This window comes from Burkholderia multivorans ATCC BAA-247, from assembly GCF_000959525.1.
Taxonomy (GTDB): domain Bacteria; phylum Pseudomonadota; class Gammaproteobacteria; order Burkholderiales; family Burkholderiaceae; genus Burkholderia; species Burkholderia multivorans.
In genome coordinates, this window is sequence record NZ_CP009831.1 from 57,672 (window position 1) to 173,014 (window position 115,343).

General features: G+C 67.9%; 97 protein-coding genes and 1 pseudogene (2 of these 98 cut by a window edge). 30 read left to right on the forward strand and 68 right to left on the reverse strand.

Features of this window, described 5'->3' with window-relative positions; all coding sequences use genetic code 11:
• Both NP80_RS02630 and NP80_RS02635 read right to left on the reverse strand, forming a co-directional pair.
• A protein-coding gene (locus NP80_RS02630) for a hypothetical protein (protein ID WP_006411466.1) crosses the window boundary here: on the reverse strand, positions 1-879 show its 5' portion. Its footprint begins 576 nt before the window's first position; 879 of the gene's 1,455 nt are visible here — the first part of the coding sequence; it begins with the start codon at positions 877-879; its stop codon lies beyond the left edge, outside the window.
• Between the two features lie 84 nt (positions 880-963).
• Positions 964-1,659, reverse strand: a complete 696-nt coding sequence (locus tag NP80_RS02635; RefSeq protein ID WP_006407913.1) for an MgtC/SapB family protein — start codon at positions 1,657-1,659, stop codon at positions 964-966.
• Between the two features lie 112 nt (positions 1,660-1,771).
• Here NP80_RS02635 and NP80_RS02640 point away from each other — a divergent pair, with 112 nt between their 5' ends.
• Positions 1,772-2,881, forward strand: coding sequence for an AGE family epimerase/isomerase (locus NP80_RS02640; protein ID WP_035947916.1), 1,110 nt, complete (start codon positions 1,772-1,774; stop codon positions 2,879-2,881).
• Here NP80_RS02640 and NP80_RS02645 read toward each other — a convergent pair.
• A complete protein-coding gene (locus NP80_RS02645; RefSeq protein ID WP_006407911.1) occupies positions 2,854-4,473 on the reverse strand; it encodes a methyl-accepting chemotaxis protein in 1,620 nt (539 codons plus the stop codon). The two genes, NP80_RS02640 and NP80_RS02645, sit on opposite strands and share 28 nt — an antisense overlap.
• Positions 4,474-4,720: 247 nt before the next feature.
• Here NP80_RS02645 and NP80_RS02650 point away from each other — a divergent pair, with 247 nt between their 5' ends.
• The gene (locus NP80_RS02650) at positions 4,721-5,164 is read left to right on the forward strand and encodes a PaaI family thioesterase (protein ID WP_006397391.1); all 444 of its coding nucleotides are present in this window, start codon (positions 4,721-4,723) and stop codon (positions 5,162-5,164) included.
• 110 nt (positions 5,165-5,274) lie between these two features.
• Here NP80_RS02650 and NP80_RS02655 read toward each other — a convergent pair whose 3' ends face one another.
• The 5 genes from NP80_RS02655 to prpB form a co-directional block, all read right to left on the reverse strand.
• The gene (locus tag NP80_RS02655) at positions 5,275-6,324 is read right to left on the reverse strand and encodes a CaiB/BaiF CoA transferase family protein (RefSeq protein ID WP_045593018.1); all 1,050 of its coding nucleotides are present in this window, start codon (positions 6,322-6,324) and stop codon (positions 5,275-5,277) included.
• Positions 6,325-6,486: 162 nt separating this feature from the next.
• Entirely contained in the window at positions 6,487-7,677 is a 1,191-nt protein-coding gene (gene prpF, locus NP80_RS02660; protein ID WP_006409230.1) for a 2-methylaconitate cis-trans isomerase PrpF, read from the reverse strand.
• Between the two features lie 25 nt (positions 7,678-7,702).
• Positions 7,703-10,300: a Fe/S-dependent 2-methylisocitrate dehydratase AcnD gene (gene acnD / locus NP80_RS02665; protein ID WP_088930133.1), complete on the reverse strand. Its 2,598-nt coding sequence runs from the start codon at positions 10,298-10,300 to the stop codon at positions 7,703-7,705.
• A gap of 80 nt (positions 10,301-10,380) precedes the next feature.
• A complete protein-coding gene (gene prpC, locus NP80_RS02670) occupies positions 10,381-11,553 on the reverse strand; it encodes a bifunctional 2-methylcitrate synthase/citrate synthase (protein ID WP_006397395.1) in 1,173 nt (390 codons plus the stop codon).
• A 54-nt stretch (positions 11,554-11,607) separates the two neighbouring features.
• The gene (gene prpB, locus NP80_RS02675; protein ID WP_006397396.1) at positions 11,608-12,501 is read right to left on the reverse strand and encodes a methylisocitrate lyase; all 894 of its coding nucleotides are present in this window, start codon (positions 12,499-12,501) and stop codon (positions 11,608-11,610) included.
• 171 nt (positions 12,502-12,672) lie between these two features.
• On the opposite strand from prpB, the gene prpR reads away from it, so the two are divergent.
• Positions 12,673-14,655 (forward strand): propionate catabolism operon regulatory protein PrpR, encoded by a 1,983-nt coding sequence (gene prpR, locus NP80_RS02680; protein WP_045593022.1) that lies wholly within the window; start codon positions 12,673-12,675, stop codon positions 14,653-14,655.
• 68 nt (positions 14,656-14,723) lie between these two features.
• Here prpR and NP80_RS02685 read toward each other — a convergent pair whose 3' ends face one another.
• Positions 14,724-15,362 (reverse strand): CGNR zinc finger domain-containing protein, encoded by a 639-nt coding sequence (locus NP80_RS02685; RefSeq protein ID WP_006412188.1) that lies wholly within the window; start codon positions 15,360-15,362, stop codon positions 14,724-14,726.
• A 99-nt stretch (positions 15,363-15,461) separates the two neighbouring features.
• Between NP80_RS02685 and NP80_RS02690 the strand changes: the two genes are divergently transcribed.
• Complete coding sequence (locus tag NP80_RS02690) at positions 15,462-15,845, forward strand: VOC family protein (RefSeq protein WP_006412189.1); 384 nt, start codon at positions 15,462-15,464, stop codon at positions 15,843-15,845.
• Between the two features lie 141 nt (positions 15,846-15,986).
• Here the strand turns inward: NP80_RS02690 and NP80_RS02695 are convergent, their stop codons facing one another.
• A complete protein-coding gene (locus tag NP80_RS02695; protein ID WP_006412192.1) occupies positions 15,987-16,835 on the reverse strand; it encodes an ureidoglycolate lyase in 849 nt (282 codons plus the stop codon).
• A gap of 664 nt (positions 16,836-17,499) precedes the next feature.
• Between NP80_RS02695 and NP80_RS02700 the strand changes: the two genes are divergently transcribed.
• Both NP80_RS02700 and NP80_RS02705 read left to right on the forward strand, forming a co-directional pair.
• The gene (locus NP80_RS02700) at positions 17,500-18,321 is read left to right on the forward strand and encodes an IclR family transcriptional regulator (protein ID WP_006412202.1); all 822 of its coding nucleotides are present in this window, start codon (positions 17,500-17,502) and stop codon (positions 18,319-18,321) included.
• Positions 18,322-18,561: 240 nt separating this feature from the next.
• Positions 18,562-19,113: a hypothetical protein gene (locus tag NP80_RS02705; protein WP_035948663.1), complete on the forward strand. Its 552-nt coding sequence runs from the start codon at positions 18,562-18,564 to the stop codon at positions 19,111-19,113.
• 653 nt (positions 19,114-19,766) lie between these two features.
• Here NP80_RS02705 and NP80_RS02710 read toward each other — a convergent pair.
• The 5 genes from NP80_RS02710 to NP80_RS02730 form a co-directional block, all read right to left on the reverse strand.
• Positions 19,767-22,121, reverse strand: coding sequence for a bifunctional acetate--CoA ligase family protein/GNAT family N-acetyltransferase (locus NP80_RS02710; RefSeq protein WP_006412205.1), 2,355 nt, complete (start codon positions 22,119-22,121; stop codon positions 19,767-19,769).
• A 598-nt stretch (positions 22,122-22,719) separates the two neighbouring features.
• Positions 22,720-23,013 (reverse strand): H-NS histone family protein, encoded by a 294-nt coding sequence (locus tag NP80_RS02715; RefSeq protein ID WP_006412206.1) that lies wholly within the window; start codon positions 23,011-23,013, stop codon positions 22,720-22,722.
• Between the two features lie 100 nt (positions 23,014-23,113).
• Complete coding sequence (locus NP80_RS02720) at positions 23,114-23,398, reverse strand: hypothetical protein (RefSeq protein ID WP_172488724.1); 285 nt, start codon at positions 23,396-23,398, stop codon at positions 23,114-23,116.
• A 61-nt stretch (positions 23,399-23,459) separates the two neighbouring features.
• The gene (locus tag NP80_RS02725) at positions 23,460-23,987 is read right to left on the reverse strand and encodes a hypothetical protein (RefSeq protein ID WP_006412208.1); all 528 of its coding nucleotides are present in this window, start codon (positions 23,985-23,987) and stop codon (positions 23,460-23,462) included.
• A 114-nt stretch (positions 23,988-24,101) separates the two neighbouring features.
• Positions 24,102-25,598: a sigma-54 interaction domain-containing protein gene (locus NP80_RS02730; protein ID WP_006407892.1), complete on the reverse strand. Its 1,497-nt coding sequence runs from the start codon at positions 25,596-25,598 to the stop codon at positions 24,102-24,104.
• 317 nt (positions 25,599-25,915) lie between these two features.
• On the opposite strand from NP80_RS02730, the gene NP80_RS02735 reads away from it, so the two are divergent.
• Positions 25,916-27,319 (forward strand): GntP family permease, encoded by a 1,404-nt coding sequence (locus NP80_RS02735; protein ID WP_006407890.1) that lies wholly within the window; start codon positions 25,916-25,918, stop codon positions 27,317-27,319.
• Between the two features lie 365 nt (positions 27,320-27,684).
• The gene (locus NP80_RS02740; RefSeq protein WP_006407889.1) at positions 27,685-27,936 is read left to right on the forward strand and encodes a DUF4148 domain-containing protein; all 252 of its coding nucleotides are present in this window, start codon (positions 27,685-27,687) and stop codon (positions 27,934-27,936) included.
• A 24-nt stretch (positions 27,937-27,960) separates the two neighbouring features.
• Here NP80_RS02740 and NP80_RS02745 read toward each other — a convergent pair whose 3' ends face one another.
• On the reverse strand, positions 27,961-29,556 hold the full coding sequence (locus NP80_RS02745) for a thioredoxin family protein (RefSeq protein ID WP_035948665.1): 1,596 nt from the start codon (positions 29,554-29,556) through the stop codon (positions 27,961-27,963).
• A gap of 154 nt (positions 29,557-29,710) precedes the next feature.
• Positions 29,711-30,205, reverse strand: a pseudogene (locus tag NP80_RS28665) (GNAT family N-acetyltransferase); the annotation flags it as partial.
• A gap of 631 nt (positions 30,206-30,836) precedes the next feature.
• Here NP80_RS28665 and NP80_RS02755 point away from each other — a divergent pair.
• From NP80_RS02755 to NP80_RS02765, 3 genes are all read left to right on the forward strand, one after another.
• Complete coding sequence (locus NP80_RS02755) at positions 30,837-33,146, forward strand: phosphocholine-specific phospholipase C (RefSeq protein WP_035489102.1); 2,310 nt, start codon at positions 30,837-30,839, stop codon at positions 33,144-33,146.
• 270 nt (positions 33,147-33,416) lie between these two features.
• A complete protein-coding gene (locus NP80_RS02760) occupies positions 33,417-33,686 on the forward strand; it encodes a hypothetical protein (protein ID WP_012216261.1) in 270 nt (89 codons plus the stop codon).
• A gap of 155 nt (positions 33,687-33,841) precedes the next feature.
• A complete protein-coding gene (locus tag NP80_RS02765; protein WP_006407885.1) occupies positions 33,842-34,837 on the forward strand; it encodes a DedA family protein/thiosulfate sulfurtransferase GlpE in 996 nt (331 codons plus the stop codon).
• A 53-nt stretch (positions 34,838-34,890) separates the two neighbouring features.
• On the opposite strand, the gene NP80_RS02770 is transcribed toward NP80_RS02765, so the two are convergent.
• The 7 genes from NP80_RS02770 to NP80_RS02800 all read right to left on the reverse strand — a co-directional run bounded on the left by NP80_RS02770 (position 34,891) and on the right by NP80_RS02800 (position 42,776).
• The gene (locus NP80_RS02770) at positions 34,891-36,366 is read right to left on the reverse strand and encodes an OprD family porin (RefSeq protein ID WP_006407884.1); all 1,476 of its coding nucleotides are present in this window, start codon (positions 36,364-36,366) and stop codon (positions 34,891-34,893) included.
• 159 nt (positions 36,367-36,525) lie between these two features.
• Positions 36,526-37,545, reverse strand: coding sequence for an ABC transporter ATP-binding protein (locus NP80_RS02775; protein ID WP_006407883.1), 1,020 nt, complete (start codon positions 37,543-37,545; stop codon positions 36,526-36,528).
• Positions 37,542-38,534 (reverse strand): ABC transporter ATP-binding protein, encoded by a 993-nt coding sequence (locus NP80_RS02780; protein ID WP_006410371.1) that lies wholly within the window; start codon positions 38,532-38,534, stop codon positions 37,542-37,544. The genes NP80_RS02775 and NP80_RS02780 overlap by 4 nt, the downstream gene beginning before the upstream one ends.
• A gap of 2 nt (positions 38,535-38,536) precedes the next feature.
• Entirely contained in the window at positions 38,537-39,439 is a 903-nt protein-coding gene (locus NP80_RS02785; protein ID WP_006410372.1) for an ABC transporter permease, read from the reverse strand.
• 13 nt (positions 39,440-39,452) lie between these two features.
• Complete coding sequence (locus NP80_RS02790) at positions 39,453-40,391, reverse strand: ABC transporter permease subunit (RefSeq protein ID WP_006407880.1); 939 nt, start codon at positions 40,389-40,391, stop codon at positions 39,453-39,455.
• A gap of 11 nt (positions 40,392-40,402) precedes the next feature.
• Complete coding sequence (locus NP80_RS02795; RefSeq protein ID WP_035489100.1) at positions 40,403-42,016, reverse strand: peptide ABC transporter substrate-binding protein; 1,614 nt, start codon at positions 42,014-42,016, stop codon at positions 40,403-40,405.
• A gap of 178 nt (positions 42,017-42,194) precedes the next feature.
• Positions 42,195-42,776 (reverse strand): cupin domain-containing protein, encoded by a 582-nt coding sequence (locus NP80_RS02800; RefSeq protein ID WP_012216254.1) that lies wholly within the window; start codon positions 42,774-42,776, stop codon positions 42,195-42,197.
• Between the two features lie 500 nt (positions 42,777-43,276).
• On the opposite strand from NP80_RS02800, the gene NP80_RS02805 reads away from it, so the two are divergent.
• A complete protein-coding gene (locus NP80_RS02805; protein ID WP_006407878.1) occupies positions 43,277-44,797 on the forward strand; it encodes a peptide MFS transporter in 1,521 nt (506 codons plus the stop codon).
• 126 nt (positions 44,798-44,923) lie between these two features.
• The gene (locus tag NP80_RS02810; protein ID WP_006407877.1) at positions 44,924-45,133 is read left to right on the forward strand and encodes a hypothetical protein; all 210 of its coding nucleotides are present in this window, start codon (positions 44,924-44,926) and stop codon (positions 45,131-45,133) included.
• A gap of 76 nt (positions 45,134-45,209) precedes the next feature.
• On the opposite strand, the gene NP80_RS02815 is transcribed toward NP80_RS02810, so the two are convergent.
• The 3 genes from NP80_RS02815 to NP80_RS02825 form a co-directional block, all read right to left on the reverse strand.
• On the reverse strand, positions 45,210-46,334 hold the full coding sequence (locus NP80_RS02815) for an OpgC domain-containing protein (protein ID WP_006407876.1): 1,125 nt from the start codon (positions 46,332-46,334) through the stop codon (positions 45,210-45,212).
• A gap of 376 nt (positions 46,335-46,710) precedes the next feature.
• Positions 46,711-47,610 carry an EamA family transporter RarD gene (gene rarD / locus NP80_RS02820; RefSeq protein ID WP_006407874.1) on the reverse strand — a complete coding sequence of 300 codons (900 nt, stop codon included), beginning with the start codon at positions 47,608-47,610 and terminating at the stop codon, positions 46,711-46,713.
• A gap of 6 nt (positions 47,611-47,616) precedes the next feature.
• A complete protein-coding gene (locus NP80_RS02825) occupies positions 47,617-47,913 on the reverse strand; it encodes an acylphosphatase (RefSeq protein WP_006407873.1) in 297 nt (98 codons plus the stop codon).
• A 153-nt stretch (positions 47,914-48,066) separates the two neighbouring features.
• Between NP80_RS02825 and hpnA the strand changes: the two genes are divergently transcribed.
• Complete coding sequence (gene hpnA / locus NP80_RS02830; RefSeq protein ID WP_006407872.1) at positions 48,067-49,074, forward strand: hopanoid-associated sugar epimerase; 1,008 nt, start codon at positions 48,067-48,069, stop codon at positions 49,072-49,074.
• Between the two features lie 108 nt (positions 49,075-49,182).
• Entirely contained in the window at positions 49,183-50,601 is a 1,419-nt protein-coding gene (locus NP80_RS02835) for a hypothetical protein (protein WP_006407871.1), read from the forward strand.
• A gap of 98 nt (positions 50,602-50,699) precedes the next feature.
• Here the strand turns inward: NP80_RS02835 and NP80_RS02840 are convergent, their stop codons facing one another.
• Entirely contained in the window at positions 50,700-51,887 is a 1,188-nt protein-coding gene (locus tag NP80_RS02840; protein WP_045593042.1) for a glycosyltransferase, read from the reverse strand.
• A gap of 397 nt (positions 51,888-52,284) precedes the next feature.
• Between NP80_RS02840 and ispH the strand changes: the two genes are divergently transcribed.
• The gene (ispH, locus tag NP80_RS02845; protein WP_006397435.1) at positions 52,285-53,226 is read left to right on the forward strand and encodes a 4-hydroxy-3-methylbut-2-enyl diphosphate reductase; all 942 of its coding nucleotides are present in this window, start codon (positions 52,285-52,287) and stop codon (positions 53,224-53,226) included.
• A 12-nt stretch (positions 53,227-53,238) separates the two neighbouring features.
• Positions 53,239-54,399 (forward strand): adenosyl-hopene transferase HpnH, encoded by a 1,161-nt coding sequence (gene hpnH, locus NP80_RS02850; RefSeq protein ID WP_006397436.1) that lies wholly within the window; start codon positions 53,239-53,241, stop codon positions 54,397-54,399.
• 186 nt (positions 54,400-54,585) lie between these two features.
• Here the strand turns inward: hpnH and NP80_RS02855 are convergent, their stop codons facing one another.
• Positions 54,586-55,074 carry a hypothetical protein gene (locus tag NP80_RS02855; RefSeq protein WP_006412139.1) on the reverse strand — a complete coding sequence of 163 codons (489 nt, stop codon included), beginning with the start codon at positions 55,072-55,074 and terminating at the stop codon, positions 54,586-54,588.
• A 223-nt stretch (positions 55,075-55,297) separates the two neighbouring features.
• Positions 55,298-55,675, reverse strand: coding sequence for a hypothetical protein (locus NP80_RS02865; RefSeq protein ID WP_035948589.1), 378 nt, complete (start codon positions 55,673-55,675; stop codon positions 55,298-55,300).
• 472 nt (positions 55,676-56,147) lie between these two features.
• Here NP80_RS02865 and NP80_RS02870 point away from each other — a divergent pair, with 472 nt between their 5' ends.
• Complete coding sequence (locus NP80_RS02870; protein WP_006407864.1) at positions 56,148-56,501, forward strand: DOPA 4,5-dioxygenase family protein; 354 nt, start codon at positions 56,148-56,150, stop codon at positions 56,499-56,501.
• Positions 56,502-56,634: 133 nt separating this feature from the next.
• Complete coding sequence (locus NP80_RS02875) at positions 56,635-57,072, forward strand: nuclear transport factor 2 family protein (RefSeq protein ID WP_088929815.1); 438 nt, start codon at positions 56,635-56,637, stop codon at positions 57,070-57,072.
• Between the two features lie 34 nt (positions 57,073-57,106).
• On the opposite strand, the gene trhA is transcribed toward NP80_RS02875, so the two are convergent.
• The 3 genes from trhA to NP80_RS02890 all read right to left on the reverse strand — a co-directional run bounded on the left by trhA (position 57,107) and on the right by NP80_RS02890 (position 60,177).
• Complete coding sequence (gene trhA, locus NP80_RS02880) at positions 57,107-57,727, reverse strand: PAQR family membrane homeostasis protein TrhA (RefSeq protein WP_006407862.1); 621 nt, start codon at positions 57,725-57,727, stop codon at positions 57,107-57,109.
• A 151-nt stretch (positions 57,728-57,878) separates the two neighbouring features.
• The gene (locus NP80_RS02885) at positions 57,879-58,085 is read right to left on the reverse strand and encodes a YbdD/YjiX family protein (RefSeq protein WP_006407860.1); all 207 of its coding nucleotides are present in this window, start codon (positions 58,083-58,085) and stop codon (positions 57,879-57,881) included.
• A gap of 13 nt (positions 58,086-58,098) precedes the next feature.
• The gene (locus NP80_RS02890; RefSeq protein ID WP_006407859.1) at positions 58,099-60,177 is read right to left on the reverse strand and encodes a carbon starvation CstA family protein; all 2,079 of its coding nucleotides are present in this window, start codon (positions 60,175-60,177) and stop codon (positions 58,099-58,101) included.
• 299 nt (positions 60,178-60,476) lie between these two features.
• Between NP80_RS02890 and NP80_RS02895 the strand changes: the two genes are divergently transcribed.
• On the forward strand, positions 60,477-61,427 hold the full coding sequence (locus NP80_RS02895; protein ID WP_006397451.1) for a LysR family transcriptional regulator: 951 nt from the start codon (positions 60,477-60,479) through the stop codon (positions 61,425-61,427).
• A 24-nt stretch (positions 61,428-61,451) separates the two neighbouring features.
• Here NP80_RS02895 and NP80_RS02900 read toward each other — a convergent pair whose 3' ends face one another.
• The 12 genes from NP80_RS02900 to NP80_RS02955 form a co-directional block, all read right to left on the reverse strand.
• On the reverse strand, positions 61,452-62,798 hold the full coding sequence (locus NP80_RS02900) for an MFS transporter (RefSeq protein ID WP_006412145.1): 1,347 nt from the start codon (positions 62,796-62,798) through the stop codon (positions 61,452-61,454).
• Between the two features lie 79 nt (positions 62,799-62,877).
• Positions 62,878-63,276, reverse strand: a complete 399-nt coding sequence (locus tag NP80_RS02905) for a RidA family protein (protein ID WP_006397454.1) — start codon at positions 63,274-63,276, stop codon at positions 62,878-62,880.
• A 91-nt stretch (positions 63,277-63,367) separates the two neighbouring features.
• Positions 63,368-64,144 carry a benzoate diol dehydrogenase BenD gene (gene benD, locus NP80_RS02910; RefSeq protein ID WP_006412144.1) on the reverse strand — a complete coding sequence of 259 codons (777 nt, stop codon included), beginning with the start codon at positions 64,142-64,144 and terminating at the stop codon, positions 63,368-63,370.
• A complete protein-coding gene (gene benC / locus NP80_RS02915; RefSeq protein ID WP_035948580.1) occupies positions 64,141-65,169 on the reverse strand; it encodes a benzoate 1,2-dioxygenase electron transfer component BenC in 1,029 nt (342 codons plus the stop codon). The genes benD and benC overlap by 4 nt, the downstream gene beginning before the upstream one ends.
• Positions 65,170-65,204: 35 nt before the next feature.
• Positions 65,205-65,693 (reverse strand): benzoate 1,2-dioxygenase small subunit, encoded by a 489-nt coding sequence (gene benB / locus NP80_RS02920; RefSeq protein ID WP_006397461.1) that lies wholly within the window; start codon positions 65,691-65,693, stop codon positions 65,205-65,207.
• Entirely contained in the window at positions 65,690-67,048 is a 1,359-nt protein-coding gene (locus tag NP80_RS02925) for a Rieske 2Fe-2S domain-containing protein (protein ID WP_006412137.1), read from the reverse strand. Before NP80_RS02925 ends, benB begins: the two co-directional genes overlap by 4 nt.
• 93 nt (positions 67,049-67,141) lie before the next feature.
• On the reverse strand, positions 67,142-68,077 hold the full coding sequence (gene catA, locus NP80_RS02930) for a catechol 1,2-dioxygenase (RefSeq protein ID WP_006412149.1): 936 nt from the start codon (positions 68,075-68,077) through the stop codon (positions 67,142-67,144).
• Positions 68,078-68,142: 65 nt separating this feature from the next.
• Complete coding sequence (gene catC, locus NP80_RS02935; protein WP_006412155.1) at positions 68,143-68,433, reverse strand: muconolactone Delta-isomerase; 291 nt, start codon at positions 68,431-68,433, stop codon at positions 68,143-68,145.
• 34 nt (positions 68,434-68,467) lie between these two features.
• The gene (locus NP80_RS02940) at positions 68,468-69,598 is read right to left on the reverse strand and encodes a muconate/chloromuconate family cycloisomerase (protein ID WP_006407849.1); all 1,131 of its coding nucleotides are present in this window, start codon (positions 69,596-69,598) and stop codon (positions 68,468-68,470) included.
• Positions 69,599-70,242: 644 nt separating this feature from the next.
• Positions 70,243-70,671, reverse strand: a complete 429-nt coding sequence (locus tag NP80_RS02945) for a PRC-barrel domain-containing protein (RefSeq protein WP_006397467.1) — start codon at positions 70,669-70,671, stop codon at positions 70,243-70,245.
• Positions 70,672-70,913: 242 nt separating this feature from the next.
• On the reverse strand, positions 70,914-72,044 hold the full coding sequence (locus tag NP80_RS02950; RefSeq protein ID WP_006407846.1) for a 3-deoxy-7-phosphoheptulonate synthase: 1,131 nt from the start codon (positions 72,042-72,044) through the stop codon (positions 70,914-70,916).
• Positions 72,045-72,106: 62 nt separating this feature from the next.
• On the reverse strand, positions 72,107-72,814 hold the full coding sequence (locus NP80_RS02955) for a YceH family protein (RefSeq protein WP_006412148.1): 708 nt from the start codon (positions 72,812-72,814) through the stop codon (positions 72,107-72,109).
• Between the two features lie 269 nt (positions 72,815-73,083).
• On the opposite strand from NP80_RS02955, the gene NP80_RS02960 reads away from it, so the two are divergent.
• A complete protein-coding gene (locus NP80_RS02960) occupies positions 73,084-73,848 on the forward strand; it encodes an SDR family oxidoreductase (protein ID WP_035948577.1) in 765 nt (254 codons plus the stop codon).
• Between the two features lie 42 nt (positions 73,849-73,890).
• A complete protein-coding gene (hutC, locus tag NP80_RS02965; protein ID WP_006407842.1) occupies positions 73,891-74,628 on the forward strand; it encodes a histidine utilization transcriptional repressor HutC in 738 nt (245 codons plus the stop codon).
• Between the two features lie 54 nt (positions 74,629-74,682).
• On the opposite strand, the gene NP80_RS02970 is transcribed toward hutC, so the two are convergent.
• Positions 74,683-75,534, reverse strand: coding sequence for a phytanoyl-CoA dioxygenase family protein (locus tag NP80_RS02970; protein ID WP_006412147.1), 852 nt, complete (start codon positions 75,532-75,534; stop codon positions 74,683-74,685).
• Positions 75,535-75,566: 32 nt separating this feature from the next.
• Positions 75,567-76,352 carry an ABC transporter substrate-binding protein gene (locus NP80_RS02975; RefSeq protein WP_006412146.1) on the reverse strand — a complete coding sequence of 262 codons (786 nt, stop codon included), beginning with the start codon at positions 76,350-76,352 and terminating at the stop codon, positions 75,567-75,569.
• 450 nt (positions 76,353-76,802) lie between these two features.
• On the opposite strand from NP80_RS02975, the gene NP80_RS02980 reads away from it, so the two are divergent.
• Complete coding sequence (locus NP80_RS02980) at positions 76,803-77,663, forward strand: LysR family transcriptional regulator (RefSeq protein ID WP_035948573.1); 861 nt, start codon at positions 76,803-76,805, stop codon at positions 77,661-77,663.
• 73 nt (positions 77,664-77,736) lie between these two features.
• Here NP80_RS02980 and NP80_RS02985 read toward each other — a convergent pair whose 3' ends face one another.
• Together NP80_RS02985 and NP80_RS02990 are read right to left on the reverse strand one after the other, a co-directional pair.
• The gene (locus tag NP80_RS02985; protein WP_006412142.1) at positions 77,737-78,921 is read right to left on the reverse strand and encodes an amidohydrolase family protein; all 1,185 of its coding nucleotides are present in this window, start codon (positions 78,919-78,921) and stop codon (positions 77,737-77,739) included.
• 91 nt (positions 78,922-79,012) lie between these two features.
• Complete coding sequence (locus NP80_RS02990; RefSeq protein WP_045593050.1) at positions 79,013-80,212, reverse strand: amidohydrolase family protein; 1,200 nt, start codon at positions 80,210-80,212, stop codon at positions 79,013-79,015.
• A 341-nt stretch (positions 80,213-80,553) separates the two neighbouring features.
• On the opposite strand from NP80_RS02990, the gene NP80_RS02995 reads away from it, so the two are divergent.
• Together NP80_RS02995 and NP80_RS03000 are read left to right on the forward strand one after the other, a co-directional pair.
• Positions 80,554-81,201 (forward strand): outer membrane lipoprotein, encoded by a 648-nt coding sequence (locus NP80_RS02995; protein WP_006411458.1) that lies wholly within the window; start codon positions 80,554-80,556, stop codon positions 81,199-81,201.
• A gap of 373 nt (positions 81,202-81,574) precedes the next feature.
• Positions 81,575-82,081 (forward strand): GNAT family N-acetyltransferase, encoded by a 507-nt coding sequence (locus NP80_RS03000; RefSeq protein WP_006411457.1) that lies wholly within the window; start codon positions 81,575-81,577, stop codon positions 82,079-82,081.
• A gap of 54 nt (positions 82,082-82,135) precedes the next feature.
• Here NP80_RS03000 and NP80_RS03005 read toward each other — a convergent pair whose 3' ends face one another.
• The gene (locus tag NP80_RS03005; protein WP_045593052.1) at positions 82,136-84,133 is read right to left on the reverse strand and encodes a glycoside hydrolase family 28 protein; all 1,998 of its coding nucleotides are present in this window, start codon (positions 84,131-84,133) and stop codon (positions 82,136-82,138) included.
• A gap of 333 nt (positions 84,134-84,466) precedes the next feature.
• Here NP80_RS03005 and NP80_RS03010 point away from each other — a divergent pair, with 333 nt between their 5' ends.
• Positions 84,467-85,825, forward strand: coding sequence for an aspartate aminotransferase family protein (locus NP80_RS03010; RefSeq protein ID WP_006411863.1), 1,359 nt, complete (start codon positions 84,467-84,469; stop codon positions 85,823-85,825).
• A 109-nt stretch (positions 85,826-85,934) separates the two neighbouring features.
• Here NP80_RS03010 and NP80_RS03015 read toward each other — a convergent pair whose 3' ends face one another.
• The 4 genes from NP80_RS03015 to NP80_RS03030 form a co-directional block, all read right to left on the reverse strand.
• Positions 85,935-87,650: a tannase/feruloyl esterase family alpha/beta hydrolase gene (locus NP80_RS03015; protein WP_201776347.1), complete on the reverse strand. Its 1,716-nt coding sequence runs from the start codon at positions 87,648-87,650 to the stop codon at positions 85,935-85,937.
• 26 nt (positions 87,651-87,676) lie between these two features.
• Positions 87,677-88,816, reverse strand: coding sequence for a porin (locus NP80_RS03020; RefSeq protein ID WP_006411857.1), 1,140 nt, complete (start codon positions 88,814-88,816; stop codon positions 87,677-87,679).
• A 65-nt stretch (positions 88,817-88,881) separates the two neighbouring features.
• Positions 88,882-90,087 (reverse strand): 3-(3-hydroxy-phenyl)propionate transporter MhpT, encoded by a 1,206-nt coding sequence (gene mhpT, locus NP80_RS03025; protein WP_006407833.1) that lies wholly within the window; start codon positions 90,085-90,087, stop codon positions 88,882-88,884.
• 277 nt (positions 90,088-90,364) lie between these two features.
• Entirely contained in the window at positions 90,365-90,859 is a 495-nt protein-coding gene (locus NP80_RS03030) for a MarR family winged helix-turn-helix transcriptional regulator (protein ID WP_035489176.1), read from the reverse strand.
• A 278-nt stretch (positions 90,860-91,137) separates the two neighbouring features.
• Here NP80_RS03030 and NP80_RS03035 point away from each other — a divergent pair, with 278 nt between their 5' ends.
• The 3 genes from NP80_RS03035 to NP80_RS03045 all read left to right on the forward strand — a co-directional run bounded on the left by NP80_RS03035 (position 91,138) and on the right by NP80_RS03045 (position 94,115).
• Complete coding sequence (locus tag NP80_RS03035; RefSeq protein WP_006407830.1) at positions 91,138-91,908, forward strand: GntR family transcriptional regulator; 771 nt, start codon at positions 91,138-91,140, stop codon at positions 91,906-91,908.
• Positions 91,909-91,996: 88 nt separating this feature from the next.
• Positions 91,997-93,040: an aromatic ring-hydroxylating dioxygenase subunit alpha gene (locus NP80_RS03040; protein WP_006407829.1), complete on the forward strand. Its 1,044-nt coding sequence runs from the start codon at positions 91,997-91,999 to the stop codon at positions 93,038-93,040.
• 55 nt (positions 93,041-93,095) lie between these two features.
• A complete protein-coding gene (locus NP80_RS03045; protein WP_035948247.1) occupies positions 93,096-94,115 on the forward strand; it encodes a PDR/VanB family oxidoreductase in 1,020 nt (339 codons plus the stop codon).
• 142 nt (positions 94,116-94,257) lie between these two features.
• Here the strand turns inward: NP80_RS03045 and NP80_RS03050 are convergent, their stop codons facing one another.
• The 11 genes from NP80_RS03050 to NP80_RS03100 form a co-directional block, all read right to left on the reverse strand.
• On the reverse strand, positions 94,258-96,180 hold the full coding sequence (locus NP80_RS03050; protein WP_006411862.1) for a feruloyl-CoA synthase: 1,923 nt from the start codon (positions 96,178-96,180) through the stop codon (positions 94,258-94,260).
• Positions 96,181-96,280: 100 nt separating this feature from the next.
• A complete protein-coding gene (locus tag NP80_RS03055) occupies positions 96,281-97,732 on the reverse strand; it encodes an aldehyde dehydrogenase (RefSeq protein WP_045593057.1) in 1,452 nt (483 codons plus the stop codon).
• Between the two features lie 52 nt (positions 97,733-97,784).
• Positions 97,785-98,612 (reverse strand): p-hydroxycinnamoyl CoA hydratase/lyase, encoded by an 828-nt coding sequence (locus tag NP80_RS03060; protein WP_006397493.1) that lies wholly within the window; start codon positions 98,610-98,612, stop codon positions 97,785-97,787.
• Between the two features lie 406 nt (positions 98,613-99,018).
• Positions 99,019-99,924 (reverse strand): SMP-30/gluconolactonase/LRE family protein, encoded by a 906-nt coding sequence (locus NP80_RS03065; protein ID WP_006404696.1) that lies wholly within the window; start codon positions 99,922-99,924, stop codon positions 99,019-99,021.
• A 39-nt stretch (positions 99,925-99,963) separates the two neighbouring features.
• Positions 99,964-100,983, reverse strand: coding sequence for an L-arabinose ABC transporter permease AraH (gene araH / locus NP80_RS03070; protein ID WP_006397496.1), 1,020 nt, complete (start codon positions 100,981-100,983; stop codon positions 99,964-99,966).
• Positions 100,984-101,020: 37 nt separating this feature from the next.
• Positions 101,021-102,568, reverse strand: a complete 1,548-nt coding sequence (gene araG, locus NP80_RS03075; protein ID WP_006411021.1) for an L-arabinose ABC transporter ATP-binding protein AraG — start codon at positions 102,566-102,568, stop codon at positions 101,021-101,023.
• Between the two features lie 20 nt (positions 102,569-102,588).
• Complete coding sequence (locus NP80_RS03080; RefSeq protein WP_006397498.1) at positions 102,589-103,593, reverse strand: arabinose ABC transporter substrate-binding protein; 1,005 nt, start codon at positions 103,591-103,593, stop codon at positions 102,589-102,591.
• Between the two features lie 70 nt (positions 103,594-103,663).
• Positions 103,664-104,593 carry a Gfo/Idh/MocA family protein gene (locus NP80_RS03085; RefSeq protein ID WP_006404693.1) on the reverse strand — a complete coding sequence of 310 codons (930 nt, stop codon included), beginning with the start codon at positions 104,591-104,593 and terminating at the stop codon, positions 103,664-103,666.
• Positions 104,594-104,615: 22 nt separating this feature from the next.
• Positions 104,616-105,545, reverse strand: a complete 930-nt coding sequence (locus NP80_RS03090) for a dihydrodipicolinate synthase family protein (protein WP_006411020.1) — start codon at positions 105,543-105,545, stop codon at positions 104,616-104,618.
• Positions 105,546-105,576: 31 nt separating this feature from the next.
• Positions 105,577-106,953, reverse strand: a complete 1,377-nt coding sequence (locus NP80_RS03095; RefSeq protein WP_006411025.1) for an MFS transporter — start codon at positions 106,951-106,953, stop codon at positions 105,577-105,579.
• A gap of 87 nt (positions 106,954-107,040) precedes the next feature.
• On the reverse strand, positions 107,041-108,792 hold the full coding sequence (locus NP80_RS03100) for an IlvD/Edd family dehydratase (protein ID WP_006404689.1): 1,752 nt from the start codon (positions 108,790-108,792) through the stop codon (positions 107,041-107,043).
• Positions 108,793-108,906: 114 nt separating this feature from the next.
• Between NP80_RS03100 and NP80_RS03105 the strand changes: the two genes are divergently transcribed.
• Positions 108,907-109,857 carry a LysR substrate-binding domain-containing protein gene (locus NP80_RS03105; protein WP_006404688.1) on the forward strand — a complete coding sequence of 317 codons (951 nt, stop codon included), beginning with the start codon at positions 108,907-108,909 and terminating at the stop codon, positions 109,855-109,857.
• Between the two features lie 38 nt (positions 109,858-109,895).
• On the opposite strand, the gene NP80_RS03110 is transcribed toward NP80_RS03105, so the two are convergent.
• From NP80_RS03110 to NP80_RS03115, 3 genes are all read right to left on the reverse strand, one after another.
• The gene (locus NP80_RS03110) at positions 109,896-111,635 is read right to left on the reverse strand and encodes a ShlB/FhaC/HecB family hemolysin secretion/activation protein (protein ID WP_006408510.1); all 1,740 of its coding nucleotides are present in this window, start codon (positions 111,633-111,635) and stop codon (positions 109,896-109,898) included.
• Positions 111,636-111,785: 150 nt separating this feature from the next.
• Positions 111,786-112,049, reverse strand: a complete 264-nt coding sequence (locus tag NP80_RS30625) for a hypothetical protein (RefSeq protein WP_139094072.1) — start codon at positions 112,047-112,049, stop codon at positions 111,786-111,788.
• Between the two features lie 433 nt (positions 112,050-112,482).
• Positions 112,483-115,343: the 3' portion of a hemagglutinin repeat-containing protein gene (locus tag NP80_RS03115; RefSeq protein WP_152034328.1), read on the reverse strand. Its footprint extends 6,322 nt past the window's final position; 2,861 of the gene's 9,183 nt are visible here — the last part of the coding sequence; the start codon falls outside the window, past its right edge; its stop codon occupies positions 112,483-112,485.

A 115,343-nucleotide genomic window follows, 5' to 3' on the forward strand; every position in this document is an offset into this window, starting at 1 on the left:
CGGTGCGGATGGCTCGGAGCGGCGGCGAGCGGCGGGCGTGGCGCGCGTCGCGTCGGCCGCGATTTCGGCGCGCTGCGTGGATGGAATGGCGTCGGCAGCGGCTGACGCTGCCGCGACGCCTGCTTCTGCGATTGCTTCGGCAACCGGCACATCGTCTACCACTGATGCCGGATTGCGTTGCGCCGATTCGTGCGTGTCGCCGGCTGGCGTGACGTTATCGGCATTAGGCGCGCTTTCGTCGTTGCGCGCGGCGGCGTCGGCCACGCGCGTCGCGGCGACGTCTGATGCCGCAACGTCGTCCAGCACGCGCGTACTGGCGTGTGCCGCCGGCGCGTCGACATCGCGATTCGCCGCGGCGTCGTTTGCGCCCGCCTCAGCGGCCGGTATCGGTTCGGTCGTTTTTGCGACCGTCTCATTCGCAGCAACACCATCGCTGGAATGCACGGCGTTCTTCTGCACGTCTGCCGTCATGCCATCGCGGTCTTCCTCGTGCAGAGCTGCGGTCGTCGGCGCAGTCATCTCGTCCGCTCCCGCGACCGAAGCGACCGCCGCTTCGGCCTCGAATCCGTCGAGCGTCGCTTGCCGCGCGCTGTCGCCTTCGGAGCCGTCGCCGCGTTCCGCCGTTGGCGCACTCGCGCGTGCATCGTCGTCGCGACTCGACGGACCCGCAGCCGACACATCGTCGTCCCGCGCGAACACTGGATCGCCAAACAGGTCGAGCGTGCGTTCGTCCCGCGCCGCATCGGCGGCTGCCGCGCGCTCCGGCTGCGCGGCAGCCGCCGATACGCTGGGCGCGGCCGCAGCCGAACGCTGACGCGCGCGTGTCGAAGAACGGTCGGAACGGGAACGAGAGCGCGGCGTGGTAACGGATTCGGTCATGGCAATCGGATAGCGAGGCCCGCGCGGCGCGGACCCGCATGTCGAACGGAATCGGTGGCCGGCCATTGTCGCACGACCTGTCACTTATTCATCGCCCGACGCGCCCTGCCCGTCGTCGAAGCGCGTCACCCCCGGCAGCGCGCGCAGCTTGTCGCAAATCGCGCGAAATTCGAGATCCGATACGCGCGCCAGCGCAATGCGCACGTCGTCGTGTTCGCCGGTTTCGTCCGCGCGCTGCACGATGAACTGCTTCACGCGCGCGCTATCGGGGCCCAGCGCCGCATGCAGCGAATCGAAGGTCAGCGTGCCGCCCAGCACCGTCAACGCGAGCTGGCGCCGCTGCCGCACCGTGAAGTAGCGCCGCTCGAGCGGCTTGAGGCCGGCCAGAATGATCAGGATGATGATCGTCGCGGCAATCGCCCCGACGTACAGCCCGCCGCCGACCGCGAGCCCCACGGCCGCGACCGACCACAGGCTCGCGGCCGTCGTCAGCCCGCGCACGATCTCGCCGCGCAGCAGGATCGACCCCGCGCCGAGAAAGCCGATCCCCGACACGACCTGCGCGGCCATCCGCGACGGATCGAGCTCGACATGTTCGCGACCGAGCACGTCCGCGAAGCCGAACGCCGACACGATCATGATCAGCGCCGAGCCGACGCACACCAGCATGTGCGTACGCAGCCCCGCCGCCCACGACAGCCGTTCGCGCTCGAAGCCGATCACGCTGCCGAGCGCCGCGGCAAGCACGAGCCGCATCACGAGTTCAAGGTTGCCTAGCATCGTATTTATCTCCTTTTTATGGTGCCGGCCGCGCGGAATGTTTTATCCTTGGGCCCGGTCGCGCCGATTCGGGCCGCGCCGACACGAATCGATCCCAGCGCACAACCCCGCCATGTCCGTTTCCGACTCCGCATCCGCCCAGGCCGCCCAATTGCGCCACCACTTCGCGCACGTCGTCTTGCCGATCTGGCGAGGTTCAGGGTTCGACCATACATTACGTTTGCCGTTCGAGGCCGTCGATCCGGCCACGCATGCGCCGCTGCCCGTCACGCGCTATCGCGCGATGGCCTGTGCGCGGCAGCTGTTCGTGTTCGCGCAGGCCGGCGATGCCGCGCACGCGGCCGTGCTGTTCGACACGCTGCGCAGCCGCTTCCGCGACGCGCAGCACGGCGGCTGGTTCTACAGCGTCGATGCGCACGGCGCACCGCTCGACACGACGAAGGATCTGTACACGCACGCATTCGTCGTCTTCGCGTGCGCCGCATGGTATGCGGCATCGGGCGACAGCGACGCGCGCACGGTTGCCGAGGAGACGGCCGCGCTGATTCAGGACCGCTTTGCGCCGCAGCCGGGCGACGCGCTGCTCGACGCCGCGCGCGCGGCCGACTTCTCGTCGTCGGGCAGCGGCGCGCTGCAGAATCCGCTGATGCATCTGACCGAAGCATGGCTCGCGGCCGCCGACGCATTCGGCGATACCGCATTCGACGATGCGCTGGCACGCACCGCAGCGGCCGTCGAACGCACGTTCGTCGATCCGGCGACCGGCTGCATCGCCGAACTGCCGCTCGGCGCGGCCGACAACCGTTTCGAGCCCGGCCATCAGTTCGAATGGTTTTATCTGGTCGATGCGGCCGGCGCACGGCTCGCGCAAACGACGCTCCGCGACGCGCTCACGCGCGCGTTCGCGTTCGCGGAACGACACGGCGTCGATCCGCAGACGGGCGGCGTCTGCGCGGCGCTCGACGCACAAGGCACCTGCATCGACGGCACGCAGCGGATCTGGGCGCAGACCGAATACCTGCGCGCGTTGGCAACGCACGGCGGCACGCCGGCGTCCGCGCCGCTCGCGACGCAGATCGCGCGCTTCGCCGCGCGCTTCCTGCATCCGCGCGGCTGGTTCGAATGCAAGACGGCCGACGGCCAGGTGTCGCGCGCCGACATGCCGTCGACGACGCCGTACCACCTCGCGACCGCTTACGCGGCGCTGCCGACCGGCGCGTAACGCGGCTCGGCGGCCGACGTCGCGATGCGCGGCGCATACGCCCCGCGCGCGTCGCCGAGCTCGAAGACCGACACCGCGCGCATCAGCTGCGCGGTCTGTTCGTTCAGCGACGCCGCAGCCGCGGCGACTTCCTCGACGAGCGCAGCGTTCTGCTGCGTCAGCTGATCCATCTGCGTGACGGCCTGATTCACCTGCTCGATGCCGGACGTCTGCTCGACCGACGCGGCCGTGATCTCGGACATCGTCTGCACGACGCGCGTGATCGACTCCGACACGGTGCGCATCGCGTCGCCCGCGCGTTCGACGAGTTCCGCGCCGCCGTTGATCTGCGCGACCGATTCCTCGATCAGCGCCTTGATCTCCTTCGCGGACTGCGCGCTGCGCTGCGCGAGCGAGCGCACTTCGCCGGCGACGACCGCGAACCCGCGGCCCTGCTCGCCGGCGCGCGCCGCCTCGACCGCCGCATTGAGCGCGAGGATGTTGGTCTGGAACGCGATGCCGTCGATCACCGAAATGATCTCCGCGATCCGGCCCGAACTTTGCGCGATGCCGCGCATGCGCTCGATCACGCTGTCGACCACGCCGCCGCCGTGGCTCGTCGCTTCGAGCGCCGCGTCGGCCAGCGCGCTCGCGGCCCGCGCGCTGTCGGTGTTCTGCCGGACCGTCGCGGTCAGTTCTTCCATGCTCGCCGCGGTTTCCTCGAGCGACGCGGCCTGCGTGCCGGTACGCGCGGACAAGTCCGCGTTGCCCCCCGCGATTTCGCCCGCGCCGACGTGAATCGCATCGGACGCCTGCCGCACCGTGCGCACGGTATCGGCGATGCTGGCCTGCATCGCCGCGAGGCCGCGCAGCATCCGGTCGATTTCGAACACGCCGCGCGCGCGCACCGCTTCGTCGAGGCGGCCCTGCGCGATCCGCTCGAAGTGCCGGCCCGCCTCGTCGAGCGGCGCGACGACCGCACGTCGCGCGGCCGCGTAGATCGCCGCGCTGGTCGCGAGCATCGCGATCAGCAGCACGATGCCGACCCACTTGAACCACTGCATGCCGCCGTCGATCGTGTCGAGTGCGCTGCGGCTCGACGCGGCGCCGTAGTCGGCGAAACGGCGCAGTTCGGCGACGTACGCGTCCTGGAAGCGTTGCGTCGGCTGATCGAGGAAGGCCTGGATATTGTCGGCGTCGAGAAACTGCACGAGTTCCCCGAGCGCGCCGCGCAGCGCGCGATATCGCTCGACGAGCGCCGCGACGCGCGCGCGGTTCGCGTCGTCGACGGGCTGCGCGGACGTCAGCACGGCAAACGCCTTGTCGGCCTCGACGAGCGAGTCGCTGGCATGGCGAATGATGTCGTCGGGCTTCGGGCCGCCGCGCACCATCCGCGTGCCGGCGCGCGACAGGTTCACGCGCGCGTCGAGCAGCCGTTCCGTCGCCTGATTGGCGGAATCGACCTGCGCGATCGCGACGTTCGACAGATCGTCGACGCCGCTGCGCGTCGACGCGAGCGCCCAGAAGCCGAGCGCTTCGATCGCGAACAGAAAGACGCAGAACACGGTCAACACGCCGAGCAGACCCGACGCGAGCTTGATTTTTCCGAACATGGAGAATTCCTGGAGAGCGGACGATGGAGCAATGCCCCGGCATTAGCGGCAATTCTTCGGCCGACTTTAGCTACCTTTCAGTCATTCCGATGGAATCGCCCTCGGACGATGCGCCCCACCGCATTCGACGCAATAATCGCGTCGCATCGCGCCGCCGATCGCAAGAAACGCGGACGAATTTCCTTGCTTATCGGCAGCCCCCTTCCTAGAGTTCAGCGCAAGCGGCCACACATTGCGAGGAAAGTCGATGACCGACATCGTGGACCACGCGCGCGGCGCATTGCGCGCGCAACCGTTCAGCATGCTGCTCGGCACGGAGCTGATGCATATCGGCGACAACGAAGTGTCGCTGTGTCTCGCCGTGCGCGACGAACTGCGGCAGCAGCACGGTTTCGTGCACGGCGGCGTCATCAGCTATCTCGCCGACAACGCGCTCACGTTCGCGGGCGCGCTCGCGCTGGGCCCGCGCGTCGTCACCGGCGAATACAAGATCAACTATCTGCGGCCGGCCGTGAACGGCACGCTGGTCGCGCGCGCGAAGCTCGTCTATGCGGGGCGGCACCAGGCGACGTGCCAGTGTCACGTGTTCGTCATCGACGGCGATCACGAACGGCTCGTCGCGATCGCGCAAGGCACGATCAATCGCGTCGGCGACGGCAAGAATCCGGGCGCGCCGCAGGAAACCGCGTAAGCGCGGTGCGGGCCGCGCGTCGGCTTTCGTGCGGCGCGGCATGCGGCGGCGGGATCGTCGGCACGGTACGGCACGGCGCGTCTCGCCGTCACGGCGGCCCCCGCTTCACCTCACGCGGAATCGTCGTTCAACGGCATGAACCGCGGCGCCACGCGCGCGCGCAGATTGCCGTCGCGGTCGGTGCGATAAAGGCCGCGCGCGACGTTGTGCGGATGGTCGGCCGCGTCGGCCACGCTCAGCACCGGCGCGAAGCACGCGTCGGTCCCTTCGAGCAGCGCGCGCCAATGCGCAGACGGATGCTGCGCGAACACCTCGGCGAAACGCGCCTTCAGCGCGGGCCAGCGCGTGCGGTCGTACTGCGACGCCGGATCGACGTCGGCCAGCCCGAGCCGTTCGATCAGCAGCGCATAGAACGGCGGTTCGAGCGCGCCGATCGTCACGCATTCCCCGTCGGCGCAGCGATACACGTCGTAGAACGGCGCGTCGTGAAACAGGCTCGGCTGCGCGCCGTCGAGCTGGCCGCTCGCACGCGCCCATAGCGCCAGCGTGCCGAGCATCGACACGATGTCGACGATCGCGCCGTCGACGACACGGCCGGGCCCGCCCGCGCGCACGTCGAACAGCGCGCAGGCGATGCCGAACGCGAGGCCGAGCGCGCCGCCCGCATCGCCGACGACGGTCGGCGGCAGGCCCGGCCGGCCGTCGCGAGGCGCGGACAGCGACAGCATCCCTGTCAGCGCGACATAGTTCAGATCGTGTCCGGCAGCCGACGCGAGCGGGCCGTGCTGGCCCCAGCCCGTCATCCGCGCGTAGACGAGCTTCGGATTGCGGCGCGCGCAGGCGTCGGGGCCGAGGCCGACGCGCTCCATCGCGCCGGGGCGCAGCCCTTCGATCAGTGCATCGGCGTGCGCGACGAGGTCCAGTGCGGCCTCGCGGCCGGCGGCGGACTTCAGATCGAGTTCGACGATCGTCTTGCCTTCGCGCAGCAGATCGCCGTCGCGGCTGCGCAAGGCGTCGGGCGCACTCGAACGGCCGGCAGGACGCGCGACCAGCGTGATGCGCGCGCCCATGCCGGCGAGCATCCATCCGGCGAGCGGGCCGGGGCCGAGGCCTTCGAATTCGACGACGTGGACGCCGGAAAGCGGTGCGTCAAGCGACATGCTGTTCTCCCGTCTTCGCGGCCGTTCGATACGAGCGCTTTTCGCGTCTGCGCCGAACCCGTGCGTCGCGGTCGATCGACATTCGCGCTCGCACGCCGCTCAAACAAAAAATCCCCGCGCAGCGACTCCGCTTCACGGGGATCGAATCGATGGCCGGTCGCCTCAGAACGCGTCGCCCGGCACGCGCACCCACCCTTCCATCAGCACGCGCGCACTGCGGCTCATGATCGCCTTCGTGACCGTCCATTCGCCGTTCTCGAACTTCGCCTCCGCACCGACGCGCAGCGTGCCGGACGGATGCCCGAAGCGCACCGCGTTGCGCTCGCCGCCGCCGGCCGCGAGATTGACGAGCGTGCCGGGAATCGCCGCGGCCGTGCCGATCGCGACGGCCGCCGTGCCCATCATCGCGTGATGCAGCTTGCCCATCGACATCGCGCGCACCAGCAGGTCGACGTCGCCCGCGTTCACGCGCTTGCCGCTCGACGCGACATAGTCGGCCGGCTTGGCGACGAACGCGATCTTCGGCGTATGCTGCCGCGTCGCGATCTCGTCGAGCGTGTCGATCAGCCCCATGCGCAGCGCGCCATGCGCGCGGATCGCCTCGAACTTCTCGAGCGCCTTCGCGTCGCCGTTGATCGCGTCCTGCAGCTCGGTGCCCTTGTAGCCGATCGCTTCCGCGTCGACGAAGATCGTCGGAATCCCCGCGTTGATCATCGTCGCCTTCAGCGTGCCGACGCCCGGCACCGTCAGATCGTCGACGAGGTTGCCGGTCGGGAACATCGCGCCTCCCGCGCCCTCTTCGTCGGCGGCCGGATCCATGAACTCGAGCTGTACTTCGGCGGCCGGGAACGTCACGCCGTCCAGCTCGAAATCGCCCGTTTCCTGCACCGCGCCGTTCGTGATCGGCACGTGCGCGACGATCGTCTTGCCGATGTTCGCCTGCCAGATCCGCACGGTCGCGATGCCGTCGCGCGGCACGCGCGCCGGATCGACGAGCCCGCCCGCGATCGCGAACGGGCCGACCGCCGCGGACAGATTCCCGCAGTTGCCGGTCCAGTCGACGAACGCGCGATCGATCGCGACCTGCCCGAACAGGTAATCGATGTCGTGGCCGGGCCGCGCGCTCTTCGAGACGATCACCGTCTTGCTCGTCGACGACGTCGCGCCGCCCATCCCGTCGATCTGCTTGCCGTACGGATCGGGGCTGCCGATCACGCGCAGCAGCAGCGCGTCGCGCGCGGCACCGGGCGCCTGCGCGGCATCCGGCAGATCCTGCAGCCGGAAGAACACGCCCTTGCTGGTGCCGCCGCGCATGTAGGTCGCGGGAATCCGGATTTGAGGAATGTGCGCCATGTTGCGTTGCTCCAGTGTGGTCGGATCAGGCCGCGGCCTGCGACGATTCGAGGAAGTCCTGCGCGAAGCGCTGCAGCACGCCGCCCGCCTCGTAGATCGACACTTCCTCGGCCGTATCGAGCCGGCACGTGACCGGCACGTCGACGCGCTCGCCGTTGCGGCGATGGATCACGAGCGTCAGATCCGCGCGCGGCGTGCGCTCGCCGATCACGTCGAACGTCTCGGTGCCGTCGATGCCGAGCGTCTTGCGGTTCGTGCCCGGCTTGAACTCGAGCGGCAGCACGCCCATCCCGATCAGGTTCGTGCGGTGGATCCGCTCGAAGCCCTCGGCGACGATCGCCTCGACACCCGCGAGCCGCACGCCCTTGGCCGCCCAGTCGCGCGACGAACCCTGGCCGTAGTCGGCGCCCGCGACGACGATCAGCGGCTGCTTGCGATTCATGTACGTCTCGATCGCCTCCCACATCCGCATCACCTTGCCGTCCGGCTCGACGCGCGCGAGCGAGCCCTTCTTCACCGCGCCGTCGACCACCGCCATCTCGTTGACGAGCGTCGGGTTCGCGAACGTCGCGCGCTGTGCGGTCAGGTGATCGCCGCGGTGCGTCGCGTACGAGTTGAAGTCCTCTTCCGGCAGGCCCATCTTCGCGAGGTATTCGCCGGCCGCGCTGTCCGGCAGGATCGCGTTCGACGGCGACAGGTGATCGGTCGTGATGTTGTCGCCAAGCACCGCGAGCGGACGCATGCCCTTCAGCGTGCGCTCGCCGGCCAGCGCGCCTTCCCAGTACGGCGGACGGCGGATGTAGGTACTCTGCGGCCGCCAGTCGTAGAGCGGCGCCGCGCGCTCGCCCGCGTCGGCCGCGCGCGCGAACATCGGCTCGTAGACGGTGCGGAACTGCTCGGGCTTCACGCTCGACGCGACGATCGCATCGATTTCCTCGTCGGTCGGCCAGATGTCCTTCAGCGTGACGGGCTTGCCGTCCCGGTCGTGGCCGAGCACGTCCTGCTCGATGTCGAAGCGGATCGTGCCGGCGATCGCATATGCGACGACGAGCGGCGGCGAGGCGAGGAACGCCTGCTTCGCATACGGATGGATGCGCCCGTCGAAGTTGCGGTTGCCGGACAGCACGGCCGTCGCGTAGAGGTCGCGCTCGACGATTTCCTGCTGGATTGTCGGATCGAGCGCACCGGACATCCCGTTGCAGGTCGTGCACGCGAACGCGACGATGCCGAAGCCGAGTTTCTCGAGCTCGGGCAGCAGGTTCGCTTCCTTCAGGTACAGCTCGACGGCCTTCGAGCCCGGCGCGAGCGAGCTCTTCACCCACGGCTTGCGCACGAGGCCGCGCGCGTTCGCGTTGCGCGCGAGCAGGCCCGCCGCGATCACGTTGCGCGGGTTGCTGGTGTTCGTGCAGCTCGTGATCGCGGCGATGATCACGGCGCCGTCGGGCATCTCGCCCGGCTTCTCTTCCCACTGGCCGGCGATCCCGCGCGCGGCGAGGTCGGAGGTCGGCAGCCGCTTGTGCGGATTCGACGGGCCGGCCATGTTGCGCACGACGCTCGACAGATCGAACGTCAGCGTGCGCTCGTATTGCGCGTGCTGCAGCGTGTCGGCCCACAGGCCCGCTTCCTTCGCGTAGGTCTCGACGAGCTTCACCTGTTCGTCGCTGCGGCCGGTCAGACGCAGATAATCGAGCGTCTGGCCGTCGATGAAGAACATCGCGGCCGTCGCGCCGTATTCGGGCGCCATGTTCGAGATCGTCGCGCGATCGCCGAGCGTCAGGCTCGCCGCGCCTTCGCCGCGGAATTCCAGATACGCGCCGACCACCTTCTCCTTGCGCAGGAACTCGGTCAGCGCGAGCACGATGTCGGTCGCCGTGATGCCGGGCTGGCGCTTGCCGGTCAGCTCGACGCCGACGATGTCGGGCAGCCGCATCCACGATGCGCGGCCGAGCATCACGTTCTCCGCCTCCAGCCCGCCGACGCCGATCGCGATCACGCCGAGCGCATCGACGTGCGGCGTGTGGCTGTCGGTGCCGACACAGGTGTCCGGATAGGCGACGCCGTCCTGCACCTGGATCACCGGCGACATCTTCTCCAGATTGATCTGATGCATGATGCCGTTGCCCGGCGGAATCACGTCGACGTTCTCGAACGCCTTCTTCGTCCACTCGATGAAGTGGAAGCGATCCTCGTTGCGGCGATCCTCGATCGCGCGGTTCTTCGCGAACGCATCCGGATCGAAGCCGCCGCATTCGACCGCGAGCGAGTGATCGACGATCAGTTGCACGGGCACGACCGGGTTCACCTTGGCCGGATCGCCGCCGCGCTCCGCGATTGCGTCGCGCAGGCCGGCGAGGTCGACGAGCGCGGTCTGGCCGAGGATGTCGTGACACACGACGCGCGCCGGGAACCACGGAAAATCGCGCTCGCGCTTGCGCTCGACGATCTGCTTCAGCGAATCGGCGAGCATCGCCGGATCGCAGCGGCGCACGAGGTTCTCGGCGAGCACGCGCGACGTGTACGGCAGCGTGTCGTAGGCGCCGGGCGCGATCGCCTCGACCGCGGCGCGCGTGTCGAAGTAGTCCAGCGACGTGCCGGGCAGGGGTTTGCGGTAGGCGGTATTCATCATGTGGGGGAAATCGAAGTGGGGCGTGCGGCGCGCACCGGCCGCCCGCGGAACGGGCGCCGGCGCGCGCGGCCGGTGTTTCAGCGCTTCTCGATCGGCACGAACTGCAGATCGTCCGGGCCCGTGTAGTTCGCGCTCGGGCGGATGATCTTGTTGTCGACGCGCTGCTCGATGATGTGCGCGGCCCAGCCGGACGTACGCGAGATCACGAACAGCGGCGTGAACATCGCGGTCGGCACGCCCATCATGTGGTACGACACCGCGCTGAACCAGTCGAGGTTCGGGAACATCTTCTTCGCGTCCCACATCACCGATTCGAGGCGCTCGGCGATGTCGTACAGCTTCAGGTCGCCCGCTTCCTTCGACAGCTTGTGCGCGACGCCCTTGATCACCTTGTTGCGCGGATCGGAGATCGTGTAGACCGGGTGCCCGAAGCCGATCACGACTTCCTTGTTCTCGACGCGGCGGCGGATGTCGGCTTCCGCCTCGTCCGGCGAGCGGTAGCGGCTCTGGATTTCATACGCGACCTCGTTCGCGCCGCCGTGCTTCGGCCCGCGCAGCGCGCCGATCGCGCCGGTGATCGCCGAGTACATGTCGGAGCCCGTGCCCGCGATCACGCGGCCCGTGAACGTCGACGCGTTGAACTCGTGCTCCGCGTACAGGATCAGCGACGTGTGCATCGCGTCGACCCACGACTTCGACGGCGTCTTGCCGTGCAGCAGGTGCAGGAAGTGGCCGCCGATCGAGTCGTCGTCGGTTTCCGTTTCGATCCGCTTGCCGTTGTGCGAGAAGTGATACCAGTACAGCAGCATCGAGCCGAGCGAGGCCATCAGGCGATCCGCGATATCGCGCGCGCCCGGCAGGTTGTGGTCGTCCTTCTCCGGCAGCACGGTGCCGAGCACCGACACGCCGGTGCGCATCACGTCCATCGGATGCGCGGACGCCGGGATTTGCTCGAGGACCGCCTTCAGCGCGTTCGGCAGTCCGCGCAGCGCGCGCAGCTTCGCCTTGTAGGCGGCGAGTTCGGTCAGGTTCGGCAGCGTCTCGTGCACGAGCAGGTGCGCGATCTCCTCGAACTCGCACGATTCCGCGACGTCGAGAATGTCGTAGCCACGGTAGTGCAGGTCGTTGCCGGTCTTGCCGACCGTGCACAGCGCCGTGTTGCCGGCCGTCACGCCCGACAGCGCGACCGACTTCTTCGGCTTGAATGCGCCTGCGGCGGCCGGTGCTGCTGCGTCTTTCGTCTCGCTCATGTTTCCGTTCTCCTGTATCCAGATAGGCAGATTCGTCGTCGCCACGCGGGCCGCTTACTTCTTGCCCTGCGCAAACAGCTCGTCGAGCTTGCGTTCGTATTCGTGATAGCCGAGGAAGTCGTACAGCTCGGCGCGCGTCTGCATCGTCGGCACGGCCGCCTTCTGCGTGCCGTCGCGGCGCACCGTCTCGTAGAAATTCAGCGCAGCCTTGTTCATCGCGCGATACGCGCCGCAGCAGTAGAGCGCGATGTCGACGTTCGCCTCGCGCAGCTCGTCGACCGTGAACAGCGGCGTCGAGCCGAATTCCGTCAGGTTCGCGAGGATCGGCACCTTCACCGCGGCCTTGAAGCGGCGGTAGTCGTCGAGCGTCTTCATCGCCTCGGGGAAAATCATGTCGGCGCCGGCTTCGACGTAGGCGACCGCGCGTTCGATCGCCGAATCGATGCCTTCGGCCGCAGCCGCGTCGGTGCGCGCCATGATCACGAACTGGTCGTCGGTACGCGCGTCGACGGCGGCCTTGATGCGGTCGACCATCTCGTCGGTCGGCACGCACTCCTTGCCCGGACGGTGGCCGCAGCGCTTCTGGCCGACCTGGTCCTCGATATGCACGGCCGCGACGCCCGCGTTGATGAACGAGCGGATCGTGCGCGCGATGTTGAAGGCGCCGCCCCAGCCGGTGTCGATGTCGACGAGCAGCGGCAGGTCGGTCGCGTTGGTGATCCGGTTCGCGTCGATCAGCACGTCTTCCATCGTGCTGATGCCGAGATCGGGAATGCCGAGCGAGTTCGCGGCGACGCCGCCACCCGACAGATAGACAGCCTTGAAGCCGACGGCCTGCGCCATCTTGGCCGCGTACGCGGTGATCGCGCCGACCACCTGCAGCGGCTGCTCGGCCGCGACTGCCGCGCGGAACTTCGCGCCGGCGCTCTGAAGATGCGTGTTGCTCATGAACGGCCTCCTGAAGGAATGCCCATAGACAGCAAGGACCGGGCCAGCGTCGCTTCGCCGCGCTAACCCGCTGATTCTTAAGCGAACGGCGCCGCAGCCGGCGGCCCGTTTCATTTCAATTCGGAAATCTCGTATTCCAAAAATGAAATCCGGCGCGCATAATCGGCGGCCATGGACCTCTCTCCGATCAAGCCCGCCGGCGCGGCCGACCGCACGGTGCGCCCGCGCATCTGGGCGATGGGCATCAGCCGGCTGCGCGACCTGTTTCGCGAAATCGCCGGCGAATTCGACGAACGCGCGGACGTGCGCATCGTCACGCGCGCGTACGAGGATGCGCTCGGCGCCATCGCCGAGGCCGGCACCGCCCGGCCCGACGTGATCGTCGCGGCCGGCTCGAACGGCGGCTTCCTGAAGACGCGCGCGCAGGTGCCCGTCGTCGTCGTGTCGCCGACCGGCTTCGACGTGATGCAGGCGCTCGCGCGCGCGCGGCGCGATGCGACGCGCATCGCGCTCGTCAGCGCCGGCGACACGCCGCCCGAAGTGCGCCGCTTCGTCGCCGCGTACGGTCTGGACGTGCAGTTTGCGTCATATCAGACCGCACAGGAAGCCGAAGCGTGCGTGCACGATCTGCGCGATCGCGGCATCGAAACGATCGTCGGGCCCGGCCTCGTCACCGATCTCGCGGCGAGCGCCGGGATGGGCGCCGTGTTCCTGTATTCGCACGCATCGGTGCGCAAGGCCGTCGAAACGGCGCTCGAAGTCGCGTACGCGACGCATGCCGAAGCGTTTCGCCGCCAGCGGCTCGACACGCTGCTCCAGCATCTGCGCGACGGCGTCGTCGCGCTCGACGCGCAGGGCCGCGTCGAGGCCATCAACGAAAGGCTCGCGTCGGCGCTCGGCGTCGAGCCGTCGGCCGCGGTCGGGCGCGCACTCGTCGATCTGCGGCCGGAGCTGCGCACGCTGCGCGGCGAGGACGGCGAGGCGCTCGCGACCGTGCGCGGCGTCCGCTACGTCGTGCATCGCGGGCCGCTCGTCGACCGCGGCGTCACGTCCGGCAGCGTGCTGACGTTCCAGGAATCGCGCGCGGTCGAGCGGCTCGATCGCGCGCTGCGCTCGCAGCCGAACACGCAGCAGTTCGCCGCGCGCTATTCGCTCGACGACGTCGTCGGCGCGTCCGCGCCGATGACGCGCGTGCGCGAGCTCGTGCGCCGCTACGCCAAATCCGACGCGACCGTGCTCGTGCTCGGCGAAAGCGGCACCGGCAAGGAAATGATCGCGCAGAGCCTGCACGGGCTGTCCGCGCGGCGCAGCTATCCGTTCGTCGCCGTCAATTGCGGCGCGTTTCCGGAAGCGCTGCTCGAAAGCGAGCTGTTCGGCTACGAGGAAGGCGCGTTTACGGGTGCGCGGCGCGGCGGCAAGACCGGCCTGTTCGAAGCCGCGCATCGCGGCACGCTGTTTCTCGACGAGATCGGCGAAATGCCGCCGTCGCTGCAAAGCCGGCTGCTGCGCGTACTGCAGGAGCGCGAGGTGATCCGCCTCGGCTCGACCGAACCGATCCGGATCGACGTACGCGTGATCGCCGCGACGCACCGGCCGCTGCTCGCGGCCGTCGAGGCCGGCACGTTCCGCGCCGATCTCTATTACCGGCTCAACATCCTGAACGTCGGCCTGCCGCCGCTGCGCGAACGCGCGGCCGACATTCCCGCGCTCGCCGCGACGCTGCTCGTGCAGGCCGCGCGGCGCGAGCCGCGGCTCGCGGAGCGGCTGCGCGACGCCGACGATGCGGCGCGCGTGCTCGGCGCGGTGCAGCCGACGCTCACGCGCTACCGGTGGCCCGGCAACGTGCGCGAATTGCAGAACGTGATCGAGCGGATCGCGGTGGAGCTCGCCGAAGCGGCCGACGAAGGCGATGCGGCCGCGCCCTGCGCGGCGCTCGCGCCCGACGCGCTGCAAACGATCGCGCCCGAGCTGTTCGCCGCGCCGCCCGACGGCGGCGACGCCGAGGACGCACAGACGCTGCAGGCACGCCGCCGCCGCGCGGAAGCGGACGAGATCCGCGCGGTACTCGACGCCTGCGGCGGCGACCGCGATCGCGCGTGCGCGATGCTCGGCATCAGCAAGACGACGCTTTGGCGGAAGTTATCGGTGAAATAACGGCGAGTCGCACGACGTTGCGGGATGCCGCGGCGCTACGACGCGCCGGCGCGCCGGCATGGCGGCCATCAGTCCGCCTTGTGATAGTGACGGTACGCCTTTGCGCGATTGCCGCACGACGACATCGAGCACCAGCGGCGGCTGCCGTTCTTGCTGTCGTCGACGAACAGCCATTGGCACGCGTCGTTCGCGCACCGCTTCACCTTCGCAAGCCGTACGCCGCCGAGCAGGTCGGTCGCCGACCACAGCACGGGGCTCAGCAGCGCGCCAAGCGTCGCGCCCGGCGGCTCGATCCGCCACGCATAGCGGCCGTCCACGCGCGCCAGCGCGACGCGCGGCGACGCTTCCGCGAGAAACGCGCCTACCTGTTTCAGATCCTCGGCCTGCGGCTCGCGCTGCTCCGCCTGCGCAAGGAACAACCGATACAACGCCTCGCGCAACGCGAGCGCATGCGCAAGCCCGGCCGGCCCGTCGTCGATCCCTGCGCGGCACGCGTCGGCGACACAAGCAGGCACGCCGGCCTGATCGCGACACCACGCGAACAGGTCGTCAATCGTCCGCAAGGTTTCGGTCGGCGGCTCGGTGCCGCGCCAATACAACGTGTTCGCGAAATCGATGCTCAGAGTGTCGGCCGGTGCCGGAATCAGGCAGTCCGGCCCGGTAGGGGCGCGTCGGGCATTCATGTCGGCGATCGTACTAACCGCCATGCCGGTTGACAAGCGTCGAAACGGTTCCTAGCATAACCGGCATGGTGGTTAAAAACGGTTTGCTGCACTGACGTCCCCCTTCAGTCCAAGGAGCCCCAGATGATCGATCACCTTTCCTTCGGCGTTGCGCAGATCGAGCGCAGCCGCACGTTCTACGACAACACGCTCGGCGCGCTCGGCTACAAGCGGCTGCACACCGCCGCCGACTCGCTCGGATACGGCGCCGACGAGCCGTCGCTCTGGCTCACGCGTACGGCGCGCCCGGTCGTCACGGACCCGGAATCGGGCCTGCACATTTCGTTCAAGGCAGCGTCGCCGGTCGAGGTCGACGCGTTCTATCGCGCCGCGCTCGCGCACGGCGGCCAGGACAACGGCGGCCCCGGCAAGCGCGAGCAGTACGGGCCCGGCTATTACGCGGCATTCGTCGTCGATCCGGACGGTTACCGGATCGAAGCGCATTGCGAGCTCGACAACATCGTGTGATGACCTTCCGGCGGCGCGATGAACGCCTGCCGGCGCCAGTAAACGACGACAGCCCGATACCGGGCGATCCGGTATCGGGCTGTGTGCTTTCGGCTCTTCGCGCGCCGCGTGCTGAGCCGCGCCGTCTGCCGCCGGTGCCGCTCAGCGCGCGGCGCGCGTGAGCTGCAATTGCTCGCCGAGCCCTTCGATGCCAAGCCGCACCATCTGGCCGGCCTTCAGATAGACGGGCGCCGGCTTGATGCCCATCCCCACGCCGGGCGGCGTGCCGGTCGTGATCACGTCGCCGGGCTGCAGCGTCATGCAACTCGACAGATACGCGATCAACTGCGCGACGGTGAACACCATCGTGCGCGTGTTGCCGTTCTGATAGCGGTGGCCGTCCACTTCGAGCCACAGGTCGAGCGACTGCGGGTCCGGCACCTCGTCGCGCGTGACGAGCCAGGGGCCGATCGGGCCGAACGTATCGAAGCCCTTGCCCTTGTCCCACTGGCCGCCGCGCTCGATCTGCCATTCGCGTTCCGACACGTCGTTGACCACGCAATAACCCGCGACGTAGTCGAGCGCGCGCGCTTCGTCGACATCCTTGCACGGCGCGCCGATCACGACGCCGAGCTCCACTTCCCAGTCGGTCTTCACCGAGCCCTTCGGAATGTCGATTCCGTCGTTCGGGCCGCAGATCGAGCTCGTCCACTTGCCGAACACGACCGGCTCCTTCGGCACCGGCATCCCCGCTTCCGCCGCGTGATCGGCATAGTTCAGACCAATGCCGATGAACTTGCCGACGCGGCCGACGCACGCGCCGATGCGTGGCTCGCCCGACACCAGCGGCAGCGTGGCGGGATCCAGCGCGCGCAGTCGCACGAGACCCGCGTCGGACAGGACGTCGCCCGCGAGATCCGGCACATGTGCGGACAGATCGCGGATGCGGCCGTCCGCGTCGAGAATGCCGGGCTTTTCCTGGCCGGGCGGGCCATAGCGAAGCAGTTTCATCGTGCTCAACCTCTGTAGTCGAATGTGTCAGGATACCGGCCGCCACCGCAGCGCGCAGCGGCTCGCCGGATTGATCGTCGATCGTCGATGGCATGCGCGGCACGATGGCCGACCTGCCGGCCGACGCGCGAGGTTCGCGCGGGCGCAGCGATCGCGGCGCCGCACGGAGCGGCGCGCATCGGACGGGCGGCCACCGGTCTGCGCATCGGCGACGACGGCGCGGCAGGCGCGTCGCGACGCGCCTCCACATCGGCCGGCGTCGCGCGCGGCCCGCACCGTCGTTGGCCCGCGACTCTTTGTACCATCGGCCGCGCAGCATGAAATGACGCACGACGGATACCGACTATTGGCGAAGTCGCGGGCGGTGCGGCGCAGCATCGGGCGCGTTGCACGGTGCGACGGCGCCGCGGACATGCTGCCAAGGTGGCGCGCGCGCCGTGTCGGGCGACAAATATCGGCTATTCGCTGCAATCGTGTCATCGAGAACGCCATCTGACCCGTTCTTGGCAGGTAACGATCGGTAAAAAGACGCTGCATTGCACACTGCGGGTTTATTGTCAGACTTGCGCGAATTGTTTCATCGCGTTCGTCGGCGCCTGCGGGTCGCGTTGCCGCGTACGTCGCCGCCGATCGTCGGCAACTTTCGAACGACATGTCCACCACAATGCAAACGAACAACGACCCGGTTCCCGGTAGCGACGCACGGGAATCGTTGCGGGCACTCGACCGCTATCGCGCGCCCGCGCTCGACAAGGGACTCGATATTCTCGAGCTTTTGTCAGAACAAAAGGAAGGCCTCACGCGGACCGAGATCACGAAGGAGCTCGGCCGCAACGCGAGCGAGATCTACCGGATGCTCGAACGCCTCGTCGCGCGGCGCTACGTGATGCGCTCGCCGGGCGGCGACCGCTACACGCTGAGCCTGAAGCTGTTCGCGCTCGCGCATCGTCATCCGCCGATGAACCGGCTGATCGCGGAGGCGCTGCCGCCGATGCAGCGCTTCGCCGATGCGGCCGAGCAATCGTGTCATCTGTCCGTGTACGACCGCGGCAGCCTGCTCGTCATCGCACAGGTCGACGGGCCGGGCTCCTGGGGCGTGTCGGTGCGGCTCGGCTCGCGCGTCGGGCTGGCCGACACCGCATCGGGCAGCGTGATGCTCGCGTTCCAGAGCGCCGAGCAGCGCGCGCACATGCTGGCCGAGCACCGGAAGGTGCAGGGCGAAGCGCCGCTGAACGAACCGGAGCTCGCGAGTGCGTGCGAGTCGATCCGGCAGGCCGGTTTCCTGCAACAGGACAGCCGGCAGGCATACGGCGTGACCGATCTGAGCGCGCCGCTGCTCGGCCCGTCCGGACAGGCAATCGCCGTGCTGACCTGTCCGTACATGCGCCGGATCGACGCGCATGCGGCGCCGCCGATCGACGAGGTGGTCGAACGGCTGCGCGATACGGCGCGCAATCTGTCGATGTATCGCACGGAGACTTGCTGACGAGGTCTGGCGGGCGACGTGCGGCCGTCGTGGGTCCGGCGACGCAGCAAGCGGCTCGGCAAGCGCGGCCGGCATGTGCCGTGCGTACCGTGCGTGCCGTGCGCGATGTCGGCCGGTTCGCTGCGCGCGTTGCACGGACATCGCGGCACGCTCGCGCGTGCCGCTGGGCGTGTGCGCGCTACGCTAGAATAGCGGCCCTCTCAAAAACTACGGCGGCTGCGGTCGCGGCCGCCGTGTCCGATGGATGTCATGGCCAAACTTCTGAACGATCAAGAATTCCAGCGTTTCTCCGAACTTCAGCAGAAGCAGGCAAGCTTCACGATCACCCCCGAAGAGGCGGACGAGCTCCGCGACATCGTCGCGCGCGCGCAGAAAAAGCGCGACGACCGCGCCGCCGCGATGCAGGCGATCGAAAGCTACATCGAGCAGTTCGACATCACGCCCGACGAACTCTTCTCGCCCGAGCAGATCGGCGACGCGGCACGCACGTACGGGTTGATCACGGCGACGAAGAAAGAGCGCGTGCTGCCGCCGTCGATCACGTTCAACGGCAAGCCGTATCAGTGGACCAAGACGCTGCCGGACGACGTGCGCAGCGCGCTGTTCGACGCGTTCACGTCCGGCGAGTCGGTCAAGCGTTTCATCGCGATGCCGAAGGACACCGCGCGCTGCGCGCTGACGATCGCGCGACTTGAACGCGAAACGGGCGCCGTCTATGCCGACACGCACCTCGAGGAGCTCGCGATTTCGCGTGGTCAGGTAAACGACGCGGCAGCGAAGCTCGCGGCCTAAGGGACGCGCGGGGGCCCGTGCGGCGCGGGCAATGCGCGCGGCGGGCGATGCGCGCGGCGGGCGATGCGCGCGGCGCGCGTGCCGGCTTAGGCCGGCACCACGCCCACCAAAACGTACCGCGCGACCATGCTCCCGTAAAACCTCACCTCAATGCCAGTGAGCACTCACGTCTCCTCCCGAAAAGGCTCACCTTCGGCTCCTGCAGACCCTCACCGGCAGTTCCCGCACCCTCTCACCGCGCGGTCCCGCAAGCACTCACCGATGCGCCCGGCCGACGCTTACCGCCTGTTTTCGCTTCGCGTCGGCAGGTTCGTCCCGGAAAACCTCACCGAGCGATCCCGAAAACGCTCACTTTCGGCTCCTGCATAAGCTCACCGGCCGCTCCCGTATCGGCTCACCGTTTGGCATGGCAAATGCCCGACGCGACGCTCCTGAAAAAGCTCACCTTTTGGGATCGGTCGAGGTCGCGCGAGCCGGAATGCCGGCGGGAACGTGCATCGCGGAACGACGTCGGTCTCACGGTCGCGCCGCGCCATGCCAATGATGGGTCGTGAGGCGGATCGCCACGCTCGGCCACTCCCGCTGCAGGGAAATCGAACAGCGCTCGCACGGACCGGCCCGCGCATTTGCCTCGCACCCAGCCCTCGCACTCACTAAGCCTGCAGCTTCATCCTGAACCCGACGACACCGGGCTCCTCCGTCGCCGACACCTCGAAACCGCACGATTTCGCCAGCGCGATCATCGGCGCGTTCTCGCGCAGCGCCTCGCCGACCATCCATGCGGTACCGCGCGATCGCGCGTAGTCGATGATTCGCGTCAGCAGCAGGCGCCCGAGCCCCTTGCCTTTCTGATCGGGCCGCACCGCGATCGCGAATTCGGCCGTCTCATTGTCCGGATCGCTGACCGCGCGCGCGACGGCGAGCGTGTGCGCCTGCCCGGACGCATCGTTCACGACCGCGATGAACGCCATCTCGCGGTCGTAGTCGATCTGCGTCATCCGCGCGATCTGCGAATGGTCGAAGCTGCGTACCGCGCCGAAAAAGCGCATGCGCAGATCTTCGGGCGTCATCGCGCGCAGCAGCTCGCTGTGCGCCGGCTCGTCTTCAGGACGGATCGGACGGATCGTCACGGTTTCGCCGCGCCAGTCGAGCGTGCGTTCGAGCGCGCGCGGATACGGCATGATCGCAAGCCGGCTCCGTCCGGCCGCGAGCGCTATGCGCGGCGCGATCACGCTGACGCGCTCCGGCGACACGCGCAACGTGAGCGACATCGCGACGACTTCGCGCACGTCGCATACGACCTGCGACAGCGCGATCAGTGCGTCGAGCACCGGCTCGATCGGCGCGCGCCGCGCATAAGGCGAACGCGCGATCACGGCACGCGCGAGCACCGTGTTGAGCGGCGGCAGCCCGTAGACGACGAATGGCGCCGATACGCCGTCGGCAGGCGGCACGGCGTAGCGAAACACGGGCCCGAAGTTCGAATCGTCGTACATGTCGACCGTCACGTCGACGATCGCGGCCTCGGGCGGCTCGTCTGCCTCGCCGTGCAGACCGAAGTGGGACAGCCAGTGCAGCGCGGCGTCGCCCGTCAGCGCATGCCGGCCCTCATCGAGCATCCGGCGCGCATCGGCTTGCGCGGTCGCGATGCACGCGGCCGGATGCGAAGGCGTACCTTCCGGCGTCTGCATCAGCAACTGGCGACCGAGGTTGTAGTCGACGAGACGCGCATACGCTCGCGCAAGCCGCTGCGGCGTCGAGTGCACGGGAATGCCGCTTGCATGCAGCGCGTCGCGTGTGGCCGCATCGACTGCGCCGAAGAAGCACGCAAGCACGCCGCGATGCGCGTGCTGCCTGTTGTCGATCAGCACGCGCGCCACCGCATCGGCCGGTGCGCTGTGCGACGTCGAATGCACGACGAACAGCGTGCCTGTTTGCGGAAACGGCGCGAGCGCCTTGACCGCTGCGGCGAAATGCTCGGGCCGCGCATCGTCGCCGAGCGTGAGCGGATTGCCGGGTGTGTCGAGATGCGGCAGCGCAGCCGACATCGCGGCCGCGACCTCGGCCGGCCATTCGGCCAATGCGACGCGCACGTCCTCGACCGCATCGACGGCAAGCTTCGCGACGCCGGCGTCGCTCGTCACGAGCGTCGCCGCGCCGCGCGCCGTGACGCGGCCGACACCGAGCGTCTCGATTTCGTCGAGCAGATCGTCGAGCGCATCGACGCGGACGATCCCCGCGCGCTGGAACGCCGCCGTGTAGAGCCCGTCGCCGGGATCCGCACGACCGGTGCGCAGCGCGAGCACCGGCTTGTTGCGCGCCGCCGCGCGTGCGGCCGACATGAACTTGCGCGCGGCGCGAACCGAGTCGAGCTCGAGCAGGATCGCGCGCGTGCCCGGATCGCTGGCGAGATAGTCGAGCACGTCGCCCGCATCGACGTCGGCTTCGCCCCCGAGCGCGACGATGTGCGAAAAGCCGAGGCCGCGTGCGTTCGCCCAGCCGAGCACCGCGTTCGTCAGCGCATTCGATTGCGATACCCATGCGACACCGCCGGAACGCACCGTATAAGCGGGCGCGCCGAAATGCGCGTGACGCGCGGGCGACAGCACGCCGAGGCTGCCCGGCCCGACGATGCGAAGCACGAACGGCTTCGCGGCCTTCAGCGCGCGATCGAGCGCCGCGCGATCGGCATCGCTGCGCGCATCGCCGACGATGATCGCCACACGCGTGCCCAGTTCGCCGAGCTTGCGTACGATGCCGGCCCACGTCGCCGGACGCGTACAGATCACGGCGACCGACGGCGGTGCAGGAAGCCGGTCGACGTCCGGTACGACCGCGTGCCCGTCGAGCTCGCGATGCTTCGGATTGACGGGCCACACCGGACCGTCGAACGCGCCGTCGAGCACGCGCGACCAAACCATTGCGCCAATACTGCCCGCACGCGACGACGCACCGACGACCGCAACGGACCTGGGCTGGAACAAGGCATCGAGATGGCGAACAGTCACATCGGCTCCACTGGCTGACGAAACACGGCCCGACCGGCATACGGCTCCGCGCCGCACACCGATCCGCGAACCCCAAGCATAGGCGAAGGGCCCGCGGCTGCCTATATGCCGAACGGCCAGCTGTCCGACGGCCGTCAAGCCGCGCATCATGCATCGACCGGCGACACATCGCGTGCCGCGCACCGCACTGAGCGACGTGCGTGCATCGATCGCAGCGCCGACGCATCGCGGTACATCGATACACGTGCCGCCGTCAAAGGTGAGGCTTTACAGGAGCGAAGGTGAGAATGTTCGGGAACACCGTCCAGCCCTGCGCGCTACCGCGTACGGTGATGAAAATGCGCTTTGTGTCCGCACGCGTCGCATGGCGAATAACGTGCCAAGAACGTGCGCAATTGCGCGGCCGTTTACCGACATTCGCCGCGATAGCGAGCCGAATCGCGGTGAAATCGCGAAATACGATCGGTCCATTGCGTGACGCCGCATCGCAATCCAGCGACGCGATGCATTTTGCATGCGCGGAAAAACAGAACGGTGCGACGGCCGCAAGGCCGGTCGCACCGTCGGTCGGTACGCGAAAGGTGAGGATTTTCGGGAGTCAGTCGGCGATCAGGAATCGCGTGCGGTTCTTGCCGAGCCACGCGGGCGCGCGCCCGCGGCCACTCCAGGTTTCGCCCGTCTTCGGGTTGCGATATTTCGGCGGCAACGTGCGCTTCGCCTTTGCGCTCGGCGCGCCGAGCGGCCGGAAACCGAGCTCTTCCGGCGTAATGTCGAATTCGTCGATTTTCGCCCGGATCTCGGCTATCGCGTCGGCAATCGCCTTCTCGCGTTCCTTGTCGATTTTTTGCTGAAGCCTTTCGAGTTGCACGGACAGTTGCCGGTAGGTCGCCATATCGATGGGATTCCTTGAGGGTTATTCATGAAAAATAGCCGACACCAAGCAAATAGAAAAGCGCGTGACCCGAAAGTATTTTCGGCCGCCCATTGCGGGATCAATAGCCGCTTTTCTTGCGGCATGCGAAGAGCAGGCTTCGCGTGCCGCTATCCGTCGATTGCTGGAGCACGTCGTACTCGCCGTTGCAGATCGCGCGCGCATTGTCCGTGCAATTGCTCCACGAGTCGCCCGTGCATTGAACCTGCGTAGTCGGGCGTCCGTCGGACGTGAACAGCGGCGCACCGCCGCCGCACCCGCCGAGCGCCGCGACGAGCGCCAACAACCCGGCCCCGCGCAGCAACGCCCGAGGCCCCCGACAGACCGACGCAAGCATGTGTTTCATTGTTCTTTCCGTCAACCTTTTTTTAAATGTCGCGAGTATGCCATGCACGGCCGCCTATTGTTCAATTGGGCGTGCGGTCCGGCTGCCCGCGCGTCCGATACGGCAACGTTCGTGCCGGATCGTCGGTGATGCGAATGAAAACCTGTTCGACATCGGGCAGCGCCTCGAATTCGCGTTGCAGCGCCTGTCGATCGAATCCAGGATTCGCACAGCCTTCGACATAGACGAAGCGCCGCTGCACGGTGATCCACAGGCTCGTGCCGCGCAGCCGTTCGGATCCGGCGAAATGCGCCTTGGCGGCATCCGCGATCGGCGCGTCGTACAGATAGGAGTTCGGCTTCGTGCAGCGATGCGCGAGCCAGCAGGTCGTCCCGCGCTCGACGCGGTAGTGCGCGTCGTCCTCCATCTCGGCCTTCGTCATCCACGGGCCGAGCGGCAACGGGCATTCGGCGATGTCCCGCGACAGCGCAACGAACGGATCGTTGTACCAGTTGCGCCGCGCCGTGGGCGCCTCGGTATCGCCCGTCTGCGCCAGCGCGGACGTCGCGAGCATCAACGTCACCCAACCTGCGATGCCGATTCGCTTCATATCGCCTCCTGTCGGCCGACTCGCACGCGCATGCCGGCCGGCCTGTGTTTCGCGATCGTTCCCATACCTGATGCGCACCATGCAGGCGCGCGCGCCCGCGCGGTCCGCAGCGGCCTATCGACCGATACCGAGCGCCGCGAGCTTCTTGTACAGCGTTGCGCGTCCGATGCCGATCCGCGCGGCGGCCTCCGCCACCTTGCCGTCGCACGCGGCCAGCGCGTCGACGAAGAACTGGCGTTCCCACGCCGCGAGCGCGTCCGCATACGACACGTGCTGCCCGGCATGCGGGTCGCCGGCGCCGGACCTGGAACCGGCGCCCGCGCCGCCCGCCGTCACGGCAGCCGCCGGCACGGCCGGGGCGGCGTCCGCATGTACGCGCGTCGGTCCGAGAAACGGCGCGAGCGCACGTGCATCGATGATCGCGCGATCCGACAGCATCAGCGCGCGCTCGAGCGTGTTGCGCAGCTCGCGGACGTTGCCCGGCCACGGATAGGCGCAAAGCATCCGCAACGCGTCGTCGGTCAGCTCGCAGTGCGCGGCGCGCCCGTGCTGCGCAGCGAGCTCCTCGAGCGTCACATAAACGAGCGCCGCAATGTCCGACGCACGCTCGCGCAGCGGCGGCGCATGAATCGTCAGCACATTGAGCCGGTAATAGAGATCGGCGCGAAAGCGCCCGGCCGCGACGAGCGCCGGCAGGTCGGCCGACGTCGCCGCAATGATGCGCACGTCCGCGCGCACGATGCGGTTCGACCCGACCGGTTCGAATTCCTTGTCCTGCAGCACGCGCAGCAGCTTGCCCTGCAGCGGCAACGGCATGTCGCCGATCTCGTCGAGAAACAGCGTGCCGCGATCGGCCAGCTCGAACTTGCCGACGCGGCCCTTGCGATCGGCGCCGGTATACGCGCCGGGCGCGGCGCCGAAGAACTCGGTTTCGAGCAGCGTGTCGGGAATCGCCGCGACGTTGACGGTCACGAGCGGCTGCAGCGCACGCGCCGACGCCGCGTGAATCGCATGCGCGAGCAGTTCCTTGCCGGTGCCTGTCTCGCCGAGCAGCAGCACCGGCGAATCGACTTGCGCGGCGCGGCGCGCCTGTCGTTTCGTCTCGAGACTCGCGGCGCTCGTGCCGACGAAGCTCGCGAACGTGTACTTCGCGCGGCGCGCCTGCGCGAGCGAGCGCTGCGTCGCGATCAGCTGCTGCTGAAGCTGCGCGTAGCGCGAGAAGATCGGCGTGAGCGTCTTCAGCTGATCGAACAGCGCGAAGCCGATCGCGCCGACCGTCTCGCCGGCCTCGTTCTTCAGCGGCAGCCGCGTGACGACGAGCGGTTCGCGGCCGGTCTCCATGATGTCGAGCAGGATCGGCTGGCCGCTCGACACGACTTCGCGCAGCAGGCTGTTCGGGATCACGGCCTCGCAGTCGAGGCCGACGGCCTGCTGCGGATCGGCAAAGCCGAAACGCGCCGCGTAGCGCTCGTTCATCCAGACGATCCGCGCATCGCGATCGACGACCACCGTGCCCGCGCTCGAATCCTCGAACGTGCGAAACAGCGACTCGGCGGCGCGCCGCAGCACGTCGCCGTAGTTGGCGGGCAGCCGGGTCCAGTCGTTCATCATCGTGTCGTCGTCTCCGTGTATCTTCGGTCGGATGTCTCCGTATCGGGACGGATTATCTCATTTCGGAGACACGCCGGATTGCCTTGTCGGGGAAGACCCTCGCCGAGTCGACACGCGATCGCGATCGCCGATTCGTCTCCGTCTGGAGACGTTTCACGTAGAATCGTCAGACATTGGCCGGCGCGGGCCCGCCCGGCCACGCCGGACCCGCGTCCGGCGGCGCATTGCGGCCGATGGCACGAAACCTGCACGAAGCCGAGCCGGTCCGCGGCGCACCGTCCGACCGAACAACAACCAAAGCAATTAGGAGACTTCCCTTGTCTTTCGTGATCGTCCTCGCCGCGCTGGCGTTCCTGATGTTCGCCGCGTATCGCGGCTACAGCGTGATCCTGTTCGCGCCGATCGCCGCACTCGGCGCGGTCCTGCTCACCGATCCGGCCGCCGTCGCGCCCGTCTTCTCCGGCATCTTCATGGAGAAGATGGTCGGCTTCGTCAAACTGTACTTTCCGGTGTTCATGCTCGGCGCGGTGTTCGGCAAGGTGATCGAACTGTCCGGCTTTTCCGAGTCGATCGTCCATGCAGCGATCCGCTACATCGGCCGCTCGCGCGCCAATGCGGTAATCGTCGCGGTGTGCGCGCTGCTCACGTACGGCGGCGTGTCGCTGTTCGTCGTCGTGTTCGCGGTCTATCCGTTCGCGGCCGAGCTCTATCGCCAGAGCAATATTCCGAAGCGGCTGATGCCGGGCGCGATCGCGCTCGGCGCATTCTCGTTCACGATGGACTCGCTGCCCGGCACGCCGCAGATCCAGAACATCATCCCGACCACGTTCTTCAAGACGACCGCATGGGCCGCGCCCGCACTCGGCACGATCGGCTCGCTGTTCATCATCGTCGTCGGTCTCGCGTATCTCGAATGGCGCCGCCGTTCGGCGATGGCGAAGGGCGAAGGCTACGGCACGTCGCTCGTCAACGAGCCGGAGCGCGTCGAAGCGCAGTCGCTGCCGAATCCCGCGCTCGCGATCCTGCCGCTGATCCTGGTCGGCGTGTCGAACTTCGCATTCACGAAGCTGATCCCGCAGTGGTACGGCTCCGCGTCGTACACCGTCGCACCGGAAGTGCTGCCGGGCGTCCATGCGCCGGTGACGACGTCGATCAAGACCGTCGTCGCGATCTGGTCGGTCGAGGCCGCACTGCTGCTCGGCATCGTGCTCGTCGTGCTGACCGCGTTCAAGCGCGTCAGCGAACGCTTCGCGGCCGGCTCGAAGGCGGCCGTCGGCGGCGCGCTGCTCGCCGCGATGAACACCGCGTCGGAGTACGGCTTCGGCGGCGTGATCGCTGCGCTGCCGGGCTTCCTCGTCGTCGGCGACGCGCTGAAGAGCATCCCGAACCCGCTCGTCAACGCTGCGGTGTCGGTCAGCTCGCTCGCGGGCATCACGGGCTCGGCATCGGGCGGCATGAGCATCGCGCTCGCCGCGATGTCGGACCTGTTCATCAAGGGCGCGCAAGCGGCCAACATCCCGATGGACGTGCTGCACCGGGTCGTCGCGATGGCGAGCGGCGGCATGGACACGCTGCCGCACAACGGCGCGGTGATCACGCTGCTCGCCGTCACGGGCCTCACGCACCGCGAGTCGTATCGCGACATTTTTGCGGTCACCGTGATCAAGACGCTCGCGGTGTTCTTCGTGATCGCCGTGTATTACATGACGGGGCTCGTGTAATTCCTTGCGGCGGGCGGCGCTTCGCACGCCGCCCGCGCCTGCCGGCCGCGTCCCCGTAGCCGGTGCGTTCTACCCGCGTTTCACGAAGGGCACGCAGCCATGCCGGACCGGCGCCTCGATGGCGTCCGGTCCCATACCGGCCGGCACCCGGCCCGCCGGCGCACGCCGCGCCCATCGCACCGCCCTCATCTCCGCGCCATTCGGCCCCGACCACGCCGCCGTCATTGTTGTCCGCAGCAAAACACTGCATTGGTCGCCGGCGCATTTTTCATGCGGCCGACCCGACCTACACTGGTTTCAACGTCGCCCGACGCATTCGTGACACGAAGCGCGGCCGATTCAACGGAAACCAGGAGGTCCCGATCATGAAGCGCCTGATTCAAGCGGTTGCCCTCGCCGTGGCCGTCTCCGGCCCGGTCGTCGCCCATGCGCAGTCGAACCAGCCGCTGACGCGTGCGCAGGTCCGTGCCGAAGTGAAGGCACTGAAGCAGGCCGGCTTCCAGCCGAGCGACTGGTTCTATCCGGCCAGCATCCAATCGGCCGAAGCGAAGATCGCGCAACAGAACGGCGCCGGGTACGGCAGCGCGCGCGACGCGTCGTCGGAATCGGGCCGTTGATCCTCGGCACGGCCACGGCGGCCGTCACGTCTTCACGGGCTGAATCAGCTTCGCGCACGCCGCTGCCTGCGGGTCGCCCGCGGGCAGCTTGCCGCATAGCTCGTCGAACTGCCTGACGACCGTCCTGACCGACGCATCGTGCGCGCCGCCGCTACGCCAGCGGTTCAGTTGCGCGACGACCTTGGTCAGCGCACGCAAATTCGCGCCGTAGAATGCATCGCGCGTCTTGCCGGCCTGCGCGAGCACGCTCGCAGCAATTCCTTCGATCCGCGCCGAGTCCTCGGGCGCCAATTGCACCGCGTTCGCGAAATAGGTCGCGCCCCAGCGCAGCTTCGTCGCGGGGCCCGTCGCCGTGTCGTACGCCTTCCGGTACCAGTCGAGCGCCGCCGCCTTGTCGCCGCGCGCCTTCGCGTTCGCGGCCAGCCCGGACATGAAGTAGTACGGCGTCGACGAGCGCGGCAGTTCGGCCTTCAGCAGCGCATCCGACTCGTCGAACAGTCCGGCATCGGTCAACGTATCCGCGCCCTCGCTGACGAGCGCCTGCCGCTCGTACGGATTCGCCGCACCCTGCACCGACGCGGCGATCTGCCGCCGCACGGTATCGACGAGCGCCGGCGCATCGAGCGGCGCGCCGGTGCGCGCCTCGCCACGCGCGAGCAGCACGCGGCCGTGCAATGCCATCAGTCGATCGATCGACGACAGCGTCGTATCGGCGGACAGCCGTGCGAGCGCCGCGTCGTATGCGCCGCGCAGCTTCGCGCGCTGCGCTTCACTGCCGCCGAGATACGCGACGACACGCGCCGGCGCCATCACGAGCACGTCGGAATCGGCGCGCGACAGCGCGCGATCGGCCAACACCGCTCGCCATGCGTCGGCGAGCGCCGACTTGTCCAGCGCGCCGGCCTGAGCCGGATCGTCCGACGCGGCGACCACGGCCGCCTTCAGTGCGAAGCGCGCCGCCTCGGCCTTCGCGCCGGCCGCCCGCGCGCGCTGCGACAGCGTCTGCAATGTCTGCGCGACGCGATCGGCCAGCACCGGCAACGCACCGTCGGTATCCCACGAATAGTCCGCCAGCAGCCGCCATTCGTCCGCCTTCAGCGATGCACCGTCCTTCAACGCGCTCGCGAGCGTCTGCCGCACCGGATGCGCGGCGGTCATGCCGAGCGACAGCGCCTGCAGGTAGCGGTCGAGATCGGCCTCGCCCGGCAGCCGCGTCACCTCGGTGCCGTCGGGACGGAACAGGATCATCGTCGGATAGCCGTGCACCTTGAAGCGTTCGCCGAGCTTCTGCGCGCTCTCGGTGTCGCCGTCGAGATAGACGGGCACGAACAGCGACGAGCGCGTCTTGAACGCCTGCTGACTAAAGATCGTCGACTTCACCTGGTTGCACGACGGGCACCACACCGCGCCCCAGTACAGCAGCAGCGGCTTGCCGGTACGCTTCGCGAGCGCGAAGGCGTCGTCGGCGTCGCCCTGCTGCCACGCGATGCCGGGCGGCAGATGGGTACGCTGCGACGACGAACTCGCCGCGACGCCTTCCTGCGGCGCGACGGTGGCAAACGCCGCACCCGACGCGGCGAACAGGCAGGCGGCAGTCAGACTCCGGATAACGGTTTTCATCGAAGCGGGTTCCGTTGAAAAGACGATGGCGGGAAGACGCGTCGCGCGCCTGTCGCGACGGCCGGCAAATCGCTCGACGATACGATGCAGGCGCCCGCTTGAAAACGAACGAATTCTCGAATGAATATGAGGCACGGGACGCTCGGCTCCACGGCCGCGACCCGAGCCGCGCCATGCGATACACCGATGCATACGCGCCGTCGCGCAGCGCGTAGTCGGGCGTTTGCCTTCGATGCGAAAAGCGTGCTTTTCGTAGAGCGCGATCGCCGCTCGGTTTGTCGACGAACACGGTCAGCTCGATACGCGTGACGTTGAGCCAATTCTCGGCGAGGTCGATCGCGGCCGCGAGCAGACGGCTGCCGATGCCGCGCCCGTGATGCGCCGCATCGACCATCATGCCGAGCCCGGCCGCATGACGGCGCCGCGGATTCGGTTCGGTATGCGGGGCAAGATAGCCGACCACCGCGCCATCGACTTCGGCGACGAGACTCACGCCCTGTTCGCGAATGCGTTCGAGCCGTTGCTGCCATTTCTCGAACGATGGAAACGGATGCTGCGGCGTGTTCTTGCAGACCGCCGGTTGCGCGGAGATTGTGCGGATCGCATCGACGTCGTGCGCGTCGCCGTGCCGGATCGTGATGTCGATCATGACGGGGGAGCGTCCAGGGCATCGTTCTTTGAAGGGCATGCGGCGGTGCGCGTACCGCATGCCATCGAGGCATATCCGGGTTTCATGCGAATGCAACATGCTTGCCACGTGCTCGCCCGGCATGTCGATGCCGCCTGACGAAACGAAACCATCGCCACCGATTCGGTTGCGATCGCAACGGCATGGCACCCAAGCCGTCTCATGCCGGCGGGACACCTTTTTACCGACCGCGCCATGGAAAATCGGTAATTTCTCACCGCTCCCCCGCGCCTCATTCACGTGCACGCGATTCGTTGCACACACAACGTCATGAGAACGACACGCGATGTCATTTCTCCATCACGTCGACGTCACGTCGGCTCCCTAGACTAGGCGCCGCCCTGCCCGGCATGCGCCGGGCCGGCGCGTGCCGACATCCCGTCCCGCGCATGACGAACGCGCGAACGACGAGGCGGCAACGACGGCCGAAACCGCCACGCGACGCAGCGCGTCGTCCGTGGGGCGCGCCCATCCGGCGCGCGGCCGGCGCATCCGCACGCACGCGCATCGCGGACCGTCCCAGGCGGGGACGACGCTTGGGCGCAACCAGACGAAGTCACGAACGCTCCCATCATCAGAGGACTCGAACGCCATGACGTCACGCCGCAAATTTCTCCAGCAGACCGCCACCGCCGGCCTCTCGGCCGCGGCGCTGTCCGCGTTTCCGCCGAGCATTCGCCGCGCGCTCGCGATTCCCGCCTTTCACGAAACGGGCACCATCAACGACGTGAAGCACGTCGTGCTGCTGATGATGGAGAATCGCGCGTTCGACAGCTACTTCGGCACGTTCAAGGGCGTGCGCGGCTACGGCGACCGTTTCGCGGTGCCGTCGCCGAACGGTCGCGACGTGTTCTACCAGACGTATACGAAGACGACGCCCGCGGTCACGGTCACGCCGTATCACCTCGACGCGAGCAAGGGCAACGCGCAGCGCGCAGGCGGCACGCCGCATACGTGGGCCGACGCGCAGGCCGCGTGGGACCACGGACGCATGAACCGCTGGCCCGACGCGAAGACCACGCTGTCGATGGGCTACTACGACGCGGCCGAAGTGCCGTTCCAGCGCGCGCTCGCCGACGCGTTCACGCTGTGCGACCACTATCACTGCGGGATGCATACGGGCACGATCGCGAACCGCCTGTTCTACTGGAGCGGCACCAACGGCCCGAACGGCATCAGCCCCGTCGACGGCAGCCGCGTGAAGGTCGCCGCGCTGAACAATCAGTTCAACGGCGGCAACGACATCGGACCGTCGACGCAGGGCTGGACGTGGACCACGTACGCGGACCGGCTGCAGCAGGCGGGCGTGAGCTGGAAGGTGTACCAGAGCCTGATCGACAACTTCGGCTGCAACGAGATGATGGGCTTTCGCCACTGGCGTGCGGCCATCGAGCAGATGCCGGCCGCGCGTCGGCCGGTCTACGTCGCGTCGACCGACATCACGCAGCCGGTGACGGCCGCCGGCCCGTTCTACGATCCGGCGATCGACGATCCGCTCAGCCCGCTCGCGAAGGGCTTCGGCAACACGATGCCGTACGGCTTTCTCGAATCGTTCAGCGACGACATCCGAAACGGCCGGCTGCCGGCGGTATCGTGGATCATCCCGCCGTCCGCGTACAGCGAGCATCCGGGGCCGTCGAGCCCCGCGCAGGGCGGCTGGTACGTGCAGGCGGTGCTCGATGCGCTGACCGCGAACCCCGAGGTCTGGAGCAAGACGGTCCTGCTGATCAACTACGACGAAAACGACGGCTTCTTCGATCACATGCCGTCGCCAGCCGCGCCGTCGCGCAATGCGGACGGCACGCTCGCAGGCGGCTACACGCTGTCGGGTGCCGACGTCGCCGCCGAGTATCACGACTTCGCACCGGCCACGTCGAGCCAGCCCGCCGCGGACGGACGCCCGTACGGCCCCGGCCCGCGCGTGCCGATGTGGGTCGTGTCGCCGTGGAGCCGCGGCGGCTGGGTGAACTCGCAGGTGTTCGACCATACGTCGACGCTGCGCTTTCTCGAGAAACGCTTCGGCGTCGTCGAGCCGCAGATCAGCGGATACCGACGCGCGATCTGCGGCGACCTGACGAGCGCCTTCAACTTCCGCTCGCCGAACAACGAGCCGCTGCCGACGCTCGCGGGCCGTTCGACGAAGAGCCAGGTCGACGCGCTGAGCGCCGCGCAGCAGGCCGCCCCGAAGATCGCGCCGCCGGCCACGCCCGCGCCGCCCGCACAGACCATCGGCGTGCGACCGTCGCGCGCGCTGCCGTACGAGCTGCATGCGAGCGCGCAGGCCGACGCGCGCAGCGGCACGCTGCGGCTGAAGTTCGCGAATACCGGCGACGCGGCCGCGGTATTCCACGTCTACGACAAGCTTCATCTCGATCGCGTGCCGCGCCGCTACGCGGTCGAGCCCGGCAAGACGCTGCACGGCGACTGGGCGGCAATGGCCGACGACAACGGTCAATACGATCTGTGGTTGCTCGGCCCGAACGGCTATCACCGCCGCTTCACCGGCGACCTCACGCGCATTGCCGCGGCCGGCGCGCCGAATCCGGAGATCCGCGTCGGCTACGCGGGCGCGAGCGGCAACCTGCACCTGCGGCTGAGCAACCACGGCGGCGGCGCCGTGCGCTTCACGATCCGCTCGAATCGGGTCTACGGGCCGCTCGCGGGCCACGGCGCGACCGACACGCACGGTCACGGCGACGGCGCGGGCACGACGTGGACCGTCACGGTGCGCGGCGGCACGCAGTCGGAGCTGCACTGGAAGCTCGACTCGACCGGCTATTGGTATGACTTCATCGTGACCGCCGATCACGACGCGCGCTATGCGCGGCGCATCGCCGGCCGCGTCGAAACGGGCCGCCATTCGGTCAGCGATCCGGCGATGGGCATCGCCGACCGCTTCTGACCGCCGCGGCGACGCGCACGCCTACGGCGCGTCGCCGGCCTGCCCGTCGGCACCGCCCGACACCCGCGCACCACCCGGCGCCGCCGCGCGCAAACGCGCGGCGGCGCGCGCGAAAACATCTGACGGAAGTGTGGTGTAGCCCTCTTTTAGACCCCTACGAAAATGCTCCGTAATGCCGTCCGTTCGCGTTAAACTGCGTCAACCTGTTTTGCAGTTTTTCAACAACGACACCTTCGCCCCCCACGGCACAACGACACGAGGATAGGTTCGATGCGCACTACCGGCTCATCCGGGGCAATGACCCTGCTCACCGAACACGACCCGGCCGACGGCCGCGAGCTGCGCTCGCTCCGGCTCGAAGCGACCGGCGACGGCAAGAGCGTGCTGTTGATCGAGATCGACGAACGCAAGCCCGGCATTCACCGCGAGGTCCGCTACGAGATCACGCCGGCCGAACTGATCGCGGCGATCCGCTCGCACGGCGCCGAACTGCCGGGCGAACACCACGGCGCCGCTTCGCTCGCGCGCACCCCTTCGTGAGATTCCGACGGTGAGCGGCGTGCAGCGCGCGCGCTCACCGGCATGTCCCTGCCGCCGTCAGGCGCTTTCCGTCATTCCCGCCGCCGTCTTGAAAATGGCCGATAATCGGCCCATCTGCGCACCCTGCCTGCGCATGTTCTTTTCGGCCAGCCGTCATGCTCCGTGATCTCGTCGCCCAGTACGGGCCGCTTCTCGTATTCGCCAACGTGCTCGCGGCGGCGATCGGCCTGCCCGTGCCCGCGATGCCGACGCTCGTGCTGTTCGGCGCGATGGCCGCGATGCATCCGGCGATGATCGGCTCGCAGCTCGCGACGGTGATTGCGCTATCGGTGCTCGGCGCGCTGCTCGGCGATACGGCGTGGTACGTCGCCGGGCGCCGTTACGGCGGCGCGACGCTGAAGACGATCTGCCGGCTGTCGCTGTCGCGCGACACCTGCGTGAAGAAAACCGAGCGCTTCTTCGGCCGCTACGGCGTGCGCGTGCTCGCAGTAGCACGCTTCATTCCCGGACTGTCGCTGGTATCGGTGCCGATGGCGGGCGCGCTGCATACGCGCTATCGCACGTTCGTCGGCTACGACGCGCTCGGCGCCGCGCTCTGGACGATCGCCGGCCTCGTCGCGGGGCTCGTGTTCTATCGGCAGATCGACTGGCTGTTCGCGGGCGCGAGCCGGCTCGGTCACGCGGTGCTGGTCGTGATCGTCGCGCTGCTCGCCGTCTATGCGGCGATTCGCTGGGTGCGCCGCCGCGCGCTGATCCGCCAGCTCGCGCATGCGCGGATCGGCGTCGACGAGCTCGATGCGCTGCTGCAAGACGATGCAGCACCGGTGATTCTCGACGTGCGCTCGCCCGAGCACCGCAAGCTCGACCCGTTCACGATCCCCGGCGCGCAGTTTGCCGACGAACGGCAGATCGCCGACATCGTCGCGCGCTATCCGCTCACGCAGAAGTTCGTCGTCTATTGCTCGTGCCCGAACGAGGTGACGGCCGCGCTGATGGCGAAGCGCCTGCTCGACGCGGGCTTCACCGACGCGCTCGCGCTGCGCGGCGGCCTCGACGCCTGGCGCGACACCGGTCGCGAACTGGCGCCGCTCGCGGCGGATCTGCCACCGGCCGCGAACGAGCCGGTCGCCGGGCTGCACAAGCCCGCGTAAGAGCGGGCCGCTCGGCGCGGCGGCGCAGCGGCGGCGCGCGGCGCGCCGTTCGATCAGAACGCGTGCAGCGGCAGGTTCACGACCAGACGGTACTCGCGGTTCGTCGCATCGGAGTAGTGCGTGGAGCCGTTGTGCCACATCGCGATGAACGTGACCTTCGTGTCCTTCAGCTTGCCGCTCTGGAACGTGTACGACGGAATGAAGCCGAACTCGTGGTGACGGCCTTGCACCGGCGCGCCGTTGCTCCAGTAGATGCTCGAGTGGCTCGGATCGTTCGCCGCGCCTGCGCTGCCGTCCGCGCCCCAGCCCGTCACGCCCCACACCATCGCCTTGAAGCCCGGCAGCCCCGCTTCCTTGCCATAGAACGTGTAGCGCAGCTGCAGCGACTTTTCATGCGGCGCGTTGTAGTCGACGTCCATCGAGTTCGCGAGGAAGATGCCGTTCGTTTCGTTCAGATAGTCGAAGAACTGGTCGCCGAGAATCTGCTGATACGCGAGCAGCAGCTCGTGCGGGCCGTGCTGCGCGGCGAGCGACAGGCTATACGCGTTGTTGTTGATCTTGCCCTGCAGCGCGTCGCCCGTGTCGTGCGTCGAATAGACGTTGCCGAAGCCCGTCCACTTGATCGTCTGCGGGCTGCCGATGCTGTGCTTCACCGACGCGTAGTACTGGTGCCACACGTCGTCGGCCTGATTCGCGTACAGCGCGACTTCGCCGTTCGGCGAGTAGTCCCACGTGCCGCCCACATAGGTGATCCGGTTCACGCGCGTACCGCCGTACTGCGTCGTCAGGTTCGTGAGCGTCGAGTGGCCGCGCGCGTCGGTCTTCGTGAAGCTGCCCGCTTCGAGCATCACGTTCTTGAATTCGTTGCTGACGATCGTCGCGCCGAGGAACGTCGGCGGCAGCGCGCGGTTGTCGTGCTGCTCCATGAACGGGTTGTCGACGGCCTGCAGACCGTACTTGATCACCGTGTTCGAGATGCGCGCCTTCACGTCGTAGATGCCCGGATAGGCCCACGCGAGCTGGTTCGAGCCGCCGCCGCCCTTCGCGATGTGTGCCATGCTGCCCGCGCCCGCGCCGCCGTCGAGCTTCAGCGCCGCATACAGCGATGCGTCGAAGCCGATACCGATCAGGCCCGTCGTATAGCCGGACTCGAAGTTCGCCATCACGCCCTGGATCCATGCGTGACGGTGCGGTCCGCCCTTGTTGTCGAGCACGTCCGCGTAATTGCGGAACAGGAAGTCGAGATGGCTGTCGGCGATGAAGCCCTTCGACTTCGATTGCGCGGACGGTTGCTCGTCGGACGGCGTGACGGCCTGGCCGGCCTCCGCGTTCACAACGGCGTTCGGCGTCGTCGCCTGTGCGACGCTCGCACTCGCGCCGGCGGCCGGCGCGGCCTGCGCGACCGTCAGCGGCGCGGGCGCCGCGTCGTCGGCGCGCGCGACGCCCGTCAGCGAGACACCGGCGAGCGCCGGCAGTCCCCATGCAAGCAGCATCTTCGATGCCGTCCCGATCGTCTTCTGCTTTTTCATCGTGGTTCTCTTCTTGTGTTGATGTCGTCCCGCCGGTCGCGATCCGCGCCCGGCCCCCACCCGGCGCGACCGGCTACGGACGCGCCTGTACCCGCGACGCGAAGATCGTTCGCGCCGCACTTACCCCTGTCGACCTGCCTGCTTATCGTCGTTCGACACTCATGCCGCACCCGCGCGGATGCAGGCGACGCGCGCCGCCGAGCCGTGCCGCACTTCCGGCAGCGGCACGTCCTGCGCGCACGCGTCGATCGCCACCGGGCAGCGCGTGCGGAACGCGCAGCCCGACGGCGGATTCAGCGGCGACGGCATCTCGCCCGCCAGCAGCATCGGCCGGCGCGCCCGCTCGCGTGCCGGGTCCGGCGTCGGCGCCGCGTCGAGCAGCGCGCGCGTGTACGGGTGCTGCGGCACGCGGTACACGTCGTCGCGCGTGCCGAACTCCATCACGCGGCCCAGATACATCACGAGCACGCGCTGGCTGATCGCCTTCACGACCGCGAGGTCGTGCGCGACGAACAGATAGGACAGCGACAGATCGCGCTGCAGGTCGCGCAGCAGGTTCACGATCTGCGCCTGGATCGACACGTCGAGCGCCGACACCGGTTCGTCGCAGATCACGAGCTTCGGCTCGCCGATCAGCGCACGCGCGATCCCGACGCGCTGGCACTGGCCGCCGGAAAATTCATGCGGATAGCGCAGCAGGTGATGCGCGTTCAGCCCGACGCGCTCGAGCATCGCGATCACGCGGCGGCGCACTTCGGCACGGCCGAGACCCGGCTGATGCGTGACGAGCGGCTCGGCGACGACCTGCTCGATCGTCATGCGCGGATCGAGCGACGCGAGCGGATCCTGGAAGATCATCTGCACTTCGCGCCGCATCGCGGTGCCGCGCAGCTGCGCTGGCGCGACGGCCTCGCCGCGCCAGCGCACGGTGCCGGCCGTCATCGGTACGAGGCCGATCAGCGCACGCGCGAGAGTCGACTTCCCGCAGCCCGATTCGCCGACCAGGCCGACCGTCTCGCCGCGCTTCACGTCGAACGAGACGCCGTCGACCGCGCGCAGCGTGCCCTTCGGCGACCACGGATAGCCGCCGAGCGGCACGCGGAAATGCACCTTCAGCCCCTCGACGGCGAGCAGCGTGTCGCCGCTCGCGCCGGCGTCGCGGCGTTCGTTGACGCTCATCGCAGTCCTCCCGTCAGATCGGCCGCCGGCCGATGGCAGGCGCGCACCGCACCGGCGGCGCCGTAGGTTTCGAGTGCGGGGCGCAGCGTGCCGCAGCGATCCTCCGCACACGTGCAGCGTTTCGCGAACGCGCAGCCGGCCGGCGCGGTGCCGGGCATCGGCGGATTGCCGGGAATCGCGACGAGCGGCGCATCGTCGGCATCGGTCAGCCGCGGCAGCGCGTTCAGCAGCCCGATCGTGTACGGATGCGACGGCGCCGCGAAGATCGATTCGGCCGGCGCGTATTCGACGGTGCGGCCCGCATACATGACCATCACGTCGTCCGCGAGTCCGGCGACCACGCCCATGTCGTGCGTGATCAGCACGATCGCGGTGCCGCGCTCGCGATTGAGCTCGCGCAGCAGATCGATGATCTGCGCCTGCACGGTCACGTCGAGCGCCGTGGTCGGCTCGTCGGCGATCAGGATTTCGGGCTCGGACAGCAGCGCCATCGCGATCATCACGCGCTGCCGCATGCCGCCCGAGAACTCGTGCGGATACATGCGGATACGCCGCGCGGCGTCGGGAATGCGCACCGATTCGAGCGCCTCGATCGCGCGCTTCGTCGCGGCCTTGCGCGACAGCCCGCGATGCAGCTGCAGGGTCTCGGTCATCTGCCGCTCGATCGTCAGGAACGGATTGAGCGACGTCATCGGATCCTGGAAGATCATCGCGATCCGGTCTCCGCGCACGGCGTTCAGCGCGCGCGTGTCCATCGCGAGCAGATCGTCGCCGCGATAGCGCGCCGTGCCGCTCGTCGTGCCGTTCGCGGCGAGCAGCCCGAGCAATGCCATCACGGTCTGGCTCTTGCCGGAGCCCGATTCGCCGACGATGCCGAGCGTCTTGCCGGCTTCGAGCGAGAACGACACGCCGCTGACGGCGTCGATCGGCGGCGCATCCTTGCGCGTGAAGCGCACGCCGAGGTTGTCGACTTCAAGTAGTGCGGCCATCTTCAGCGATCCTTCGGGTCAAGCGCATCCCGCAGGCCGTCGCCGACGAAATTCACGCAATAGAGCGTCACGCACAGCATGACGGCCGGGCACAGCAGCAGCCACGGCATCGATTCGAGTTTCTGCGCGCCGTCCTGGATCAGCACGCCCCAGCTCGTCATCGGCTCCTGCACGCCGAGCCCGAGAAACGACAGCACCGATTCGGTCAGCACGATGTTCGGCACCGAGACCGTCGCATACACGACGACGACGCCGAGCAGGTTCGGCACGATATGGCGGCGCACGATCGACACCGGCGTCACGCCGATCGCGCGCGCCGCATCGACGAACTCGCGGTTGCGCAGCGACAATGTCTGGCCGCGCACGACGCGCGCCATGTCGATCCACGAGAACGCGCTGATCGTCAGCACGACGAGCAGGAACGAACGGCCGAACAGCGTCATCATCAGGATCGCGATCAGCAAGTACGGGATCGCGTACATCATGTCGACGATGCGCATCATCACCGCGTCGACGCGGCCGCCCGCGAAGCCCGCGGTCGCGCCCCACGCGACGCCGAACAGGCCCGACACGAGCGTGCCGAGCAGCCCGACCTCGATCGACACGCGCCCGCCGATCAGCGTGCGCACGAGCAGGTCGCGGCCGAGCTCGTCGGTGCCGAACCAGTGCTGGTTCGCGAGCGTCGGCGGCAGGCTGATCGCACCCCAGTCGCTTGCGGCCGGATCGGCTGCAAGCAGCCACGGGCCGACGAAGCAGGCGATCACGATCAGCGCGAGCAGCACGAGGCTGAACAAGGCCGCGCGGTTGCGCAGGAAGCGTGCGAACGCGAGCGCCAGCGGCGAGCGCGAACGCGGCGGCGTATCGGTCTGCGCGGGCAGACCGACGGCTGGCGTAGTGGGAGTCATCGCAGGGCCTCGCTCAGTAACGGATGCGCGGATCGAGCCATGCGTAGGCGAGGTCGACCAGCAGGTTGAACAGCACTGCGCAGACGGTCGTCAGCACGACGAGGCCCAGCACCAGCGTGTAGTCGCGATTGATCGCGCCGTTCACGACGAGCTGCCCGAGCCCCGGCAGCGCGAACACCGATTCGGTGACGACGGCCGCCGTGATCGACGTGATGCAGACCGTGCCGAACAACGATACGACCGGCATCAGCGCGGGCTTCAGCGCGTGGCGCAGCACGATCGTCGAGCCGGGCAGCCCCTTCGCGCGCGCGGTGCGGATGTAGTTGCTCGACAGCGTCTCGATCATCGAGCCGCGCATCACGCGCGCGAGCAGCGACACGTTGATGAAGGTCAGCAGCACGATCGGCAGCAAGCGGTACTGCCAGCCGCCGTCGCCCCAGCCGCCGGCCGGCAGCCAGCCGTTGCCGGCCGACGTCTTCAGCAGGATCGCGAAGATCCACACGAGCACGGGGCCGAGCACGAACGGCGGCACGACGTTGCCGAAGTTGCCGATCAGCATCACGAAGCGGTCGATCGCGCTGTCGCGGCGCACGGCCGCGACGGTGCCGAGCAGCACGCCGAGCACGATCGACAGCGGAATCGACAGGCCGCCCACGCCGAGGCTCACGGGCAGCGCCTTCTTCACGAGATCGTTCACCGACCAGTCGACATAGCGGAACGACGGCCCGAGATCGCCGCGCAGCAGCGAGCCGAGATACAGCAGGTACTGCTTCCACAGCGGTTCGTCGAGGTGGTACTTCGCGTTCAGGTTCGCGAGCGTCGCGGCGGACAGCTGTTTCTCCGTATCGAACGGGCCGCCGGGCGTGAAGTGCAGCAGCAGGTAGCAGACGGTGACGACCGCGAGGATCGTCGGCACCGCCCACAACGTGCGCCTTAGGGCATAGGCCAGCATGATCGCTCCGCTCAGTGCTTGATCAGATACATGTCCTGCGACGCGCGCATGTCGATCACGTTCTTCAGCGAATAGCCGCCGACGTACGGCTTCACGAGACGATCGGCCGAATACTGGAACAGCGGCACCATCGGCGTGTCGTTCATCGCGGTGTCGTGCGCCTGCGTGAGCAGCGCCGCGCGGGCCTTGTCGTCGAGCTTCTGGTTGCCCTCGTCGACGAGCGTGTCGACCTGCTTGTTGCAGTAGCCGACGGTGTTCTGCGAGCTGCCGCAGCGGATCAGATCGAAGAACGTCATCGCGTCGTTGTAGTCGGCGAACCAGCCGTCGCGCGCGATCTGGACCTTGCCGTCATGCCGCTCCTTCATCAGCACCTTGAACTCGACGTTCTCGAGCTTCGTGTTGATGCCGAGCTTCGTGCGCCATTCCGATGCGGCAAACAGCGCGACCTTCTTGTGCAGGTCGTTGGTGTTGTACGTGAGCGTGAACGACAGCGGCTTCGCGTCCGAATAGCCGGCCTGCTTCAGCAGGTTCTTCGCGGTCTCGACGCGCTTGGCCATCGGCCAGGACGCCCATTCCGGCGTGAACGGCTGCACGCCCTTCGTGCCGTTCGGCATCAGGCCGTACATCGGCTTCTCGCCGGCCTGCGTGAGCTTCGACGTCAGCACGTCGCGATCGATGACCATCGACAGCGCCTGGCGCACGCGCTTGTCTTTCAGCGCCGGATCGCTGTTGTTCAGGTAGTAGTAGTACGTCGCGAGCTGCAGGCCCGGGCGCAGCTCGGCGCCGAACTGCTTGCTGACCTGCTGGAAAATGCCCGACGGAATCGAATAGCTGTAGTCGATCTGCCCGGCCTGGTACATGCGCATCGCGGTCTCGTCGCTTTCGACGGGCAGATACGTGACCTTGTTGATCACGACCTTCGGCGCGTTCCAGTACTTCGCATCCTTCGTCATCACGATGCGGTTGTTCGGCTGCCAGTCGACGAGCTGGTACGCGCCGTTGCTGACGATGTTGCCGGGACGCGTCCACGCGTCGCCGAACTTCGCGACGACGTCCTTGTTCACCGGCGCGAGCGGCGCCATCGCGGTCAGCTCGGGGAAGAACGCGACCGGCACGTCGGTCGTCACCTCGAGCGTGTACGGATCGACCGCGCGCACGCCGAGCGTCGACGGCGCGGCCTTGCCCGCGATGATCTCCTTCGAGTTCTTCACGAACTCGATGAGGATCGTGTACTTCGAACCCGTCTTCGGATCGGCGAGGCGCTGCCACGAATAGACGAAATCGGCGGCCGTCACGGGCTGCCCGTTGCTCCACTTCGCGTCGTGGCGCAGCTTGAAGATCCACGTCTGCGGCGTCTTGCGCTCCCACGACAGCGCGACGCCCGGCACGACCTGCCCGGCCGCGTCGATGCGCGCAAGCCCTTCGAACAGGTCGAGGCCGATCGTGTTGCCGGTCCACGATTCGATGTGGGCGGGATCGAGCGACTCGACTTCGGCGGGCACCTGTCGCGTCAGATCCTGCTGCGCGGCAAGCGTGACGTTCGACGGGACGGTTACGGCACGGGCGGCGGGCGTCGTCAGGACGAGCGCGGCCAGCACGGCCGACATGGCATGCAAGGATTTCATCGTGGCAGTCTTGAGAAGGTTGTTCGGTGAGCGTCGCGCGGCGAAGGCCGCGGATTACGCGTAAGACGCTGTCGGGGGCAGCGATTGAGGAGGCCCGTGGTTCTCGTATTGCATGTTAGTATCCCTTACGTTTCTTTCGACAGGCATCCCGTCCGAGAAACGAAGGAATACCTGTGCGTTAGAACAGCCTCGGCGTACCGACCCAGACCACCACCGATTCGATCTTCGCGGTGTTGGCCCAGCTGTGCGGAACCGTCGACTGGTAGTGCGAACTATCGCCGGCCTGCAGGACGAACGTCTTGCCTTCCAGCGTCAGCGACACTTCTCCTTCCACCACATACAGGAACTCCTCTCCTGCATGTGTCGTCACCTCGGACCGCTTCTGCCCCGGCGGCATCCGCACGAGGATCGCCTCGAGCTGGCGGCCTTCCGAGAGGTTCGTCAGCCTCGCGAACAGGTTCGCCGAATCGGCGAACCCGAAAAAGCGCAGCTGCTCGCCTCGACACACCGAACGCTCCTCGCTCGGCGTATCGACGAAATACTGCACGGTCACGCCGAGCGCCTGCGCGATGCCGGCCAACGACGTCAGCGACGGCGACGCGAGCCCGCGCTCGACTTGCGACAGAAACGGCTTCGAAATGCCCGCGGCTGTCGCCGTTTCGTCGAGCGTGCGCTTCAATCGTTGGCGCAACGCGCGAATCTTGCTGCCCAGTGCGGCGGCAGCGACGGCAGACCGCGAGTTTTCAGTGGGGGGAACCATAGCAGGCCGAAAAGTGGTCGTCAAAAAATGTTTGATGGAAAGTAACTAAGTTTCGTTAATATCGCTTAGTCTTCAGGTTCGCACATGCCTTCGGCGTTGAGCCCGGTGCACTAAACAGGGCCCGAAGCGCGCGAAAAGACCCGCTATCTTGCCAGACTCGCCGCCTTCACAGGCAAGCTGCAAGCGGCTCTCCGGGATTTTGCGGAGCGCCGGACGCGAAGTTTACAAACAAATCATGAGACGAATGTTCCTGAAAGCTGCTGCCATCTCGGGGATTTCCCTATGTGGCGCGGACCTGACGCACCGGACCGGCAAACGTTACCATTCGCGCGCCGGTCGGGGCCTTGCGCCGCCGACACCGGCGGAGTGAGACCCCGGCCCGGGCTAACCGCCCGACTGCTGCCATTGCCTGCGTAGCGGCCTACCCGGCCCACGCGCCCAGGCGCCAGTTCTACCCTCAGGCGACGCGCGATCCGCGCCGTCCGTTTCAACCGAGATTGATGATGCACGCACCTGTTTCACAAACCCGATCGTTTACGACGGTCTTCCTCATCGAAATGTGGGAGCGCTTCGGCTACTACGGCATGGCCGCGCTCCTCGTCCTCTTCATGGTCGACAGGCTCGGTTTCACCGACAGCCATGCGAACCTCACGTGGGGTGCGTTCACCGCACTCGTCTACGCCTCGCCGTCGATCGGCGGCTGGATCGGCGACAAGGTGCTCGGCGCGCGCCGCACGATGATCCTCGGCGCGGCCGTGCTGTGCGCCGGCTACCTGATGCTGGCGGTGCCGAACGACGCGCTCGCCTATATGTATGCGTCGCTCGGCGTGATCGTCGTCGGCAACGGGCTGTTCAAGGCCAACGCGGCGAACCTCGTGCGCCGCATCTACGAAGGCGACGACGCGCGCATCGACAGCGCGTTCACGATCTACTACATGGCGGTCAACATCGGCTCGACGGTGTCGATGCTCGCGACGCCGTGGATCAAGGATCACTGGGGCTGGCACACCGCGTTCGCGGTCTGCTGCGGCGGCATGCTGCTCGCGATCCTGAACTTCATGCTGATGCATCGCACGCTGGCGCACATCGGCTCGCAGCCCGACGACGAGCCGATCCGCTGGAAGCGCCTCGGGGCCGTCGCGGCGGGCGGCGTCGCGCTCGCGCTCGTCACGCTGTACGTGCTGCAGCACAAGCAACTGGCAGTGGCAAGCGTGTGGACGGCCGCGGTCGCGATTCTCGCGATCTTCGCGTACATGATCGCGAAGTCGGAACGCTCGGAGCGCGCCGGGCTGATCGCCGCGCTCGTGCTGATCGCGCAGGTGATCCTGTTCTTCATCTTCTACGTGCAGATGTCGACCTCGCTGACGCTGTTCGCGCTGCGCAACGTCGATCCGCGCTTCATCCTGTTCGGCACGACGCTGTTTACGTGGAGCGCCGCGCAGTTCCAGGCGCTGAACCCGATCTGGATCATGCTGCTGAGCCCGGTGCTCGTGTGGATCTACAACGCGTTCTCGAAGGGCGGCCGCGATCTGCCGGTCGCCGCGAAGTACGCGCTCGGCTTCGGTGCCGTCGCCGCCGGCTATCTCGTGTTCACGATCAGCGGCCGCTATGCGGTCGACGGTCGCGTGTCGTCGTGGTTCATGGTGTGGGGCTACGGCCTCTACTCGCTCGGCGAACTGCTGGTGAGCGGCCTCGGCCTCGCGATGATCGCGCGCTATGTGCCGGCGCGGATGAGCGGCTTCATGATGGGTGCGTACTTCGTCGCGACCGGCGTGTCGCAGTATCTCGGCAGCGTCGTCGCGAACTTCGCGCAGATGCCGTCGCACGATCTGCCGGCCGTCGATTCGCTGCCGCTCTATCTGTCGCTGTTCGAGAAGCTCGGCTGGCTCGCCGCGATCGGCATGGTGCTCGCGCTGCTGCTGCTGCCGATGATGAACCGCCTGTCGCGCCAGCATCAGCGCTGCGCGGAAGAGCGCCGCGACGAAGCGCTGCAGGCGCAGAACGTCGCCGCCGTTCAGTAAGTCCGGCGGCCGGCGTGCTGCGCGCACGCCACAGGCCGCCACATTATCCTGCCGGCACCGCAATCGCGTCCTACACTGATTGCAAGCGGCGCATCCCCCGAGGTGCGCGCCGGCGGGAGAAGGCCCATGAAAAGCAAGACGACGCGGCTGCTGAGAATGCTGTCCGACATCCGGCGTGCGCAGCGCTGCACCGCACTGCGCGCCGCGCGCGCGGCAGCCGAAGCCGATGCGGTGCTCGCGCAGCAGGACGACCGGGCGACGCCCGGCGACAACGACGAGACCGAAGCCGACGATCCGACCGTCGATCCGCGCACGCGCATCGTCCAGCGTCACTGAGACGCGAAGCGTGCACGCCGGCGCCGGTGCCGGCCCCCACTTTTTTGCCTCCACCCGCGCCCGCGCGCGCGCCGCATCACGCGGCAGCCGTGCGCCGCCGCGAAATCCACGCGCCCGAACCGGCCACCGCCATCATCAGCCCGAGCGCACACGCGTCGGCCGCGAGGCCCACGCCGATGTGCCGCAGCTCGGCGCTCCCCGCGACCGGGTGCAGCAGCGAGTCGATGACGAGCGAGATCGCCGCGCCCGCGACGAAGCAGATCAGTCCGCGCTGCCCGACCGCGACGACGGGCCGTACGGCCTGCGCGACGCGCGCGATCCAGCCGTAGCGCACCCAGTCCGCCATCAGCCACGCCACGGCCGCGAAGCTGACGACGCGCGGCAGCGCGAGATCGCGCTTGAGCACGCCTTCGGGCACCGGCAGGCCCGAGAACAGCTTGTAGCTCGCGCAGCCGAGCACGACCGCGCAGGCGAGGCCGGTCGCCGCGGCGCCCCAGCGGCCGAGCGCGACGCGCCGGTAGAACGGCTGGCAGCGCGCGAGCACGCCCGCGACGAACATCAGCTGCCACGCAAACGGATTGAAGCTCCAGCGGAATCCGTCGGTATCGAGCAGTTCGGGCCCGAGCCAGCCGGCCGCCAGCCACGATGCGACACTCAGCACGACGAGCGGCCACGGATGGCGGCGCGCGAACGGCACGAGCACCGGCGACGCGAGCGCGAACAGCACGTACATCGGCAGCACCGACGCGAGATACGGCTGGCGCTGGAACGTCAGCAGTTCGGCGAGGCCCGTGAGCGGCGACGCGAGCATCACGCTGACGTCGTCGAGCGCAAGGTTCGGCGAGTCGATCCCGTAATGGTCGAGCACCGCCGACACGACCAGCATCAGCGTCGACGTCGCGAGAAACGCGCGGTAGATCTGCATCGCGCGCCGCACGAAGCGCCGCTGCGCGGCGCGCGCGCCCTGCCGCTCGGCGATCGCGCCGTACGCGCTCGCCGTCGCGAAGCCGCCGAGGAACACGAACACCTCGGCCGCATCGCACAGCGCGAACGCATGCAGCGTCACGCGCGACAGCACGCTCGCGCCGATGTGATCGACGACGATCATCAGCAGCACGATCCCGCGGAAGAAGTCGACTTCGATGAGACGGCCGCTGCGCGGCCACGACACGGCAGCGGAAGGCGGCGCGTTCATCGACATGAGCGCACCTGCACGGGATGGGCACGCGCGGTGCCGGACGAAACGGAAGGCGAAACAGGAAGCCGAGCGCGGCCGGCGGCGATACGCGTATGCCCGTATCGCGCCGACCCGGCAAGGCGGGCACGGAGACGACCGTTCATTGGAGCACTGCATACGAAGAAAGACGGTCAGGTCAGTCTAATAGCCGTCCCGGAACTGCCCTAAGTAACAAAGTGCAACCGAATCTTCGGTTGCATTACAGGGGCGATATCGCTTGCATGAAGCTGGCAACGCGGCCAGCTTGGCGTCAGCGCGACGACGGCCGACGGCCAGAATCGCGCGTGAGGTGTGTCGAGCGAGGTGCGTTTGAGGCGACCCGCGTCGGCGCGACGCTCGCTCAGGTACGCGCCGGCAGGCGCCGCATCAGCATCGCGCTGTGCCATGCGGTCAACGCGACCGCGACCCAGATCGGCCCGTACGTCGCGAGCTTCGCGACCGTCAGCGTCTCGCCGAGCAACAACAGCGATACGGCGACGAGCAGCACGGGCTCGACATAGCCGAGGATGCCGAACAGCGCCATCGGCAGCATCCGGCTCGCCTTCAGATAGCTCGCGAGCGCAAGCGTGCTGAGCACGCCGAGCCCCGGCAGCAGCGTCGACCACAGCAGCGGATGCGGCGCGACCGGCGTGCCGCTCGTCGCGACCATCGCGATCGCGATCGGACACAGCAGCACGATCTCGACCGCGAACGCAGCCAGCGAATCGGCGTTGATGCGCCGGCGCAGCACGAAATACGGCGGATAGCCGAGCGCGACGACGAGCGTCGGCCACGCGAATGCGCGCGTCGCCCACACTTCGTGCGCAACGCCGAGCGCCGCGCAGGCGACGGCCGCCCACTGCAGCGGATCGAGCCGTTCGTGATAGTAGAAGCGGCCGACGAGCACCATCGTCAGCGGCAGCAGGAAGTAGCCGAGCGACACCTCGAGCATGCGCCCGTGCAGCGGCGCCCACAGGAACAGCCACAGCTGCAGCCCGAGCAGCGCTGCGGTGACGGGCAGCGCGACGAGCAGCCGCCAGTCGCGCACGCTGCGCGCGAGCAGTTCCGCGAGCGCCGGCCAGCGGCCGCGCAGCGCGATCAGCGCGAGCGCGCCGGGCGCGGTCCAGAGCACGCGCCACGCGAAAATGTCGAGGCCCGTGAGCGGCACCAGCCATTTCGCATACGCGGACATCAGCGCGAACAGCGTCGACGCCGCCACCGACAACATCACGCCGCGCCCGGCCTCCGGATACCCCGTCACGTGCGCTTACTGCTGCTGAAAGCGCTCGAAGCGCTTGTCGGTCTGCCGTTCCTCGAACGTCACTTCGGTCACGCGCGCGGCCGGCGGCCCGTGCCGCAGCCACGCCAGCATCCGGTCGATCTGGGCGCCGGGGCCCTGGATCATCGCCTCGACGCTGCCGTCCTCGAGGTTGCTGACCCAGCCGCGCAGCTTCAGCGCGTGCGCCTCGCGCACCGTCGCGTGACGGAAGCCGACGCCCTGCACGACGCCGCGCACGCGCACGTAGTAGGTCTCGATCCGTTCGTCCAGCTCATCGCGGTTCATCGCGTCGCCCCTCCAGTTGCATCCAAGCCCGGCATTGTAGTCGCGTCGGCCCGTTCTCACACGGGTGCGGCCGGCCGCCGCGCGCGCCGAACACGTACAATCTCGCCGACGCTCAACCGCCGCGCCGTTCGCGCGCGGCCAAGAAGGAATGGCATGACTGATACCTCCCGCGATCTCGTTCTGGTCACCGGCGCGTCCGGTTTCGTCGGCTCGGCCGTCGCGCGCATCGCGCAGCAGAAAGGCTATGCGGTGCGCGTGCTCGTGCGCCCGACGAGCCCGCGCACGAACGTCGCCGATCTCGACGCCGAGATCGTCACCGGCGACATGCGCGACGAGACGTCGATGCGCGCCGCGCTGCGCGGCGTGCGCTACCTGCTGCACGTCGCGGCCGACTACCGGCTGTGGGCGCCGGACCCGCACGAGATCGAGCGCGCGAACCTCGAAGGCGCCGTCGCGACGATGCGCGCCGCGCGCGCCGAAGGCGTCGAACGGATCGTCTATACGAGCAGCGTCGCGACGCTGAAGGTCACGAGCGCCGGCGATCCGGCCGACGAGAACCGGCCGCTGACGCCCGAGCAGGCGATCGGCGTGTACAAGCGCAGCAAGGTGCTCGCCGAGCGCGCGGTCGAGCGGATGATCGCCGACGAAGGGCTGCCCGCGGTGATCGTCAACCCGTCGACGCCGATCGGCCCGCGCGACGTGAAGCCGACGCCGACCGGCCGCATCATCGTCGAGGCCGCGCTCGGCAAGATTCCGGCGTTCGTCGATACGGGGCTGAACCTCGTGCACGTCGACGACGTCGCGCACGGCCATTTCCTCGCGCTCGAGCGCGGCCGGATCGGCGAGCGCTACATCCTGGGCGGCGAGAACCTGCCGCTGCAGCAGATGCTCGCCGACATCGCGCAGATGACGGGCCGCAAGGCGCCGACGATCGCGCTGCCGCGCTGGCCGCTGTACCCGCTCGCGGTCGGCGCCGAGGCGGTCGCGAAGTTCACGAAGAAGGAGCCGTTCGTCACGGTCGACGGGCTGCGGATGTCGAAGAACAAGATGTATTTCACGTCCGCGAAGGCCGAACGCGAACTCGGCTACCGCGCGCGGCCGTACCGCGACGGGCTGCGCGACGCGCTCGACTGGTTCCGCGGCGCGGGCTACCTGAAGTAGCACAAAGCGGCGCGCAGCGCGCCGGATTGCGGACTTTGTTACACGTGATGCGCGGACCGCGGGCGGCTCAGCGGGTAAAATCGCGGGTCCTACGTAGAGAAAGCACGCATGAACCTGAACGACCAGATCGATGCACTCAACACCGGCGTCGATCAGCTCCTCCACGATCACCACGCTGCGCAACAGGCGGCCCGCAGCGCGGAAGCCTTCGCGCGCGCCGCCGCGGCCGAGGCCCAGGCGGCTGCGCAGCGTCACGCGGCGGCCGAAGCCGAAGCGCAGGCCGCCGCACAGCGCCATCTCGATGCGGCAGCCGAAGCGGAAGCCGCGCAGAAACGCCACGCCGAAGCGACCGCCGCAGCCGAAGCCGCTGCGCGGCGCCACACCGATGCCGCCGCACAGGCCGAAGCCGCCGTGCAGCGGCACGCAGAAGCGACTGCGCTGACCGAAGCGCTGGCGCAACGTCACGCCGATGCCGAAGCCGCATCGCAGCGCCATGCTGCCGCGATCGCCGAAGCGGAAGCCGCCGCACAACGTCATCATGCCGCCGCGGCCGAAGCGGAGGCTGCCGCCCAGCGTCACGCAGCGGCGAGCGCCGAAGCGGAAGCCGCCGCGAAGCGTCACGCGGAAGCGACGGCCGAAGCCGAGGCGGCCACCGCCGAGGCCGAAGCGCTCGCGCAGCGTCACGCGCAGGCGATCGCCGAAGCGGAAGCGGCCGCGCAGCGCCACGCCCAGGCCACGGCGGAGGCCGAGGCGCTCGCGAAACGTCATGCGGAAGCGATCGCGGAGGCCGAAGCGGCCGCGCGCCGCCATGCGGACGCGACGGCGCAAGCGCAGGCCGTCGCGCAGCGCCATACCGAAGCGATCGCGAACGCCGAAGCCGCGGCGCAACGCCATGCGAAGGCGATCGCCGATGCCGAAGCGCTCGTCGAAGCCGTGATGAAGGATGCGATGTCGACCGATGCGTCGGCAGCGGAAACCGGTGCGGACGCGGCAGCGCAGGCGCCGTCGGCCGACGCGGTGGCGCACGACGTGCGCGATGCACAAGAGGCGAATGACGCGAATACGACCGACGCAACGTCGGCGAACGCCGCCACGCCGCCCGCAACTGAAGCGGAAACCGAAGCCGACGCAGCGACGGAACGCGGCACCGCAGTCGTCCCCGTCGCCGAAGCCGCCCCGAATGCGGCGCCCGCACCCGCCGACAAATCGACGCTGCACGTCTCGCGGCCGACGCAGAACGAACTGACGCTGACGATCAACGGCGAATCGATGACGCTGCATCCGGAGCAGCTCGGCCAGCTGATCGAGGAACTCGCGCACGCGCGCGCGTCGATGCAGCCGGAGCCGCCGAACGGTATCCCGCCGGGCTGGCGCTTCGTGTCGACGAAGAATCCGATGATGGCCGTGCAGAAGCAGTCGAACGGCGATCGTCTGCTGGTCATGCGTCACACCGGCTACGGCTGGGTGCCGTTCACGTTCTCGCCGGACGTCGTGATCCAGATGTACATGCTGCTCACGCAGCGCTGAGCGCCGCACGCGGCGCCTGAATGCAACACGGCCCGACCGGCGGCATGCCGGTCGGGCCGTTTGTCGTTCGGCGCCACTGCATGCGGCGCCGGCCGGTATCAGCGTTCGACCGGTGCCTGCACGCGCGCCTTCCACTGGCCGCCCTTGCCGCGCCAGTAGCGCCACGCGGACGCGAACGTCGCGCCGACGTAGAACGCGGCGACGAGCGGCAGCGCGGGCGCCCACAGCGGCGAGCGCCGGTAGTAGCGCAGCATCGGCGCGTATGCGGCGCACATCGACGCCCATGCGAGCCATGCGGGCCACGCGCGCGCGCCGTACGCGAGCGCGGCGACGGGCGGCACCAGATAGATGATCGTCATCCCGACGAGCGTGCCGGCCAGCAGCCACGGCGAATAGTGGAGCTGCGTGAACGCCGTGCGCGCGATCATGTTCCAGATGTCGCGCCAGCTGTCGTACGGGCGCAGCGACACGCTGCGATCGGCGAGATCGAGGCGGATCGGATGGCGGCCGCTGCCGCGATGCTTGATCTGCGCGGCGAGGCTGCAATCGTCGATCAGCGCGCCGCGGATCGACTCGATGCCGCCCGCTTCCTCGAGCGCCGTGCGCTTCACGAGCATGCAGCCGCCTGCGGCGCCGGCCGTCTTGTTGCGCGGATTGTTGATCCACGAGAACGGATAGAGCTTCGCGAAGAAGAACACGAACGCCGGGATCAGCGCCTTTTCCCAGAACGAGTCGCAGCGCAGCCGCACCATCAGCGACACGAGATCGCGCTGCTCGGCCTGCGCGCGCGTGACGAGCTGCGCGACGGCGTCGGGCGGGTGGCCGATGTCGGCATCCGTCAGCAGCAGATAGTCGGCCGGCAGCCCGAGCGTGCGCACCGCCGCGATCCCCTGCGACTGCGCCCACACCTTGCCCGACCAGCCGGCCGGCAGCGGCTTCGCGCTCAGCACGGTCAGCCGGTCCGCGCGGTTCGCGGCCAGCGCGGCCGCGCGCGCGGCGTCCGCGGTGCCGTCGTCGCTGTGATCGTCGACGATGATCAGGTGAAAGTCGCCCGGATAGTCCTGCTCGAGCAGCGACGTCGCGGCGCGCGCGATCACGTCGGCTTCGTTGCGCGCCGGCACGACCGCGACGACGGCCGGCCAGCCGGCGTCCGCGGCCGCGCCGCGCGCCTCGGGCGGCAGCGGACGCGCCGGCTGCGCGCGCCAGAAACCGCCGCGCGCGACGAGCAGCACGATCCAGATCGCGAGCGACAGGCCGGACAGCAGGAATGCGATCGCCAGCATCATCGGCACGTCTCCTGCCGGCGCGCACCGGAGCGTTCAATCAGGGTCGGAATAGCGCCCGAAACCGCACGGGCGAGCAGGCAATACGCGGAAAAATCGACGGTCATCGAAAGGCCTTGAAATGAGCGCGACGCCGGGCGGCCGGACGGGCAGCCCGCGAAACCGCGTAGTTTACTGGGTTCCGCGCGCACGGGCGCCGACGCACCCGTGCCGGGATTGCAACACGGCAAATACGGCACCAAAGCAAGGACCGGCCGATAGGGTTAAAATGCGCGATTAATTCGGGGTTCCGGGGCCTGACCGGGCCGGTCGTTCCTGCCTTCATAACATCAAGCCGGGGCAATCGAGCTGAAGTGCCAACTCCTCGAACCCCGTTTCTGTCGTCGGAGTTCGCTCACCTATGCGAGTCATCCTTGCCCAGCCTCGCGGCTTTTGTGCGGGGGTTGTCCGCGCGATCGAGATCGTCGATCGCGCGCTGCAACAGCACGGCGCGCCGGTTTATGTGCGTCATGAAATCGTCCACAACCGGCACGTCGTCGAAAATCTGCGTAATAAAGGGGCACGATTCGTTGAGGAACTCGACGAGGTGCCGCATGGCGCCGTCGCGATCTTCAGCGCGCACGGCGTCGCCCAGACGGTCGAGCGCGACGCGCAGACGCGCGGCCTCGACGTGCTCGACGCCACCTGCCCGCTCGTCACGAAAGTGCACGTGCAGGGCCGACAGTACGTGGCGGCCGGTCGCCGGCTGATCCTGATCGGCCACGCCGGGCATCCGGAAGTCGAGGGCACGATCGGCCAGATTCCGGCCGAGGTGATCCTCGTGCAAAGTGAAGCGGAAGTCGATACGCTGACGCTGCCGGTCGACACGCCGGTTGCGTACGTGACGCAGACGACGCTGTCGGTCGACGACACGCGCGGCATCATCGAAGCGCTGCAGCGCCGGTTCACCGACATCGTCGGCCCGGACACCCGCGACATCTGCTACGCGACGCAAAACCGCCAGGCCGCCGTGCGCGAGCTGAGCGGGCAAGTCGACGTGCTGCTCGTCGTCGGCGCGACCAACAGTTCGAATTCGAACCGGCTGCGCGAGATCGGCACCGAAAGCGGCGTGCCGAGCTACCTGGTCGCCGACGGCTCGGAAGTGAAGGCCGAATGGTTCGCAGGCGTGCAGACGGTCGGGCTGACCGCCGGTGCGTCGGCGCCCGAAGAGATGGTCGAGGATGTGATCGGCGCGCTGCGCGCGCTGGGGCCCGTCGAGGTCACGACGATGGCGGGCCGTGAAGAAAAAGTCGAATTCAAGCTGCCGGCGAAGCTCATGCAAGCTGTCGCCCGCGAAGTTTAAGGAGGACAACTCTTGTCTATTCCGCTGCTCCAGCAAGTCCGCGTCGGCGCGTACATCATGCGCCAACACCTGTCCGGCAACAAACGCTATCCGCTCGCGCTGATGCTCGAGCCGCTGTTCCGCTGCAACCTCGCGTGCAACGGCTGCGGCAAGATCGATTATCCGGATCCGATCCTGAACCAGCGCCTGTCCGTCGAGGAATGCCTGCAGGCCGTCGACGAGTGCGGCGCGCCGGTCGTGTCGATCGCCGGCGGCGAACCGCTGCTCCACAAGGAGATGCCGGAAATCGTCAAGGGCATCATGAAGCGCAAGAAGTTCGTGTACCTGTGCACGAACGCGCTGCTGATGGAAAAGAAGATGGACGACTACCAGCCGAGCCCGTATTTCGTCTGGTCGGTCCACCTCGACGGCGACAAGGAGATGCACGACCACTCGGTGTCGCAGGAAGGCGTGTACGACAAGGCCGTCGCGGCGATCAAGGAAGCGAAGCGCCGCGGCTTCCGCGTGAACATCAACTGCACGCTGTTCAACGATGCGATTCCGGAGCGCGTCGCGAAGTTCTTCGATACGCTCAAGCCGATCGGCGTCGACGGCATCACGGTGTCGCCGGGCTATGCATACGAGCGCGCGCCGGATCAGCAGCACTTCCTGAACCGCGACAAGACGAAGAACCTGTTCCGCGAAATCCTCAAGCGCGGCGAAGGCGGCAAGCGCTGGTCGTTCAGCCAGTCGTCGCTGTTCCTCGACTTCCTGGCCGGCAACCAGACGTACAAGTGCACGCCGTGGGGCAACCCGGCGCGTACCGTGTTCGGCTGGCAGAAGCCGTGCTATCTGGTCGGTGAAGGCTACGTGAAGACCTTCAAGGAACTGATGGAAACGACCGACTGGGACAGCTACGGCGTCGGCAACTACGAGAAGTGCGCGGACTGCATGGTCCACTGCGGCTTCGAGGCGACCGCCGTGATGGACACCATCGCGCATCCGCTGAAGGCGTTCGCGGTGAGCCGCAAGGGCGTGCGCACCGACGGCCCGTTCGCACCGGACATCTCGATCGCGAAGCAGCGTCCGGCCGAGTACGTGTTCTCGCGCCACGTCGAGATCAAGCTCGAGGAAATCCAGCGCGCCGGCAAGGGCAAGCTGCAAAAGCCGGCGAAGCCGGCCACGGCGGCCTGAGCGACTGTCACGCGATGCGGAGGCCCGGCCTCCGCGCTTGCAGGCAGGAATAGAAGCGCCACGGAGTGAATGCCACTCCGTGGCGCTTTCGTTTTGGGCCGCGTCTTGCCGGTGCGCGCTCGCGTCGGCAGCCGCGAGAACGCGCGGTCGGCCCTGTCTCCTCCTACCTGCCTCGGTGCGCGGCCGCTAGGCGGCCAGTGCCTCTGTGCGATGTGTCCGCATCCGCGCGGCCGCATGCTCGATCAGCTTCGGCTGGCCGCTCGCCACAAACGCGCAGACATGCCGCCACAGCTCCGCCAGCCGATATCGCGACAGCGAGTCGACACAGGCGTCGTTCGCGGCAAGCACGCGCTCGAGCAACGCCCCTTCGTCGTCGGTCAGCGTCCATGCGCCGCTCTGCTCGGCGCGCGCCGTGCTCGCATCGAGCGCGCGTTCCGCGTCGACGCACAGGTCGACGCTCGCGTCCGCGCAGGTCAAGTCGTCGAGCGCCAGGAACACGAGGTAGAGACTCGTGCGCAAGCGCAGCAGCAGCGCTTCGCTGCCGTGCTCGCCGCGCAGCGCGACAAGCGCCATGTGGCATTTGAGGGAAATGTCGCGCGCGTACGCCGGCGGCAGCGGCAACAGCCACTCGCGCGTCAGCGGCGCGTGGCGACGGGTTTTCTTCCTGGCCTTCATGATTCGCGCTCGCTTCGCGGATCGTCGTCCGCGCTCACCTCGGGCAATCCGGTTCGGCACGCGGCGGCGCCGCGGCTCGCACCGCGATGGCCGCGCGCACGCCGCCACGCGCCGTGCGAATCCAGCCTTTGCGACGCCGGGCGCACGGCCGGCAGCCGACGCAGTGCCGATGCACGTACGACGTCCGGAGATCGGTTCATGCATCCCATGCTCGCCTCCTGCATCAGAACGTGTTCTCGCCCTTCAGGTAATACGCGGTCTTCACGAAGAACGCCCTGACCGGATGGCCCGCCTGCGCGTCGCGCGCCGCGCGCGCCTGCGTCGCGGCCTTCTCTTCGGCGGAGCGGTCCGGCATCGGCTTGCGCACGCGTTCGAGCGCGCGCTGCATCGCGAGCGGATAGTTCTGGTTGCCGGCCGTCGTCGCGCGATAGCCGGCGCGCGTCATCTGCATCAACTGCACGTCGGTTTCCGCGCGTGCCGCGGACCAGGTCAGACGCGGGGCGTTCGGCGACCGGTCGGCACCGGCGGACTGCGCGAAAGCGACGGCGGGTAGCGCAACGAGTGCGCCGGACAGAACGGCAACGGATACGAGGGATCGCATGGTGGTGTCCTCAAGATAGTTGTTTCCGCATCGATCGTCGCGATGCGTCGAAGCCATCGTATGCCGCGCACCGCCCCGCTTGAATAGCCGAATCCGCAATTGATATTTTCGGGTCGGGTCTACGGCCTGAAACCGGCCGCATTCGAGAATCGCGCCGGAATGGAATTTCTTTATTCCATTCAATTGCCTGATCGCGTTTGCGCGGCGGTTTCGCGCGCCGCGCACGGCTTTTTTTCGATTTGCGTAACGACATGTTGCCGATGCCAGGAAGGAAGCCGCGCGGATCGTTGCCGGCGATGCGCCGCACGTGACGGCCGCGCGAAAAATCCTGCACTTGCATCGCGCCTCTTCGATATCCGACAAGCACTCGCTCGCCACGACGCGCCACGCCCGACGCGGGCGCGCGATAATGCCGTATCGCGCCGCTTCATCCGGTGCTTCATGCACGCTCTCCTTTTCTTCGGGTCTTTCCATGGATTTCATCGACGTCAATGCCATCCGGAACTGGCACGCGCACGTCTACTTCGATGCCGCCAGCCGCGACGCGGCATGGACGTTTCGTCAGACCATCGAAGCACGCTTCGGCGCGATCATCGAGCTCGGCCGCTTTCACGAACGCCCGGTCGGGCCGCATCCGGCATGGTCTTACCAGATCGCGTTCGGCGCCGCGCAGTTCGACGACATCGTGCCGTGGCTCGTGCTGAACCACGGTGCGCTCGATATCTTCCTGCACCCGAACACCGGCGACGATCTGCGCGACCATCGCGATTCTGCGGTGTGGATCGGGAAGTCGTATGCGCTGAATCTCGACGCGCTGGCGCGATAGGGATCGCGCATCGCGCGCCGCCGACGGCATGTCGGCTTCGACATTTCGGTTTGCGTTGAAACGTCCGTCGACGCAGCGTCGATACAGTGGGCTTCGTCACCGATCTTCCGTGGAGCCCGCGATGACCTCTTCCATTGCCGATGCCGATGCCGACGCCCGCGCACGGCGCATTCACGACGACTGGCACGCCGCCGTCGTTGCTCGCGACCTCGATGCACTGATGGCGCTGTATGCCGACGACGCGGTGCTCGAAACCCCGCTGATCGTCGTCACGCTGCCCGCGCATGGTTCAGGCGTACTGCACGGCAAGGCCGCGATCGGCGCGTTCTTCGCGGCGGGCCTGCGCGATCCGCGCAATCGGCTCGGACGCTGGTACCGCACCGGCGTGTTCTTCTCGAACGGCAGGCAGCTCACGTGGGAATATCCGCGCGCGACGCCGGACAGCGATCAGGTCGATCTCGTCGAAGTGATGGAGCTTCGCGACGGACTGATCGCGCATCACCGCGTGTACTGGGGATGGGTCGGCTTCCAGGCGTTGACGGCGGCGGCAGCGGCGCGCGATCGCGGATGAAAGTCGCGCCGCCGCGCAGCGTCACGCGCCGCGCTCACGCGACATACAGCGCGACACTGACGAACTGGCACAGGCTGCCTGCCAGCACGAACAGATGCCAGATCCCGTGGCCGTGACGAATCCGTTCGTCGTTGATGAAGAAGTAGATGCCGACGCTGTAGATCACGCCGCCGGCGACGAGCCATGCGGTGCCGACCGGCGGCAGCGCATGAATCAGCGGACGGACCGCGACGAGCGCGAGCCAGCCCATCAGCACGTACAGCACCATCGACAGCACGCGCGTACGCCGGCCGAGCGTCAGTTCCTGCACGATGCCGAACACCGCGAGCCCCCAGCTCACGCCGAACAGCGACCAGCCCCACGGGCCGCGCAGCGTGACGAGCGTAAACGGCGTATAGCTGCCCGCAATCAGCAGATAGATCGCCGCGTGGTCGCATTTCTGCAGGATCGCCTTCAGGCGCGGATCGCGCACGCTGTGATAGAGCGTCGAGATCGCATAGAGCACGCAGAGCATCGCGCCGTACACGCTGAAGCTGACGACCTTGTAAGCGTCGCCGTCGAGTGCGCCCATCGTCACGAGCGTCGCCAGCCCCGCGACCGACAATAGCGCGCCGACGAGGTGCGTAATGCTGTTGAAACGCTCACCGACATGCACGACCCATCCTCCTGCACGATTCCTCGATACGAACGGGCTCCATGATACCGGGCGCCGCACAACGGCGATGCGCCGCGCGCGCAATGAAAAAGCGCCGTGACTTGCGTCACGGCGCTTCGGCAGGCATTGCCGGATCGTCCGGCGGTTCAGTTCAGCAGCACTTCCCCGCGCCCGATCCGTACCGCGCGTTCTGACGCTCGCGGAAGAATTCCTCGTACGTCATCGGCTCGCGGTCCGGATGCGTGCTGCGCATGTGCGCGACATAGGTGTCGTAGTCGGGCAGCCCGACCATCAGCCGCAGCGCCTGCCCGAGATAACGTCCGGCGCTGCGCAGGTCGCTGCCGAGATCGCTGAACATCGCGGCCTCCGCGTCAGCGTCCGCTGCCGAGCGCCTGCGCGGCCGGCATCGCTTCGTACGGCGTCTCGCGCACGGTCGGCTTCGCCTCGCGGCGTGCGCGCAGCACGGCGATCAGCCCGTACACCGCGATGCTGACGACGACGAGAATGAACAGCCCCGCGAGCGCGGCATCGACATAGTCGTTGAAGATGATCCGCTTCATCTGCGCGATCGACTTCGCCGGCGCGAGCACCTTGCCTTCGTCGACTGCCGCCTGCAGCTTCGCCGCGTGCGCGAGGAAGCTGACCTTCGGATTCGCGTCGAAGATCTTCTGCCAGCCGGCCGTCAGCGTGCAGATCAGCAGCCAGGCCGTCGGCACGATCGTGACCCACGCATAGCGCTCGCGCTTCATCTTGAACAGCACGACGGTGCCGAGCACCAGCGCGATCGCGGCGAGCATCTGGTTCGAGATGCCGAACAGCGGCCACAGCGTGTTGATGCCGCCGAGCGGATCGACCACGCCCTGATACAGGAAGTAGCCCCACGCCGCCACGCACAGGCCGGTCGCGATCAGGTTCGCCGGCAGCGACTCGGTGCGCTTGAGCGCCGGATGGAACGTGCCGAGCAGATCCTGCAGCATGAAGCGGCCCGCACGCGTGCCGGCATCGACCGCCGTCAGGATGAACAGCGCCTCGAACAGGATCGCGAAGTGATACCAGAACGCCATCATCGCTTCGCCGCCGATCACCTGGTGCAGGATGTGCGCCATCCCGACCGCCAGCGTCGGCGCGCCGCCTGCGCGCGCGATGATCGTCGTTTCGCCGACCGCCTTCGCGGTCTGCGTCAGCATGTCGGGCGTCAGCACGAAGCCCCATTGCGTGACGGTGTTCGCGACGGCTTCCGGCGTCGAGCCGAGCACGGCGGCCGGTGCGTTCATCGCGAAGTAGATGCCCGGCTCGATCACGCACGCGGCGACGAGCGCCATGATCGCGACGAACGATTCCATCAGCATCGCGCCGTAGCCGATGAAGCGCGCGTTGGTTTCGTTGTCGATCAGCTTCGGCGTCGTACCCGACGAGATCAGCGCGTGGAAGCCCGACACCGCGCCGCACGCGATCGTGATGAACAGGAACGGGAACAGGTTGCCCGACCAGACCGGGCCCGTGCCGTCGACGAACTTCGTCAGCGCGGGCATCTTCAGTTCCGGCGCGACGATCAGGATGCCGATCGCGAGACCGACGATCGTGCCGACCTTCAGGAACGTCGACAGATAGTCGCGCGGCGCGAGCAGCAGCCACACCGGCAGCACCGATGCGATGAAGCCGTAGCCGATCAGGATCCAGGTGAGTTGCGTGCCGCTGAACGTGAACCAGGCGGCGAGCGTCGGCGAGTCGTGCACGTGCTGGCCGTACGCGATCGACGCCATCAGCAGCACGAAGCCGATGATCGACACTTCGCCGATGCGGCCCGGCCGGATGAAGCGCGTATAGACGCCCATGAACAGCGCGATCGGAATCGTCGCGGCGACGGTGAACGTGCCCCACGGCGAATTGGTCAGCGCCTTCACGACGATCAGCGCGAGCACGGCGAGGATGATCACCATGATCAGGAACGCGCCGAACAGCGCGATCACGCCGGGCACCGTGCCGAGTTCCATCTTGACGAGATCGCCGAGCGAGCGGCCGTCGCGGCGCGTCGAGATGAACAGCACGATGAAGTCCTGCACCGCACCGGCGAACACGACGCCGGCCAGGATCCACAGCATGCCGGGCGTATAGCCCATCTGCGCGGCGAGCACGGGCCCGACGAGCGGCCCGGCGCCGGCGATCGCGGCGAAGTGATGGCCGAACAGCACGTACTTGTTGGTCGGCACGTAGTCGAGGCCGTCGTTGTATTTGACGGCCGGCGTCATCCGCAGGCCGTCGAGCTGCATGACCTTGCTGGCGATGAAGCGGCTGTAGAAGCGATATGCGATCAGATACACGCAGACTGCGGCGATCACGATCCACAACGCGCTGACGCGCTCGCCGTGTGCGAGTGCGATCGTTCCGAATGCGAACGCGCCTAGCAGCGCGACCGCGATCCAGATCAGGGTGCTGGATGCCCGATTCATGGCGTCTCCTAGTCTCCTATTTGGTTCTCGATTGAGCGCGGCGGCACACCGCGCCCACGTGACGTCAAAGCGTCGCGCCCCGGTCCTGGGCGGCCGGGGCAGTGGGTCGTAGTATTCCGGCGGCGCGCATGGCTTACAAGCGGACAACTACGTACCGCCTCTACGTAGAAATACGTAGCGCGTAGATGCGGCCTTCATGTCGCGTCCGGCGCAGAGGCCCGTAAAATACGACGTCGGCCGGCGCGCGGCGCGCGTTCGCGCCGGCTTGCGCAACGCCCCACTCTTCGACGGCAGGAAACATGGAGCTACGCCATCTGCGGTATTTCGTTGCGGTCGCCGAGGAGCGCAGCTTCACGCGCGCCGCGCAACGCCTGCATATCGCGCAGCCGCCGTTGAGCCGGCAGATCCAGCAGCTCGAACAGCTGCTCGACGTGCAGCTGTTCGAACGCAATTCGCGCCCGCTCAAGCTCACGGAGACGGGGCGCTTCTTCTATCAGCATGCGGCGCAGCTGCTCGCGCAAACCGCCGAACTCGAATCGATGACGCGCCGCGTCGGCAAGATCGAGCGCAGCCTGTCGGTCGGCTTCGTCGGCTCGACGCTGTACGGGATGCTGCCGAAGATCATCCGCCGCTATCGCCAGCAATACGCGGAAGTCGAGCTGAGCCTGCACGAAATGTCGACGATGGATCAGATCAAGGCGCTGAAGGAAGGCCGGATCGACGTCGGATTCGGCCGCATCCGCCTCGAGGATCCGAGCATTCGGCGCGTCGTGCTGCGCGAGGAGCGGCTGATCGCGGCGCTGCCGCTCGGCCATCCGCTGTGCGACGCGAAGCCGGTGCTGTCGCTGCACGATCTGCTGAAGGAAACGCTGATCATCTTCCCGAAGGCGCCGCGGCCGAGCTATGCCGATCAGGTGCTTGCCGCGTTCCACGACCGTTCGCTGAAACCGGCGCGCGTGATCGAGACGCGCGAGCTGCAGATCGCGCTCGGGCTCGTCGCGGCCGGCGAAGGCGTGTCGATCGTGCCGAAGAGCGTGTACGGGCTGAAACGCGACGACATCGCCTACAAGGATCTCGACGACGCGAAGCTCGTGTCGCCGATCATCATGAGCATGCGGATGCTCGACCAGTCCGAGGACATCGAGCGCATGCTGCAGCTGATCTACGATCTGTACGACGAGCAGGGCATGGAATACATGACGCCGTCGGAGCACGAACCGACGGCGCGGCGCGGGCCGGCGCCGGACTGAACGGGCGGACGCCCGTTCGCGTCGTCAGCGGTTCGCCGGTGCGAGATCGGCGCCCGGCGTGCGGCCGAGACGCAGCCCGAACGCGGCGAGCGCGGCACCCGCGAGCGGCACCGCCAGCGCGGTGAAGAAGCCGGGCGCAGCGCCCCACGCGAGAAACGTGCCGCCGATCGCCGAGCCCGCAATCGCGCCTGCACGCCCCATTCCGATCGCCCAGCCTGTCGCCGTCGCGCGCAGCGCAGTCGGATACGCACCGACGATCAGATAGTTGAGCGCGATCTGCTGGCCGCCGATCCCGAAGCCGGCCGCGCCGACGAGCACGAACACGAGCGTCCAGTTCGTGCCGGCCTGGCCGAGCGCGAGCGCGACCGCGATACCGAACGCGAACATCGCGCACAGCAGGTTGCGCACGTTCACGCGCGGCAGCACGATCGACAGCGGAATCGCGCAGACGATGAACACCGCGTTCACGATCACGGTGCCGACCGGCGCCTGCTGCGCGGTCAGGCCGGCCGCCTTCAGCACGGTCGGCAGCCACGACAGCAGCATGAACCATGCGATCCAGTTCAGCAGATAGATGGCCCAGATGCCGAGCGTCCGGCGCGCGTAGCCGTTGCGGAGCAAGGCGCCGACGCTCGCCTTCGCGCTCGCTTCGTCGGGCACCGTGAAGCGTACGTCGGCCGGCAGCGGCTGCGTCGCGATTTTCGACAGCGTCGCCCGCACGCGCTGCTGTGCACGCGCATCGTCGCGCGATGCCAGATAGCAGAGCGATTCCGGCAGCAGCAGCGCGACTGCGCCGAGCATCGCGAGCGGCACGCCGCCGCCCACCGCGAAAATGCCCTGCCAGCCGATCGCCGGCAGCATCCGCGCGGCCAGCAGCCCGCCGAGCATCGCGCCTGCGGGCAGCCCGAGCAGCACGCCGGTCATCACGGCGCCGCGCAGCCGCGCGGGGCAGTATTCGGCCGCGAGCGCGAGCAGCACCGGCGTACAGCCGCCCATCCCGAGCCCGGCAATGAACCGCAGGACGAGAATCTGCGACGGACTGCTCGCCCACGCGGTCGCGAGCGTCGCCGCGCCGAACAGCGCGAGCCCGATCATGATCGCGGGCCGGCGCCCGATGCGATCGCCGACGAGGCCGAGCGTCATCGCGCCGATCGTCATGCCGACGATCCCCGCGGTAAGGATCGGCGCGAGCGCGCCGGACGGCAACGCGAACGACGCGAGAATCGCGGGGCCGGTAAACGCGATCGCCTGCGTGTCGAAGCCGTCGAGCAGCGCGATCACCACGCACAGCGCGAGCACGCGAATCTGGAACGCGCCGAGCGGCGCATCGTCGATCCACGCGGGGATCGAGCGGGTGGCGGAAGCCGTCATCGAGGGGAGTCTCCTGAGTCCGGGCGCGACGACGGCCCGGTTCGTTTTTGTCCGTCGTGGTCGAATGCCGTCCCCGCACTCAGCGCGACAACACCGCCACGGCCTTGATCTCGACGATATAGCCCGGCGCGCCGCCGAGCATGTGCGCGCCGACCGCCGTCCACGCGGGCAGCGGATCGGCGGTGAAGTAGCGGTTGCGCACCTGCATGAACAGCGGCAGATCGCGCATGTCGGTATGGAACGTGGTCAGATCGACGACGTCGGCGAGCGATGCGCCGGCCGCTTCCAGCACGTAGCGCAGATTCTCGAATGCCTGCACGATCTGCGCCTCGCGGCCGTCGACCAGCTGCATCGACCGGTCGCGCCCGATCTGCCCCGACACATAGATCGTGTCGCCGACCTGAATCGCCGGTGCATAGCCGATCTGTTCGTAGACGGCCTCCATTCCTGCGGGCACGATGGCCTTGCGCTGCTGCATCGATGTCTCCTCGTCCGGCGTATGTGCCGGCTGCGATGATGGAATGTGCGCCGCCGATCGACGGCGCGCGTACGTGCATGACGCGTGCGCGTCAGCCGTTGTCGCCGCCCGCGACGGGCAGCACGGTGCCGGTGATGTAGCTCGCCTCGTCCGAGGCGAGGAACAGGATAGGCGCGATCTGCTCGTCGAGCGTGCCGTAGCGCTTGAAGAACGTCGATTCGGTGACCTGCTTCACCGCCTCGCTCATCCACGCCTGCTCCTGCTCGCTGTCGCCGGCCGCATTGCGCGGCACGCGGCGCGGCGGCGCGGTCGTGCCGCCCGGCGCCGTCGCGACGACGCGGATGTTGTGCTCGCCGTATTCCATCGCGAGCGCCTGCGTCAGCGCATTGACGCCGCCCTTCGCGGCCGAGTACGGCACGCGGCGAATGCCGCGCGTCGCGTTCGACGACACGTTGACGATCGTGCCGCGCCCGCGTTCGAGCAGATACGGCAGCACCGCGTGGCACGCGTAGAGCGTCGGCATCAGCGAACGGCGAATCTCGGCGTCGATCTGGGCGGGCTCGAATTCGGCGAACGGACGCATCCGGATCGCGCCGCCGACGCCGTTGATCAGCACGTCGATCGCGCCGAACCGGCTGGCGGCGAACGCCATCGTCGCGCGCGCGCCTTCGTAGGTTTCGAGATCGGCGACGAAGCCGGCCGCGCGGTCGGTGCCCGCTTCGGCCGCCACGTCGGCGACGAACTCGGCGCGATCGACGAACAGCACTTGACCGCCTTCGGCCGCGGCGCGCAGCGCGACGCCGCGACCGATTCCCTGCGCGGCGCCGGTAACGACGAGGGTCTTGCCAGCGAATCGTTGCATGGTCATGCCGCCTTTGCCGTCACGTTCGGCGTGAACTTCTCGTAGTGGAAGCTGTTCGGCTTCACGCCCGTGTCGTCGAAATGCTTGCGCACCGCGTCGACCATCGGCGGCGGGCCGCACAGATAGACGTCGACGTCGCCGTCGTTCAGCGCATCGGCCGGAATGTGTTGGGTGACCCAGCCCTTGCGCGGGTGGCTCGACGCGTCGTCGGCGACCACCGTCGCGTAGCTGAAGTTCGGCAGCCTCGCGACGTAGGCGTCGATCGCGTCGACCTGCACGAGATCGAGATCGCGCGTCACGCCGTAGACGAGATGGATCTTCTGCTGCGACCCGGCGCGCGCCAGCACTTCGAGCATCGACAGGAACGGCGCGAGCCCCGTGCCGCCTGCCAGGAACAGCAGCGGCCGCTGCACGTCGCGCAGATAGAAGCTGCCGAGCGGCCCGTGCAGGTCGAGCTTGTCGCCCGGCCGCGCCGTCTCCAGCCAGGTGCTCATCACGCCGCCCGGAATCTTCTTGATCAGGAAGCTGACCTTCGTCTCGCCGGGCGCCGAGGAGAACGAATAGGACCGATGCTGGCCGCTGCCCGGCACGTCGATGTTCACGTACTGGCCCGGCAGGAACACCGGTGCGTCGGCGGCCGCGTCGATGTCGAGTTCGAGCACGATCGCCGCGTCGTTGTGCGGCTCGATCTTCGCGACGGTCGCCGCGAACCGGCTGTTGCCGGTCTTGCACGCCGTCGACGACGTCGGCACCGCGATCACGCAGTCGCTCTGCGGCACCATCTGGCACGTGAGCACGAGGCCTTCGTCCTTCTCGTCCTCGGTCAGCGCGTCGTCGATGTAGTCGTCGCCGAGGTCGTAGCGGCCGCTTTCGGCGCGGCACTTGCAGGTGCCGCACACGCCGTCCGAACAATCCATCGGCAGGTTGATGCGCGCGCGAAATGCCGCATCGAGCACCTTCTCGCCGGCCTTGCATTCGATGAAGCGCGTGACGCCATCCTCGAAGTTCAGTGCAATCTTGTAGCTGGACATGGAACGCTCCTCCATTCCGTTTTCGATATCAGGCGTCAGACGTGATAGACGTCGAGCACCTGGCGGATGTAGTCGTTCTTCAGCACGATCTTCTTGTACGAGATCAGCAGCGCGTCGCCGACCTTGCGCAGCGTGACGAACATCGTGCCGAAGAAATGATCGGTGACGCGGTAGCGATGATTGAGCGTGTGGAAGTTGTAGCGCACGTCCACTTCGTCGCCGCGTTCGGCCAGCACCTCGACGTTCGTCACGCTGTGGCTCGTACGCGGCTCCGGCGTCGATGCGCCGCTGCGCTCGGTCTTGATGCGGAACACGCGATCCTCGAGGCCGCCGCGATCGGGGTAGTACATCAGCGAGATCTGGCTTTCGTGATCGTCCGTCAGGCGATCGTCGTCGTCCCACGCGGGCATCCAGTACGTGACGTCGTCGGTGTAGCAGGTCAGCCACTCGTCCCACTGACGATCGTCGAGCAGGCGCGCCTCGCGGTACAGCGTCGCGCAGATGGTGTGGTAATCGAAGCTCATGACAGCGCCTCCTCGCGTTCCTGCTTCAGCGCGTCACGCATCACGCGCACCCAGTATTCGTGCTGGCACACGAACAGCCCTTCGTCTTCGCTGCGCTCGCCCGAGATCAGCGGCTTCAGCCCCATCTTCGTCGCGTTCTCGTCCGGCCCTTCGATCCAGAGCGGCGCGCCGCGCGACAGGTCGTTCCACAGCGACGTGATGCCCGCATAGCCGGCCTGGCATGCGCGAAACTCCTCGAGATCGTCCGCGGTGCCCATGCCCGATACGTTGAAGAAGTCCTCGTACTGGCGGATGCGCAGCGCGCGGTCTTCCGCGCTTTCGCCCTTCGGCGCGAAGCAGAAGATCGTCACTTCGGTCTTGTCGACGGCGAGCGGCCGCACGACGCGAATCTGCGTGCTGAACTGGTCCATCAGGAACACGTTCGGATACACGCACAGGTTGCGCGTCTGGTTCACGATGAAATCGGCGCGCACCTCGCCGACGCGCGCACGAATCTCGTCGCGGTGCCGGTAGACGGGACGCACTTCCGGGTTCATCGTCTTCGTCCACAGCAGGATGTGGCCGTGGTCGAACCCGTACACGCCGGCGACCGAGCGGCTCCAGCTGTTCGCGTCGACCGCCTTCGTGCCGTCTTCCTTGCGCCGGCCCATCGTCGCCGCGTAGTTCCAGTGAACGGTGCTGACGTGATAGCCGTCGCAGCCGTTCTCCATCTGCATCTTCCAGTTGCCCTCGTAGATGTAGGACGAATTGCCGCGCAGCACTTCGAGGCCGTTGGGCGCCTGGTCGACGATCTGGTCGATGATCACGCGCGCTTCGCCGAGATAGTCTTCGAGCGGCAGCACGTCGGCATTGAGGCTGCCGAACAGGAAGCCGCGATAGTTCTCGAAGCGCGCGACCTTCTTCAGGTCGTGCGAGCCGTTCGTGTTGAACTGCACCGGATACTCGGTCGTCTTCTCGTCCTTCACCTTCAGCAGCTTGCCGCTGTTCGAGAACGTCCAGCCGTGGAACGGGCACGTAAAGCTGCCCTTGTTGCCGTGCTTGCGGCGGCACAGCATCGCGCCCTTGTGCGCGCACGCGTTGATCACGGCATGCAGCTCGCCGTTCTTGTCGCGCGTGATCACGATCGGCTGGCGGCCGATCCATGTCGTGTAGTAGTCGTTGTTGTCGGGGATCTGGCTTTCGTGCGCGAGATACACCCAGTTGCGCTCGAAGATGTGCTTCATCTCGAGCTCGAACAGCGCGTCGTTCGTGAAGATGTCGCGGCGGCAGCGGTACAGGCCGGCGGCCTTGTCGTCCTGTACGGCGGACGACAGCAGTTGGTCGAGTGCGTTCGCTTGGTCGAAATTGGCGGACATGGCGGTTCCTCCCATGCACGCGCCGGCGTGCATCGGTGTCGAAAGAGGGGGCGCGGGAGCCGCGCGGCGCAGCGCCGCCGCGGCGCCGGGGCGTTACGCGTCGGCGGACGCGCGCGGACGATGGACGACCTGGTTGTCGCGGCCGTCGAGCAGCGGCGTCAGCACGATGTCGAACTCGATTTCCTTGTACGCATCGCTCTTCATGCCGAGCGCGGCGCCGCCGGTCTTGTCGACCACGTGCGGAATCAGTTCCTCGCGCGTCGCGTACGCGAAGTCGTCCCAGATCAGCGGGTCGCCTTCGATGTTGAACTGCGTCGTCAGCTTGCGATGGCCGTCGCCGGACACGAAGAAGTGCACATGCGCCGGGCGGTTGCCGTGGCGGCCGAGGCCGTTCAGCAGCTGCTGCGTCGCGCCTTGCGGCGGGCAGCCGTAGCCGACCGGCATCAGCGTGCGGAATTCGTACTTGCCGTCGGCATCGGTGCGCACCGCGCCGCGCAGGTTGAACGCGGTCTGCGCGCCGGTCGGATCGAAGTGCGAGTAGAAGCCCTTCGAGTTCGCGTGCCAGCATTCGACGAGCGCACCGGCGAGCGGCTTGCCGTCGGCGCCCGTCACGGTGCCGCGGATCACGAGCGGGCCCGCGTCGGCATCGTCGTCGAGATCGATCTTCGCGACGCCATCGCGCACGGGCGCGCCTGCCACGTACAGCGGCCCTTCGATCGTGCGCGGCGTGCCGCCGTCGAGGCCGGCCGCGCGGTCGGCCGCGTCCATCCGGATGTCCAGATACTTCTCGAGCCCGATGCCGGCCGCGAGCAGCGCCGCTTCACCATCCTGGCCGAGCTTGTTCAGATAGTTGACGCCGGCCCAGACTTCGTCGGGCGTGATGTCGAGATCGTCGATCGCCTTGAACAGGTCGCTCAGCAGACGATGCACGATCTGGCGAAAGCGCGCATTGCCGGCGTCGCCGTTCAGGTTCGCGGCGGCCTTCAGCAGATCCTGCACTTCCTTCGTATCGAATACCTTGACGCTCATGATGGTGTCTCCACGTGTGTTTTAGGAAAAATCGACCGGCGCTCGCGCGGCATCGCGCGGCCGGCTCAGAGGTCGTCTTCGCGAACCGACGACGGGTGGCGACACAACGGCGTCACCGAAATCTTCATGTACGGAAACAGCGGCAGCTGCGTCAGGATGTCGTGCAGCTCGGCGTTGTCCGCGACGTCGAAAATGCTGTAGTTCGCGTATTCGCCGACCACGCGCCAGATATGGCGCCACTTGCCGCTGCGCTGCAGCGTCTGCGAATACGCCTTCTCGCGCGCCTTGATCTCGTCGGCCACGCCGGCCGGCATGTCGGCCGGCAGATTGACGTCCATGCGTACGTGGAAAAGCATCGTGATGATCCTGATACGTGTGTGGGGAATTCAGTTAGCGGACGACCTTCGTCAGCCCGTCGCGCGTAAAGCGCGCGACCTTCTCGTCGTCGAGTTCGATGCCGAGGCCCGGGCCGCTCGGCACGGTCAGCTCGAACTCGCTGTAGTCGAGCGGCGTCGCGAGAATTTCTTCGGTGATCAGCAGCGGCCCGAACAGCTCGGTGCCCCACTGCAGGTTCGCGAAGCTCGCGAACAGATGCGCGGACGCGACCGTGCTCACCGCGCCTTCGAGCATCGTGCCGCCGTAGAGCTCGATGCCGGCCGCATCGGCGATCGTCGCCACGCGCTGCGCGGCGAACAGCCCGCCGCTCTGTTCGATCTTGATCGCGAAGACGTCCGCGCCGTGCTGCTTCGCGATGTCGAACGCGCTGTCCGGGCCCTGCAGGATTTCGTCGGCCATCAGCGCGACGGGGAAGCGGCGCATCAGCCGTGCGAGCGCGGCGGCCGATGCGACGGGCTGCTCGACCAGTTCGCAGCCGGCGTCCGCGAGCGCGGGCAGCGCGCGTGCGGCCTGCGTCTCGCTCCACGCCATGTTCACGTCGACGCGCACCGCCGCGCGATCGCCGAGCGCCTTCTTGATCGCGGCGACGTGGCGGATGTCGGCATCGAGCGCCTTCGCGCCGATCTTCAGCTTGAACACGTTGTGCCGGCGCACGTCGAGCATGTGCTCGGCCTCGTCGATGTCGCGCGCGGTGTCGCCCGATGCCAGCGTCCACGCGACCGGCAGGCGCTCGCGGCGGCGTCCGCCGAGCAGCTCGCTCACCGGCACGCCGAGACGCTTGCCGTGCGCGTCGAGCAGCGCCGTTTCGAGCGCGCTTTTTGCGAAATGGTTGACCTTCACGAGCTTGCCGACATGCGCCATCAGCGCCTGGATGCGCGTCGCGTCGCGGCCGATCATCGCCGGCGCGAAGTACGTGTCGATCGCGAGCTTCATCGCTTCGGGGCTTTCCGGGCCGTAGGCCATCCCCGCGATCGTCGTGCCTTCGCCGATGCCCGTCACGCCGTCGCTGCAGAATACCTTCACCAGCATCAGCGTCTGGCCGTGCATGGTCGCGACCGACAGCTTGTGCGGACGGATCGTCGGCAGATCGACGAGCCGGGTTTCGATGCGTTCGATGGTGATCATGGGATACGTCGTGTATGTGGGGTGCTTGGACCGATTTATACGTCTCGCCCAAATGCAGCGTCCAATACTTTTGGACACCCCTATCCATACCTGCCGGGTATTCGATATTCGGCTCCGCATCGGAATGACCGTGTTTTCCATACCTCACAAGATTGGTCGGACGACCGGGGAGCCGCGTCGGAGCGAGGTTCGCGACAAGTCGGCTGGCGCGGCGACGACGCGCCCGACGGCGCCGGTCCGATGGCCCGCAGCGGCAGGAAAAACGCGCACGACGATGCGCGATCAGGGTTTTCCTGAGGGGAAATGGCGGCACCGGCGCGGCCGGTGCGACGCCAATCGCATGGCTCGCGGAGCCGATGAAGTTGTCTGCGGCCTGAATCGAATCGGTGAAGATGCCGCGGGCATGCGCGCGCATGCCGCTCGGCGGGCGCGGTGCGCGCGACGACGTCGCGCAGTCGATCGCGCCGCTTGCGTCGCCGCAAGCGGCATGGATGAGAGGACAGAGAGTGACGGACGACGGCGGGCTCGATGCACGGCAACCGCCGCGACGTCGCGCGACGCGCGTGCAGACCCGCGCCGCACGCGCGGCGCCCGGCGGCGACACGCGGCGCATCACGCCACGGGCGCACGCGGACGCGCGAGGATCAGTGCTTGTCGTCGACCTTCTTCGGCTTCGGCGGCGACGGCACCTTCGCGTACTGGAATGCCGGCGTCGCCTTCAGCGCGTCCTTCGTCGCGCCCGGCAGATAGATGTTGCCGCTGCGCACGTCGAGCGACGCGATCGGCACCGCGACGTCGTGCGCGGCGACACCGAGGAAGCCGCCGGCCGAGACGATCGCCGCCGACACGGAGCCGTCGGGTGCGACGATCAGGTCGCGCACGGTACCGACCTTCTGGTTCTGATCGTTGTAGACGGCTTTGCCGAGCACGCTCTTCTTCACGCTCCAGCCTTCCAGCAGCGCCTGCGATTGCTCGACGGTCACGCTGAGCGGCTGCGCGCCGGCGATCTGCGCGTGCGCGCTCACGCTCGATGCGAGGACGGCCACTGCGACGAGGGTCTTGTAGAACGCCATGCTTGTTTGCTCCGTTGAATGAGGAACGCTTCTGGCAGCAAAACCCGGACCGCGCCGGCCATCCGCGATACGGACCGCCGCCGCGACACCGGGCTTCGCCGAGGGATCGGCGGCACGGCCGCGCCGCCGCGTGCAGGTATCGAAGGGGCCGGGATCGCGGGCCGTCGATACGTCGCACGGCCCATGTTAGCGTCTGCGCGAAAGCGCTGCAGCGAGCACGATGTCGCAGTGCGCGCGCATCGTCACGCGTTGCGTGCGAACACGCGGCGATGACGCACGGCTTCGGCGAGCACGTCGAGCACGGGTTCGGTCTGCGCCCAGCTCAGGCATGCATCGGTGATCGACACGCCGTACTTCAACGGCACGCCGGGCTTCAGATCCTGTCGGCCGGCTTCGAGATGGCTCTCGATCATCACGCCGACGATGCGGTGCTCGCCCTGCGACAGCTGGCGCGCGAGATCCTGCGCGACCTCGATCTGCCGCTCGTGCGACTTGTTCGAGTTCGCATGCGAGCAGTCGACCATCACCTGCTCGCGCAGGCCCGCCGCGCGGAGCACGGCGCAGCTCGCGTCGACGTGCGCCGCGTCGTAGTTCGGGCCGTTCTTGCCGCCGCGCAAAATCACATGAGCGTCGTCGTTGCCGCGCGTCTCGAAGATCGCGGCCATGCCCATCTTCGTCATCCCCATGAACGCATGGCTCGCGCGCGCGGCGACGATCGCGTCCGACGCGACCTGCACGCCGCCGTCGGTGCCGTTCTTGAAGCCGATCGGGCAGCTGAGCCCCGACGCGAGCTGACGATGGCTCTGGCTCTCGGTCGTGCGTGCGCCGATCGCACCCCACGCGATCAGGTCCGCGATGTACTGCGGGCTCAGCAGATCGAGGAATTCGGTCGAGGCGGGCAACCCGAGCGCGTTGATGTCGAGCAGCAGTTGCCGCGCGGCCCGCAGCCCTTCGTTGATGCGGAAGCTGCCGTCGAGACGCGGATCGTTGATGTAGCCCTTCCAGCCGACCGTCGTGCGCGGCTTCTCGAAGTACACGCGCATCGTGATCAGCAGATCGTCCTTCAGCGCATCGGCAGCGGCCTTCAGGCGGCGGGCGTAGTCGAGCGCCTGGTCGTGATCGTGGATCGAGCACGGGCCGACGACGAGCAGCAGCCGATCGTCGCGGCCGTGCAGGATGTCGCCGATCGCCTTGCGCGTATCTTCGACGAGCGTCTGCGTGGCCGCCGGCACCGGCAGTTCGTCGAGCAGCAGCGCCGGCGAAATCAGCGGACGCACGGCGCCGATACGGACGTCGTCGATGCGCGTCGTATCGAGCGTCGCGTCGGCGACGCCGACCTCGCGATCGTGCGTGGGATTGTCGAGCTTCTGCATGGGGATTCTCCGCGGGCGTCTGGATGGATCGGCAGGCTCGATTATGGCACCCGCATCGGGCGTCAGTTCGCGTCGCCCGGCGCGTCGGCGTCGATCCCGAGTTCGGACGCCATGCGGCGCACCAGCGCGTTCAGCCGCGCGACTTCGTCCGCGAGACGCTTCTGCTCCGCCTTCAGCGCCTCGAACTCGGACGGCGCCACGGCCTGCGCGCCGCCGCCGTCCGCGCCCGCGAATTCGCCGACGTTGACGTCGCCGCACAGCAGATGCATCCAGCGGTTCTCGCGTGCGCCGGGCGCGCGCGGCAGCCGCACAACGAGCGGCGGCTCGCGCGTCGCGAGTTCGTCGAGAAACGCCTCGACCGACGAGATGTCGGCGAAGCCGTGCAGCCGCGCGCTGTTCAGCCGCAGTTCGGCCGCCGTCTGCGGGCCGCGCAGCATCAGCACCGTCAGCAGCGCGATCGCCTGGCTCGGAATGCCGAGCACGCGGTTCAGGTTGTGTTCGAAACGCGGCACGCGGCTGCTGCTGCCCTCGAACACGAGGCTCAGATGCTTGAGCGCGTCGAGCGCCGTCGTCACTTCGTCGTCGGTCACGTTCATCACCGGCGCGCGCGCGGTCTTCTGGTTGCAGCCCGCGGTCAGCGCATTCAGCGACAGCGGATAGGTATCCGGCACCGTGTGCTGCTTCTCGACGAGCACGCCGAGAATGCGGGCCTCGAGGGGCGTGAGTTCGCGAAGGGCGCGTGGCGTGGGCGTATCCGGCGTGGTGTTCATGAGTGGCGTCGCGGCAGCAGCAGAGAGGAATCGGTTCGATGCGCGTCCGGCAGGCGGACGGGTGACGCATATGATAGCTCGCGGCGAAGCGCGCCCGCGCAGGCACGCGTGCCGCGTTTGCGCGTCGCGCGGTGCGGCGCTACGATAGCCGTTCATCCGGATTTCCACGACGCGATGCGACGCAGCCGCCCGGCGCGCGCCCCGTACCGTTTCGTTTTCGCGCGACGCCGCCGCGCGTGCGCGCTCCACGTTCTTCATCGTTCACCGACATGACTCCATCCGCCAGCGCACCGAACGTGCGCGCCATCGTCACCGGTCACACGCGCGGGCTCGGCGCCGCGCTCGCCACGCAATTGCTCGATCAGGGCATCGCCGTGCTCGGCGTGTCGCGCAGCCGACATCCGTCGCTCGCGGCCGCGTCGCACGCGCAGTTCGCCGAGATCGAGCTCGACCTGTCGGACGCGGCCGCCGTCGCCGCGTGGCTCGCCGGCGATACGCTGCGACGCTTCGTCGATGGCGCATCGCTCGTGCTGCTGTTCAACAACGCGGGGATCGTCGATCCGATCGGCCCGCTCGACGTGCAGGACGCGAACACGGTCGCACGCGCGGTCAACCTCAACGTCGCGGCGCCGCTGATGCTGTCGGCCGCGCTCGCGCAAGCCGTCTCGGCGCCGACGGAGAGCCGGATCGTGCACGTGTCGAGCGGCGCCGCACGCAATGCCTACGCGGGCTGGAGCGTCTATTGCGCGACCAAGGCCGCGCTCGATCACCATGCGCGCGCGGTCGCGCTCGACGCGAATCGCGCGCTGCGGATTGGCAGCGTCGCGCCGGGCGTCGTCGACACCGGCATGCAGGCGACGATCCGCGCGACCGGCGACGACCGCTTTCCGATGCGCGACAAGTTCGAGCAGTTGAAGGCGAGCGGCGCGCTGTCGACGCCCGAGGCGGCCGCGCGGCAGCTGATCCGGTACGCGCTGAGCGACGCGTTCGGCGCGACGCCGACGGCCGACGTGCGCGAACTGCCGGCCGCCTGATCCGCTAGAATCCGTCGATCGCCTTTGCCCGAGAGTTCCCCGATGGTCATGAAGACCACCGCGCCGTTCCAGCAGATCAAGACGCTCGTTCGCCAGAAAACCGAAGCGGGCGAATGGCGGCCGGGCGACCGCATTCCGTCCGAACTCGATCTCGCCGCGCAGTTCGGCGTCGCGCGCATGACGGTCAACCGCGCGCTGCGCGAACTGACCGAGGAAGGCGTGCTGAAGCGGATCGCGGGCGTCGGCACGTTCGTCGCCGAATCGAAGCCGCAGTCGAACCTGCTGATGATCGCGCATATCCGCGACGAGATCCGCGCGCGCGGGCACGCGTACCGATGCCGCGTGCTGAGCCAGTCGCGCGAGCCGGCGTCGTTCGACGTCGCCGCGGCGTTCGGGCTGCCGGTCAATACGCCGGTGTTTCATGTGGTGTGCGTGCACGAGGAAAACGGCCGCCCGATCCAGCTCGAGGATCGCTACGTGAACCCCGCCGCCGCGCCCGCATTCATCGATCAGGACTTCAGCCAGGAACCGCCGTCCGAGTATCTGTACAACAACGTGTCGCACGACGAGCTCGAGATCGAGCACGTCGTCGACGCGTCGCTGCCGACGGCCGAGCAGGCGCGGCTGCTCGACATGCGCGCGGACGAACCGTGCCTGACGCTCACGCGCCGTACGTGGACGAAGGGCGTGCCCGTCACGTTCGTGCACTTCCTGCATCCGGGCAACCGCTATCGGCTCGGTTCGCGCTTCAAGCCCGGCGCGGGGCGCCGCCAGACCTGAGCGCACGCGGCCGCGTGGGTGCCGCACGCATCGCGTGCGCGCGCGCGTTCGCGTTCAGATCGCGCTCGCCTGTCCCGCCTCGCGCGACCACACGATCGGAAACAGCGGATGCGCGAGCGGCGCGCCGTCCGGCAGTTCGTCGGCGAGACCGGGGAAGTCCGGCGAGGTCTTCCAGCGACGCGGCGCGTGACGGATGTCGTCGCCGACGAAGCGGATCGAGAACGCGCGCCGCCGGTTGCGCGTGCCGCCCGACGCATGCAGCGTCAGCATCCGGAAGCAGACCATGTCACCGGGCTCGAGCGCCCAGCGGCGGATCGGAAACGCGGCGCGATCGGCTTCGATGTCCGGCAAGTCCGCGAGACTGCCTTCCGGAAACCACTTCGCTTCCTTGTCCATGAACGTGCGCGGCATCAGCCACGGCCCGCGATGCGAGCCCGCGACGAATTCGAGGGTCGACTCGAGCGGCACCGGATCGACGGGAATCCACATGCTGACGTTGTCGTCGCCTTCGATGTTGTAGTACGGCTGATCCTGATGCCACGGCGTGCGCTGTCGCGTGCCGGGCTCCTTCACGAGCAGATGGTCGTGATGCAGCCGCACGGTCGCGGTGCCCATCAGCGCGGCCGCGACGGACGGCGCCGGCGAACGCACGATGAACTGCCGATACGCGTCGTTGTGCTGCCAGTTGCAGAAATCCTCGAAGAACCAACCCGGATCGTCGGGGCGGCTCGCGACCTTCGCGCGTGCGCTCGGATGCGCGAGGTTCTCGTCGATGCCGGCGCGCAGCGCGGCCACTTCGTCCGGCGAAAAGATGCCGCGGATGCATACCGCGCCATCGGTGCGGAACGCTTCGATCAGGTCGGGCGTCACGGCTTGCGCGACACGCTCGGAGATGCTCGTCGTCATGATCTGCCTGCAGTCGGTTGAATGCGCGCCGCTTACTGCTTTGCGCCGTAGATGTCGAAGTCGAAGTATTTCGCGGCGATCTTCTGGTAGGTGCCGTTCGCGCGAATCGCCGCGATCGCGTCGTTCAGCCGCGACTTGAGCGCCGCATCGCCCTTGCGCAGCCCCATCGCGACGCCGAAGCCCGTGATCCGCGAGTCGGTGATGTCGTCGCCGGCGAACGCGAAGTGCTTGCCGCGCTCGGTCTTCAGAAACGAATAGCCGGCCTGCGTCTTGTCCTGGAACGTCGCGTCGAGGCGACCGTTCACGAGATCCTGATACACCTGGTCCTGGTTCTGGTACGTGACGATCGTCACGCCCTTCGGCGCCCATTCGGCCTTCGCGTACATGTCCTGCGTCGTGCCCTGGATGATCCCGACGCGCTTGCCCGCGAGCGACGCAGCCGTCGACTGCAGCTTCGAGCCGGCCGGCGCGACGAGCGCGGCCGGCGACGCGTAGAGCTTGTTCGAGAAGTCGATCTGCTTCAGCCGTTCGTCGGTTGCCGTCATCGCCGACATGATCACGTCGAACTTGCGCGCGCGCAGCGCCGGAATCATCCCGTCGAAGTTCTGCTCGACCCATACGCATTTCGCATGCAGCTGCGCGCAGATCGCGTCGCGCAGGTCGATGTCGAAGCCGGTCAGCGAGCCGTCCGGCTGTTTCGCCTCGAACGGCGGATACGTCGGGTCGATGCCCCAGCGGATCGTCGACGTGTCCTGCGCGAACGACACGAGCGGCGCGCAGGCGAGTGCGGTGGCGAGAAGCTTGGCAATCCGGTGCATGGCAGATCCTTTGGGTCTCGACGCGGCGCGCAGGCGCGCGACGTCCGGTGGATACGCCGCGCCGGATGCCGGCGCGGTGCGCGAAACAGGGACTTCGATGACGTGCGGCGCAGTCTAGACCGCCGATTTTCGGTGCGCAAGACGGGAGCGACACGCCTGCACGCGGCTCTATGCGACGAGCGTTCGGTCGCGTGCGGGAAGTCGGATCGATTGGGGTTTGTTATCCGAACTTAGGTGGGACTTAGTCGAACTTTCCATGTTTACCCTGCCCGCTGTTCGACAGCGCCCTCGTCGGTTTTTTTCGGCTGCCGGCTTGCGACAGATGTCTATACCGCCCGCGAGCAATCGCGCCCGCTCCGGCGAAACCGCGATTGCCGGGCGTGGCGGCGCATGTTAAAAGTCGTCCCCCGCATTCGGAAACGCAATGCTCGCCCCATCAGAAGTGCAGAAATGAATAGACCTTTGTTCGACCTCGACCTGCTTCGCGCGCTCGTGATGGTCGCCGATTGCGGCAGCTTTACGGCCGCGTCCGCGCGGCTGCACTCGACGCAGTCGACGGTGAGCCAGAAGGTGCGGCGACTCGAGGAAATCGCGGGGCATCGCCTGCTCGATCGCGGCACGCGCGACGTGCGGCCGACCGATGCGGGCGTGACCGTGCTCAGCTATGCGCGGCGGATGCTCGCGCTGAACGACGAGATGCTCGAAGTGCTGGCCGGTGCGACGGTGGCGCTCACCATCCGGCTCGGCGTGCCGGACGATTTCGCGGCGGGCCGCACGACGCACGCGCTCGCCGCGTTCAAGCGCGCCCATCCGCAAGTGAAACTCGAAGTGACGTGCGGGCTGAGCCGCGACGTCAGCGCCGCGTACGATCGCGGCGAACTCGATCTCGTGCTGATCAAGCAGCGGCGCGACAGCCGCGAAGCGGTCGCGCGCTGGCCCGAGAAACTGCGCTGGATCGACAGCGCGAAGCATCCGTCGATCGATCTCGACCCGCTGCCGATCGTCGCGTTTCCGCCGCGCGGGCTCTATCGCGACGACATGATCCAGGCGATCGAGGCACGCGGCCGCCGCTGGCGCATCGCGTTCACGACGTCGAGCCTGAGCGGCATTCAGGCGGCCGTCGCCGACGGGCTCGGGATCAGCGTGCTGCCCGCGCGCGCGGTGACGGCCGAGCACATCGTGCTGACCGCGACGCAAGGCTTCGCGCCGATCGAGAACATGGACGTCGCGATCCTGCATCGGCCGACCGCCGATCCGATGGTGCGCGAGCTGACGAAGACGCTCGCGGACATGCTCGAACACGAGCAGTAAGCCGCGTGCCGCAAAGCGGCATGCGAGGCGGTGTGCGGCCACGCACGCGCCGCCGCGCACCGCCGTGCGCAGGTCAGACCAGCGCGCCGTTTCGCGCGACGATCTTCCCCGACGACACGACGAGCCGCCGCACCGGCCGTGCGACCACGGCCTCCGCGAGCGTCATTGCATCGACGAGCACGACGTCGGCGCGCGCGCCGGGCTGCAGCCCGTAAGCGTCGAAGCCGCAGCCGCGTGCGGCACCGTGCGTCACGCATTCGAGCGCGACTTCGAGCGCGTCGTCGCGGCGGAAGTCGTTGCGCATCGCGATCAGCATCGCGCGCTCGAGCATGTCGGGCGATCCGTACGGCGTCCACGTGTCGCGCACGCCGTCGTTGCCGCCGATGACGGTCACGCCGGCCGCGCGGCACGCGAGGACCGACGGCACCGGCACCGCGGCCGGCGCCGTCGTGACGACGGCGACGCCGAGCTCGGCCATCCGCGCGAGCAGCGCGTCGCGCTCGCGTTCCGCGAGGTCGCCGAGACAGAACGCGTGGCTGATCGTCACCTTGCGCTGCATGCCGAGCGCGGCCGTGCGCTGCAGGATCAGGTCGAGCGAATACGCGCCCATCGAGCCGCGCTCGTGCAGGTGAATGTCGAGGCCGCGGCCGTAGCGTTCCGCGATCGCGAACAGCACGTCGACCGCTTTCACCGGGTCGCCTTCGATTGCGCACGGATCGAGGCCGCCGAGCAGATCGGCGCCCGCCGCGAGCGCGTCGGCGAGCAGCGCGTCGGTACCGGGCCGCTTCAGCACGCCCGACTGCGGAAACGCGACGATCTGGATCTCGACCTGGCCGCGCAACGTCTCGCGCGTATCGAGCACGCGATGCAGATGACGCAGCCCCGCGTCGGTATCGACGTCGACGTGCGTGCGAATCCGCGTCGTGCCGGCCGCGAGAAACGCACGCGCGAGCGCGAGCGATGCCGCGCCGGCATCGTGACCGCTCGTCGCGCGATAGTGCCGCTCGTTCTCGATGCGATCGACGAGGCGCGGACCGACCGCGTTGCGATACCACGGCATGCCCCAATGCGTCTTGTCGAGATGCGTGTGGCCTTCGACGAGGCCCGGCAGCGCGATCGCGCCGGCGCCCTCCTCGATCGCGCAGCCGGGCGGCGCATCGAGCGACGGACCCGTGCGCACGACGCGGTCGCCTTCGATGAGGATGTCGAGCGCGTCGTCGGCGCCCGTGCGGACATTGCGGATCAGCAAGAAGGTCATGTCGATCTCGTGCGGTCAGTGTGAAGTCGAGCGCCGTGCGAGCGGGCGCAATGCAAGCTGACGGCGCGCGATGGGCGCCCGGTCCGCATCATCATCGCGCGAAATCGAGCGCGGGCGCGTACGGCGCGCCGCGGTCGCTTTCGCCGCGACGCACGACCCAGCGCTCGGCGGGCACGCCGGCGACGGCGGCCGCCGCGTTCGGCGCGCGCACCGCGACGAAGGTCGCGTCGCAGCCGACCGCGAGCCCGTAGCGTGCTCGGCCAATGGCGCGTGCGCCCGCGTGCGTCGCCATGTCGAGCGCGACGCGCAGCGCGTCGTCGGTGTAGAAGCCCGACCGATAGCCGATCAGCATCGCGCGCTGCAGCATGTCGCCGTTGCCGTACGGCCACCACGCGTCGCGAATGTTGTCGTTGCCGGCGAACACGTGCACGCCCGCGTCGCGCAACGCCAGCACCGGCGGAAACGCGCAGTCGCCCGGCGCGTTCGTCATGATCGACACGCCGGCGTCGGCCAGCGCGGCCGCGGTGCGCGCGACGACGTCGGCGCCGACCTGGCCGAGCGCATACGCGTGGCTCACGTTCACGCGCCCGCCGAGGCCCGCCGCACGCGTGCGCGCCGCGATCCGCAACAGTTGTGCGATACCGGTGTCGCCCGGCTCGTGCAGATGAATGTCGATCTTCACGCCGCGCTTCTCGGCGATGCGGAACACGATGTCGAGCTGGCCGTCCGCATCGCCGTCGAGCGTCGTCGGATCGATGCCGCCGACGACGTCCGCGCCTTCGCGCACGGCCGCGTCGAGCATCTCCGCCGTGCCCGCGCACGACACGACGCCGGCCTGCGGAAACGCGACGAGCTCGATGTCGACGATGCCGCGCCACCGTTCGCGCGCGGCCATCACCGCGTGCAGGTTCGCGAGGCCCGTCGTCGCGTCGACGTCGACATGGCTGCGCATCGCGACCGTGCCGAATGCGGCGGCCTGCGCGATCAGCGCATGCGCGCGCTCGGCGATCGGCGGCGCGGCCGCGAGCTGACGCTTCTCGACCGCGAGCCGCTCGCGCAGCGAGTCGACCGGTTCGTGCGGCACCCAGCGGTCGCCGACGAAGCTTTTGTCCAGATGAATGTGGCCGTCGACGAAGCCGGGCAATACGACGCGGCCGTCGAGATCGATCGTTTCCGTGCCGGGCGCGGCGCCGCAGTCGCGGCCGATCGCAGCAAAACGGCCGTCGCGCACGAGCAGTTCGAGGGGCTGGCCGTCGGCGTCGACGGCATGGGTGAAGAGGCGGTCGGTCATCGTTCGTGATAGGGCGAAGGTCGCGGCGCGACGCCGGGGCGAACGGCAAACGTCGGACGGTGCGGCGCGACCGTGGATGGGGTGCGGCCACGATAGCGGACCGCGCGGCGCGAGGCCAATTAAATGTCACGATGCCGCGCATTCGATTTCGCGATGCATGCGCGAGGGCCGCGCATACGGCCGGCGCGGCCCGCAGCCCGCGCGTGGAGCGACGCCGCAACAGACTTTACACGTTGTTACCCGGCCGCACCGGACGCGCATCGGGCCATTCCTTATACTCACGCCCAGTTCGCCTCCGTCCCGGAATCCGTCGGCGAACACGTGCCGATTCAGGAAACCCCATGATGCGCCTGCCTTCCAAGAAGACCGTCCTGTTTGCGTCGCTCGTCGCCGTCGCGGCGCTTCCGCTGACCGCGTGCGTCGCGCCCGGCTACGGTCCGTACGGCGCGCAGCCCGGCTACCCGCAGCAGCAATATGCGACGCCCGGCTATGCGCAGCCCGCTTACACGCAACCGGGCTACGTGCAGCCCGCGTATCCGAACCAGCCGTACGACTCGCAGCAGCAGTACGGGTCGCAGCCGTACGGCAATCAGTACGGGAATCAGTATGGGAACCAGTATGGCGGCCAGTACCAGAACGCCTACGGCACCCAGTACGGGACCGTTGCGAACATCCGTCCGATCAACAGCGCGGTCGGCCCGTCCGGCGTCGCGGGCACCGTGGTCGGCGCACTGATCGGCGGCGTGCTCGGCAATCAGATCGGCCGCGGTCACGGCCGCGATGCGGCCACCGTGATCGGCGCGCTCGGCGGCGCCGTTGCGGGCAATCAGATCGGTCAGCAGATGGGCGCGCAGCAGGCGCCGAGCGGCTATCGGATCGACGTGCAGGTCAGCGACGGTTCGATGCGCTCGTTCGACGTACAGTCGCCGGGCGACCTGCGCCCCGGCGATCGCGTACAGATCAACGGCAGCCAGCTGTCGCGCTACTGATGTCCGGTCCGCGCGCGACCGGTTTGCCGATCGGTTGCGCGCGCAACGACGATTCTTCACGGACGTGCCGCAACCCGGCACGGTCGCTTGCGCGCTTCGTGGGCACCGGTCGCCGTCGAGGCGAGCGACATGCAGCACGCAACACGCATAAGCAGCCTTTCACATCGGCATCGTTCACGCCACGCATCGCCGAACCATGGCGCGCGCCGCGCCGGCGTACGAACCGCCCTCCCGCACCGTCTCCATCGTCAAGCTGCATCCAGATCGCGCAACGTCTCAGCATGCGCGTGCGTTTTCGCTTAGCATCGACGTTCGCTGCCGCCTATCGGGCAGCGCCTCCCGACATTCGAAGCGCTTGCGCGCATACCGACCGATGATCACGATCCGCCTGCTCGACGCCGCCGACGCGGCCCCGTTCCAGTCGCTGCGCCTTGCCGCGATCCGCACGTCGCCGACATCCTTCCTGCCGACCGAAGACGAAGTCGCGGCCGTGCCGGTCGAAACCTTCGCGGCGCAGATCACGCCGACGCACACGCAAGCCGTGTTCGGCGCGTTCGACGGCGAGACGCTGATCGGCAGCACGGGCGTGCGACGCGACGCGTACGCGAAGGTCGCGCACAAGGCGACGATCTGGGGCGTGTATGTCGACGCCGCGTATCGCGGCCGCGGCATCGCGCAGTCGTTGCTCGAACACGCGATCGCGCATGCCGAACACGCGTGGCAGTGCGCGCAACTGATGCTGTGCGTGAATGAATTCAACGCGACCGCGGAACGGCTCTATGCGTCGCTCGGTTTCGAGCGGTTCGGCACCGAGCCGCGCTCGCTGTGCGTCGACGGTCGGTTCTACGACGAGCACCACATGGTGAAGCGGCTCGCATGATCGGCCAAGCGGCGCGCAGCGCGAGATCGCGCGCGCCGCTTCTTGCTGCCACGATCAACGCGAATCGGTAATCGTCGTGTTGACCGTCTGCCCGGCAATCACGACGTTGCGCAGCGTCATCCCGTTCACGTTGAACGCATAGATCGGGCCCGGCGACGTGACGGTCGGCGTGCCCGATGCGACCGGCGTGCCGAAATCGCAGTTGCTGATCGTTACGCCGGCGATCGGCTGCACGGTCGGGGCGGGCGGCGCGCCGTTGTAGTCGAACGCGACCGGCCCCTGCGCGACGATCGCCTGAAAGCACGATGCGGTCACGCCGTTCAGCGTCACGTTGCGCGCGGTCACGTCGGCGATCGTCACGTTCTGCACGACCGGCGCCCGCGTGCGCACCGCGTCGTTCGCCGGTTGATAGTCGCAGTCGAACGTGACGATCCCGCCTTGCGCGGCCGACGGATTGCCGGCGGCCGGCGTCACGACGCCGAGCGGCACGCTCGCATTGATCGGGCTGCCCGCGAGCAGCGCGCTGCCGTAGCCGCCGCCCTTCAGCGTGACGCCGTTCGGCAGCGACACGCCCTTCACGTGAAAGTCCTTCACGTAGCCGCCGCGATTCATGTTCGTCTTCACGCGAATCGCGATGTTCAGCGGATTCGTCTGCCAGTTCGCGTTCAGCATCGACAGGTTCGTCGCGTAGATCTGCTCGACGCCGCCGCCCATCTCGCTGCCGAGCGTGATCCCGCCGTGGCCGCTGTTCATCGTGCAGTTGCGCACCAGATGCCGCTTCGCCGGCCCGTACTCGGTGTCGCGGTTCTTGCCGGACTTGATCGCGATGCAGTCGTCGCCGGTGTTGAACGTGCAGTCCTCGCAGAGCACGTCGGTGCATGCGTCGGGATCGAAGCCGTCGTTGTTCGGGCCGATGCTGTTGGTCGTCACGCCGCGGATCACGACGTTGCGGCACGCGGTCGGATGGTGCTGCCAGAACGGCGTGTTCTGCGTCTGGTAGTTCTCCATCAGCACGTTCGTGCAGCCGATGAATTCGACCATGCACGGCCGCAGATAATGACCGAGCCCGAAGATGCGCTTGTCGACCGGCACGCCGGCTTCCGAGAGCGCGGGCAGATAGTTCTGGTCCTGCTGCCACGGCGTGACGGGCGACGTCAGCATCGCGTACAGCGCATCGGGGATGCCGGGCGCGACGATGCGCAGATCGACGTTGTTCGGATTCGCATACGCCTGGCTCGGCACCGACGCCGCCGCGCCATACGCGCCCGAGGAGCCCTTGTACGTCCACCAGCACACGCTGCCGTTGCCGCTGCCGGCAAACGGCGTCATGGCCTGCCCGTTCAGCACCGACGTCGGCCCTTCGCCGGTCAGCGCGATGTTCACCGCGTTGCGCGCGTACACGGGCGCGCCGTAGTTCAGGCAGTCGTTAGCCTGCCAGCGGCTGTAGTACAGCCGGCCGTTCGCGCCGCAGTCGACGGGGCCGTCCTTCGCGTAGTCGGCCGGGTTCGGGCTGAAATAGATCGTGCAGTTCGCGCTCAGATGGAAGTTCACGTTGCTCTGCAGCACGATCGGGCCCGCGCAATACCAGTTGCCGGGCGGCACGACGACGCGGCCGCCGCCTTCGCGCACGCACGCGTCGATCGCGGCGAGAAACGCCGGACGCGAGTCGAACGCGCCGGGCGCCGTCGTCCGGTCGGCACCGGGGCTCACCGGCGATTTCGCGGCGTTCGTGTACGGCGACGTTTGCGGGACCGTCGTGCACGGACGCGCGCCGTAATGCGTGACGTCGAAGTCGCGCGCGCGGAACGCAAGCCGCGACACGTGCGCGAGCGACGCGGCGATCCGCGCGGCCGCGCCGTGCTCGCCCCAGATCAGGTCGACCGCGGACGACGCGGGCAGGTTGCCCGCCCAGGCGCGCGTGGCCGCGAGCGGGCCGCCGAGCACCGTGCCCCCGGCCAATGCACCGGTCCAGCCGAGGAAGGCGCGGCGCGACAGCCGCTTCGGCGAGCGCGAACGAACGGACGAAGACGAACGGTGGCGGGCAGCGGCCATGGACACTCCTTCAAATCGATAGAGGGCGGGCGCCGCGCCGGGCGGCACGCCGATTATTCATATGTCATCGTACTACTTGGAGCAGTCTAGTCGCGAATCGCGCGTTCGATGTATTTGTCGTTTACCCTGCTTGTACTGGGGCTTCTGTCTGACGTGTGCGCCCACTCACATCGGCGACTTCCGCTGTGTCGACATACGTTGTCGTATGTTTATGCGCACAAACCATCGCCTGCCGCGCGTGGCGCTTCGTGTCCGCCCCCCGTGATTCCGCCCCTGTTCAGCGGCCCGCCGCGCGCGCTATCGTGTCTGCTCCTTCACAACCAGGAGCCGCACTTGTCTTCCCGCCACGGAGTCGACCTCACCCGCGCCCGCGCGCTGTTCGACCGCGAGCGCCGCGCGTTCACCGAAGCCATGCCGATTTCCCGCGCGCTATCCGCGGAAGCGGCGGAGCATCTGCTCTTCGGCGTGCCGTTGCACTGGATGCAGGATTGGTCGACGCCGTTTTCGCTGTACGTGAAGGAGGCGCGCGGCGCGAGGTTTACCGACGTCGACGGGCACCGCTACGTCGACTTCTGTCTCGGCGATACGGGCGCGATGTTCGGCCATGCGCCCGAGCCGGTCGCCCGCGCGCTCGCCGAGCAGGCGACGCGCGGCTACACGACGATGCTGCCGAGCGAGGACGCCGCGTGGGTGTCGCGCGAGCTCGCGCGCCGCTTCCGCCTGCCGTTCTGGCAGTTCGCGCTGAGCGCGAGCGATGCGAACCGCTTCGTGCTGCGTTGGGCGCGCGCCGCGACGGGCCGCAACACGATCGTCGTGTTCAACGGCTGCTATCACGGCACCGTCGACGACGTCTTCGTCGATCTCGTCGACGGCCGCCCGGTGCAGCGCGACAGCCTGCTCGGGCAATCGTACGACCTGCTCGCGAACACGCGTGTCGTCGAATTCAACGATCTGGACGCGCTCGAAGCGGCGCTGAAGCACGACGACGTCGCGTGCGTGATCGCGGAACCCGCGATGACGAACATCGGGATGGTGCTGCCCGAGCCCGGCTTCTGGCGCGAGGCGCGCGCGCTCACGCGCCGCCACGGCACGCTGCTCGTGATCGACGAAACGCACACGATCAGCAGCGGCCCCGGCGGCTACGCGGTCGCGCACGATCTCGAGCCGGACGTGCTCGTGGTCGGCAAGCCGATCGCGGGCGGCGTGCCGTGCGCGGTGTACGGATTCAGCGCCGAATTCGCCGAACGCGCGAAGCAGGCGAAGCTGAACGCGCCGCCCGGCCATTCGGGCATAGGCACGACGCTGACGGCGAACATGCTCGCGATGCACGCGATGCGCGCGACGCTCGCCGAGGTCGCGACCGACGCCGCGTATGCCCACATGTTCGAACTCGCCGCGCGCCTCGCGGCCGCGCTCGAGCAGACGATCGCGAAACACGCGCTGCCGTGGTGCGTGACACGCATCGGCGCGCGCACCGAGTTTCAGTTCGCACCGACACCGCCGCGCAACGGCACGCTCGCCGGCGCGCAGCTCGACAGCGAGCTCGAGCACATCGTGCATCTCTACCTGTTGAACCGCGGCGTGCTGATCACGCCGTTCCACAACATGATGCTCGTGTGCCCGCAGACGACGGCCGACGACGTCGACCGGCTCGTCGCCGAGTTCGACGCGTGCCTGAGCGAGCTGACCTGAGCGCTTGAACCGCGCGGCGACACGCGCGGCCGGTCCGTCGCCGGTCGCCGGTCGCCGGATCGCGCGACCGCCGGACAGCCGGACCGCCGCGCGCCCACCGCTCGCGCGCTCAGCGGCAACTGAAGCTCGCCGCCGAATTCAGATCGCCCGAGCCGTTATAGCGAGCAACCTGCGGATACGGACACAGCGGCCGCGTACGCCCCGTGCCCCACGACGCGGGCACCTCCGCATTCGGCACCGGATTCGCCGCATCGCGCGCGGCCGCGACGATCGCACCGGGCGCCTGCCCCTGCTCGACCCACGCGACGAGCGGCGTCAGCATGTCGAACTGGTCGGTCGCCGGCCCGCCCGAGCAATGGTTCATCGCCGGCACCGGATAGAAGCGCGCGAAATCCGACGCATCGCCGCCGTTCGCCTGCGCGAGGCGCGCATACCAGTCGCGCGTGTCGTTGAACGAGAACACCGGATCGCCGGTGCCGTGATACACGAGCAGCTTCGCACCGCGCTGCTTCAGCGCGCCGAGGTTCGTTTCGTCGGGCGGCGTCATGAACGACCACGCCGATTGCGTGTACGCGCCGCTCGTCGCGAAAATCGCCGGCGCATCGTTGTCCATGTCGAAGCCGAGCGCGAAACCGGCCAGGTTGGCGAGCGTCGACGCGGGCTTCGGCGGCGTCATGAACGTGAACGCCATCGCGGCCGGATCGAGCGCGATCGAGTTCGACTGCTTCCACGCGGCCCAGCCGCTGCCGGCCACGCCCGGATCGTACGGAAAGCTCGCGTAGAGCGCGGCGCCCGCGCTGTTGCGCGCACCGGCGAACACGTTCGCGAGCGCGGTCTTTTGTGCCGGCGTCAGACACGCACCGGTGCGCGTGCCGTTCGCGCAGTCCGGTATGTCGGCGTCGAGGCTGAAGTGCGCCTGGCATGCGGCGACGTCCTGCACGATCCCGTCGGCCGCGCCGTCGAGCGCGTCGCATTTGGCGAGAATCGCCGCGCCGACGAAGCGGCGCTCCGCATCGTTGAATCCGCTGCGGATGTCCGGCAGCCCGTTCGCGCCCGTCGCCGACGCGATCTTCGCGAACTGCTGCGCGCCGTACATCTCGCCGATCGCCGCCTTCGGCAGATGGAAGCCGGGATCGCCGGCGACGATCCCGTCGTAGTCGGCTGCGTTGCGCACGGCCGTGACCATCGCGTGACGGCCGCCGTTCGAACAGCCGCCGAAATAGCTGCGGTCCGGCGCCTTCCCGTATGCGATGCGGATCACCTGCTTCGCCATCGGCGTCAGCGCATCGACGGCGCCGTAGCCGTAATCGATGCGCGCCTGCGGATCGACGCCGAACAGCGGATTCTGCGCGGCGCTGTGCCCGGAATCCGAGCTGATCACCGCGAAGCCCATCGCGAGCGCATCGGTCAGCGGGCCGCCGCCGCCGATTTCGCCGGTCGCGGTCACGACGTTGCCGTCGAGTCCGCCGTTCGCCTGATAGAAGAAACGGCCGTTCCAGGCCTTCGGCAGGCGCATCTCGAAGCCGATCGCATAGGTGTTGCCGTCGACCGCGCTCACGCGCTCGTTCATCTTGCCGGCGATCACGCAATGCTCGGGAACCGGCCTGCCGGCGACGGTCAGCGCGCCGGCCGCGGCGGTCGTCACCGACGTGAACGACGTGTTCGCGTACGCGAGCTTCGCGGCGAGCGCGTCGCAGGTCTGCGTCATCGCGGCCGGCGTCGCGGCGCTCAGATGCGTCGGTGCGGACGTCACCGAATCGTCGCCGCCGCACGCGGCGAGCAGTGCGGCCGACAGCGGCGCCGCGCACAGCAGTTTGCGGTTCATCATGGTGTCCTCGCGCGCTCGTCGAATCAGAACAGATGCTTGACGCCGACCATCGCGCCGAGCTGCCCCATCCCTTCGCCCGGTGTCGTGCCGGGGCCGCCGCCGCTGACCGCGTAGCGCGCATGCGCGCTGTTCCACAGATACGACGTCTGCGCATAGACGGACGTGCGCTTCGTCAGCAGATACGTCGTGCGCAGCGTCGCCATCGTCGCGCGCGTGTCGTGCGCGCTGTTGACGATCCGGTAGCCTTCGCCGTCGACGATCAGATAAGGCTTCACCGTGTACGACGCACCGACGAAGAACAGATCGGAATGTGCACCGGCCGCGGCCGGCGAACCGGTCGACACGCGGCGCCCGATCCAGCCCGCGCCGACGCGTGCGCCGCCGGCTTGCGCATACGCGCTCAGATGCACGCGCGCGTCCTTGCCCGCGCTGCTCGTGAAGGCGACCGGCGCAACGCCGTCGAAGAAGTTCGCGGCCGCACCCGTCCCGCCGCGCTGCTCTTCGTACGAGGCCGCCGCACCGAAATACGCGCTGTCGTACTTCAGCATCGCCGACCAGTTCCGGCATTCGACCGCATGGCCCGGCACCTGTCCCGCGCACGTGCCCTGCCCCGGCGAATTGCCGGTGCCCGCGCCGTCGCGGCCGAACGAATACGCGGCGCCGAGCGTCACGCCGCGATAGGTGCCGATGTAGGTGACCGCGTTGTCGGCGCGGCCGTTCGGCACATACGCGTCGAGCGAGCCGAGGCCGTAGATGTCGGGGCCGATGATGTCGGCACCTTGCAGCGCGAGATACGTCATCGTGTACTGGCGGCCGAACGCGAGCGTGCCGAAGCCGCCCTTCAGGCCGACGAACGCCTGCCGGCCGAACAACCGGCCGCCCTGCCCGAGATCGCCGCCGCGCACGTTGAAGCCGCTTTCGAGCACGAACACCGCCTGATAGCCGCCGCCGAGATCCTCGTTGCCGCGAATGCCCCAGCGCGACGGCATCTCGCCCGTCACCGCGGGCATCCGCACGACGTGATCGCCGGCCGCGTTCGCGTGCGTGACGAATTCGACGCCCGTGTCGACGATTCCGTACAGCGTCACGCTCGATTGCGCCTGCGCGCCGGTCGCGGCGAGCGCGCATGCGCCGGCCGCCAGCAAGGCTTTGGTGTGCTTCATGATGAGTGTCTCCAGACCTGCGTCGATGTCGCGCTCTGACGGCGCGTCGGGTTGAAAGAAGGAACTCAGTCCTGCGCGTGCGGCCGGCGGATCAGCAGCAGCGCGGCGATCGCGGCAACGAGCGTGACGGGGATGCTCGCGCCGATCACGACCGACGCGCTGCGGCCCATCGCGAGCAGTTCGGCGGCGGCGAGCGGCCCGACGACCGAGCCGAGCCGCCCGACGGCCACCGCGGAGCCCACGCCGGTGCCGCGCATCGCGGTCGGGTAGTAGATCGCGGCGAGCGCATACAGCACCGACTGGCCGCCGACGACGAACATCCCGGCCGCGAACGCGGCGACGGACAGCCACATGAGCCCCGGCGCGATCGCGAGCGCGGCAAGCGACAGCACGATCCCCGCATACATGCCGCCGACGACGCGCGCGGGCCGCATCCGGTCCATCGACATGCCGATGCCGAGCACGCCGAGGCCGCTGCCGATGTTGAAGAAGATCTGCACGATGCCGGCCTGCCCGCGCGCGAGCCCTTTCGCGGCCATCAGCGACGGCAGCCAGTTCAGCAGGAAATACAGCACGATCAGCGTGCAGAAGTAGCTGATCCACAGCGCGAGCGTCGAGCCGGTGCGGCCGCCGCCGAACAGCGTGTCGCGCACGCCCGCGCGCGCGGCGCCCGACGCGCTGACGTCGAGAAACGCGCGCGACTCGGGCAGCAGCGCGATCAACAGCGGCGCAAGCAGCAGCGGCCCGACGCCGCCGACGTAGAAGATGTGACGCCACTCGGTGTCGCCCGCGAGCAGCACGCCGATCAGCGACGCGATCACGCCGCCGAACGGAATCCCGCAGTACATGACGGCGACCGCGCTGCTGCGCGAGCGCGCGCCGACGGCCTCCGACGACAGCGCGATCAGGTTCGGCATCGCGCCGCCGAGCCCGAGCCCCGTGAGCGCACGCACGGCGACGAGCATCGCGAAGCTCGATACCTGCGCGGTCGCGATCGACAGCAGCCCGAACAGGCATACCGACGCAATCAACACGTGTTTGCGGCCGATCCGGTCCGCGAGCCAGCCGCCGAGCATCGCGCCCGGCAGCAGCCCGAACGTGCCCGCGCTGAATGCAATGCCCATCTGCGAAACGGTCAGCCCGAATTCATGCGCCATGCGCGGCGCGGCGACGCCGACCGACTGCAAGTCGAGCCCCTCGAGCAGCGCGATCGCGAAACACAGACCGAGCGTCGTCGCGACGGCCGGCCTCTCGGCAACGGAAGTGTCCATGTCGTCTCCAAACCTGGACCCGCACGCGATGCGACCGCATCTGCGCGAGGGCTTTGTCGTAACCGGATCACGATCGGCTTTATCAGGCTGCCTGATTCTATGTCCGAAATAAAATCCGCGCGGCGTGCTGACGTGCGGACCGTCGTTCCATCGAAGGACGCGACGATTTAATAACAGGTAACCTGATATTTCAAGTGCGAAACGGGCCGGTGTTAACCCGCAACGCGCGCGGAAACCGGCCGAGCGGGCCGTGAAGAAGCCGACGAAACGGTCGCGCTTAGTCGCGCAGATTGCGCACGAACAGCTCGAGCGTGCGCTGGACCTGCGCGACGTCGTCGGCAGTCAGGTCGTCGCCGAGCATGCGGCGCTCGAGCGGGCGCAGCACCTGTTCGCATTCGCGCAGGATCGCCGAGCCTTCGTCGGTCAGGCGCAGCAGGATCACGCGGCCGTGGCTCGGGTCGGCCTCGCGCGTGACGAAGCCGCGCGCGGCCATCGCGCTCATCACCTCGTTCGCCGATTGCGGCGTGATGAACGAGCGCACCGCGAGCTGCGCGTTCGATAGCGCACCGCGCGCCTCGAGCACCGACAGCGCCGTGTACTGCGCGAGCGTCACGCCGAGCGGCGCGAGCGCGTCGCTCATCTGACGCCGCAGCAGGCGGTCGAGATTGCCGATCAGGTAGGTCAGCCGCTGCTGCGTGCGCACGCGCGGCCGGGCTTCGGTGACGCGGGCGGCGCGTTTCGCGCCGGCCGGTTTGACGGGAGTCGAACTCATGAACGTGTCGGAATCGATATCGCGGGCCATCTTACCTCACGCGTTGCGCGTGCCGACAGCGGTCGTGCCGGACGTTGCGTCGCCGCGCGTCCGGCACCGGCATGCCGTGCGCGACACTGTATACAGCGCGCGGTCGATCGGCGGCATTCATTCGTGGTTTACCCGTGAAATCGAGCGATTCCACTTGATTTCGTCTCGTCGATGTATACAGTTTTATCAAGCAACCTGATAACCCATCGTGCCGCGATCGCTCGCGGCGCGCACGTTTTCCGCCACCGATGACGACCGTCGACACGCCCGCTTCCGACACGCGCCCTGCCGCGTCCCCGTCCCAGACCGTCCGCGCGCTGCTCGGGCTGCGCGAGCTCATCGTCGGCGGCGAACTCGGCCCCGGCGAGCGCATCTCCGAGCTGTGGGTCGTCGAGCGGCTCGGCGTGTCGCGCACGCCGGTGCGCGCGGCACTGATCCGGCTGCAGGAAGAAGGGCTGATCGAGCCGATCGCGACCGGCGGCTTTGCGGTGCGCGCGTTTTCCGCGCGCGAGATCGGCGACGCGATCGAGCTGCGCGGCACGCTCGAAGGGCTCGCCGCGCGTTTCGCGGCCGAGCGCGGCGTGCCGGCGTCGACGTTGCGCAGCCTGCATGCGTGTGCGGACGAAATCGACGGACTGCTGGCCGGCCCGCTGACCGACGAAACCTTCTCGCGCTACGTCGACGCCAACGCGCGCTTTCACCGCCTGCTCGCCGGCGCGGCGGGCAGCGACGTCGTCGCGCGGCAGATCGACAAGGTCGCGACGCTGCCGTTCGCGTCGGCGAGCGCGTTCGTCGTCGTGCAGTCGCTCGATCCGCGTGCACGCGAAACGCTCGTCGTTGCGCAGGCGCAGCATCGCGCCGTGCTCGATGCGATCGCGCGCCGCCAGGGCGCGCGGGCCGAAGCGCTGATGCGCGAGCACGCGCAGATCGCGCACGACAACCTGCGGCGCGTGCTCGACAACCAGCGGGCGATGACGAAGCTCGCGGGCGGCAACCTGATCCGTCGCGACGCCGGCTGAGCGGCGCGCGGCATTTTCTCGTGCGGCGCGCGACGCGCCGCTTTTCCGAAGACGAACATGGCGTGCAAGCACGCCCTGGAGGAGACGCATGTTCCTGAAAAACGCCTGGTATGTCGCGTGTACGCCCGACGAATTCGCGAGCAAGCCGCTCGGCCGGCAGATCTGCGGCGAGCGCATGGTGTTCTTTCGCGATGGGCAGGGCACGGTCGCCGCGCTCGAGGATTTCTGCCCGCATCGCGGCGCGCCGCTGTCGCTCGGCACCGTGCGCGACGGCCATCTCGTCTGCGGCTATCACGGGCTGACGATGGGCGCGGACGGCAAGTGCACGAGCATGCCGTGCCAGCGCGTCGGCGGCATTCCGGCGATCCGCCGCTATCCGGCCGTCGAGCGGTACGGCTTCGTGTGGGTGTGGCCGGGCGATCCCGCGCAGGCCGACCCGGCGACGATCCACCCGCTGCACTGGGCCGACGATCCGGGCTGGGCGTACGGCGGCGGCCTTTATCACATCGACTGCGACTACCGGCTGATGATCGACAACCTGATGGACCTCACGCACGAGACCTACGTGCATGCGTCGAGCATCGGCCAGCCGGAGATCGAGGAAGCGCCGCCGACGACGAAGGTCGACGGCGACACGGTGACGACGAGCCGCTTCATGGAAGGCATCGTGCCACCGCCGTTCTGGGCCGCCGCGTTGCGCGGCAACGGGCTCGCCGACGACGTGCGCTGCGATCGCTGGCAGATCTGCCACTTCACGCCGCCGAGCCACGTGATGATCGAGGTGGGCGTCGCGCATGCGGGCAAAGGCGGCTATCACGCCGACCCGCGCGACAAGGTGTCGAGCATCGTCGTCGACTTCATCACGCCCGAGACCGAGACGTCGATCTGGTACTTCTGGGGGATGGCACGCAGCTTCGCGGTCGACGATCGCGCGTTGACCGAGACGATCCGCAAGGGCCAGGGCGCGATCTTTGCCGAGGATCTGGACATGCTCGAGGCGCAGCAGCGCAACCTGCTGCGCTGGCCGGACCGTCCGCTGCTGAAGCTGAACATCGATGCGGGCGGCGTGCAGTCGCGCCGCGTGCTCGACCGCCTCATCGAACAGGAGCGCGCTGCCGCGCTGTCGTGCTGACCCTCGCGCCGCGTTCGCGCGCACGCGCGGCGCGGCGCCCTCATTGACCGTTGCCATGAAAGTCACGCTTCTTCACAAGCTTCCCGTCGCGACCGACATCTGCATGTTCGAACTCGGGCCGGCCGACGGCGCCGCGCTACCGCCCTTCACGGCCGGCGCGCATATCGACGTCCATCTCGGCGGACTCGTTCGCCAGTATTCGCTGTGCAACAGCCCGTCGGAGGCGGGCGTCTACCGGCTCGGCGTGCTGCGCGAGCGCGAATCGCGCGGCGGCTCCGTCGCGATGCACGCGTGCGAGCCCGGCACGACGCTCGAGATCGGCGAGCCGCGCAATCACTTCCCGCTCGATCCACATGCCGCGCACAGCGTGCTGCTCGCGGGCGGCATCGGCATCACGCCGCTGCTCAGCATGGCGCTGCATCTGGCCGAGACCGGGCGGTCGTTCGAACTGCATTACTGCGCGCGCGAACCGGCGCGCGCGGCGTTCGTCGACCGGCTCGATACGCCGCCGCTGAACGCGCGCACGCGGCTGTGGTTCGACGATGCGCCTGCCGGGCAGCGCATCGATTTCGCGCAGGTACTCGGCAAGCCCCATGCGCATACGCATCTGTACGTGTGCGGGCCGGCCGGGTTCATCGCGGCGGTGCTCGGCGCGGCTGCGCAGGCCGGGTGGGATCCGGCGAACGTGCATCGGGAGTACTTTGGCGCGGCCGGCGTAGGTGCTGCCGGCGTAGGCGCGGCCGGCTTAGGCGCTGCCGACGTAGGCGCAGGCGGCGAAAGCGAAACGTCGGCAGCAGCAACGGCCGATGGCCCGTTCCAGGTATCGCTCGCGCAATCGGGCCGCGTCGTCGACGTGCCGGCCGGTATGACGATCGTCGAAGCGCTGCGCGGCTGCCGGATCGAGGTGCCCGTGTCGTGCGAACAAGGCGTCTGCGGCACGTGCCTCACGCGCGTGCTGTCCGGCACGCCCGATCATCGCGACGTCTACCTGACCGACGACGAACGGGCGGCGAACGATCAGATGCTGCCGTGCTGTTCGCGCGCGCGCACGCCGATGCTCGTGCTCGACCTGTGAGACGGCCGCGCGGCGCGAGCCGCGCAGGCCGACGTGCGGCCGCTACGTTTCGCGGCAAACGCCGCGCGCCGACACCGCGCGGTGCACGCGTTGCGACATGCAACGCAGCGCGCACCGCGCAACGGCATCCGCGCGTGCGGCTTCAGCCGTGTCGCGCGATGCGCTCGATGTCGGCAAAGATCAGCCCCGCTTCCGCATCGTCGCGCGCATCGGCCGCATACATGGCCTCGACCAGCGCCGCACGATGCGCGAGCACCGCGCGCTGATTGATCGACCCCTTGTCGGTGACTTCGCCGAGATCGAGCGACGGCGGTTCGTCGAGAATCCGCAGCCGCGTGATGAGCGTCGCGCTGCCGGTCGCGTCGCGGTTCAGCCGCGCGAGCAACTCGGCGAAGAACGCGCGCACGGCCGGCGCGCGCAGCACCGCCTGCACGTCGGCATCGGGTGCGGCACCCGCGAGACGGCGGCAATCGTCGATGCGCGGAAAGATCATCACGCCCACATCGTCGCGGTTCATCCCCGTCACGACCGCGTCCTGCACGTACGGCGCGCCGTTCGAAATGATGCGCGCGCGCATCGGCCCGACGCTGACGAACGTACCGGACGACAGCTTGAAATCCTCCGCGATGCGGCCGTCGAACATCAGCCCGATCTCGGGCCGCTGCGGATCGACGAAGCGCACTGCGTCGCCGCTGCGGTAATAGCCCTCGTCGTCGAACACGTCGCGCGCGTCCGCATCGATCGCGCGCCAGTAGCCGGCCATCACGTTCGGCCCGCGAAAGCGCGCCTCGAGCTTGCCGTCGACGGGCACGAGCTTAGCGTCGCAGCCCGGCGCCGGCAGGCCGATGTAACCGGCCGCGGAGAACGGTCCGGTCGTGAACATGCATGACGGCGCGGCCTCGGTCATCCCGAGCCCCGCCATGATCCGGATACGCTCGCCGCAGTGCGCGAGCGTCACGCGCTCGAGGCGATCCCACGCGGCCTGCGACAGCCCCGCGCCGGCGAAGAAATAGAGCTTCACGCGCGAAAAGAACGTGCGGCGCAGCGCGGCGTCCGTTTCGAGCGCGGCGGTCAGTTCTTCCCAGCCCTTCGGCACGTTGAAATAGACGGTCGGCGCGATCTCGCGCAGGTTGCGCAGCGTCTCGTCGAACTTGCCCGCAACGGGCTTGCCGTCGTCGATGTAGAGCGTGCCGCCGTTGTAGAGCGCGATCCCGACGTTGTGGCTGCCGCCGAACGTGTGATTCCACGGCAGCCAGTCGACCAGCACCGGCGGCTCGATGCCGAACTGCGGAAACGTTTCGAGGAGCATCTGCTGGTTGCTGCACAGCATCCGGTGCGTGGTCGGCACCGCCTTGGGCAGCCGCGTCGAACCCGACGTGAACAGGAACTTCGCGATCCGGTCGCCCGTCACCGCGTCGTGCGCCGCATCGACGTCGCGCGGCACCGTATCGAGCAGCGACGCGAAGCGCGTCGCGCCCGGCATGCCGTCGCGCGCCGACACGATCACGCGTTCGACGTCGGCCGGCACCGCTGCATCGAGCGCCGCGCAGTAGGCGTCGCCGTCGGACGCGAAGACGAGCCCCGGCGTCAGCAGTGCGAGCGCGTGACGCAGCTTGCCGTAGTCGCTCGACACGAGCGAATACGCGGGCGACAGCGGCGCATATGGAATCCCGGCCCACATCGCGCCGAACGCGATTTGCAGATGTTCGAGATCGTTGCCGGACAGGATTGCGATCGGCCGCTCGACCGACAGGCCGCGATCGAGCAGCGCCTGACCGATCGCGCGCGCGCGTTCGAGCATCTGCGCATACGTGATGCCGATCCACGCGCCGTCCGCGCCGCGCCTCGCGACGAGCCAGCGGTCCGGATGCGCCTGCGCGCCGCTGACGAGCCGGTCGGTGAGCCGGCGCGGATACGCGCCGAGCGGCGTGGCCGCGCGCAGATACCAGCAGCCGTCGCGCTGCACGATCTCCGGCGGCGCCGTGCCGATCGCAACCGGCCGGTAGCCGGCGGGAACGGTCTGCGCGGCCGCGTCGCCGCGCGATTGGGTCGGGTCCGCTTCCAAGTCTTGTCTCCGTGCGGTTCCGGCGCGCGTGCGCCTGTGCTCGGCCGGAACGTCGTTGTATCGTGATCGCGGCTGCGACGCGCGCAGCCCGTGCCGATCGTCAGATCGGGTAATGCCGCGGCGCGGTCTGCACGGTGATCCAGCGCAGATCCGTGAATTCGGCGATCGACGCCTTGCTGCCGAAGCGTCCGTAGCCGCTCGCCTTCACGCCGCCGAACGGCATCTGCGCCTCGTCGTGCACGGTCGGCCCGTTGATGTGGCAGATGCCCGATTCGATCCGCTTCGCAAGCTGCATCGCGCGCGCGATGTCGCGGCTGAACACGGCCGCCGACAGCCCGTATTCGCTGTCGTTCGCGGCCGCGAGCGCGGCCTCGTCGTCGTCGACGCGCTGCACGGTCACGACCGGCCCGAACGATTCGTCCGCGTAGAGCTTCATCTCGCGCGTGACGCCGTCGACGATCGTCGGCTGCATCACCGCGCCGTCCACCTTGCAGCCGAGCGGCAACGCGGCGCCGTGCGCGCGCGCGTCGTCGACGAGCGCCGCGATCCGCTGCGCCGCCGCTTCGCTTTCGAGCGTGCCGAGCACGATGCCCGGCGCGGCCGGGTTGCCGGCCTTCAGCGTGCGCGCCTTCGCGACGAGCTTGTCGACGAACGCATCGGCGACCTTGCGATCGACGATCACGCGCTCGGTCGACATGCAGATCTGCCCCTGGTTGAAGAACGCGCCGAACGCGACCGCGTCGACGGCCGCATCGAGATCGGCGTCGTCGAGCACGAGCACCGGCGCCTTGCCGCCGAGTTCGAGCAGCGCGGGTTTCAGATGCTGCGCGGCGAGCGTCGCGACGATGCGGCCGACGCGCGTCGAGCCCGTGAAGTTGACGCGCCGCACGGCCGGATTCGCGATCAGCCGCTCGACGATCGGCGGGGCGTCGTGCGGCGCGTGCGTGATCACGTTGACGACACCGTCGCCGAGCCCCGCGTCGTGCAGCACGCTGCCGATCAGCCGGTGTACGCCGGGGCAGCCTTCGGACGCCTTCAGCACGACCGTGTTGCCGCAGGCGAGCGGCATCGCAAGCGCGCGCGTCGCGAGGATCACGGGCGCATTCCACGGCGCGATGCCGAGCACGACGCCGCACGGCTGGCGCACGGCCATCGCGAGGCTGCCCGGCACGTCGGACGGAATCACGGCGCCTTCGATCTGCGTGGTCATCGCGGCGGCCTCGCGCAGCATGTTCGCCGCGAGCATCACGTTGAAGCCGTACCAGTTCGCCATCGCGCCCGTTTCCGCGCGGCCGATCTCGATGAACTCGCCGGCGCGCGCGTCCATCGCGTCGGCCGCCGCGAGCAGCCGGCGGCGACGTTCGGTCGGCGCGAGCGCCGCCCATCCGGGAAACGCGCGCGCGGCGGCCGCGACCGCGGCATCCGCATCGGCGAGCGTCGCGGCCGCCGCGCGCGAGGCGACCTGGCCGGTCGCCGGATCGATCCGGTCGAACGTCGCGCCGTCCGACGCGCCGCGCGACACGCCGTCGATCAACAAACTCACTTCGTGCATTTCGCTGTCTCCGCTCAGTTTCGGCCCGGGTCGGGCTGCGCCGCGTCGCCGCTCAGCGCTTGTACGCCTGCAGGCCCGGCTTGATGCTCTTTTCGTCGAGGAACTGCTTGAGCCCCTGCTCGCGGCCGCCTTCCGGATCGCGATAGTTGGCCTGGTCGAGCTTCGCGTACAGGTAGTCCTCGTTCTGCTCCCACGTCAGTTCGCGGCACCGCTTGAAGCCGTGCTTCGCGTTGCGGATCACGACCGGATTCTTGTCGAGCAGCTTCGCGGCGAGCGCACGCACCTCGTCGCGCAGCTGCGCGCGCGGCACGCTCTTGTTGACGAGGCCCATCTGCGCGGCCTGCTGGCCCGTGAACGTGTCGCCGGTCATGATGTAGTAGAGCGCCTGACGATGACCGACCGTATCGGCCATCGCCTTGCTGACCAGATTGCCCGGCGGAATGCCCCAGTTGATCTCGGACAACCCGAACACCGCCTCGTCGGCCGCGATCGCGAGATCGCAGGCGACGAGCGGCGAGAAGCCGCCGCCGAAGCACCAGCCGTTGACCATCGCGATCGTCGGCTTCGCGTACATGCGCAGCAGCTGCCACTGCCAGCGGCTCGCGTCGCGGCGGATCTTTTCCTGCAGGATTTCGGGGCCCGCATCGACTTCGCGGAAATATTCCTTGAGATCCATCCCGGCCGTCCATGCATCGCCTTCGCCGGTCAGCACGAGCACCTGCGCTTCGGGGTCGAGTTCGATCGCTTCGAGCACGTCGATCATTTCCGCGTTCAGCGTCGGGCTCATCGCGTTGCGCTTCTCGGGACGATTCAGCGTCACCCACGCAATCCCGCCCTCGACGGCGACTTTCACGGTTTTCCAGCGACCTTCGTAACTCATCTTCGTTCTCCAATGACAGCGCCGCCCGTTGCGACTCGCCGCCAATTTACTATCAGGTAGCCTGATATGTAAAGCGGATTGGACGCGCGTCCGGACAAACCCCTAAACGGGTGCGAACGCGGCGCGGCGTGCCGTCTCGGACGCGGCGCCGCAGGCATGCGCGAGCGACGGCGGGCGCCGGTGGGACGATCGAGGACGAGCGGTTTCGCGGAAAACGGGAGTCGCGATGCGGATGCGCGGCGCGAGGACGACGTGCGGTTTTCGGCGACGTGTTCGGCGCCGTATTTGTCGCCGTTGTGCCGCGGCGCGGCGCGAGAAATGAAAGTGTGCGGCGCACGACGCACCGGCAGCGAAACAAAGCGCGCGGCGGCACGGCGATCGCCGCGCGCGCCGCCGCGTCGCGCGATCAGGTACCGACGCCGCGCTTCAGCGCGAATCGCGCGGTCGGCAGCCCCGCATGCCGCGTCGCCGCGACGAACACGCCGCCGGCGTGCGGATCGTCGGCAAGCGCGTCGTCGGCAAGGCCGACGCGCGCGCTCGTCACGTAGAGCCGGCCTTCGCCGTCGAGCGCCGGGCAGCTCGGCTGTGCGGTCGGCACGTCGACGCGCTCGGTCTCGATGCCGTCGGGGCCGTAACGCACGACGCGCCGGCCGCCCCACTGCGCGCTCCACAGCCCGCCGTCGCGGTCGACCGTCGCCCCGTCCGGATCGCCGTCCGGATCGGTCAGACGCGCGAACGACCGCACGCCGGACACGCCCGCACGGCTGTAATCGCCGACGAAGATCTCGCGCACCATCGAATCGCAGAAGTACATCTTCGTGCCGTCGGGCGAGAACGCGATGCTGTTCGCGATCGCGGCCGGCGGCAGCGCGAGCCGCTCCAGCGCGAGGTCGGAACCGAGCCGGTAGAACCCGCCGACCGCGCGCGGCGGCTCGCCGCCTTCGTCCTTCATCCCGAACACGAACGCGCCGAACGGATCGCAGCGGCCGTCGTTCAGGCGCGTCGGCAGGTCAGGCTCGACGTCGACGATCCGCGTCAACGCGCCGCTGCGCAGATCGAAGAACGCGAGGTGCGTCGCGAGCCCGACGAGCAGCACGTCCGGATCGTCGGTCAGTGCGAAGCAGGCGAGACGCTCGGGCATCGGCCACTGCGCGAGCGCGGAGCCGTCCGCGCGGCAGCGCCACAGCCGCGCGCCTTCGATGTCCGTCCAGTACAGCGTATTCGTTGCGTCGCACCACGTCGCGCCCTCGCCGAGCGCGTTGCGGCAGTCGGCCAGCAGCGAAGCCGCCGCGGCCGGTCGATTCTGTTGCATGCCGTCTCCCGATAATCGATGCTCAGGCGGCGCGCACGCTCAGATCTTCATCGCGCGCCGCTGGTTGCGACGATACTGGTCGAACAGCACCGCGAGCAACAGAATTCCGCCGCGTATCAGATATTGGTAAAAGGTCGGCACGTTCAGCAGGCTCATCGCGTCCTGCACCGAGCCCATGATCAGCACGCCGACGAGCACGCCGGAAATCGTCGCGACGCCGCCCGTCAGCGACACGCCGCCGAGCACGCACGCCGAGATCACGCCGAGCTCGAGGCCGACCGAGGTCTTCGGATCGCCGAGGCTCATCCGCGACGCGAGCATCACGCCCGCAAAGCCGGTCACGAGCCCTTGCAGCACGAACACGGTGATCTTGATCCGCATCACCGGCAGCCCCGCGAGCAGCGCGGCCTCGCCGTTGCCGCCGACCGCGAGCACGTTCTTGCCGAACACCGTCTTGCGCAGCAGGAAGCCGAACACGACGAAGCCGACGATGTTGCTCCAGATCGGATACGAGATGCCGAGGAACGAGCCGCCGCCGAGATCGAAGAAGCGCTCCTCGGAGATCATCACCGCGTCGCCGTTCGACGTGATGAACGCGAGGCCGCGCACGACCTCCATCATCGCGAGCGTGACGATCAGCGAGTTGATGCGCCAGCGCGCGATCAGCACGCCGTTGACAAGGCCGACCGCGCCGCCCGCGAGTACGCCGGCCGCGATGCCGAGCACGACGCTGTGCGTCGCCGTGATCAGCGTCGAGGCGACGACGCCCGAGAACGCGACGATCGACGCGACCGACAGGTCGACTTCGCCGAGCGCGAGCACGAACATCATCGTCACGGCGATCGAGCCGATCAGCGTGACCGACAGCAGCAGGCCCTGGATGTTGCGCGGCGTGAGGAAGTCCGGCACGGTCAGCGACAGCGTCGCGAACAGCACGGCGAACACCATCACGATGCCGGAGCGGTTGATCAGTTGCCACACGCCGCCGCGTGCGCGCACGGGGACGGCGGCCGCGTCGGGGGACGGGGAAGTCTGTTGGGGTTGCATCGCCTGGCTCATGTCATTGCATTCCGTTTGTCACGCGTTCGCGCATCCGTCAGCGCGGCAGCGCGAGCTTGATCAGCGTATCGGGCGTCGCCTGCGCCTTCGCGACTTCGCCGGCGATGCGCCCTTCCTTCATCACGACGATCCGGTCCGACACGCCGATCACCTCGGCGAGATCGCTCGAGACGAGGATCACCGTGCGGCCCGCTTCCGCGAGTTCGTAGAACAGGTTGTAGATTTCGGCGCGCGCGCCGACGTCGATGCCGCGCGTCGGCTCGTCCATCAGGAACACGTCGATGCGCTCGGCCAGCCAGCGCGCAAGCACGACCTTCTGCTGGTTGCCGCCGGACAGCGCGCCGATCGGCGTGTCGCCGTCGCGCGTCTTGATCGCGAGCCGCTCGATATAGCGCTGCGCGAGCTCGCGTTCGCGCCGCGCGTCGAGCAGCATCCGCGCGGGGCTGAAATGCCGGCGCGCACTGATGTTGAGGTTGTCGGCGACCGACGCGATCGCGACGATCCCTTCCTGCTTGCGGTCCTCCGGGCACAGCGCGATGCCGGCACGCACCGCGTCGCGCGGGCTCGCGAACGCGACGCGCCGCCCGTTCAGCTCGACGTGTCCGGCACTCGGCCGTGCGGCGCCGTACAGCAGCTTCATCAGCTCCGAGCGACCCGCGCCGACGAGCCCGAAGAAGCCGACGATCTCGCCGCGGCGCGCGGCGAACGACACGGGCTCGGCCAGGCCGGGCCCCATCAGCCCCTTCGCTTCGAGCAGCACGTCGCCGGCCGGGCGCGGCCGATAGCCGTAGACGTCCTGGATCGAACGCCCGACCATGCAGCTGATCAGCCGGTCGCGGTCGAGATCGGCGACCGACTCGAACGTCTCGATCTTGCGGCCGTCGCGAAACACCGTCACGCGGTCGCACAGCGCGTCGACTTCCTCCATGCGGTGCGTGACGTAGATGATCGCGCGGCCGTCCGCGCGCAGCGCGCGGATGATCCGGAACAGTTGGGCGGTTTCGCGCGCCGAGAGCGAACTCGTCGGTTCGTCGAACGCGATCACGCGCGCATCGCGCATCAGCGCCTTGCCGATCTCGATCATCTGGCGCTGACCGATCGACAGGTACTTCACCGGCACGTGCGGATCGATGCGTTCGCCAAGGCGTTCGAGCGCGTCGAGCGCGCGCGCGGCGAGCGTGCGTTCGTCGACCACGCCGAGCCGGCTCGGCAACTGCCCGAGCATCAGGTTCTCGGCGACCGTCAGCTCGGGCACCAGATGCAGTTCCTGATAGATGATCGCGATGCCCGCTTCGAGCGCCGCGCGGGTCGACGCGAAGCGCTGCACCTCGCCGTTCAGCGTCAGCGTGCCGGCCTGCGGCTGGTTCACGCCGGACAACACCTTCAGCAGCGTCGACTTGCCGGCGCCGTTCTCGCCCATCAACCCGTGCACTTCGCCGGCGCGCACCGACAGCGACACGCCGTCGAGCGCGCGCACGCCCGGAAAGCTGACCGTGATCCCGTCGAGCGCGAGCAGCGCATCGCGCTGCACGGGCGCCGCAGCCGCGGCGGGAGGGGCGGCGGCCGTCATCGTCTGCGTCGTCATCGCGTCCTCGCTCGCGCCGCTCAGATGCCGAGCTCGGCGCGCACCGCCTGCCAGTTGCTGCGCGTCATCAGCTTGCCGCTCGTCTGCGTATCGGCGGGCGGCATCTTGCCGTTGCGGATCCAGTCGACGAGGTTCTGCGTGCTTTCCTTGCCGTGATTCGTCGAGCTGACCGCGATCGTCCCGAAGAAGCCGGTCGGCTCCTTCTTCTGGAATTCCGCGAACGCCTCGCCCGCACCGTTGATGCCGACGCCGATCACGTCGGCCGCCGGAATGTGCAGCTGTTCGGTCGCGCGCACGGCGCCGAGCACGGTTTCCTCGTTCAGTGCGTAGATCACCCACTTCTTCACGTTCGGGTGACGCGCGAGCACCGGTGCCGCCGCGCTGAAGCCGCCTTCGTCGTCGGTCGTCTTCTGCGGCGCGTCGAAGATGTTCTCCTTGCGGAAGCCGTTCGCAAGCAGCGCCTGCGTCGCGCCGTCGGTGCGCAACTTCGCGGTCGGCAGTTCGTAGTTCGTGATGCGCAGCGCGCCGACTTCCTCCGGCTTCCAGCCGCGCCGCTTCATCTCGTCGGCGATCGCCTGGCCGACCTGGTTGCCGATCTTCGTCGCCGACATGCCGAGATGCGGCACGTTCGCGAGCGGCTTGCCGGTCGAATCGACGAGCTGGTCGTCGACGGTCACAAACTTCATGTTGTAGCGCTTCGCGCGCGCGGCGATCGCCGGCCCGAGCCGCACGTCGGGCGCGCAGATCACGAAGCCCTGCGCGCCTTGCGAGCCGAGGTTGTCGATCGCGGCCAGCACCTTTTCGCCGTCCGGCGTACCGATCTTCACGACCGAGAAATTCTCCTTCTGACCGAGCGCGGCCGCCGCGTTCTGTTCGTTGATGAACCAGGCCTGCTCGGGCATCTTGACGAGGAAGCCGATCTTCAGCGGCGCATCGGCGCGGGCCGTGCCCTGCATGCCGAGCGGCGCGATGCACAGCGCCGCCAGCAGCGCGCGCAACAGGGTTCTGCGATTCGTGCGAAACATGTCTTTGTCTCCTTGTATGACTCTGCGTGTGTGGTGGTTCTCGAACATGATGCGCGTGCGGCCGCCGCGCTCAGCGGCCGAACGCTTCGGTGTCGACGCGGCGGCCGAACAGGAACGCGTCGGCGACGAGCCGCAGCGGCCGCACGTCGACGTCGCTTTCGCGGCGCGCGATCAGCGCATGAAACTGCGCATAGAGCGCCGGATACTCGCGCGCCGGCCCGACTTCGACCGGCTCGCCCGCGATCGACAGCTTCGCGCCGCCCGCACTGATCGCGAGCACGCCGTCGGCCGTGTCGACCGCAATCTCCCATTGCTCGACCGGGCCGTGGCGCCAGTCGAATTCCGCATGCACGGGCACGCCCTCGGTATCCGCGCATTCGAGCTCGGCCGCGATCGGCGTCTGCGTGTCGCTCGGCACGACGAGCGTCGCCTCGCGCAGCACGAGCTCGCGCGGCAGAATCCGCGTGACGATCGACAGCGCGTTGATGCCCGGATCGAACACGCCGAGACCGCCCGGCTCCCAGATCCATTGCTGCCCCGGATGCCAGCGTCGCACGTCCTCCTTCCAGCGCACCTGCACCGCGCGGATCTCGCGCGTCGCGAGCCATGCGCGCGCCGGTTCGACCGCGCTCGCACAGCGCGAATGCCAGGTTGCGAACAGCGTGAGGCCGCGCGACTGCGCGAGCGCCTCGAGCGCGGCCACTTCGCCGAGCGTCGCGCCCGGCGGCTTCTCGAGCATCACGTGCTTGCCGGCGTTCAGCGCCGCGCGCGCCTGCGCGTAGCGCACCTGCGGCGGCGCGCACAGCGACACGGCGGCGAGCTCGGGTTCGCCGGCCAGCAGCGCGCCCAGATCCGGATAGTTCCGCACGCCGGTGACTTCCGCATGACGGCTCGCGCATGCGGTCAACGCGAAACCGGGCTCGGCGGCAATCGCCGGCAAATGCTGGTCGCGGGCAATCTTGCCGATCCCGACGACACCCAGCGAAACGACTTGGCTCATCGTGCGCTCCTTGGTTCGTTGCTCAGCGTGCCCAGCGCAGCACGAGCGGATCGAGACGGCGCGCGATCGCGATCAGCTCCGCGCGCGTGTCCGGATGCAGCGCCGGCATCGGATGCCGCGGCGCCTCGCACGCGATCACGCCGCCTTCGCGCATCAGCGCCTTCGCGGTCAGGATCCCGGACTGCCGGTTCTCGTGGTTGATCAGCGGCAGCCACGTCTGGTAGCGCGCGAACGCGTCGTCGTGGCGCCCTTCGCGATGCGCTTCGAGGATCGGGCGGATGCCGTCCGGATACGCACCGCCCGTCATCGCGCCGGTCGCGCCGGCGTGCAGGTCGGCGAGCAGCGTGATCGCTTCCTCGCCGTCCCACGGCCCTTCGATCGCGTCGCCGCCGAGCCGGATCAGCTCGCGCAGCTTGTTCGCGGCGCCCGGCGTCTCGATCTTGAAGTACGCGACGTGCTCGATCTCGCGCGCCAGCTGCGCGAGAAACGGCGCGGACAGCACCGTGCCGCTCGCGGGCGCGTCCTGGATCATGATCGGAATCGACAAGGCGTCCGACAGGCGCGCGTAGAACGCGTGGATCTGCGCTTCGGGCACGCGGAACGTCGCGCCGTGATACGGCGGCATCACCATCACCATCGCCGCGCCGAGCTGCTGGGCGCGCACGCTGCGCGCGATGCAGGTCTGCGTGCTGTAGTGCGACGTCGTGACGATCACCGGCACGCGGCCGGCGACGTGCTCGAGGATCGTGCGCGTCAGCACGTCGCGTTCGTCGTCGGCGAGCGCGAACTGCTCGGAGAAGTTCGCGAGAATGCAGAGCCCGTCCGAGCCCGCGTCGATCATGAAGTCGACCGCGCGCTTCTGGCTCGCGAGGTCGAGCTCGCCGGTCTCGGTGAAGGTCGTCGGAACGACCGGGAAAATGCCGCGGTAACGCGGCGTACGGCTCGATGTCATGGTTCGGATCCTGCGTCAGTCGAAACGGCTGTCAGCCGGAAAGCGGCCGCGATTCGCGCGCGAGCGCGTCGCCCGCGCGCTGCGGCGCACGCAGCGCCGCGCGCACCGCGAACGTGATCAGCACGGCGAACAGTAGCGTCGCCGCGAGAAAGTACAGGCCGGCAGCAAGACTGCCGGTCGCCTGCTTGATCAGGCCGATCCCGTACGGCCCGACGTAGCCGCCGAGATTCGCGAGCGAGTTGATCGCCGCGATGCCGACCGCCGCGCTCGTGCCCGTCAGGAATTCGCCGGGCAGCGCCCACACGACGGCCTGGATCGAATAGAGCGAAAACGCGGTCAGGCAGATGAACAGGAACTGCAGCGCGGGCTGCTGCACCCACGCGCTGGCCGCCATCGTCAGCGCCGCCGCGGCCGACACGACGACGATGTGCGCATAGCGCTCGCGCGTCCGATCGGAATGGCGCGGCACGACGAGCAGCCCGACCACGGCGAACAGGTACGGGACCGCCGACAGCAGCCCGGTCGCCGCATCGCCGGTGCCGAACGCCTTGATGATCGTCGGCAGCCACAGCGACAGCCCGTAGATGCAGAGCGGGAACGGCAGGAACAGCGCGGCGAGCAGCAGCACGCGCCGGTCGCGCAGCGCCGCGAGCGGATTGCGATGCGCGTCGGGCCGGTAGGTGTCGCGGTCGGCCGCGAGCTCGCGCGCGATCCAGCGGCGCTGCGCGTCGTCGAGCCAGCGCGCGCGCTCCGGCGATTCGGGCAGCACGCGCAGCGTCGGCCACACGAGCAGCACGGCCGGCAGCCCGCTCGCGACGAACAGCGTCTGCCAGTTCGACATGCCGAACAGGCCGTGCGTCGACAGCAGCCAGCCGGCGAGCGGGCCGGTCACGATGCCCGCGACCGGCTGCGCAAGCACGAGCAGTCCGATCACGCGCGCACGGTCGCGCATCGGAAACCACTGCGTCAGGAAATAGAGGATGCCCGGATACAGTCCGGCTTCGGCTGCGCCGAGCAGAAAGCGCAGCACGTAGAAGCTCGTGGGGCCGCGCACCAGCGCCATCGCCATCGTGATCACGCCCCACGTCGCGAGAATCCGCGCGAACCACACGCGCGCACCGAAGCGGCCCAGCGCGAGGTTGCTCGGCACTTCGCACAGGAAGTAGCCGATGAAGAACAGGCCCGCGCCGAGCCCGTATGCCGCGTCGCTCAGCCCGACGGCCGCGTTCATGTGCAGCTTCGCGAAGCCGACGACCGTGCGGTCGACATATGCGACCACGTAGATCAGCGCGAGAAACGGCACGAGCCTGCGCGTGAGCAGTCCCATCAGTTGCCGTTCGTCGACGGCTGCCGCCGGGCCGGACGGGGCCGCGGCCGATGCCGCGGACGTGTGCTGCGTCGTCGTCATCCTGTCTCCATCGATGTGCATGCCGGCGTTGTCGCCGGTCTGTGTCGTTTCGCGTCGTGCCGCCTCGCGTCGCCTCGTGCCATGCGTTCAGTGCGAGTGGCTCGGCACCTCCGCACCGCGCGTGCCGACCAGGAAGTCCAGGTCGCAGCCTTCGTCGGCCTGCAGCACGTGATCGAGATACAGCCGCGCATAGCCGCCCTTGCCCGCCTGCCCGGCGACGCCCGGCGCGGCCGCCGGATCGACGTCGGAGAGCCGGCGCTGCAGTTCGTCGTCCGGAATGTCGAGATGCAGCGTGCCGGCCTCGCAATCCAGTTCGATCCAGTCGCCGTTGCGCACCGCCGCGAGCGGGCCGCCCGCGGCCGCCTCCGGCGCGACGTGCAGCACGACCGTACCGTATGCGGTACCGCTCATCCGCGCGTCGGAGATCCGCACCATGTCCTTCACGCCCTGCCGCAGCAGCTTCGGCGGCAGGCCCATGTTGCCGACCTCGGCCATCCCCGGATAACCGCGCGGCCCGCAGTTCTTCAGCACGAGCACCGAGTTCGCGTCGACGTCGAGCGCTTCGTCGTTGATCGTCGCCTTGTAGTGATCGAAGTTCTCGAACACGACCGCGCGGCCGCGATGCTTGAGCAGCTCGGGGCTCGCCGCGGACGGCTTCAGCACCGCGCCGCGCGGCGCCAGATTGCCGCGCAGGATGCGGATCCCGCCGTCCGCGATCAGCGGACGGTCGAGCGGGCGGATTACTTCGTCGTCGTAGTTCGGCGCGTCGCGCACGTTGTCCCAGAGCGTCTTGCCGTTGACCGTCAGCGCATCCGGATGCGGCAGCAGGCCGCCTTCGCCGAGCCGGCGCAGCACGGCCGGCAGGCCGCCCGCGTAATAGAACTCCTCCATCAGGAAGCGTCCGGACGGCATCAGATCGACGATCGTCGGCGTGTCGCGGCCGATGCGCATCCAGTCCTCCAGTTCGAGCGGCACGCCGATGCGGCCGGCGATCGCCTTCAGATGGATCACCGCGTTCGTCGACCCGCCGATCGCCGCGTTCACGCGGATCGCGTTCTCGAACGCCGCACGCGTGAGCACCTTCGACAGCACGAGCCCTTCGAGCGCCATCTCGACGATGCGGATGCCCGACATGTGCGCGAGCACGTAGCGGCGCGAATCGACGGCCGGGATCGCCGCGTTGTGCGGCAGTGCGACGCCGAGCGCTTCGGCCATGCACGCCATCGTCGACGCGGTCCCCATCGTGTTGCAGGTGCCGGCCGAGCGCGACATCCCGGCTTCGGCCGACAGGAAATGATGCAGATCGATCTCGCCGGCCTTCAGCGCTTCGTGCAGCTGCCACACCGCCGTGCCGGAGCCGATGTTCTTGCCTTCCAGCTTGCCGTTCAGCATCGGGCCGCCCGATACGACGATCGCCGGCACGTCGCAGCTCGCGGCGCCCATCAGCAGCGCGGGCGTCGTCTTGTCGCAGCCGGCGAGCAGCACGACCGCGTCGATCGGGTTGCCGCGGATCGCCTCTTCGACGTCCATCGATGCAAGATTGCGCGTGAGCATCGCGGACGGACGCAGGTTCGATTCGCCGTTCGAGAACACCGGGAACTCGACCGGGAACCCGCCCGCCTCGAAAATCCCGCGCTTCACATGCTCGGCGAGCTTGCGAAAATGCGCGTTGCACGGCGTCAGTTCGGACCACGTATTGCAGATGCCGATGATCGGCCGGCCGTCGAATTCGTGATCGGGAATGCCCTGATTCTTCATCCAGCTCCGGTACATGAAGCCGTTCTTGTCGTTGGTGCCGAACCATTGAGCGGAGCGCAGCCTGGGTTTCGTTGCCGACATCGTCAATCCTGTGGAGGCGAGATACCGGCGCAGTCTAGGGAGAATTTTGATAACCTACCAATGACGTTTTCGCCGTTTCCCATATCGAATCAGACATTGATATAAACCCGTACGATGCCCGACGCCAGTCCGTGGGGAAACCGTTCCCGCCTGAAGACCCGCCAGTTGCTGCTCGTCGTCGCGCTTGCCGACGAGGGCAGCATTCACCGCGCGGCCGCCGCGCTGAACATGACGCAGCCCGCTGCGTCGAAGCTGCTGCGCGAGCTGGAGGAGTCGATCGGCGCGGTGCTGTTCGAGCGGCTGCCGCGCGGAATGCGGCCGACGCTGTACGGCGACGCGCTGATCCGCCACGCGCGCGCCGCGCTCGGCAGCCTCGATCAGGCGAGGGAGGAGCTGGCCGCGCTGAAGTCCGGGCATCTCGGTCACGTTGCGGTGGGCGCGATCACGTCGCCGGGGCTGCGGATCGTGCCGGCCGCCGTCGCCGACGTGAAGGCGTCGCACGCGAACATCCGCATCTCCGTCGAAATCGACACGAGCCTCGCGCTGCTCGAACATCTCGCACAGGAAAAGCTCGACATCGTGCTCGGCCGGCTGTCCGCCGAGCACGACAAGCTGCATCTGCGCTACGAGCCGTTGACCGGCGAGCCGGTTGCGGCCGTCGTCCGCACGGGCCATCCGCTGCTCGCCGATGCGCCGCTCGCGCTCGCCGACGTGCAGCGCGCCGCGTGGATCGTCCCGCCGGCCGGCAGCGTGCTGCGCCATCGCTTCGAACTCGTGTTCCAGCGCGCGAGCCTCGCGCCGCCGGCGAACGTCGTCGAGACGGCCGCGCTGCTGTTCATCACGCAGCTGCTCGAACAGAGCGACATGATTGCGGTCGTTGCCGAGGACGTGGCGCACTACTACGCGCGCCACGGAATCGTCAGCGTGCTGCCGCTGGAGATGGATTGCCGGATGGACGACTTCGGGATCATCACGCGCACGGATCGGCTGCCGTCGCCGGCGGTGGAGGTGATGACCGATGCGATTCGGGCGGCGGCAAGGACGGTTTACGGAGTGGGGGTGTAGGAAGGCTGCCGGCGCATCCTGGTGCGCCGGCACTCTCGTCAAAACTGTGCCGAGGCCTGGAAAGCGATCGTCACGCGCGCCGTCGGGAAACCGGACGGCTTGTAGAGCGGCGTGCCGGCAAACAGGTCGTAGCCGTAGGCGCCGAAACGCGTGGCGACGCTGCCCTTCATGCCGATCACCGCGCCTGCCAGTTGTGTGCCGACCAGCACGACCGGCTGCGGGCCCCACACTCGGCCATAGTCGAGCCCCCCGTAGATCGCCATTCCCGTCTGCCCGATCGGTGCCTGAAGCTCGTTGCGCCAGTAGAAACCGCGAGAAGCCGCCAGCATCGTCTCGCCGTCGAAGCCGCGTACCGTGTAACGGCTGCCGATCGTCAGGTCGTCGATGTAGTAGAGCGTGTTGCCGGTGTACTGGCCGTGGAATGTCGTGACGTAGCGAAGCGGCTGCTGCGCGATCGCGAACGGCACCGACAGGTTCGCATCGAGCACGGCCATCTTGTAGCGGTAGGTCGGGCCGCCATCGGCTGCCAGCATGTCGTCCTGCGCGCCGAATGCGCCGATGCCCTGCCGGTACGCGAGCGTGCCGTCGAACTGCGCGTTGCCGAAGTAGTGGCGATCGGTCAGGCCGAACTCCACGAACGTGTTGTTGCGGCGCTGTTGCGGGATCTCGGTGTCTTCGATGAAGCTTTGCCCGAAGCGGCGCGACAGCCGGAACTGTGCACCGAACACGTCGTTCTGGCTACGCGACAGCACGCGGTTCAGCTTGAAGTCGACCGTCTTCGAATTGCCGCTCGCGATGAACGTCTGGTTCACGCCGGCGATCTGCTGGTAGTACGTGTTCGTGTAGGCCGAAAGCGTCGCCGTCCAGTAGCCCCACGGGATCGAGTAGAAGCCGTTCCAGCCGTGCGAGCCGAGGCGCTTGTCGCCTAGTTCGAGATCCTGACTCACGCCGACGTTGAAGATGTCGTTCAAGCCGAGCGGGTTGTCGATGCCGAGCGACAGGTTGCCCTGCAGCTTGCCGGTCGCGCGTGTGCCGGAGTTGTCTACGGATGCAACGACCGACCACGGCTTGCCGCGCTTCACGTCGAGCACGACGTCGCTTTCGCCGGGCACGTCGGCCGGAATGATCTGCATCGACACGTCCTGGCTAGATACGCGCTTCATTTGTTCGAGGCCTTGTTCGAGATCGCGCAGGTTCAGCAGGTCGCCGTCGCGGGTCGGAAAGGCGGTTTTCCAGGTGCCGCGGAGCTTGTCGTCGGCGAAGCGCACGTGGCGGACCACGCCGGGAATCAAAGAAAACTTGAGGGTGCCGGTCGACAGATCCTGTTCGGGCAGCAGCACGCGCGTCGTGACGTATCCGCGCGCCAGGATCGCTTGCGACAAGCCCTTGACTAGCATGTCGAGCCCCTGTTTGCCGATGCACTGGCCAGTGTAGTGCTCGAGCCATTCGCGCGCGAAGGCGAAGCGGTCCATCGGCAATGTCGACGCGCCTTGCGATTTCAGGGAAGCAGGCAGCGCATCGGGTACGTCGAGGGCGAAACGGTCAATGCGAAAGCACGGTGTTTCGGACGGCAGCGCTGGATACCCTGAGCTGGCCGTCACGTTCGATCGTACCCCGGGCGCGGAGACGGCTCGCTCGCGCTCACGTGCCTCTTCTTGCTGTCGGGATTGCTGGTCGTTGCCCGGAACGGTCAGGCGCGGCGCTTCCTGCGCTGACACACTGGTCGCGATAAACAGCAGTGCTGCCGCAGCAGAATTCCCCCGGCGAATAGTTTTCATATGTTTTTCTAGATATGCGATCGTGTACTAGGGCTGAAACGTACCTGCTATCAACGCATCACTTCCAATCGATTTGCGTGCAATCTTCATCCCGGCCCGACCCGATTGATATACACAACAACATCGCGCAAATGCCGATTGAATAGGATTTCACAACGGCATCACGAACCATTTTTTCGCACAAAAGCCACCGTTGCGAAAACGCAAAAAAACAAGCCCCAACAGAACACCATTCACTAAAACGAATCTCGTATCGTTGCTCGCCCACAAGAAACCGCCACCATAAAAATAGGCCACAAAAATCATTACGAATGCCTTTATGGAGACAAAGCACAGAAACGACAGCAAGAAAGCAGCCAAATATAAAGCAATCAATCTAAGTATTTCTTCATTTCCCAATCCGAGATTTGGCATCGTTTATCGCTTTCGTGCCGCTTTCAGCACTGGCAACACCGCCGACAGGAGCGAGATTGTAGGGATAAAAATCTCAGCTACTAATCGACCATACTCAAGTCGAAGGCGCGAAGTTTGCATAAACACGGAGCCCGGTATGCGCCGGGACCGCCGTTTTAGCTTTTACTCTCAGACTTGAACCACGGGCCGAATTTCGATGGATCATCGCTCAACATCCCGGCCTTACGCAACGGCTTCGGAAAAAATCGAATGTGTAAAACGAGAAAAACAATAAAGAATGGAAGGCCTATAGAAAATGCAGAGACGCCATCGCTCAGCCCCATCAGTTTCCGACAAATACCAATCAAAACGACCGTATAGCATCCTGTACTAAAAATCGAAACCAAGCAAACCATGAGCCATATTTGAGCTGTCGCATAGAGCCGCCGCCAATTCATTTCTGCTCTCCTGCGCGGTGAACATCATTGATGACCGTTGCTCCCTTCGAACCAACACCAAACAGCAAAATGCCCTGCGTCGTGCCGTATGGTGCCGCTTGGTTAATGAATGGAATCAAGGTATTGTTATTGATACGCGGTACGGTCACATCAAACATGGATCCCGGACGATTCAGACCATCAGCATTACCCATCTTGAGCGGGACTGGCGCTTTCAGCGCCGCAATCGCAGCTACCAAATTCAACCCGTCATATACAACATTCCCCCAACCAGCGGGCAATGCCTCATTAAACCCATACCGCGCAGGATTCACACCAGGTGAACTAGTTCCGTTGTAACGGTTGTAAAGACCATCCGCACCTTCTGCCATATCACCCAATCCAAAAACGATTATTCCTCCACCGCCGAGAGTACAACCGAGACCGCTTGCACAAAGTCCCGCGCCCGTCTTTACCGTCAGACCACCAACAACGACCTTAGCGGTATCCTTCGCGACTCCAACCGGATCGTTCCTCAACGCATCGCCAACCTTCTGCATCGGTGTGTAATCGAACAAACCCGCTTCCTTTTGCCGATTTACCCAATCCAGCTCCGGACCCAGCGAAGCCACCTCAACTTCACTCACGAAGTTCTTGTTCCGCTCCGCGCTCCCTTCCGGGTATTCTGCCCAACACTTCACCGCATAGCACGCTGCGCGCGTCAGCTTCTCTTGCTCCGCCTTGTCCTTCCCGGCCTTCTCGGCAATTGCTTTCTTTTCATTGTCGTGCAACTGTCGATTGAACCGATCAACGTTATATCCCGAGAACGCCCCCGATTCACCACCCACGACGCCGCCGGCCCCCGTCGCAAGCGCGTTCGCCACAATGTTGCCCAGCGCCTGATTTATGTTGGCGTTGCCGGTCGGATCGCTGCCTGCGATCGCGCTGCTCAGTTCGTTCAGCTTGCCCGACGCGATCGATGCAATCGCCGCGCCAGCTGCGCCACCGACCGCGTTGCCGCCCGCCAACCCCGTTACCAGCGCCGCACCCGCACCTTGCATCAGCGCACGGTTCGCTCCGCCTTCCTTCCATGCGTCCACACCGGCCTGGTCGCCATTGGCTGCAGCATCTTTCATCATCTTGTCCGCGTAGTCCCCGATTCGGCGCGATACCGCTTCGCCAGCCGCGCTGGCCGCCGCCATCATGTCCGACTGGTTGGCCAGCAGGTTCTGCATGTCCGGAAGTTTGGCGACCGTCCCGTTCGTGTTCGTCGTATCGCGATTCAAGCTGGCCACATCCTGCTTCTGGTTTGCCGAATCCGTGATCGTCACCGTCCCCGCACTCACGCCGCTCTTCGTCGTCGCGCTATCGCTGCCGCTGTCATTCTGGCCAAGCATGGGCGCGGCGCCCCCCGCATTCTTGCCCGACGTGCTGCCGTGCGTGCTGTAGTTCATCCCGCCGTCGCCGGTCGTCGCACCCGCACTGAAGCCGCTCGAGCGCGCATCGTAATGTGACTGGTTCTGAACGTCCGAGAAGGACAGCGAGCCTGTCGTCAGCGAATTCTTCGACGCAGCCGCGTCGCTCGCGATCAGCCCGCCCTTCAGGTCGGTATTGCGGGTGACGTTGATATTGAAGCCGCCATCGCCCGCATGAATTCCGGCTTGCTCGTTGACGCCCGCATAACTGCCCGACGCATTACCCTTGCTCTGGCTGAAGCTCGCGCTGGCGCCACCTTGGCTGATGCTGAAGCCGCCACCCGAACTCGACTGATGCACCGCGCTCGTCAGCGTGTCCTGCACGCTGACGATGTTCAGATTCCCGCCCACGTCGGCGTTCACCTGATTACCCTTCACGTTCGAGCCGATGATGTTCGTATCGCCGCCGGAGATGATCGTCACATTGTTTGCGGCGGTTACATGGCTGTTGTTCTGCATGGCCAGATCGCTGTTGCCGTCGCCGTTCGCCTTCGACATCGCCGCGGAAACACCGAACCCGCCGGTCCCGACCGATACGCCCACGCTCGCGCTCTTCGATTCATTCGTACTACGCGTCGAGTCGGTGTCTGTCGTGTTGACGACATTGACCTGATTCTTCGCGGCCAGGATCACATCGTTCGCGTTCACGTTCGAGCCGGCGATCGTCACATTGCCGCTGCCAGCCTGACCGTTGCCGGTTGCCGCAAACGCCACCGTCCCGCCTGCATTCACATTCGAGCCGCGATTCGTCACGCTGTCCTCGGAGAACGCGCTCTTGCTGTGACTGCTGCCGACGCTGATTTCGACCTTGAACTGGGGCGTTTCACCCGCTCCCAACGCCCGGACCACATCGCCCGCAGCCACGTTCGCATCCCACGCGGCGCTCGCCGCGGCCATCCCGTGCAGCGCCGCTGCCCGGCCATCCTGGCTATTGCCGGACGCACGCGATTGACCAACGGCGTTCGACACCGCGTCGATCACCGGTGCCTTCAGTGCCAGCGTCAGGCCGCTCTTCGAGACCTCCTGCGTCTCGCCGCGGCGGTTCGTGTCCTGCGCGGAGTCGATCGTCACGTTCGCGCCTGTGCCACTGAGATTCTTCGCTGCTATCAGGTCGCTGCCGGTCAGGTGCAAATCGTTGCCAGCCGTGATGCTCAGGTTGCCCTTCAGCGAACCGATTGTGCTGCCGTTGTTCGACACCTCGGTCGTCTGGCTGGCAGTCTTCAGCGAACTGCTGCCCACTGACACCGCCAGTCCCCCGCCCGACATCAGCCCGGATTCCTTCTTGTTGTAGTAGCTCGACGACTGCAAGGTGTCCTGCGACGTCGTCACGGTCACGTTGCGCGCGGCCGTGAGCGTTACATCATTCGTTCCGACGATGGTGCTGCCCTGAACATTGACGTCCT

Coding starts and splice junctions, on each gene's coding strand:
- NP80_RS02635 (WP_006407913.1), bottom strand. CDS start 1,659: ATGCTAGGCAACCTTGAACTCGTGATGCGGCTCGTGCTTGCCGCGGCG.
- NP80_RS02640 (WP_035947916.1), top strand. CDS start 1,772: ATGTCCGTTTCCGACTCCGCATCCGCCCAGGCCGCCCAATTGCGCCAC.
- NP80_RS02645 (WP_006407911.1), bottom strand. CDS start 4,473: ATGTTCGGAAAAATCAAGCTCGCGTCGGGTCTGCTCGGCGTGTTGACC.
- NP80_RS02650 (WP_006397391.1), top strand. CDS start 4,721: ATGACCGACATCGTGGACCACGCGCGCGGCGCATTGCGCGCGCAACCG.
- NP80_RS02655 (WP_045593018.1), bottom strand. CDS start 6,324: ATGTCGCTTGACGCACCGCTTTCCGGCGTCCACGTCGTCGAATTCGAA.
- prpF (WP_006409230.1), bottom strand. CDS start 7,677: ATGGCGCACATTCCTCAAATCCGGATTCCCGCGACCTACATGCGCGGC.
- acnD (WP_088930133.1), bottom strand. CDS start 10,300: ATGAATACCGCCTACCGCAAACCCCTGCCCGGCACGTCGCTGGACTAC.
- prpC (WP_006397395.1), bottom strand. CDS start 11,553: ATGAGCGAGACGAAAGACGCAGCAGCACCGGCCGCCGCAGGCGCATTC.
- prpB (WP_006397396.1), bottom strand. CDS start 12,501: ATGAGCAACACGCATCTTCAGAGCGCCGGCGCGAAGTTCCGCGCGGCA.
- prpR (WP_045593022.1), top strand. CDS start 12,673: ATGGACCTCTCTCCGATCAAGCCCGCCGGCGCGGCCGACCGCACGGTG.
- NP80_RS02685 (WP_006412188.1), bottom strand. CDS start 15,362: ATGGCGGTTAGTACGATCGCCGACATGAATGCCCGACGCGCCCCTACC.
- NP80_RS02690 (WP_006412189.1), top strand. CDS start 15,462: ATGATCGATCACCTTTCCTTCGGCGTTGCGCAGATCGAGCGCAGCCGC.
- NP80_RS02695 (WP_006412192.1), bottom strand. CDS start 16,835: ATGAAACTGCTTCGCTATGGCCCGCCCGGCCAGGAAAAGCCCGGCATT.
- NP80_RS02700 (WP_006412202.1), top strand. CDS start 17,500: ATGCAAACGAACAACGACCCGGTTCCCGGTAGCGACGCACGGGAATCG.
- NP80_RS02705 (WP_035948663.1), top strand. CDS start 18,562: ATGGATGTCATGGCCAAACTTCTGAACGATCAAGAATTCCAGCGTTTC.
- NP80_RS02715 (WP_006412206.1), bottom strand. CDS start 23,013: ATGGCGACCTACCGGCAACTGTCCGTGCAACTCGAAAGGCTTCAGCAA.
- NP80_RS02720 (WP_172488724.1), bottom strand. CDS start 23,398: ATGAAACACATGCTTGCGTCGGTCTGTCGGGGGCCTCGGGCGTTGCTG.
- NP80_RS02725 (WP_006412208.1), bottom strand. CDS start 23,987: ATGAAGCGAATCGGCATCGCAGGTTGGGTGACGTTGATGCTCGCGACG.
- NP80_RS02730 (WP_006407892.1), bottom strand. CDS start 25,598: ATGATGAACGACTGGACCCGGCTGCCCGCCAACTACGGCGACGTGCTG.
- NP80_RS02740 (WP_006407889.1), top strand. CDS start 27,685: ATGAAGCGCCTGATTCAAGCGGTTGCCCTCGCCGTGGCCGTCTCCGGC.
- NP80_RS02745 (WP_035948665.1), bottom strand. CDS start 29,556: ATGAAAACCGTTATCCGGAGTCTGACTGCCGCCTGCCTGTTCGCCGCG.
- NP80_RS02755 (WP_035489102.1), top strand. CDS start 30,837: ATGACGTCACGCCGCAAATTTCTCCAGCAGACCGCCACCGCCGGCCTC.
- NP80_RS02760 (WP_012216261.1), top strand. CDS start 33,417: ATGCGCACTACCGGCTCATCCGGGGCAATGACCCTGCTCACCGAACAC.
- NP80_RS02765 (WP_006407885.1), top strand. CDS start 33,842: ATGCTCCGTGATCTCGTCGCCCAGTACGGGCCGCTTCTCGTATTCGCC.
- NP80_RS02770 (WP_006407884.1), bottom strand. CDS start 36,366: ATGAAAAAGCAGAAGACGATCGGGACGGCATCGAAGATGCTGCTTGCA.
- NP80_RS02775 (WP_006407883.1), bottom strand. CDS start 37,545: ATGAGCGTCAACGAACGCCGCGACGCCGGCGCGAGCGGCGACACGCTG.
- NP80_RS02780 (WP_006410371.1), bottom strand. CDS start 38,534: ATGGCCGCACTACTTGAAGTCGACAACCTCGGCGTGCGCTTCACGCGC.
- NP80_RS02785 (WP_006410372.1), bottom strand. CDS start 39,439: ATGACTCCCACTACGCCAGCCGTCGGTCTGCCCGCGCAGACCGATACG.
- NP80_RS02790 (WP_006407880.1), bottom strand. CDS start 40,391: ATGCTGGCCTATGCCCTAAGGCGCACGTTGTGGGCGGTGCCGACGATC.
- NP80_RS02795 (WP_035489100.1), bottom strand. CDS start 42,016: ATGAAATCCTTGCATGCCATGTCGGCCGTGCTGGCCGCGCTCGTCCTG.
- NP80_RS02800 (WP_012216254.1), bottom strand. CDS start 42,776: ATGGTTCCCCCCACTGAAAACTCGCGGTCTGCCGTCGCTGCCGCCGCA.
- NP80_RS02805 (WP_006407878.1), top strand. CDS start 43,277: ATGATGCACGCACCTGTTTCACAAACCCGATCGTTTACGACGGTCTTC.
- NP80_RS02810 (WP_006407877.1), top strand. CDS start 44,924: ATGAAAAGCAAGACGACGCGGCTGCTGAGAATGCTGTCCGACATCCGG.
- NP80_RS02815 (WP_006407876.1), bottom strand. CDS start 46,334: ATGTCGATGAACGCGCCGCCTTCCGCTGCCGTGTCGTGGCCGCGCAGC.
- NP80_RS02825 (WP_006407873.1), bottom strand. CDS start 47,913: ATGAACCGCGATGAGCTGGACGAACGGATCGAGACCTACTACGTGCGC.
- hpnA (WP_006407872.1), top strand. CDS start 48,067: ATGACTGATACCTCCCGCGATCTCGTTCTGGTCACCGGCGCGTCCGGT.
- NP80_RS02835 (WP_006407871.1), top strand. CDS start 49,183: ATGAACCTGAACGACCAGATCGATGCACTCAACACCGGCGTCGATCAG.
- NP80_RS02840 (WP_045593042.1), bottom strand. CDS start 51,887: ATGATGCTGGCGATCGCATTCCTGCTGTCCGGCCTGTCGCTCGCGATC.
- ispH (WP_006397435.1), top strand. CDS start 52,285: ATGCGAGTCATCCTTGCCCAGCCTCGCGGCTTTTGTGCGGGGGTTGTC.
- NP80_RS02855 (WP_006412139.1), bottom strand. CDS start 55,074: ATGAAGGCCAGGAAGAAAACCCGTCGCCACGCGCCGCTGACGCGCGAG.
- NP80_RS02865 (WP_035948589.1), bottom strand. CDS start 55,675: ATGCGATCCCTCGTATCCGTTGCCGTTCTGTCCGGCGCACTCGTTGCG.
- NP80_RS02870 (WP_006407864.1), top strand. CDS start 56,148: ATGGATTTCATCGACGTCAATGCCATCCGGAACTGGCACGCGCACGTC.
- NP80_RS02885 (WP_006407860.1), bottom strand. CDS start 58,085: ATGTTCAGCGATCTCGGCAGCGACCTGCGCAGCGCCGGACGTTATCTC.
- NP80_RS02890 (WP_006407859.1), bottom strand. CDS start 60,177: ATGAATCGGGCATCCAGCACCCTGATCTGGATCGCGGTCGCGCTGCTA.
- NP80_RS02895 (WP_006397451.1), top strand. CDS start 60,477: ATGGAGCTACGCCATCTGCGGTATTTCGTTGCGGTCGCCGAGGAGCGC.
- NP80_RS02900 (WP_006412145.1), bottom strand. CDS start 62,798: ATGACGGCTTCCGCCACCCGCTCGATCCCCGCGTGGATCGACGATGCG.
- NP80_RS02905 (WP_006397454.1), bottom strand. CDS start 63,276: ATGCAGCAGCGCAAGGCCATCGTGCCCGCAGGAATGGAGGCCGTCTAC.
- benD (WP_006412144.1), bottom strand. CDS start 64,144: ATGACCATGCAACGATTCGCTGGCAAGACCCTCGTCGTTACCGGCGCC.
- benC (WP_035948580.1), bottom strand. CDS start 65,169: ATGTCCAGCTACAAGATTGCACTGAACTTCGAGGATGGCGTCACGCGC.
- benB (WP_006397461.1), bottom strand. CDS start 65,693: ATGAGCTTCGATTACCACACCATCTGCGCGACGCTGTACCGCGAGGCG.
- NP80_RS02925 (WP_006412137.1), bottom strand. CDS start 67,048: ATGTCCGCCAATTTCGACCAAGCGAACGCACTCGACCAACTGCTGTCG.
- catA (WP_006412149.1), bottom strand. CDS start 68,077: ATGAGCGTCAAGGTATTCGATACGAAGGAAGTGCAGGATCTGCTGAAG.
- catC (WP_006412155.1), bottom strand. CDS start 68,433: ATGCTTTTCCACGTACGCATGGACGTCAATCTGCCGGCCGACATGCCG.
- NP80_RS02940 (WP_006407849.1), bottom strand. CDS start 69,598: ATGATCACCATCGAACGCATCGAAACCCGGCTCGTCGATCTGCCGACG.
- NP80_RS02945 (WP_006397467.1), bottom strand. CDS start 70,671: ATGGCGTTCTACAAGACCCTCGTCGCAGTGGCCGTCCTCGCATCGAGC.
- NP80_RS02950 (WP_006407846.1), bottom strand. CDS start 72,044: ATGCAGAAGCTCGACAATCCCACGCACGATCGCGAGGTCGGCGTCGCC.
- NP80_RS02955 (WP_006412148.1), bottom strand. CDS start 72,814: ATGAACACCACGCCGGATACGCCCACGCCACGCGCCCTTCGCGAACTC.
- NP80_RS02960 (WP_035948577.1), top strand. CDS start 73,084: ATGACTCCATCCGCCAGCGCACCGAACGTGCGCGCCATCGTCACCGGT.
- hutC (WP_006407842.1), top strand. CDS start 73,891: ATGGTCATGAAGACCACCGCGCCGTTCCAGCAGATCAAGACGCTCGTT.
- NP80_RS02970 (WP_006412147.1), bottom strand. CDS start 75,534: ATGACGACGAGCATCTCCGAGCGTGTCGCGCAAGCCGTGACGCCCGAC.
- NP80_RS02975 (WP_006412146.1), bottom strand. CDS start 76,352: ATGCACCGGATTGCCAAGCTTCTCGCCACCGCACTCGCCTGCGCGCCG.
- NP80_RS02980 (WP_035948573.1), top strand. CDS start 76,803: ATGAATAGACCTTTGTTCGACCTCGACCTGCTTCGCGCGCTCGTGATG.
- NP80_RS02985 (WP_006412142.1), bottom strand. CDS start 78,921: ATGACCTTCTTGCTGATCCGCAATGTCCGCACGGGCGCCGACGACGCG.
- NP80_RS02990 (WP_045593050.1), bottom strand. CDS start 80,212: ATGACCGACCGCCTCTTCACCCATGCCGTCGACGCCGACGGCCAGCCC.
- NP80_RS02995 (WP_006411458.1), top strand. CDS start 80,554: ATGATGCGCCTGCCTTCCAAGAAGACCGTCCTGTTTGCGTCGCTCGTC.
- NP80_RS03000 (WP_006411457.1), top strand. CDS start 81,575: ATGATCACGATCCGCCTGCTCGACGCCGCCGACGCGGCCCCGTTCCAG.
- NP80_RS03005 (WP_045593052.1), bottom strand. CDS start 84,133: ATGGCCGCTGCCCGCCACCGTTCGTCTTCGTCCGTTCGTTCGCGCTCG.
- NP80_RS03015 (WP_201776347.1), bottom strand. CDS start 87,650: ATGAACCGCAAACTGCTGTGCGCGGCGCCGCTGTCGGCCGCACTGCTC.
- NP80_RS03020 (WP_006411857.1), bottom strand. CDS start 88,816: ATGAAGCACACCAAAGCCTTGCTGGCGGCCGGCGCATGCGCGCTCGCC.
- mhpT (WP_006407833.1), bottom strand. CDS start 90,087: ATGGACACTTCCGTTGCCGAGAGGCCGGCCGTCGCGACGACGCTCGGT.
- NP80_RS03030 (WP_035489176.1), bottom strand. CDS start 90,859: ATGAGTTCGACTCCCGTCAAACCGGCCGGCGCGAAACGCGCCGCCCGC.
- NP80_RS03035 (WP_006407830.1), top strand. CDS start 91,138: ATGACGACCGTCGACACGCCCGCTTCCGACACGCGCCCTGCCGCGTCC.
- NP80_RS03040 (WP_006407829.1), top strand. CDS start 91,997: ATGTTCCTGAAAAACGCCTGGTATGTCGCGTGTACGCCCGACGAATTC.
- NP80_RS03045 (WP_035948247.1), top strand. CDS start 93,096: ATGAAAGTCACGCTTCTTCACAAGCTTCCCGTCGCGACCGACATCTGC.
- NP80_RS03055 (WP_045593057.1), bottom strand. CDS start 97,732: ATGCACGAAGTGAGTTTGTTGATCGACGGCGTGTCGCGCGGCGCGTCG.
- NP80_RS03060 (WP_006397493.1), bottom strand. CDS start 98,612: ATGAGTTACGAAGGTCGCTGGAAAACCGTGAAAGTCGCCGTCGAGGGC.
- NP80_RS03065 (WP_006404696.1), bottom strand. CDS start 99,924: ATGCAACAGAATCGACCGGCCGCGGCGGCTTCGCTGCTGGCCGACTGC.
- araH (WP_006397496.1), bottom strand. CDS start 100,983: ATGAGCCAGGCGATGCAACCCCAACAGACTTCCCCGTCCCCCGACGCG.
- araG (WP_006411021.1), bottom strand. CDS start 102,568: ATGACGACGCAGACGATGACGGCCGCCGCCCCTCCCGCCGCGGCTGCG.
- NP80_RS03080 (WP_006397498.1), bottom strand. CDS start 103,593: ATGTTTCGCACGAATCGCAGAACCCTGTTGCGCGCGCTGCTGGCGGCG.
- NP80_RS03085 (WP_006404693.1), bottom strand. CDS start 104,593: ATGAGCCAAGTCGTTTCGCTGGGTGTCGTCGGGATCGGCAAGATTGCC.
- NP80_RS03090 (WP_006411020.1), bottom strand. CDS start 105,545: ATGACATCGAGCCGTACGCCGCGTTACCGCGGCATTTTCCCGGTCGTT.
- NP80_RS03095 (WP_006411025.1), bottom strand. CDS start 106,953: ATGACGACGACGCAGCACACGTCCGCGGCATCGGCCGCGGCCCCGTCC.
- NP80_RS03100 (WP_006404689.1), bottom strand. CDS start 108,792: ATGTCGGCAACGAAACCCAGGCTGCGCTCCGCTCAATGGTTCGGCACC.
- NP80_RS03105 (WP_006404688.1), top strand. CDS start 108,907: ATGCCCGACGCCAGTCCGTGGGGAAACCGTTCCCGCCTGAAGACCCGC.
- NP80_RS03110 (WP_006408510.1), bottom strand. CDS start 111,635: ATGAAAACTATTCGCCGGGGGAATTCTGCTGCGGCAGCACTGCTGTTT.
- NP80_RS30625 (WP_139094072.1), bottom strand. CDS start 112,049: ATGCCAAATCTCGGATTGGGAAATGAAGAAATACTTAGATTGATTGCT.